The organism is Actinoplanes derwentensis (assembly GCF_900104725.1).
Taxonomy (GTDB): Bacteria; Actinomycetota; Actinomycetes; order Mycobacteriales; family Micromonosporaceae; genus Actinoplanes; species Actinoplanes derwentensis.
Map to the genome: position 1 here is coordinate 1,204,072 of NZ_LT629758.1, position 115,343 is coordinate 1,319,414.

General features: G+C 69.2%; 97 protein-coding genes, 5 pseudogenes and 2 riboswitches (2 of these 104 only partly in view). Of the genes and pseudogenes, 56 read left to right on the forward strand and 46 right to left on the reverse strand.

Features of this window, described 5'->3' with window-relative positions; all coding sequences use genetic code 11:
• Positions 1-588 carry the 5' portion of an iron uptake transporter permease EfeU gene (gene efeU, locus BLU81_RS05310; RefSeq protein ID WP_092542152.1) on the reverse strand. It extends 261 nt beyond the left edge of the window, so 588 of the gene's 849 nt are visible here — the first part of the coding sequence; the start codon lies at positions 586-588; its stop codon lies off the left edge, out of view.
• A gap of 125 nt (positions 589-713) precedes the next feature.
• On the opposite strand from efeU, the gene BLU81_RS05315 reads away from it, so the two are divergent.
• Positions 714-1,760, forward strand: coding sequence for a M48 family metalloprotease (locus BLU81_RS05315; RefSeq protein WP_092542154.1), 1,047 nt, complete (start codon positions 714-716; stop codon positions 1,758-1,760).
• On the opposite strand, the gene BLU81_RS05320 is transcribed toward BLU81_RS05315, so the two are convergent.
• Positions 1,757-2,176 carry a BlaI/MecI/CopY family transcriptional regulator gene (locus tag BLU81_RS05320; RefSeq protein ID WP_231954191.1) on the reverse strand — a complete coding sequence of 140 codons (420 nt, stop codon included), beginning with the start codon at positions 2,174-2,176 and terminating at the stop codon, positions 1,757-1,759. The genes BLU81_RS05315 and BLU81_RS05320 overlap by 4 nt on opposite strands.
• Positions 2,177-2,298: 122 nt before the next feature.
• On the opposite strand from BLU81_RS05320, the gene BLU81_RS05325 reads away from it, so the two are divergent.
• Positions 2,299-3,726, forward strand: coding sequence for a GGDEF domain-containing protein (locus tag BLU81_RS05325; RefSeq protein WP_157751283.1), 1,428 nt, complete (start codon positions 2,299-2,301; stop codon positions 3,724-3,726).
• A 99-nt stretch (positions 3,727-3,825) separates the two neighbouring features.
• Here the strand turns inward: BLU81_RS05325 and BLU81_RS05330 are convergent, their stop codons facing one another.
• Positions 3,826-4,377: a thymidine kinase gene (locus BLU81_RS05330; protein ID WP_092542158.1), complete on the reverse strand. Its 552-nt coding sequence runs from the start codon at positions 4,375-4,377 to the stop codon at positions 3,826-3,828.
• Between the two features lie 191 nt (positions 4,378-4,568).
• Here BLU81_RS05330 and BLU81_RS05335 point away from each other — a divergent pair, with 191 nt between their 5' ends.
• Positions 4,569-6,221, forward strand: coding sequence for an IS1182 family transposase (locus BLU81_RS05335; RefSeq protein WP_092540493.1), 1,653 nt, complete (start codon positions 4,569-4,571; stop codon positions 6,219-6,221).
• Here BLU81_RS05335 and BLU81_RS51930 read toward each other — a convergent pair.
• A complete protein-coding gene (locus tag BLU81_RS51930; RefSeq protein WP_456236552.1) occupies positions 6,190-6,579 on the reverse strand; it encodes a zinc ribbon domain-containing protein in 390 nt (129 codons plus the stop codon). The genes BLU81_RS05335 and BLU81_RS51930 overlap by 32 nt on opposite strands.
• A 222-nt stretch (positions 6,580-6,801) precedes the next feature.
• On the opposite strand from BLU81_RS51930, the gene BLU81_RS05345 reads away from it, so the two are divergent.
• Genes BLU81_RS05345 through BLU81_RS05360 form a run of 4 tightly spaced genes read left to right on the forward strand, consistent with a single transcriptional unit; the run spans position 6,802 to position 10,252 of the window.
• Positions 6,802-7,707 carry an ATP-binding cassette domain-containing protein gene (locus BLU81_RS05345; RefSeq protein ID WP_092542160.1) on the forward strand — a complete coding sequence of 302 codons (906 nt, stop codon included), beginning with the start codon at positions 6,802-6,804 and terminating at the stop codon, positions 7,705-7,707.
• Positions 7,704-8,411: a hypothetical protein gene (locus BLU81_RS05350; RefSeq protein ID WP_092542162.1), complete on the forward strand. Its 708-nt coding sequence runs from the start codon at positions 7,704-7,706 to the stop codon at positions 8,409-8,411. The genes BLU81_RS05345 and BLU81_RS05350 overlap by 4 nt, the downstream gene beginning before the upstream one ends.
• Positions 8,412-8,420: 9 nt before the next feature.
• Positions 8,421-9,602: a sensor histidine kinase gene (locus BLU81_RS05355; protein ID WP_092542164.1), complete on the forward strand. Its 1,182-nt coding sequence runs from the start codon at positions 8,421-8,423 to the stop codon at positions 9,600-9,602.
• Positions 9,602-10,252 (forward strand): response regulator, encoded by a 651-nt coding sequence (locus BLU81_RS05360; RefSeq protein ID WP_092542166.1) that lies wholly within the window; start codon positions 9,602-9,604, stop codon positions 10,250-10,252. The genes BLU81_RS05355 and BLU81_RS05360 overlap by 1 nt, the downstream gene beginning before the upstream one ends.
• Before the next feature lie 113 nt (positions 10,253-10,365).
• Here the strand turns inward: BLU81_RS05360 and BLU81_RS49085 are convergent.
• Both BLU81_RS49085 and BLU81_RS05365 read right to left on the reverse strand, forming a co-directional pair.
• A pseudogene (locus tag BLU81_RS49085) lies at positions 10,366-10,506 on the reverse strand (IS5/IS1182 family transposase); the annotation flags it as partial.
• Between the two features lie 16 nt (positions 10,507-10,522).
• Positions 10,523-10,909, reverse strand: a complete 387-nt coding sequence (locus BLU81_RS05365) for a nuclear transport factor 2 family protein (protein WP_092542168.1) — start codon at positions 10,907-10,909, stop codon at positions 10,523-10,525.
• Between the two features lie 245 nt (positions 10,910-11,154).
• Between BLU81_RS05365 and BLU81_RS05370 the strand changes: the two genes are divergently transcribed.
• A complete protein-coding gene (locus tag BLU81_RS05370) occupies positions 11,155-15,288 on the forward strand; it encodes a SpoIIE family protein phosphatase (RefSeq protein WP_092542170.1) in 4,134 nt (1,377 codons plus the stop codon).
• Positions 15,288-15,578: an STAS domain-containing protein gene (locus BLU81_RS05375; protein WP_092542172.1), complete on the forward strand. Its 291-nt coding sequence runs from the start codon at positions 15,288-15,290 to the stop codon at positions 15,576-15,578. The genes BLU81_RS05370 and BLU81_RS05375 overlap by 1 nt, the downstream gene beginning before the upstream one ends.
• 266 nt (positions 15,579-15,844) lie before the next feature.
• Here the strand turns inward: BLU81_RS05375 and BLU81_RS05385 are convergent, their stop codons facing one another.
• Entirely contained in the window at positions 15,845-16,264 is a 420-nt protein-coding gene (locus tag BLU81_RS05385; RefSeq protein ID WP_231954193.1) for a DUF6069 family protein, read from the reverse strand.
• 110 nt (positions 16,265-16,374) lie between these two features.
• On the opposite strand from BLU81_RS05385, the gene BLU81_RS05390 reads away from it, so the two are divergent.
• Both BLU81_RS05390 and BLU81_RS05395 read left to right on the forward strand, forming a co-directional pair.
• A complete protein-coding gene (locus BLU81_RS05390) occupies positions 16,375-17,682 on the forward strand; it encodes a sensor histidine kinase (protein ID WP_231954194.1) in 1,308 nt (435 codons plus the stop codon).
• A 211-nt stretch (positions 17,683-17,893) separates the two neighbouring features.
• The gene (locus BLU81_RS05395; protein WP_092542178.1) at positions 17,894-18,547 is read left to right on the forward strand and encodes a response regulator; all 654 of its coding nucleotides are present in this window, start codon (positions 17,894-17,896) and stop codon (positions 18,545-18,547) included.
• A 191-nt stretch (positions 18,548-18,738) separates the two neighbouring features.
• Here the strand turns inward: BLU81_RS05395 and BLU81_RS05400 are convergent, their stop codons facing one another.
• The 4 genes from BLU81_RS05400 to BLU81_RS05415 form a co-directional block, all read right to left on the reverse strand.
• A complete protein-coding gene (locus tag BLU81_RS05400) occupies positions 18,739-19,308 on the reverse strand; it encodes an adenylyl-sulfate kinase (RefSeq protein ID WP_092542180.1) in 570 nt (189 codons plus the stop codon).
• 100 nt (positions 19,309-19,408) lie between these two features.
• Complete coding sequence (locus tag BLU81_RS05405; protein ID WP_092542182.1) at positions 19,409-20,596, reverse strand: MFS transporter; 1,188 nt, start codon at positions 20,594-20,596, stop codon at positions 19,409-19,411.
• Positions 20,593-21,273 (reverse strand): TetR/AcrR family transcriptional regulator, encoded by a 681-nt coding sequence (locus BLU81_RS05410; RefSeq protein WP_172890495.1) that lies wholly within the window; start codon positions 21,271-21,273, stop codon positions 20,593-20,595. Before BLU81_RS05410 ends, BLU81_RS05405 begins: the two co-directional genes overlap by 4 nt.
• Positions 21,274-21,306: 33 nt before the next feature.
• Entirely contained in the window at positions 21,307-21,963 is a 657-nt protein-coding gene (locus tag BLU81_RS05415; protein WP_092542186.1) for a dihydrofolate reductase family protein, read from the reverse strand.
• 243 nt (positions 21,964-22,206) lie between these two features.
• Between BLU81_RS05415 and BLU81_RS05420 the strand changes: the two genes are divergently transcribed.
• The 4 genes from BLU81_RS05420 (at position 22,207) to BLU81_RS05435 (ending at position 30,553) form a co-directional block, all read left to right on the forward strand.
• Positions 22,207-23,034: a hypothetical protein gene (locus BLU81_RS05420; protein ID WP_172890496.1), complete on the forward strand. Its 828-nt coding sequence runs from the start codon at positions 22,207-22,209 to the stop codon at positions 23,032-23,034.
• A gap of 214 nt (positions 23,035-23,248) precedes the next feature.
• Entirely contained in the window at positions 23,249-25,654 is a 2,406-nt protein-coding gene (locus BLU81_RS05425) for a glycoside hydrolase family 127 protein (RefSeq protein WP_092542190.1), read from the forward strand.
• Positions 25,655-25,667: 13 nt separating this feature from the next.
• Entirely contained in the window at positions 25,668-27,083 is a 1,416-nt protein-coding gene (locus BLU81_RS05430; protein ID WP_092542193.1) for a family 43 glycosylhydrolase, read from the forward strand.
• A gap of 251 nt (positions 27,084-27,334) precedes the next feature.
• Positions 27,335-30,553: a discoidin domain-containing protein gene (locus BLU81_RS05435; protein WP_231954195.1), complete on the forward strand. Its 3,219-nt coding sequence runs from the start codon at positions 27,335-27,337 to the stop codon at positions 30,551-30,553.
• A 115-nt stretch (positions 30,554-30,668) separates the two neighbouring features.
• Here the strand turns inward: BLU81_RS05435 and BLU81_RS05440 are convergent, their stop codons facing one another.
• The 3 genes from BLU81_RS05440 to BLU81_RS05450 all read right to left on the reverse strand — a co-directional run bounded on the left by BLU81_RS05440 (position 30,669) and on the right by BLU81_RS05450 (position 34,620).
• A complete protein-coding gene (locus BLU81_RS05440; RefSeq protein WP_092542195.1) occupies positions 30,669-32,369 on the reverse strand; it encodes an amylo-alpha-1,6-glucosidase in 1,701 nt (566 codons plus the stop codon).
• Between the two features lie 356 nt (positions 32,370-32,725).
• On the reverse strand, positions 32,726-33,412 hold the full coding sequence (locus tag BLU81_RS05445; protein ID WP_157751285.1) for a TetR/AcrR family transcriptional regulator: 687 nt from the start codon (positions 33,410-33,412) through the stop codon (positions 32,726-32,728).
• Positions 33,409-34,620 (reverse strand): YhgE/Pip domain-containing protein, encoded by a 1,212-nt coding sequence (locus BLU81_RS05450; protein WP_157751287.1) that lies wholly within the window; start codon positions 34,618-34,620, stop codon positions 33,409-33,411. Before BLU81_RS05450 ends, BLU81_RS05445 begins: the two co-directional genes overlap by 4 nt.
• 184 nt (positions 34,621-34,804) lie before the next feature.
• Here BLU81_RS05450 and BLU81_RS05455 point away from each other — a divergent pair, with 184 nt between their 5' ends.
• Positions 34,805-35,380 (forward strand): TetR/AcrR family transcriptional regulator, encoded by a 576-nt coding sequence (locus BLU81_RS05455; RefSeq protein WP_092542201.1) that lies wholly within the window; start codon positions 34,805-34,807, stop codon positions 35,378-35,380.
• A gap of 159 nt (positions 35,381-35,539) precedes the next feature.
• Here the strand turns inward: BLU81_RS05455 and BLU81_RS50265 are convergent, their stop codons facing one another.
• Positions 35,540-36,073, reverse strand: a complete 534-nt coding sequence (locus tag BLU81_RS50265) for a CGNR zinc finger domain-containing protein (RefSeq protein WP_092542203.1) — start codon at positions 36,071-36,073, stop codon at positions 35,540-35,542.
• Between the two features lie 87 nt (positions 36,074-36,160).
• On the opposite strand from BLU81_RS50265, the gene BLU81_RS05465 reads away from it, so the two are divergent.
• Both BLU81_RS05465 and BLU81_RS05470 read left to right on the forward strand, forming a co-directional pair.
• Positions 36,161-36,595, forward strand: a complete 435-nt coding sequence (locus BLU81_RS05465; RefSeq protein WP_092542205.1) for a VOC family protein — start codon at positions 36,161-36,163, stop codon at positions 36,593-36,595.
• 122 nt (positions 36,596-36,717) lie between these two features.
• Positions 36,718-37,665: a pyridoxamine 5'-phosphate oxidase family protein gene (locus BLU81_RS05470; protein WP_197686125.1), complete on the forward strand. Its 948-nt coding sequence runs from the start codon at positions 36,718-36,720 to the stop codon at positions 37,663-37,665.
• Here BLU81_RS05470 and BLU81_RS05475 read toward each other — a convergent pair.
• Both BLU81_RS05475 and BLU81_RS05480 read right to left on the reverse strand, forming a co-directional pair.
• Positions 37,620-38,708, reverse strand: coding sequence for a phosphotransferase family protein (locus tag BLU81_RS05475; RefSeq protein ID WP_092542207.1), 1,089 nt, complete (start codon positions 38,706-38,708; stop codon positions 37,620-37,622). The two genes, BLU81_RS05470 and BLU81_RS05475, sit on opposite strands and share 46 nt — an antisense overlap.
• A gap of 11 nt (positions 38,709-38,719) precedes the next feature.
• Positions 38,720-38,956: pseudogene (locus tag BLU81_RS05480) on the reverse strand (EAL domain-containing protein); the annotation flags it as partial.
• Between the two features lie 333 nt (positions 38,957-39,289).
• On the opposite strand from BLU81_RS05480, the gene BLU81_RS05485 reads away from it, so the two are divergent.
• Complete coding sequence (locus BLU81_RS05485) at positions 39,290-39,898, forward strand: M23 family metallopeptidase (RefSeq protein ID WP_307833832.1); 609 nt, start codon at positions 39,290-39,292, stop codon at positions 39,896-39,898.
• Positions 39,899-39,921: 23 nt separating this feature from the next.
• Here BLU81_RS05485 and BLU81_RS05490 read toward each other — a convergent pair whose 3' ends face one another.
• The gene (locus BLU81_RS05490; RefSeq protein ID WP_092542211.1) at positions 39,922-41,250 is read right to left on the reverse strand and encodes a metal-dependent hydrolase; all 1,329 of its coding nucleotides are present in this window, start codon (positions 41,248-41,250) and stop codon (positions 39,922-39,924) included.
• Between the two features lie 312 nt (positions 41,251-41,562).
• Positions 41,563-42,597 (reverse strand): aldo/keto reductase, encoded by a 1,035-nt coding sequence (locus BLU81_RS05495; protein WP_092542213.1) that lies wholly within the window; start codon positions 42,595-42,597, stop codon positions 41,563-41,565.
• A gap of 62 nt (positions 42,598-42,659) precedes the next feature.
• Between BLU81_RS05495 and BLU81_RS05500 the strand changes: the two genes are divergently transcribed.
• Both BLU81_RS05500 and BLU81_RS05505 read left to right on the forward strand, forming a co-directional pair.
• Positions 42,660-43,196 carry a TetR/AcrR family transcriptional regulator gene (locus BLU81_RS05500; protein WP_092542215.1) on the forward strand — a complete coding sequence of 179 codons (537 nt, stop codon included), beginning with the start codon at positions 42,660-42,662 and terminating at the stop codon, positions 43,194-43,196.
• A 91-nt stretch (positions 43,197-43,287) separates the two neighbouring features.
• Complete coding sequence (locus BLU81_RS05505; RefSeq protein WP_092542217.1) at positions 43,288-43,656, forward strand: VOC family protein; 369 nt, start codon at positions 43,288-43,290, stop codon at positions 43,654-43,656.
• 229 nt (positions 43,657-43,885) lie between these two features.
• Here BLU81_RS05505 and BLU81_RS47635 read toward each other — a convergent pair whose 3' ends face one another.
• The 4 genes from BLU81_RS47635 to BLU81_RS05520 all read right to left on the reverse strand — a co-directional run bounded on the left by BLU81_RS47635 (position 43,886) and on the right by BLU81_RS05520 (position 47,534).
• Positions 43,886-44,047, reverse strand: coding sequence for a hypothetical protein (locus BLU81_RS47635; RefSeq protein WP_157751289.1), 162 nt, complete (start codon positions 44,045-44,047; stop codon positions 43,886-43,888).
• 340 nt (positions 44,048-44,387) lie between these two features.
• Positions 44,388-45,887 carry an ISKra4 family transposase gene (locus BLU81_RS05510; RefSeq protein ID WP_092542219.1) on the reverse strand — a complete coding sequence of 500 codons (1,500 nt, stop codon included), beginning with the start codon at positions 45,885-45,887 and terminating at the stop codon, positions 44,388-44,390.
• An 84-nt stretch (positions 45,888-45,971) separates the two neighbouring features.
• A complete protein-coding gene (locus BLU81_RS05515) occupies positions 45,972-46,421 on the reverse strand; it encodes a hypothetical protein (RefSeq protein WP_157751291.1) in 450 nt (149 codons plus the stop codon).
• Positions 46,422-46,586: 165 nt separating this feature from the next.
• The gene (locus BLU81_RS05520; RefSeq protein ID WP_092542223.1) at positions 46,587-47,534 is read right to left on the reverse strand and encodes a hypothetical protein; all 948 of its coding nucleotides are present in this window, start codon (positions 47,532-47,534) and stop codon (positions 46,587-46,589) included.
• Positions 47,535-47,837: 303 nt separating this feature from the next.
• Positions 47,838-47,933, forward strand: a riboswitch (glycine riboswitch).
• A gap of 4 nt (positions 47,934-47,937) precedes the next feature.
• A riboswitch (glycine riboswitch) is annotated at positions 47,938-48,017 on the forward strand.
• A gap of 41 nt (positions 48,018-48,058) precedes the next feature.
• On the opposite strand from BLU81_RS05520, the gene BLU81_RS05525 reads away from it, so the two are divergent.
• Positions 48,059-49,369, forward strand: a complete 1,311-nt coding sequence (locus BLU81_RS05525; RefSeq protein ID WP_092542225.1) for an L-serine ammonia-lyase — start codon at positions 48,059-48,061, stop codon at positions 49,367-49,369.
• 19 nt (positions 49,370-49,388) lie between these two features.
• Here the strand turns inward: BLU81_RS05525 and BLU81_RS05530 are convergent, their stop codons facing one another.
• Both BLU81_RS05530 and BLU81_RS05535 read right to left on the reverse strand, forming a co-directional pair.
• Positions 49,389-52,121, reverse strand: coding sequence for a S8 family serine peptidase (locus tag BLU81_RS05530; protein WP_092542227.1), 2,733 nt, complete (start codon positions 52,119-52,121; stop codon positions 49,389-49,391).
• 132 nt (positions 52,122-52,253) lie between these two features.
• Positions 52,254-52,490 (reverse strand): hypothetical protein, encoded by a 237-nt coding sequence (locus BLU81_RS05535; protein WP_092542229.1) that lies wholly within the window; start codon positions 52,488-52,490, stop codon positions 52,254-52,256.
• Positions 52,491-52,616: 126 nt separating this feature from the next.
• On the opposite strand from BLU81_RS05535, the gene BLU81_RS05540 reads away from it, so the two are divergent.
• The 3 genes from BLU81_RS05540 (at position 52,617) to BLU81_RS05550 (ending at position 57,266) form a co-directional block, all read left to right on the forward strand.
• Positions 52,617-54,986: a glycoside hydrolase family 65 protein gene (locus BLU81_RS05540; RefSeq protein WP_092542231.1), complete on the forward strand. Its 2,370-nt coding sequence runs from the start codon at positions 52,617-52,619 to the stop codon at positions 54,984-54,986.
• Positions 54,987-55,034: 48 nt separating this feature from the next.
• Positions 55,035-56,561, forward strand: coding sequence for a GGDEF domain-containing protein (locus tag BLU81_RS05545; protein ID WP_092542233.1), 1,527 nt, complete (start codon positions 55,035-55,037; stop codon positions 56,559-56,561).
• 90 nt (positions 56,562-56,651) lie between these two features.
• Positions 56,652-57,266 carry a hypothetical protein gene (locus tag BLU81_RS05550; protein ID WP_197686126.1) on the forward strand — a complete coding sequence of 205 codons (615 nt, stop codon included), beginning with the start codon at positions 56,652-56,654 and terminating at the stop codon, positions 57,264-57,266.
• A gap of 66 nt (positions 57,267-57,332) precedes the next feature.
• Here the strand turns inward: BLU81_RS05550 and katG are convergent, their stop codons facing one another.
• Genes katG through BLU81_RS05565 form a run of 3 tightly spaced genes read right to left on the reverse strand, consistent with a single transcriptional unit; the run spans position 57,333 to position 61,006 of the window.
• Positions 57,333-59,567, reverse strand: coding sequence for a catalase/peroxidase HPI (gene katG / locus BLU81_RS05555; protein WP_092542235.1), 2,235 nt, complete (start codon positions 59,565-59,567; stop codon positions 57,333-57,335).
• Positions 59,564-60,022, reverse strand: coding sequence for a Fur family transcriptional regulator (locus tag BLU81_RS05560; protein ID WP_092542237.1), 459 nt, complete (start codon positions 60,020-60,022; stop codon positions 59,564-59,566). The genes katG and BLU81_RS05560 overlap by 4 nt, the downstream gene beginning before the upstream one ends.
• A 60-nt stretch (positions 60,023-60,082) precedes the next feature.
• Complete coding sequence (locus BLU81_RS05565) at positions 60,083-61,006, reverse strand: AEC family transporter (RefSeq protein ID WP_092542239.1); 924 nt, start codon at positions 61,004-61,006, stop codon at positions 60,083-60,085.
• An 88-nt stretch (positions 61,007-61,094) separates the two neighbouring features.
• Here BLU81_RS05565 and BLU81_RS05570 point away from each other — a divergent pair, with 88 nt between their 5' ends.
• Entirely contained in the window at positions 61,095-61,481 is a 387-nt protein-coding gene (locus BLU81_RS05570; RefSeq protein ID WP_092542241.1) for a hypothetical protein, read from the forward strand.
• On the opposite strand, the gene BLU81_RS05575 is transcribed toward BLU81_RS05570, so the two are convergent.
• Both BLU81_RS05575 and BLU81_RS05580 read right to left on the reverse strand, forming a co-directional pair.
• On the reverse strand, positions 61,478-63,025 hold the full coding sequence (locus tag BLU81_RS05575) for a serine/threonine protein kinase (protein WP_092542243.1): 1,548 nt from the start codon (positions 63,023-63,025) through the stop codon (positions 61,478-61,480). The genes BLU81_RS05570 and BLU81_RS05575 overlap by 4 nt on opposite strands.
• A gap of 249 nt (positions 63,026-63,274) precedes the next feature.
• Complete coding sequence (locus tag BLU81_RS05580) at positions 63,275-64,669, reverse strand: family 43 glycosylhydrolase (RefSeq protein WP_197686127.1); 1,395 nt, start codon at positions 64,667-64,669, stop codon at positions 63,275-63,277.
• 235 nt (positions 64,670-64,904) lie between these two features.
• Between BLU81_RS05580 and BLU81_RS05585 the strand changes: the two genes are divergently transcribed.
• Positions 64,905-65,522: a hypothetical protein gene (locus tag BLU81_RS05585; RefSeq protein WP_157751293.1), complete on the forward strand. Its 618-nt coding sequence runs from the start codon at positions 64,905-64,907 to the stop codon at positions 65,520-65,522.
• Positions 65,523-65,789: 267 nt separating this feature from the next.
• Positions 65,790-65,891, forward strand: a pseudogene (locus tag BLU81_RS50270) (PRC-barrel domain-containing protein); the annotation flags it as partial.
• A 75-nt stretch (positions 65,892-65,966) separates the two neighbouring features.
• Here the strand turns inward: BLU81_RS50270 and BLU81_RS05595 are convergent.
• Positions 65,967-67,145 carry a PP2C family protein-serine/threonine phosphatase gene (locus BLU81_RS05595; RefSeq protein WP_092556628.1) on the reverse strand — a complete coding sequence of 393 codons (1,179 nt, stop codon included), beginning with the start codon at positions 67,143-67,145 and terminating at the stop codon, positions 65,967-65,969.
• A 1,030-nt stretch (positions 67,146-68,175) separates the two neighbouring features.
• Here BLU81_RS05595 and BLU81_RS50275 point away from each other — a divergent pair.
• Positions 68,176-68,688, forward strand: a pseudogene (locus BLU81_RS50275) (GGDEF domain-containing protein); the annotation flags it as partial.
• Positions 68,689-68,727: 39 nt separating this feature from the next.
• Here BLU81_RS50275 and BLU81_RS50280 read toward each other — a convergent pair.
• Both BLU81_RS50280 and BLU81_RS05620 read right to left on the reverse strand, forming a co-directional pair.
• Positions 68,728-70,617 (reverse strand): DUF6528 family protein, encoded by a 1,890-nt coding sequence (locus tag BLU81_RS50280; RefSeq protein ID WP_231954198.1) that lies wholly within the window; start codon positions 70,615-70,617, stop codon positions 68,728-68,730.
• Between the two features lie 406 nt (positions 70,618-71,023).
• Positions 71,024-73,762 (reverse strand): nSTAND1 domain-containing NTPase, encoded by a 2,739-nt coding sequence (locus BLU81_RS05620; protein WP_092542257.1) that lies wholly within the window; start codon positions 73,760-73,762, stop codon positions 71,024-71,026.
• Positions 73,763-73,866: 104 nt separating this feature from the next.
• Here BLU81_RS05620 and chvE point away from each other — a divergent pair, with 104 nt between their 5' ends.
• Positions 73,867-74,991, forward strand: coding sequence for a multiple monosaccharide ABC transporter substrate-binding protein (gene chvE, locus BLU81_RS05625; protein WP_092542258.1), 1,125 nt, complete (start codon positions 73,867-73,869; stop codon positions 74,989-74,991).
• A gap of 6 nt (positions 74,992-74,997) precedes the next feature.
• Here the strand turns inward: chvE and BLU81_RS05630 are convergent, their stop codons facing one another.
• Positions 74,998-75,471 (reverse strand): DUF2267 domain-containing protein, encoded by a 474-nt coding sequence (locus tag BLU81_RS05630; protein ID WP_092542259.1) that lies wholly within the window; start codon positions 75,469-75,471, stop codon positions 74,998-75,000.
• 213 nt (positions 75,472-75,684) lie between these two features.
• Here BLU81_RS05630 and BLU81_RS05635 point away from each other — a divergent pair, with 213 nt between their 5' ends.
• On the forward strand, positions 75,685-77,268 hold the full coding sequence (locus tag BLU81_RS05635; protein WP_092542261.1) for a cellulase family glycosylhydrolase: 1,584 nt from the start codon (positions 75,685-75,687) through the stop codon (positions 77,266-77,268).
• Between the two features lie 126 nt (positions 77,269-77,394).
• Here BLU81_RS05635 and BLU81_RS05640 read toward each other — a convergent pair whose 3' ends face one another.
• From BLU81_RS05640 to kdgD, 5 genes are read right to left on the reverse strand one after another with little or no spacing between them, the layout of a single operon-like run.
• Positions 77,395-77,772 carry a universal stress protein gene (locus BLU81_RS05640; protein WP_092542263.1) on the reverse strand — a complete coding sequence of 126 codons (378 nt, stop codon included), beginning with the start codon at positions 77,770-77,772 and terminating at the stop codon, positions 77,395-77,397.
• Positions 77,769-78,692, reverse strand: a complete 924-nt coding sequence (locus BLU81_RS05645) for a 2-hydroxyacid dehydrogenase (RefSeq protein ID WP_092542266.1) — start codon at positions 78,690-78,692, stop codon at positions 77,769-77,771. The genes BLU81_RS05640 and BLU81_RS05645 overlap by 4 nt, the downstream gene beginning before the upstream one ends.
• The gene (locus tag BLU81_RS05650; RefSeq protein WP_092542268.1) at positions 78,689-80,026 is read right to left on the reverse strand and encodes an enolase C-terminal domain-like protein; all 1,338 of its coding nucleotides are present in this window, start codon (positions 80,024-80,026) and stop codon (positions 78,689-78,691) included. The genes BLU81_RS05645 and BLU81_RS05650 overlap by 4 nt, the downstream gene beginning before the upstream one ends.
• Positions 80,016-81,584: an aldehyde dehydrogenase (NADP(+)) gene (locus BLU81_RS05655; RefSeq protein ID WP_092542270.1), complete on the reverse strand. Its 1,569-nt coding sequence runs from the start codon at positions 81,582-81,584 to the stop codon at positions 80,016-80,018. The genes BLU81_RS05650 and BLU81_RS05655 overlap by 11 nt, the downstream gene beginning before the upstream one ends.
• A complete protein-coding gene (kdgD, locus tag BLU81_RS05660; protein WP_092542272.1) occupies positions 81,584-82,516 on the reverse strand; it encodes a 5-dehydro-4-deoxyglucarate dehydratase in 933 nt (310 codons plus the stop codon). Before kdgD ends, BLU81_RS05655 begins: the two co-directional genes overlap by 1 nt.
• 115 nt (positions 82,517-82,631) lie before the next feature.
• On the opposite strand from kdgD, the gene BLU81_RS05665 reads away from it, so the two are divergent.
• The 7 genes from BLU81_RS05665 to BLU81_RS05695 all read left to right on the forward strand — a co-directional run bounded on the left by BLU81_RS05665 (position 82,632) and on the right by BLU81_RS05695 (position 89,820).
• The gene (locus BLU81_RS05665) at positions 82,632-83,549 is read left to right on the forward strand and encodes a LysR family transcriptional regulator (protein WP_092542274.1); all 918 of its coding nucleotides are present in this window, start codon (positions 82,632-82,634) and stop codon (positions 83,547-83,549) included.
• Positions 83,550-83,658: 109 nt separating this feature from the next.
• Positions 83,659-85,212, forward strand: coding sequence for an ABC transporter substrate-binding protein (locus tag BLU81_RS05670; protein WP_092542276.1), 1,554 nt, complete (start codon positions 83,659-83,661; stop codon positions 85,210-85,212).
• Positions 85,213-85,217: 5 nt separating this feature from the next.
• Positions 85,218-86,153 (forward strand): ABC transporter permease, encoded by a 936-nt coding sequence (locus tag BLU81_RS05675; RefSeq protein ID WP_092542278.1) that lies wholly within the window; start codon positions 85,218-85,220, stop codon positions 86,151-86,153.
• Entirely contained in the window at positions 86,150-87,097 is a 948-nt protein-coding gene (locus tag BLU81_RS05680; protein ID WP_092542280.1) for an ABC transporter permease, read from the forward strand. The genes BLU81_RS05675 and BLU81_RS05680 overlap by 4 nt, the downstream gene beginning before the upstream one ends.
• Positions 87,094-88,110: an ABC transporter ATP-binding protein gene (locus BLU81_RS05685; RefSeq protein WP_092542282.1), complete on the forward strand. Its 1,017-nt coding sequence runs from the start codon at positions 87,094-87,096 to the stop codon at positions 88,108-88,110. The genes BLU81_RS05680 and BLU81_RS05685 overlap by 4 nt, the downstream gene beginning before the upstream one ends.
• Positions 88,100-89,104, forward strand: a complete 1,005-nt coding sequence (locus BLU81_RS05690) for an ABC transporter ATP-binding protein (RefSeq protein WP_092542284.1) — start codon at positions 88,100-88,102, stop codon at positions 89,102-89,104. The genes BLU81_RS05685 and BLU81_RS05690 overlap by 11 nt, the downstream gene beginning before the upstream one ends.
• A complete protein-coding gene (locus tag BLU81_RS05695) occupies positions 89,104-89,820 on the forward strand; it encodes a sulfite exporter TauE/SafE family protein (protein WP_092542286.1) in 717 nt (238 codons plus the stop codon). The genes BLU81_RS05690 and BLU81_RS05695 overlap by 1 nt, the downstream gene beginning before the upstream one ends.
• Positions 89,821-89,860: 40 nt before the next feature.
• On the opposite strand, the gene BLU81_RS05700 is transcribed toward BLU81_RS05695, so the two are convergent.
• Both BLU81_RS05700 and BLU81_RS05705 read right to left on the reverse strand, forming a co-directional pair.
• On the reverse strand, positions 89,861-90,838 hold the full coding sequence (locus tag BLU81_RS05700) for a 2-hydroxyacid dehydrogenase (protein ID WP_092542288.1): 978 nt from the start codon (positions 90,836-90,838) through the stop codon (positions 89,861-89,863).
• The gene (locus BLU81_RS05705; RefSeq protein ID WP_092556630.1) at positions 90,832-92,103 is read right to left on the reverse strand and encodes a glucarate dehydratase family protein; all 1,272 of its coding nucleotides are present in this window, start codon (positions 92,101-92,103) and stop codon (positions 90,832-90,834) included. Before BLU81_RS05705 ends, BLU81_RS05700 begins: the two co-directional genes overlap by 7 nt.
• A 96-nt stretch (positions 92,104-92,199) precedes the next feature.
• Here BLU81_RS05705 and BLU81_RS05710 point away from each other — a divergent pair, with 96 nt between their 5' ends.
• Positions 92,200-92,997, forward strand: a complete 798-nt coding sequence (locus tag BLU81_RS05710; protein WP_231954203.1) for an IclR family transcriptional regulator — start codon at positions 92,200-92,202, stop codon at positions 92,995-92,997.
• A gap of 128 nt (positions 92,998-93,125) precedes the next feature.
• Here BLU81_RS05710 and BLU81_RS05715 read toward each other — a convergent pair whose 3' ends face one another.
• Positions 93,126-93,716: a DUF6585 family protein gene (locus BLU81_RS05715; RefSeq protein WP_092542292.1), complete on the reverse strand. Its 591-nt coding sequence runs from the start codon at positions 93,714-93,716 to the stop codon at positions 93,126-93,128.
• Positions 93,717-93,875: 159 nt separating this feature from the next.
• Here BLU81_RS05715 and BLU81_RS05720 point away from each other — a divergent pair, with 159 nt between their 5' ends.
• Positions 93,876-95,018, forward strand: a complete 1,143-nt coding sequence (locus BLU81_RS05720) for a hypothetical protein (RefSeq protein WP_092542294.1) — start codon at positions 93,876-93,878, stop codon at positions 95,016-95,018.
• 41 nt (positions 95,019-95,059) lie between these two features.
• On the forward strand, positions 95,060-96,355 hold the full coding sequence (locus tag BLU81_RS05725; protein ID WP_092542296.1) for an alkaline phosphatase: 1,296 nt from the start codon (positions 95,060-95,062) through the stop codon (positions 96,353-96,355).
• Here BLU81_RS05725 and BLU81_RS05730 read toward each other — a convergent pair.
• Positions 96,345-97,361 carry a LacI family DNA-binding transcriptional regulator gene (locus BLU81_RS05730; protein ID WP_092542298.1) on the reverse strand — a complete coding sequence of 339 codons (1,017 nt, stop codon included), beginning with the start codon at positions 97,359-97,361 and terminating at the stop codon, positions 96,345-96,347. The genes BLU81_RS05725 and BLU81_RS05730 overlap by 11 nt on opposite strands.
• Before the next feature lie 160 nt (positions 97,362-97,521).
• On the opposite strand from BLU81_RS05730, the gene BLU81_RS05735 reads away from it, so the two are divergent.
• From BLU81_RS05735 to BLU81_RS05765, 7 genes are all read left to right on the forward strand, one after another.
• A complete protein-coding gene (locus BLU81_RS05735) occupies positions 97,522-98,829 on the forward strand; it encodes an ABC transporter substrate-binding protein (RefSeq protein ID WP_092542300.1) in 1,308 nt (435 codons plus the stop codon).
• A complete protein-coding gene (locus tag BLU81_RS05740) occupies positions 98,826-99,713 on the forward strand; it encodes a carbohydrate ABC transporter permease (protein WP_231954204.1) in 888 nt (295 codons plus the stop codon). The genes BLU81_RS05735 and BLU81_RS05740 overlap by 4 nt, the downstream gene beginning before the upstream one ends.
• The gene (locus BLU81_RS05745) at positions 99,710-100,543 is read left to right on the forward strand and encodes a carbohydrate ABC transporter permease (protein WP_092542304.1); all 834 of its coding nucleotides are present in this window, start codon (positions 99,710-99,712) and stop codon (positions 100,541-100,543) included. The genes BLU81_RS05740 and BLU81_RS05745 overlap by 4 nt, the downstream gene beginning before the upstream one ends.
• A gap of 5 nt (positions 100,544-100,548) precedes the next feature.
• Complete coding sequence (locus BLU81_RS05750) at positions 100,549-102,750, forward strand: alpha-L-rhamnosidase (protein ID WP_092542306.1); 2,202 nt, start codon at positions 100,549-100,551, stop codon at positions 102,748-102,750.
• A gap of 74 nt (positions 102,751-102,824) precedes the next feature.
• Positions 102,825-103,304, forward strand: a complete 480-nt coding sequence (locus BLU81_RS05755) for an SRPBCC family protein (protein WP_092556632.1) — start codon at positions 102,825-102,827, stop codon at positions 103,302-103,304.
• Positions 103,301-103,669 (forward strand): ArsR/SmtB family transcription factor, encoded by a 369-nt coding sequence (locus BLU81_RS05760; RefSeq protein ID WP_269460993.1) that lies wholly within the window; start codon positions 103,301-103,303, stop codon positions 103,667-103,669. Before BLU81_RS05755 ends, BLU81_RS05760 begins: the two co-directional genes overlap by 4 nt.
• Before the next feature lie 27 nt (positions 103,670-103,696).
• Positions 103,697-104,038: a carbohydrate kinase family protein gene (locus tag BLU81_RS05765; RefSeq protein WP_092542308.1), complete on the forward strand. Its 342-nt coding sequence runs from the start codon at positions 103,697-103,699 to the stop codon at positions 104,036-104,038.
• 24 nt (positions 104,039-104,062) lie between these two features.
• On the opposite strand, the gene BLU81_RS05770 is transcribed toward BLU81_RS05765, so the two are convergent.
• Complete coding sequence (locus BLU81_RS05770) at positions 104,063-105,097, reverse strand: hypothetical protein (protein WP_092542310.1); 1,035 nt, start codon at positions 105,095-105,097, stop codon at positions 104,063-104,065.
• A 284-nt stretch (positions 105,098-105,381) separates the two neighbouring features.
• Here BLU81_RS05770 and BLU81_RS05775 point away from each other — a divergent pair, with 284 nt between their 5' ends.
• The 8 genes and pseudogenes from BLU81_RS05775 to BLU81_RS05805 all read left to right on the forward strand — a co-directional run bounded on the left by BLU81_RS05775 (position 105,382) and on the right by BLU81_RS05805 (position 113,688).
• On the forward strand, positions 105,382-108,177 hold the full coding sequence (locus BLU81_RS05775) for an FAD-binding and (Fe-S)-binding domain-containing protein (protein WP_231954205.1): 2,796 nt from the start codon (positions 105,382-105,384) through the stop codon (positions 108,175-108,177).
• Positions 108,178-108,180: 3 nt separating this feature from the next.
• Positions 108,181-108,738 (forward strand): AAA family ATPase, encoded by a 558-nt coding sequence (locus BLU81_RS05780; protein WP_092542312.1) that lies wholly within the window; start codon positions 108,181-108,183, stop codon positions 108,736-108,738.
• Positions 108,739-108,836: 98 nt separating this feature from the next.
• A pseudogene (locus BLU81_RS51935) lies at positions 108,837-108,998 on the forward strand (AAA family ATPase); the annotation flags it as partial.
• 297 nt (positions 108,999-109,295) lie between these two features.
• Entirely contained in the window at positions 109,296-110,117 is an 822-nt protein-coding gene (locus BLU81_RS50285; protein WP_231954207.1) for an AAA family ATPase, read from the forward strand.
• Complete coding sequence (locus tag BLU81_RS05790) at positions 110,114-110,845, forward strand: HNH endonuclease family protein (protein ID WP_157751297.1); 732 nt, start codon at positions 110,114-110,116, stop codon at positions 110,843-110,845. Before BLU81_RS50285 ends, BLU81_RS05790 begins: the two co-directional genes overlap by 4 nt.
• A gap of 216 nt (positions 110,846-111,061) precedes the next feature.
• Entirely contained in the window at positions 111,062-111,571 is a 510-nt protein-coding gene (locus BLU81_RS05795; RefSeq protein ID WP_092542318.1) for a hypothetical protein, read from the forward strand.
• Positions 111,572-111,713: 142 nt separating this feature from the next.
• Complete coding sequence (locus BLU81_RS05800; RefSeq protein ID WP_092542320.1) at positions 111,714-112,220, forward strand: DUF3253 domain-containing protein; 507 nt, start codon at positions 111,714-111,716, stop codon at positions 112,218-112,220.
• 64 nt (positions 112,221-112,284) lie between these two features.
• Positions 112,285-113,688 carry a hypothetical protein gene (locus BLU81_RS05805; protein ID WP_231954209.1) on the forward strand — a complete coding sequence of 468 codons (1,404 nt, stop codon included), beginning with the start codon at positions 112,285-112,287 and terminating at the stop codon, positions 113,686-113,688.
• Here the strand turns inward: BLU81_RS05805 and BLU81_RS05810 are convergent.
• The gene (locus BLU81_RS05810; protein ID WP_157751299.1) at positions 113,675-114,331 is read right to left on the reverse strand and encodes an NPCBM/NEW2 domain-containing protein; all 657 of its coding nucleotides are present in this window, start codon (positions 114,329-114,331) and stop codon (positions 113,675-113,677) included. The two genes, BLU81_RS05805 and BLU81_RS05810, sit on opposite strands and share 14 nt — an antisense overlap.
• Positions 114,332-114,439: 108 nt before the next feature.
• Positions 114,440-115,343, reverse strand: partial view of an FAD-dependent monooxygenase gene (locus BLU81_RS05815; protein ID WP_092556641.1) — the 3' portion only. It continues 125 nt past the right edge of the window; the window shows 904 of its 1,029 coding nt (coding positions 126-1,029); its start codon lies beyond the right edge, outside the window; it ends in the stop codon at positions 114,440-114,442.

Sequence of the window (115,343 nt, forward strand, 5' to 3'; positions counted from 1 at the left end):
GAGAATTCCGGCGGCCACCAGGATGAGCAGGACACCGGTCCAGGTGAAGAAGACGCTCAGGTTGATCCGGACCGTGGTCGCATACATGATCCAGCCGATCAAGATGGACGTGGCGATGCCGCCGAGCAATGCATACAGCGGACCGGTGTTGTCCGAGGCGCCCTGGACCGCCGAGTAGAAGATCAGGGACGTCTCCAGGCCCTCCCGGACGACCGCGAGGAACGCCATCAGGGCGACCGCGACGGATCCGAGGTTCAGTGCCTGGTCGAGCTTGCCGCGCAGTTCACCCGCGATGGATCGGGCGGCCCGGCGCATCCAGAAGATCATCCAGGTGACGAAGGCGACGGCCAGCAGTGAGGTGATCGCCTCGAACAGTTCCCGTTGCTCATACTGCTGGAGCAGAGTGGTCGAGGTGTAGCTGAGCAGCCACCCGAACGCCACGGAGAGCACGACCGCGACGGCGACCCCGGCCCACAGCTGAGGCAGCCGGTCGCGGCGCCCTGACCTGGCCAGGGCCGCGATGAGGATACTGACCACGAGAGTGGCCTCCAGCCCCTCACGCAGTCCGATGAGGTAGGTGGCGAACATGAACCGCCCTCCGATTAGGCTTGCCTTACCTTGCTTCTACAAGCTGTAGATTAGGGTTGCCTACCTTTGCTGTCCAGTCACATGTCCCGTGACACACTGTGGTTCCGTACGGAACGGAGCTACCGGTGTTCGATCACTTCGTGTCATCAGTGGTGATCTGCCCGCTTCTGGTGGTGCTCGCGGTCCGGTTCCTCGCCGACCGGCTCCGCCCCGAAGCCGCCGTCCGCTTCCTGGTGCTGTCGCTGACCGCCGCCGCGGTCGCCTGCCTCGTCACCATCACCGCCTTCGGGCTCAAGGCGATCGCCGAACTCCCGGCCACCGGCGCGTACTTCCACTTCTCCGACCGGATCGTCCGCGCCGACACCGCCCACGAACCATGGGTGTCCTGGCTGTCCGTGGCCCTCACCGTTTCCGCGGTGGCGGGGATCGCCCGGGTCTGGTGGTCCCACCGTCGGGACAGCGCCGCCGTCCGGCCGTACACCTCGCTCGGCGCTTCTCTCGACGCCTCGCTCGACGCCTCACCCGGCGTTTCTCTCGACGTCTCACCCGGCGCCTCTCGCGGCGTCTCTCTCGACGGCCGGGTGCTGCTGGTCGACGACGACCGGGCCGCCGCCTTCGCCATTCCCGGCGCTGACGGCCGGATCATCGTCACCACCGGCATGCGGGCCGCTCTCGACGACACCCAGTACGCCGCCCTGCTCGCCCACGAGGACGCCCACCTGCGCGGGCGCCACCACCGGCTGGTCCTGCTGGCCCGGCTCGCGGCCGCCGTACACCCCGCGTTCCGGCTGCTCACCCGCCGCATCGACTACCTGGTCGAACGCGCCGCCGACGAACAGGCCGCCGCCCGGGTGCACGACCGGCGGGCGGTCGCCCGGGCCATCGGCGCCGCCGCTCTGATCTCCGCCGGGCCGGGCGGCCTGGTCTCCGCGGGCCGGTCGGGTGGCCCGCTCTCCGCAGGCCGGTCGGCTGGCCTGCCGATGGCGCCGGCCGCTGCTGACCTGCGGCGGGCGGGCACCGTGCCGCGGCGGGTCGCGTCCCTGCTCAGCCCGTTGCGGGCGTGGTCACCGCTGTTGTTACTCGTACCGGCAGGGGTGGCGGTCTTCGATCTGGTCTGGACCGCCGAGTGCGTCTGGGATCTCGGCGAACTGTTGTACGCCGCGCAGATCTAACGCTCGAACAACTGCCGCAACAGCTCCGCATCGCCCGGCTCCAGCGTGCTGACGAACCGGCGCAGCACCGTGCCCCGGTCGACACCCGAGTCCAGCAGGGCACTCATCCGACCTGCGGCCATCGTGTCGGCGTCGGTCAGCGGCGCGTACCGGAACGCCCGGCCCTGGCGGTAGCGGGCGGTCATGCCCTTGTCGTGCATCCTGGTCAGAATCGTGACGACGGTGCTGTAGGACAGCGGCGCCGCCAGCCGGTCCAGCACCTCACGCGGGGTCAGCGGGACATGCGCCGCGCCGAGCACACCGAGAATCCGGGCCTCCAGCTCACCGGGTCTCCGGCGGCCTTCCGCTTCGCTCACGGTCCTGCCCACGGCCTGGTTCACGGCCTGGTTCACGGCCTCGCCCGCGGCTTCGCTCACGGCGGAAGTCTACCGATCCCTCCTTCGATGTCTCATATCGTCGGTCCCGCTGCCGATGGGACATCGTGTCACTGCCGAAAGCCGTCCGGAGCCGCGCGAGTGCCGTGGTTCCCGTCGGTGCCGTGGCACTGACCGCCCTGCTCTGCGTGTTCTTCCTCGTCGGGCGGGGCGGCCGGGAACTTCCGGCGATCCTGTGCTGGCTCACGGCCGCCACCTTCACCAGCGGAATGGCCTGGTACGCGTCCCGGGCCGTCCAATCGATGGCCCCGGGCGCTCCGGAGAAACGGTTCTTTCAGGCGTTCGTCACCGCCGCGTTGATCTTCGCCGTCGGCGACTGGATCCAGGTAGCCGAAACGCTCGCCGACCCGCTGTCGTTGACAGCTCAGTCCGGCACCGGACTCGCCCGCACCATCGGCCTCGGCCTCGGCGGCATCGTCATGATCGGCGTGATGGCCACCTACCCGCTGCCGTACCGGTCCGGCCGCGAACGCCTCTGCTTCCACCTCGACCTGGCCACCGTCGTCACCGCGGTCGCCGCCATCGGCCTGTACTGGTCGGTGACCAGCGTGCTGGCGGCCGGCGCCGTCGCCGGAGTAGTGGCCGGACCGGTGGTGGCGACGCTGGTGGCGTTCGCCGTCGGCCGGCTCTACCTCAGCGGGGCCGCGCCGTTCCGCTGGCACGTCGGCGTGATCGGCCCACTCGCGGCGGTCCTCGAGGCCTCCGCCCGGACACTCGGCCCCGAACTGGCCCGCACCGGCCGTCCCGGCCCGGTCTTCGCCCTCTCTCTCGGCTGCCACATCCTGCTGCTGTTCGCGTCCTGGCGGGAGTACAGCGACTACCGTTCCGGGCACGTCGCCCTGCCGACCGCCCCGCGCCGTCCGTACAGCCTCGTGCCGTACTTCGCCCTGGCAGTTCTCTACACCCTGCTCATCGCCACCCTGCTCACTCGGGGCCTGGACGTCCGCGCCTGGATCATCCAGATCGGCGCGATCCTCTGCACCGGCATCGTGGTGGCCCGGCAGCTCACCGCGTTCATCGACAACGCGAACCTGCTGGCCGAACGCGACAGCCTCACTCGCCGCCTGCACACGATGGCGTTCACCGACAGCCTCACCGGCCTGGCCAACCGCGCCAGCTTCCTGAGCCGCCTCGACGAGACCACCGGCCCCGTAGGCGTCCTGTTGATCGACTTGGACGACTTCAAACCGGTCAACGACCGCTACGGTCACGCCGCCGGCGACGCCGTCCTGGTGCAGGCGGCCAACCGCCTCCGCGACAACTTGACCCCCGGCGACCTGCCGGCCCGACTGGGCGGCGACGAGTTCGCGGTGCTGCTGGCGCCCCGCCCCGAAGAGGGCTATTCCGCGGTGGCCGACCGCTTGGTGGGCTTGCTGGGCGCCCCATGCCCGCTGCCGTCCGGCGACACGGCCACCGTCCGAGCCAGCGTAGGCCTGGCCGTAGGCGAGGCAGCGCAGGTCCTGAACGTGGCAGACCAGGCCATGTACCGAGCCAAACACCAGGGCAAAGGCAAAATCGAAACCGCCGCCTGAGTACGCCCGTCAAACGCCCCGCCAACTCGCAGCCCTGATCCCGCCGGTCAGACGGCCGCCGTGAGTGTGCCGGTCAATCCGCCGCTCCCGCTCCCGGCCTCAGGGCAGAACCACACATCGACGACAGCGAGCCTCGTACGAATAAGTCCCGTCATCCGGCAACGGCGTCGACGGCGCCAGCTCACGGATGAACGGTTTACCGTGCTCCAGCACCTGAGTGTGCGTGGCATCCAACGACCGGCACACGTCACAGACCGCCCGCCGATAGATCACCCGCTCCGGCGCCAGCTCGAACAGCGCCCGCACCGGTGCGAACAACTGCCCCCGGTGATCCAGATCGATACCCGCGACAACCACCTTGACCCCACGCCGAACCGCCACCCCCAACTCCGCGATGTCGTCCGCGGTGAACATGTGAATCTCGTCGACACCGATCCACTGCACGTCCCCGTCCGCGGCCCCCGCCAGCGAATGCACCTTCACGGTCTGCAGGCTGCCCCCCGAACGCGAGGTGACCGCGGTATCCCGCCCATGCCGAGCCGACTGATAGATCCGGTGCGGAATACCGGCATGCTCCAACGGCGACAGAAGGCTGATCATCTCCAGCGACTTGCCGCCCTTCATCGGGCCGAGAATCACGGTCAGGTCCATGCCCGAAGACCCTGCCACCCCCATCCCACCCACCCCCACGCAGGGCCACCCCCACGCAGGGCCACCCCGCGCAAGGCAGCGGCAGTGGTGGCATCCTCTCCGCCATAGGGGACCCCGTTGGGGAACGGCCAAACCATCTGAATCCGCTTGTTGGCATGATTGTCGGGTTTGCCGGGTGGAAAGGGTTCAGGGTGTCGCTGGAAGCGTGGGATGACCGTGGGGTGCCGGAGTTGACCGCGCGGGTGGTGCGGGCGTCGTTCCCGAAGGGCACTCTCGCGGTGCGGATCCGAGACGCGCTCGGGCCGGTCTTTGGCGATTCGGCGTTCGCACTGGCGTTCCCGGCGGTGGGCCGTCCGGCGGCCTCGCCGGGGGTGTTGGCGCTGGTGTCGGTGCTGCAGTACGCGGAAGGGCTCAGCGACAGGCAGGCCGCTGACCAGGTCCGGGCCAGGATGGACTGGAAGTACCTGCTCGGTCTGGAACTCGATGATCCCGGTTTCGACTACACGATCCTTGGCGATTTCCGGGCCCGGCTGATCAAACATGGGCTGGAGGAGAAGGTCCTGGAGGTGATCCTGGACCACTGCTCGCGGCTGGGACTGCTGCGCGCCGGTGGCCGGCAACGCACCGACTCCACCCATGTGCTGGCAGCGGTGCGCACGTTGAACCGGATGGAGTTCGTCGGGGAAACCCTGCGGGCGGCCCTCGAAGTCCTGGCCAAGACCGCTCCACAGTGGCTCGCCCCACGCATCGATGCCGACTGGGCCGGGCGATACGGTGCCCGGATCGACTCGTACCGCTTCCCCAAGGGCGACGACGTGCGCATGCGGTGGGCTGAGCAGGTAGGGCGGGACGGCTATCTGATCCTGGACGCGGTCGCTGCACCCGGTGCGCCGGCATGGTTGCGGGAGATCCCGGCGGTCCAGGTCCTCGGCCAGGTGTGGGAGCAGCAGTACCAGCGTGCTGGTGAGGAGGTGCACTGGCGGGAGGGCAAAGACCTCCCGCCCAGTAGAAACCGGCTGGCCTCGCCGTACGACATCGACGCCCGCTACGGCCTCAAACGGGGTCTGGGCTGGTCCGGTTACAAGGTGCATTTCAGCGAGACCTGCGAGGCGGACCTGCCGCGGATCATCACTGGTGTGCTGACCACCGATGCCACAGTCACCGACACCGAGACAACCGGGACCATCCATCAGAACATGGCCTGCCGGCAACGAGTGCCGGGCGAACATGTGGTCGACGCCGGTTACGTCACCGCCGCGCACATCGTGACCGCTCGCGACGAACACGGTATCGATCTGCTCGGTCCGGTAGGACTGGATACCCACCAGGGCGAACGTTTCCCGCAGAGCGCCTTCCGCATCGACTGGCAGTCCAAGGCCGTGACCTGCCCGCAGGGCAAGACCAGTATCAGCTGGTCGGCCCAGCGCAAGAGCAGCGGCACCGAACTGGCACGAGTGCACTTCGCCGCCGGTGACTGCACGGGTTGCCCGGTCCGGGCCGAGTGCACCACTGCCAGCGTCAACAGTAAATGGGGTCGCAGCCTCACCCTGCTTCCCGCAGCTCAGCAGGAAGTCTTGGAGGCCAGACGTGGTGAACAGGTCACCGAGGCGTGGCAGCAGCGCTACCACATCCGCGCCGGAGTCGAGGCCACGATCTCCCAGGTCGTCCGGCACACCGGAATCCGGAGCACCCGATACACCGGTGCGGACAAGACCCACCTCGGTCACCTCCTCGCCGCTACCGCAGCCAACATCGTCCGCATCGACGCCTGGCTCACCGGAACACCACTCGGCCGAACCAGAACCAGCCACCTCACCCAACTCGACCTCGACCTCGCTGGCTGAAGGTCGTTACATACCGTTTTGGCCGTTCCCCAACGGGGTCATAGGGGACGGAGATTCCCTCCACGCGGCGCGTGGAACGCGCCGCGTCCGGGTGGGTTACCGCTTCTCGGCGCGCCGCCGGGACGGATCCCGGTCTTACGTGCGCTCCACGGTCGTTGAAGTCCGCCTGCCCGGCGGCCTTGATGTTGATCGCCGCGTTGACGTCCCGGTCGTGGTGACTGCTGCACGGGCAGTCCCACTTCCGTACGTTCAACGTCATCTTCTCGTTGATCCGGCCGCAGTCGGAAGCGCACGAGTTCGCAGATTCCTGACTAGGGCGGGCGGGAACCCACACCGGCTCGACGGTTGGTGCCGACACTGCCGTGCGGGTTCCGCGGCTGTCAGGGCTTCCACGCGTGGTTTGTTCGTGAAGTCACGGCGCTGGATCTCGGCGAGCACCGGCTGAGATCCGACAATGTCTATGCCTGACTCCGCCGGGCACCCTTCGGTCTGCGGTCGGCCTGAGGTATGCCGAACGACATAGGTGGCCGCTGACCGACGGGAGATGTGCGCGACCGGGCTATTCGCGAGGCTGGATTCCATGATCGAGCTTCACGAACTGACCAAACGCTATGGGGACCGGACGGCGGTGGACCAGGTCACGGTGACCGTGCCATCGGGAAAGGTCACTGCGCTTCTCGGGCCGAACGGCGCCGGGAAGTCCACCGCTATGCGCATGGTGCTCGGCCTTGACCGGCCCACCTCCGGAACCGCGATGATCGACGGCCGGCGGTACGCCGAGTTGCGGAACCCGCTGCGGCTGGTCGGCGCCCACCTGGACGCGCGTGCCTTCCATCCGCGGCGTACCGGACGCGCCGGTCGGCGCGCGCTGGCCCGCTACAACGGTTTCCCACGAGCCCGGGTCGAGACCGCGATCGACGCGGTGGGGATCGGCACGGTCGCCGGCAAACGTGCCGGGACCTACTCGCTCGGGATGGCGCAGCGACTCGGGATAGCCGGCGCGATGCTCGGCGACCCGAGCACGATCATCCTCGACGAGCCGGTCAACGGCCTCGACGCCGACGGCGTGCGGTGGGTGCGAGGGCTGGTGCGGCGGTGGGCGGGCGACGGACGCACGGTCCTGGTCTCCAGCCATCTGATGAGCGAGGTGGCGCTGATCGCCGACCGCGTCGTGGTGCTCGGCCGAGGCCGGTTGCTCGCGGATGCGACGGTCGCCGAGTTCACCGCCGGGCAGCACGCCGCCGTCGAGGTGGCGGCGGCAGACGACAATTCCTTCCGGCTGCTGGCGGTGGCGCTGGGTGATCACGGGGAGCAGATCGGTGCGGACCGCCTGCGGGTCCACGGCCTGCCCGCGGCGACGGTAGGCCACCGGGCTCAGCAGGCCGGTGCGGTGTTGCGCGAGTTGCGCACCGACGCGCCGAGCCTGGAGGACGCGTATGTGCGCCTGGTCGAGGACGAGGCCGAGTACGTGGCGGTGGCGGCGTGAAGAACGCGATCACCGCCGAGTGGGGCAAGATCTGGTCGCTTCGCTCACCCTGGGGCTGCGTAGTCGCGGCGGTGTTACTTACCGTCGGCATGGCTGCGACGCTGGCCAACGATTTCCTGTACGACGTCACGCAGGGACGCCTGCCCGAATCCGAGACGCTGGCTGTGCTGGATCCGCTGACGCAGGCGATGCAGGTCGGCCAGCTCGCTCTCGTTGCGCTGGCGATGCTGGTGGTCACCTCCGAGTACGGCACCGGAGTGATCCGGTCTACGTTCCTGGCCCGTCCGCGGCGACGTGATGTGTTGCTGGCCAAGACTGCGGTCGCTGCCGTCATGGGTTTCGTGGCCGGTCTGGCAGCAGCGGTGGCCGGTTGGGCGGCGGCCGCGCTGCTGTTGGGTGATCACGCGGGATCCGGTGAACCGGTCGCGGCGTGCCTGCGGCTGGCCGTGGTGGCGATGCTGGCCTGCATGTTCACCGTCGCGGTCGGGTTCCTGCTGCGCAACGCCGCCGGCACCCTGACGACCATGTTCGTGTTGCTCGTCGGCCTGCAACTGGTCGACCCTCGGATCGGCCAGTACCTGCCGGCTGGCGCGGCCGTCGCGTTCGCGGCCGGCGACGGCGTACGCAATCTTTGGGTTCTGGTGGCTTGGACCACCGCCGCCCAACTGGCGGCCGGGCTGCTCCTGGCCCGTCGGGATGCCTAGGCTGTCGGCATGCACGGGTGGGGCCAGTGGTACGTGCTCGCGGCGGTAGCCGTGGTCGTCGGCTGCTTGCTGTGCGGGGGGCGTAGTCGCGTCTGGGCAGCGATCGCGCTGCTCAGCGCGGTGGAGGTGGGCGCCGCGGTCGCCGTCGCGCGCACCCAGGACACCGTGTCCTGGCTGGTCGACCAGGTCGTTGTGGTGCTCGCCGTGTTCGCGGCGTTGACCGGCGTCTACCGCCGGTTGCGTCGCGAGTTCGTCGAGCAGGGCTGGGCGCACGCCCGCGACGCGCGGCTGCACGAGCGCACCCGGATCGCCGCCGACCTGCACGACACGCTCGGGCATGACTTGGCGCTGCTCTCGCTGCAGGCGGCCGGAATCCAGGTGACGGCGCGGGATCCGGGGACCCGGGAGCAGGCCGCGGCGATCCGCGCTGGCTCGGCGGCGGCGATCGAGACCGTACGCCGGATCGTGGATCTGCTGGACGTCGACGCGGACGCCGACGTCGCGGCGGTGCTCGACCGTGCCCGGGAGGCAGGGATGACGCTCGAGGTCAGGGGCACCGTGCCCCGGGAGCCGTTCGTGGCGCGGCTTGTCTCCGAGGCGCTGTCCAATGCTGTTCGGCACGCGCCCGGCGCTGGGGTGACCGTCGCCTTCGCCGGCCGGCGGGTGAGGATTGCCAACCCGGTGCCGGACCAGGCCGCTGCGGGTCGGCCGGGCGCCGGGCTGGCGATGCTGTCGGCGCGTCTCGAACAAGCCGGCGGTTCGCTGACGGCTGGCTCCACCGACGGCATGTTCGAGTTGGTCGCCGACGTGCCAGCCGACATGGGCGAGGACAGTGGCCGGCTCGGCGCCGACTACTGGTCCCGGCGGCGCCGAGTTCGGCGGATGCTGGGCGGCACGGTCTTGATCCCGTTCGCTGTGCTGCTCGTGGTCGCGACCGGCTTCTACACCTGGGCGGTCCGTGACGCGTCGATGGAGGACCGGGTGTTCGCCGGGCTGCGGATCGGCATGCCGGAGACGGCGGCGGTCCGGGTGCTACCCGGGCGGGAGGCACCGGTCCGGTGGGGTGGCCCGAGCAAGCCGGGATGCCGCTACTTCACGGATGGGAACTATCCGCTGGCATACGGGAACTATGTGGTCTGCTTCTCGGGGAACCGGGTGTCCCGGTTGGAAGATCTCACCGGGCGGAATTGATGATCAGAATTTTGCTCGCCGACGATCAGCCGCTGGTGCGCGCCGGGCTGAACACCGTGCTGGCCTCCGACCCTGAACTGCAAGTGGTAGCCGAGGCTGCAGACGGCCGAGCCGCGCTGGCAGGGGTCGAGCGGTCGCGACCGGATGTGGCGCTGCTCGACATCCGGATGCCGGGCATGGACGGCCTGACCGCGGCCGAGTCGCTGCGCGCCAGCCACCCCGCCCTCCGCGTCATGATCATCACGACGTTCGACGAGGACCGGTACATCGCTCGCGCGCTCGACGCAGGGGTACATGGATTCCTGCTCAAATCCGGTGACCCGTACGAGCTGATCGGCGGGATCAAAGCCGCGATGAACGGAGGTACGGTGCTCGCCCCCGCGGTCGCGCACCGGATCGTCCACGTGCTGCACGGGGGTGAACTGCGGAACCGGCTGGCCGCCCGCAGCGGGATACAGACCCTCACCCCCCGGGAGCGAGATGTGCTCGCACTGGTCGGAGCAGGCCTCCCCAACGCCGAAATCGGCCGCCGTCTGCACCTAGCCGAGGGAACCGTGAAAATCCACGTGAGTGCCCTGCTCGGCAAACTCGGCCTCACCAGTCGGGTACAAGCCGCCATCTACGCCTACCGGGCAGGCCTCGCCGAGTAAGGGCCGTTGTCGGCCGCGCATCCGCATCGGCGCCGTGCGGGCAGCGGAGGACGTCGTTGAAGGCCGCCGCGATATTTTCGCTTGGGTCACTGGACGATGGCACTGGCGTTGTCTCAGGTAGTTCGGTCATGCTCGATGTGGAGGATCTCCATGGCTGCAGCGGCGACGTTTCCGATCTTCCATGGGCAGAGGGTGACGTTTCGGAGCGCTTTGAAGGTGATCTTGAGCGGGCTGTTGCCGCGTTCCCCAACCGCATTCCGGTAGCGGCCGTCAGAGCCGGAGGGCTTCGCTCTGGATTTGTGGGAACTGGGCGGCCATCGCCTCGGCCAGGGCGTTCGCGGCGGAGAGCGGCCGGACCATGACCATCAGGTCGTCGATCTGCCCGTTCTCGTCGGTGTGCAGGAAGTCGCAGCCGGTGATCTTCCGGCCGTTCACGGTGGCCTCGAAGACCAGTGCGTGGTGATCCCCGGCGTCGAACTCGCGGACGTACCGGAAGTCTTCGAAGACCCGCAGCACACCCCTCAAGATCGCCGCCGTGATCGGTTTTCCGGGGTAAGGCTTGTGCGCGACCGGGCTGGTGAACACGACGTTCTCGGCGAGCAGTGCCTCGACCGCGGCGCTGTCCCGAGCTTCCACGGCCTGCCGGAAAGGATGCATGACGTCCTCCTGGATAGTCAATTTGTTGACTAGGTGTCTTGACTGTACGCCCTGCCGATGTCCGTCGCCGTCCCGAAACTGCTGAAACCGCGCCCCGCGTGACAGGGCCTGACGACGGTGCGCCCCGTGGATGGACCTGCGCGGGTCGTCTTGAATGGCGGAGAGGGCTGACCCCGATCGGCGGATCACAGTGTCGCCGGTTAACGTGGATCCATCGGCCGGGTGGTAAGGAGACAGCTTCAGCGATGAGCGGTATCGAACGTCTGCCGTCACCGCATGCCTTCTCGGCCGATTCCGAGGTGGGCGCCGACCTCGCCGCCGTCGATTGGGCGGCGACTCCGCTGGGTGAACCGGAGCAGTGGCCGCAGAGCCTGCGGACCGCGGTGAGCATCCTGCTGTCGTCCCGGTTCTCGATGTGGATGGCGTGGGGTCCGGAGCTCACCTTCTTCTGCAACGCGTCCTACCGCCGGCACACGCTGCACGACAAGTACCCGTGGGCGCTCGGCCGCCCGGCCAGCGAGGTATGGGCGGAGATCTGGGGCGACATCGGCCCTCGCATCGACAGAGTGCTCGGCACCGGCGAGGCCACCTGGGACGAAGGGCTGCTGCTCTTCATCAATCGTGCTGGCTATCTCGAGGAGTCGTACCACACGTTCTCCTACAGCCCACTGCGTGACGACGACGGCGCGCTGATCGGCATGTTGTGCGTGGTCAGCGAGGACACCGAGCAGGTCATCGGCGAGCGCCGGATGCGGACGCTGCGCGACCTGGGATCGGACCCGTCGGTGGCCCGCACCGAGCAGGAGATGCTGGCGTTCACTGGTCAGCAGCTCGGCCGGAACCTGGGCGACCTGCCGTTCACTCTCACCTACCTGTTCTCCGATGACGGGCAGGCCCGGCTCACCGCGTCGACCGGGTTCGACGGCGAGCATCCGGCATCGGCACCGGAGACTTGGCCTACCGACAGGGTCGCGGCCGGGGAGACCGTGCTGGTCGAGCTGACCGGGGATCCGTTCGCCGGTCTGCCGTCGGGGGACTGGTCGGAGCCGCCGACGCGAGCGCTGGTGCTGCCACTGCCCCGGCAGGGCGGCACGCCGTACGGTTTCCTCGTCACCGGCCTGAACCGCTACCGCCCGTTCGACGACGGTTACCGCGGTTTCCTGGAACTGGCCGCCGGTCACGTCGCGGCCGGTGTCGCCAGCGCCCGCAGCTACCGCGCCCAGCAGTTGAGGGCCGAGGAACTGGCCGAACTCGACCGGGCCAAGACCACCTTCTTCTCCAACATCAGCCACGAGTTCCGGACCCCCCTGACATTGATCATGGGTCCGGTGGAGGACCTGCGCGCCCGCCTCGAGACAGCCGACGACGAGATCCGCGAGGAGATCGAGGTCATCCACCGCAACGGCCTGCGGCTCGGCAAACTGGTCAACACACTGCTCGACTTCTCCCGGATCGAGGCCGGCCGGATGCAGGCCCGCTACGAGCCGGTCGACCTGTCCGCGGTCACCGCCGAACTGGCCAGTGCCTTCCGGTCGGCGATCGAGCGGGCCGGGCTGGCTTTCGAGGTGGACTGTCCGGCACTGCCCGAACCGGTGTTCGTGGACCCGGGCATGTGGGAGAAAGTCGTCCTCAACCTGCTCAGCAACGCCTTCAAGTTCACCTTCGACGGCGGGGTTCGGGTGACCGTGCGCGCCGACGGGGCCGCCGCGGTCGTCACCGTCACGGACACCGGGGTGGGTGTGTCCGCCGACGAGATGCCCAGGCTGTTCGAGCGGTTCCACCGGATCGAGAACGCCCGCTCCCGATCCAACGAGGGCAGCGGCATCGGTCTGGCGCTGGTCCAGGAACTCGTCCGGCTCCAAGGCGGGACGATCACCGCACAGAGCGAGACCGGCCGCGGTACGTCCTTCACGATCCGCCTCCCGTTCGGCCACGCACACCTCCCCGCCGGCGCCGGCGTCTCGGGGGAGAGTGGTGCTCCCGGTCTCTCGGCCGCCGCCGGCCCTTTCCTGCAGGAAGCCCTGCGCTGGCTGCCGCCCGGGAACGACCCGACGCCCTCCGAGCCCGGCGACAGCCCCGTGCCGCTGCCGGAACCGATCCCCGGCGGCGGGACCAGAACCGGCGCGTCGGTGCTGGTCGCCGACGACAACGCGGACATGCGTGACTACCTGACCCGGCTGCTGCGCTCGGCCGGCCACCGGGTGACCGCGGTCGTCGACGGCCAGTACGCCCTTGAAGCCGCCCGCGCCGACGTGCCCGACATCGTGGTCAGCGACGTGATGATGCCCCGGCTCGACGGATTGCAGCTGGTCGCGGCCCTGCGATCGGACCCGCGTACAGCCGGCACACCGGTGCTGCTGCTGTCCGCCCGCGCCGGCCAGGAGGCGTCGATCGAGGGCCTGGACGCGGGCGCTGACGACTACCTGTTCAAACCGTTCTCCGCCGCCGAACTCCTCGCCCGGGTCCGGGCCAACGTCGACCTGGCCCGGCTGCGCAACCATCACGCGCGCTGGCGGACGGCGCTGATCGACTCCCTCCAGGAGGCGTTCTTCGTCTGCGACGAGAGCGGCGCGATCATCGAGATCAACAGCGCTTTCACCGACATCCTGGGGTACGGGCCGGAAGGCCTGCCCTACCTCCCGGTACACCCGTGGTGGCCGGACCGGGACGCCGACGCCGAGGGGCACCGTGCCGTGGCCGATGCCTTCGCCACGCTGCTCGACCAGCCGTTCGGCGCCTACACCATCCCGGCCGTGCACCGCGACGGGCGACGGCTGTGGGCAGCAGCCGCCTTCAACCAGGTCCGCGACCCGGAGTCCGGACGCCGTGTCATCGTCGGCACCTTCCGCGACGTCACCGCCGAGCATCATGCCGTCCAGCGCGACGGTGCCCTCGCCGCCCTGGGCCTGCGCCTGTCCGAAGCCGAGAACGTCGACGGCGCACTCACCGCGGTGCTGGCCGAGATGAAGGAGATCTGGCAGGCGGCGTACGTGCTGGCGGCCGTCTTCAACGACACCGGCAGCCCCGTCGTCACCGCCACCGACCCCACCCTGACCTGGGCGGAGCTTCCCGAACAGCGGCGTGCCCTCCTGCTGGCACTGCGCAGCCGCCCGGCGCTCACCCCGGTCACCGAGGAACACGCCGGCAGCGGCATCGCCCTCGAACACCCCGACGGCACCATGGTCCTGTGGATCGAACCCGGCCCCGCCCGCCCGTTCTCCGCACCCGACGAGACCCTGCTGGCCCTGCTCGCCGGGCACCTCGGCCAAGGCCTCAACCGGATCCACCAGATCGACCAGCAGCGCGAGACCGCCCTGGCCCTGCAACACGCCATCCTCGGCCCCGACCGGCTGCCGAACGGTTTCGCGGTCCGTTACGAGCCGGCGACCAGGCCGTTGAAGGTCGGCGGTGACTGGTACGACACGATCGAACTCGCCGACGGCCGGATCGGCATCGTCGTCGGCGACTGCGTCGGGCACGGCCTGGAAGCGGCCACCGTCATGGGCCAGCTCCGCAGCGCCTGCCGCGCGCTGCTGCTCCGGGACTCCAGCCCGGCCCGCACCCTGATGTCCCTCGACGTCTTCGCCGCCATGTTGCCCGGCGCGGCCTGCGCCACCGTCTTCTGCGGGGTTCTCGACCCCGGCACCGGCCACCTGGTCTACTCCAGCGCCGGACACCCGCCGGCCATCGTCGGCCGTCCCGACGGCAGCACCCACCTCCTCGACCAGGGCAGATCCAGGCCCGTCGCGGTACGTGCCGGCAACGACCGTCCCGAAGCCGAGTACATCGTGCCCGCCCGCGCCACGCTCCTGCTCTACACCGACGGTCTCGTCGAGCGCCGCCGCCGTCCGCTGTCCAGCGGCATCGGCGAGGCCAGCACCGCAGTCCAGCACGGCCTCGGCACCCCGATCGAGGACCTGGCCACCGAGATCATGCACCGGCTCACCCCCGACAACGGTTACGACGACGACGTGGCCGTTCTCCTCTACCGGCACCCCGGCCCCCTCGATCTGGAATTCCCCGCCGAATCGGGCCGGCTCGCGCCCGTCCGGTCGGCACTGCGCGGCTGGCTCGAACGATGCGGCATCGACCCGGCGACCACCCAGAACATCCTGGTGGCAGCGGGCGAGGCGTGCGCCAACGCGATCGAGCACGGCCACCGCGACAGCCCCGGTGGCCGCATCCGGCTGCGAGCCGCCGCCACCGCCGCCGACCTGCGCCTCGTCGTCACGGACACCGGCATGTGGAAGAACCCCGACCCGGACGCCAACCCGTACCGCGGCCGCGGGCTGAAACTGATGCGCGCTTTCATGCAGGCCGTCACCGTGACCTCCGGAACCACCGGCACCATCGTCGACATGCAGGCGAGGATCTCCTGATGACCACCGCGCTCACTCTCACCACCGGCCCTGGGACGGTCCTGACGGCGGCCGGTGAGATCGACATGAGCAACGCCGAGACCTTCGCCGTGGCACTGACGTCGGCGGTGACCCTGGCGGCCGGAATGCCGCTGACGGTGGACCTGACCGCGGTGGAGTACCTCGACAGTGCCGGCCTGGCGGCACTGTTCGTCCAGGCGGACCACATCGAGGTGCTGACCGGCCCGCTGCTGGCCCCGCTGCTGGAGATCTCCGGCCTGGCCGAACTGACGACGGTCCGCTCGGCCTGACGGCTCCGCCCGCACCGGCCGGGAATCCACACCCGAGCCGGTCAGGAATCGAGAAGCCCCAGGTCGGTGCGACTGAATAGCGTTCTCTCGGTAGGCAGACAGCCGCACCTGAGAGGGCGTCATGCAGAAAAAGATCAGGCAGTTCCACCGATGGACGTCGATCGTCTTCACCGCCACCGCCGTAGCCACGTTCATCGCGCTCGCACTGGAGAACCCGGTGGAGTGGGTGTCGTACACGCCTCTGCTGCCGTTGTTCCTCCTGATGGTCACCGGGCTGTACCTGTTCGCACTGCCCTACACCCGACGGCGTGTGAGCGGAGCCCGGGCAGACCGATGATCAGGGCCGTACCCACCGTGACGTGCATGCCCAACAGCGCCAGAGCGGTGTCCCGGTCGACGGCCGAAGTCAGAGGGCCGGCCAGGGACAACAGCAGCACGACCGAGGCAACATATCGATAGGAGCCACGTCTTCCGGCCCGCTCCAGCAGCGCCAGGAGAACCCAGGCGGCCAGGCCGGCGAGCGCCGCGGCGGCGAGGACGGCGAGCGGGCCGATCCGCTGCACGGTGCCGCCCTGATCGACCAGGAGGTCGTGGCCGGGCAGCGGGCTGTTGACGGCCCACAGCAACAGGGCTGCCGCGGCGGCGATGGTGACGGTGAGGGCTCGGCTCGTACGTGTGTTCGTCATGCCAATGAGAATGCCCCGCGGACCCGGGTGCCCGCATTGGGCTTTGGTAGCTGTCGAACACCTACTTTGGTAGGTGTCGGGGCGCGTCCCCCGCCGGATAGCCTCGGGCCGTGACCGACGATCAGCGCACCCCTGACCAGCCCGCCGTGGCTGAGCCGGTTGCTGGCCGTCCGGGGGAGGATCGGGTGCGTCCCGGGGCCGTGGCCACCGTCATGGCCGCGGCCGGGCTGCTCATCGCGGTGACGATCGTCGGCGGGTGGAGCGGGCAGGCATCCGGGCGGCTCCTCGCGCTCGACCTCGTCGTGGGGGTGCTCGCCTGGGCGGCGACACCTCTACTCCTGTGGCGGCCGGTCGCCGCGACCGTCCTGCTGGGACTGCTCGCGGCGTTCTCACCGGCGGCGACACCACCTGCCACGATGGGCGCGCTGCAGGTGGCCCGGCAACGGCGACTCCCGGCGGCGATCGTGGTGGGCACGATCGGCCTCGCCGCCCACGCGGTGCAGGGGGCATGGCGGGTCAACGGCGGGATGTCGTACGGGTGGTGGCTGGTGTTGATCACCATCGCCTACGGTGCGCTGCTCGGCTGGGGAGCCTGGGCGCAGGCCCGAGAGGCGCTGATCCACTCGCTGAAGGAGCGCGCCCGTCGCGCCGAGGCCGAACAGGGCCGGCGGGTGGCCGAGGCGCGGATGCTGGAGCGCCGCCGCATCGCCCGGGAGATGCACGACGTGCTGGCGCACCGGCTGTCGTTGCTGGCCACGTTCGCCGGGGCGATGGAATACCGGCCGGACTCCCCACCCGAGCAGCTCTCCAAAGCGGCCGGCATCGTCCGTGCTGGTGTGCACCAGGCCTTGGAGGAACTGCGCGACGTGATCTCGCTGCTGCGCGACGACGATCAGGACGGCGACGACCGCAACCGCCCGCAGCCGGTGCTGGCCGACATGCCCCGCCTGGTGGAGGAGTCCCGCGCTGCCGGCACCACGGTCCTGCTGCATTACGCCGTCGAAGCTCCGGCTGAGGCGCCGCCCGCGGTGGCTCGAACCGCTTACCGGGTCGTCCAGGAGGCGCTGACGAACGCCCGCAAACACGCCCCCGGCCAGCAAGTGCGTCTGGACCTGCGCGGTGCTCCCGGAATCGGGCTGGAGATCGACGTGCGTAATCCGCTGCCCACCACCCCACCCACTTGGCCCGGAGCTCCTGCTTCCAACGGCCTTGTGTCCAACGGCATTGCTTCCAGCGACCCTGGTTCCAACGGTCTTGCCTGGAGCAGCTTTGCCTCGAACGGCCCGGCTTTCGGCTGGTCCGGAGGTGCCGGCTTGGTGGGCTTGACCGAACGAGTCAGCCTGGCTGGCGGCACCCTGGACCACGATGAAGCCGACGGCGACTTCCACCTGCACGCATCGATACCATGGCCGCCATGACCGCGCCCACCCATACCGGCTCGATGGCCGGCGCAGTGTCATTCGCTCAAGCTGGGATCGTGGGCCGTCTGGCCGATTCGTGCCGGTGTTGCGGACGGGGTGATCTGCCGGTTGAGACTGGTGTCGATGGCCGGGTGGGCTTGCCTGTTCACGACCGTGTTGTGGGTGACGGGGGCCGGGGGCGTTTCGTGAGTTCGGAACCGGTGTCGGTGTGAAACCGATCGTTCGGGTGCTGGTGGTCGACGATGATGCCCTCGTTCGGGCCGGGTTGACCATGATGCTTGACGGGGCCGACGGTATCGCGGTGGTCGGTGAGGCGTCCGACGGTGACCAAGTGCAGGGCGCGGCCGACGTGCACGGGCCCGACGTGGTGTTGATGGATCTGCGGATGCCCCGGGTCGACGGCATCACTGCCACCCGGCGGCTGCGGTCCAGGCCGCGGCCGCCTGAGGTGATCGTGCTGACCACGTTCGACACCGACGAGAACATCCTGCACGCGCTGCGGGCCGGGGCCAGTGGTTTCCTGCTCAAGGACACCCCACCGGCGCGTATCGCCGAGGCGGTTCGGCAGGTGGCGGCCGGTGAGCCGATTCTGTCCCCGCGGATCACCCGCCGCCTGATGGACAAGGTGACCGTGCAGGCCGGTGCCTACAGCTCGGCCCGTGCGAGCCTGGCCGGCTTGAGCCCTCGCGAACGCGACGTGGCCCTGGCGATCGGTCGCGGCCACGGCAACGCGGAGATCGGTGCCGCCCTCGACATGACCCTGGCCACGGTCAAGTCACACGTCTCCCACATCCTGACGAAACTGTCCCTCGGTAACCGAACCCAGATCGCCCTCTTGGTTCACGACGCAGGCCTGGTCTGAGGGTGCCGCCGGGATCGTGATTCACGATGCCGGGCTGCTCGGACGGCATCGCCCGGCAATCGATCGACGATACCGGGCTGCTCTGACGGCGCTGGCGGGATGGTGATCCGCGGTGCTGAGCTGGCTTGCCGGCATCGATGGGAATCCGATCCACGACTGCGGCTTGATTCGACGGGTGCCGAGATCGTGGTTCACGAGGGTGGGCTGTCGGTGTCCGGGTTCTGGTCGCGGCGGACGGGGGTGGCCGACTTCGACCAGCTTGCGAGTACCTTGCGGGCTGTCTCTTGTGGGGTCAGGGTGCTGCCGTTGATGAGTACGTCCTCCAAGGCTGCTTCGTGGAGAACCCGGTCGAGGTGGGTGGCTCGGTCCAGGAACCACTTCAGCGCGGCCGGGTTGGTTTCGTGACGGCGGTGGAGTCTCACCCGTACCGTCGCGAGGTTGATCTGGAGACGGCAGACCGTCAGCGAAACGCCCACCGCTGCCTCGTAGTCGTCGCGTTCTGTTCGGCTCTCCACCACCCCGGCCAGAATCAGCCGCCGTGCGCCTGCCTCCCGGAAACCGGTGGTCACCGCGCGCAGATTGCGCAGCGTGAGCCCATGGTGGAAAGGGTCGCCGGGTGGGCTCGGCCAGGACCGTCGCAACCAGTCCACGTCGATCACCGCATGCGGCACCGTCTGCTCGGTCAGCAGGTCGCCGACGGCCTCCGCGACCGTCGTTTTACCGGCACCGACCGTGCCGGTGATCAGCAGGGCCTCGGTCATCGCAACCACTCCGTTCGGTATCGGTGGCGGATCACCCGGTGGGGGCGCGAGGCCGGGGCACGGGATCGCGACGGGCTCAGCGGGGATCGGGTCTGTGGGCTCACGGGGACTGCTGCCCTGATGCTGCCACCTTTTCGGGGCGGGCCAGAACTGCGGCTACCAACAGTGCGACCAGGGCGGTCACCAGCGTCGCGGTGGAAATGCTGGTCGTGGCGGTCAGAGAACCCGCCGCTACCGGGGCGATGGCCAGGCCACCCGTGTAGGCGAGGTTGTAAAGGGCGTATGCCGCGCCGTACGACGGGGGAGTCCTGCTTTCGGCCAAGGTTCCCACCAGGGCCAGAGTGGGGGCTAGGACCAGCTGGGCGCCGACGGCCACCAGGGCCAGCCCGGTTATGGACCACGGTGGTGAGTGCCGGCCGGCCAGGAGGAAACCGGCCGCGGTGATCAGGGCTCCGGCGGCGGCCACCCGCTGCGGGGATGTCCGGTCGGCGAGCGCGCCGGCGAGTGGGGCCGCCGCCGAACCGGCCAGGGCCGCGCCGGCGAACGCGAGTCCGATGCCGGTGCTGCCCAGGCCCAGGTCGAACAGGTGCAGTGGCAGGACCGGTTCCGGGAAGGCGATGGCCGTCGCGCCCAGCACCGTCAGAGCTGCCAGCAGCGGGAACCGGGGTGCGGTCGCCAGCTCACGGTAGACGCCGCCGGTGCGAACGTGGTGGGGGATCCGGCGGATCAGCAGGATACGGGCCGCGGCGTCGGCCAATGCTAGTGCCGCCACTACCAGGAACGGGGCGCGTGGGCCGAAAGCATCTGCCAGTGGGCCGCCGATCGCGGGTCCCAGCAGGACACCGATCCCGATGGCGGACAGCGCGGTGCCCATGGCGCGGCCGCGCTGTTCCGGAGGGTGGGTGGCGGCGATCAGTGACAGGCCGGCGGTCCACGAGACGGCCGCGGCCATTCCCTGTGCGGCCCGGGCGGCGCAGAGCAAGGTCAGGCCGTAGCTTCCGTCCAAGCCGGTGGCCAGGGCGAACAGGAGGGTGGCGACGGCCAGACCGGCCAGCCCGGCGACGAACGGGGTGCGGGGGCCGGCGCGGTCGACCCAGATGCCGACGGGTGGGATGGCCAAGAGCATGGCGATGGCGTACGCGCCGAAGAGCAGTCCGGACGCCATGACCGAACCGTCGACGGCCGGAAGTGTGGGCAGGATCGGGACGAGGGCGCCGTACAGGAACATGTCGACGCCCAGCGCGAGGGCGGTGACGCCGAGCGCTGCCGCCGGCCTGGGCCCGGTCATCGGATCAGCTCGCCGGGGGAAGCGGGGGAGACAGGGGTGGCGGGAGAGACGGGGAAGATGGGGAATGCGGTTGCGTCGCTGGGCAGCAGGGCCGGGTCAGTGGCGGCCAGGAGCGCGGTTCCGCACATCCATGCGATGACGTGTGAGGCGGTCTGGGCGGCCGGGTCCGGCTCGGACTGGCTGGTCTGTCCGGACGAACCGGCCGGTTTGAAGGAGGAAGCTGGGTCCGCAGACTTGGCCGGATCCGTGGAAAGGGCCGGTGTGGCGAAGGTGGCCGACAACCGGTCTCGCCAGTCGCGGAGGGCGGCGGATTTTCCGGTGGTGGCGCCGGGGGCCGAGGCCAGGGAGATGTCGGCGTTGACCGTGATGGTGAGCAGAGCCCGGAACCGGTCGTCGTGGCGGAGCCGGTCGAGCCAGGTGGTCAAGAACGCGGCCAGCCCAGTGTCGAGCGCGGCCCAGACCGGTGCGGTGACCGACTCCCAGGAGTGGGTGACGACTGCTGTGTAGAGGTCGGTCTTGTCGGTGAAATGGTGGTAGAGGGCGCCTCGGGTGACCCCGGCCCGCTGGGCTATATCGGTCAGGCGGGCGGCGTTGACGCCCTGCTCGGCGAAGACGAAGAGGGCTGCGTCGAGCAGGGCGTCACGGGTCAGGGCGGTGTCTTCCGCGGTGCGTCGCACGCCACAAACATACATGCACGCGTGTATGTAAAGCTAGCCCTCGAACTGGTACCGGCTGAGCAGAGCGCCGGAAGGGCTGGCGACCGCCTCGGCGAGCCGCCATCGCCGGGTGTGGCCGTCGTTCTCGAAGAGGTGGCGGCCGCCATCCGCGACCACCGGGGTGGTGACCAGCCGAAGTTCGTCGACCAGGTTCGCGGCGAGCAGGCTCCGCGCGAGCCGGATGCTGCCGTGGATGCCGATGTCGCCGCCGGCCTGCTGCTTGAGGTCGCGGACGAGTTCGGTCAGGGGCCGGGAGATGGTGCCGGCCGGTTCGAAGGCCAGGGGCTGGGAGTTGGTGGCGGTGGCTGCGACCGGCTGCTGGGAGTTGACGACCGTGGTGGTGGCGGGTTCGGTGGCCGGCTGCGGGGAGGTGACGACCGTGGTCGCGGCCCACTCGACGATCGGGGGCCGGGAAGTGGCGACGAACTTGCGGACCTTGTTGATGAACGTCGCGAACGGCTCGTCGGTGGCGGTCGGCCAGTACGGTGCCCAGTCGTCGTAGGTGCGCCGGCCGAGGAGTACCGCGTCCTGGGTGGCGATGGTCTGGGCCAGGAAGTCGTCGATGGTGTCGTCCCAGTTCAGGACGTAGTGGTCGGGGTTCTCGGCGACGCCGTCGAGGGACAGCAGGCTGTAGAGGACAACTTTGCGCATACGGGTAGGACCGGTCGGCGGCCGGAAACTCATCGCTGCTGGGCGTTCACATGGATCAATTTCGTAACACCGTGAACATCTTGCCGAAAACGTTTTCGTAAGGCAGCGTACCGATCAGGCGACCCGCATCACCGGGGCAGATGCGCGAAGTCCGCCCGGCGAACTCTCGTGAACTGAAACGCCGGGTGACTCCTTATCCAAGGCATCGATGTTTGTCGATACATAACCGGCAAGGGAGGTTCCGTGAGAACGAGACGGCTCGTGACACTCGTCGCCGCGCTGCTGGCGATCGTGCTCGCCCCGGCCGCGGCACAGGCGGCACCCGCCACCTGGAGCCCGCCGTCCAACCTGGTCACTCCACTGAACCAGGTCTGGCAGCACCAGGAGCAGACCTACAACGGCGGCAATCTCTACGGGTTCCGCAACTACGGCTGGGACCAGATCATGGCCAACGGCGGGTACGTCAACTACTGCGTCCGCTGGGACTCCACGGCGACCGTGACCGCCGCTCAGCGTGACCAGATCCACGCCACTCTCGCCCGTCAGCACAAGAAGTGGATGGACGAGTTGGTCGGGCACAACGCCTGGCCGTACGGGGACGTCCCGGTGAAAGTGGTCGGCTGGGCCGTACGAAATCGGTCGCAGTTGCAGTGGACCGACACCAGCGTGGACATCTACGTCAACGACATCCGGGAGAACGCCCCGCAGTGTTCGGTGCCGTGCGGGCGCTTCTTCAACCAGAACGGGCAGTACCCCAACTGCCCGGGTGGTTACGCCCGCCACTACGACCAGTCACTGTGGCTGACCGACGGATTCGGCGGCGGCGCCGGCGGTGACTGGGGACAGCGGGTCGGCCGGGAGTACTACATGGCCAACCTCAACACGGTCAACGTGCACATCCTGTTGCACGAAATCGGTCATACCTGGGGTCTGGACGACTTCTACGACTGGACGCCGACCGGTGTCAGCAACTTCATCATGCTCGCCGGCAGCTCCACGTCGATCACCGCGTTCGACGGCTGGATGCTGCGTGACTGGTGGCGGCACCTGAAGAGCCGCTACGGCTACTGATAGCGCCGTCCCCCTGTTGTGAACCCGTCCCGGCCGGGCCCGACCCGGCCGGGACACCGGCGAAGAAGCCGGCCCGCACCCCGGCGGAAAACCCGCCCGCACACCGGCCACGACCCGGCCTCTACCCCGGCCCGTACTCCGGTCGTGACCCCGGCTCGCATCCCGGTCATGACCCCGGCTCGCATCCGGCCTCGACATCGGCGAAAGGCGTCCCATGATCTCGCGTCGAAACCTTCTGAAAGCCGGCGCCGCAGCCGCGTTCCTGCCACCGGTCACGCTGGCGCGCCCGGACACCGGAGTTTCGGCGTACGGATTCCCGCTGCCCGCCGTCACCTTGACCGGCGGGGTTTTCGCCGCGAACACCGGCCGCACTCATCAATACTTGAAGTTCCTCAACATGGACCGTCTACTGCACACGTTCCGCCTGAACGCCGGCCTGTCGTCGTCGGCCACCCCGTGCGGCGGCTGGGAATCGCCCACCACCGAGCTGCGCGGCCACTCCACCGGTCACGTATTGACTGCACTTGCGCAGGCGTATTCAAGTACAGGCGACACCGCTTTCAAGACCCAGGGCGACTACCTGGTCGCCCAGCTCGCCCTCTGCCAGCGCCCGAACGGGTACCTCTCCGCGTATCCGGAGAGCTTCATCGACCGGGTCGAGACCGGCCAGCAGGTATGGGCGCCTTACTACACCCTCCACAAGATCGTGCAGGGACTGCTCGACCAGCACCAGCTCACCGGTAACGCACAGGCCCTGCAAGTGTTGTTGCGCAAGGCCGCCTGGGTGCAGGTCCGCAACAGCCGGCTCACCCACGCCCAGCGCCAGCAGATGCTGCGCGTCGAGTTCGGCGGTATCGGCGAGACACTGTTCAACCTGTACCAGTTGACCGAGGACCCGGTACACCTGTTCACCGCGCAGTACTTCGACCACGACCAGGTCCTCGACCCGCTCGCGAACAACGTCGACGCGCTCGCCGGTTTCCACGCCAACACGCAGATCCCCAAAGCCATCGCCGCGATCCGCGGTTTCCACGCCACCGGCGACACCCGGTACCGCGACATCGCGGTCAACTTCTGGAACTTCGTCGTACGGCAGCACTCGTACGCGATCGGCGGCAACTCCAACGGCGAGTACTTCCAGGCACCGAACCGGATCGCCGCGGAACTCTCCGACAACACCTGCGAGTGCTGCAACACGTACAACATGTTGAAGTTGACCCGGCAGTTGTTCTTCACCGATCCCGGCCGCGCCGGCGAGCTGATGGACTTCTTCGAGAAGGCGCTTTACAACCATCTGCTCGGCGCGCAGAACCCCAGCTCAGCGCATGGTCATCACTGCTATTACGTGCCGCTGCGGGCCGGGGGCATCAAGACGTACAGCAACGACTACGACAACTTCACGTGCTGTCACGGCACCGGCATGGAGACCAACACCAAGCTCGCTGACAGCGTCTATTTCACCGACAACACCACGATTCTGTACGTCAACATGTACGTCTCGTCGACATTGACGTGGCCGAACCGTGGTTTCACCATCCGGCAGGAGACCGCCTTCCCGGAGACGTCCACCTCGCGGCTCACGGTCACCGGCTCCGGCAGTATCGACATGCGGATCCGTGTCCCGTCGTGGACCTCCGGAGCCCAGGTCCGCGTCAACGGCACCCTCACCGGAACACCCGTTCCCGGCAAGTACCTGGCCATCAATCGCACCTGGGCCACCGGCGACGTCGTGGAGATCAGCCTCCCGATGGCCCTCGCTCTGGAAGCGGCCCCGGACAATCCGGCGGTACGGGCGGTCCGGCACGGCCCGATCGTGCTCGCCGGCCAGTTCGGCACCAGTAACCTCGGTACCCTGCCCACGCTCGACCCGGCGACCCTGCAGCCGGCTGGCACCGCGCTGGAGTACACGACCGGATCAGTGCTGCTCAAGCCGTTCTACAAAACGCACGGCCAGCGCTACTCGGTCTACTGGAACGTCACCGGTTCCGCGCCGAGTGAGGTCCGCTATCTCTTCGACGAGCCCTCCGGCAGCACCGCGATCGACGCCACCGGCAACGGCTGGAACGGCACCCTGGTCGGCGGCGCCACCCGGACCGCCGGGCGCAGCGGAACGGCTGTACTGCTCAATGGCGTCAATGCGTACGTCAACCTGCCCGCCGGAATCCTGGCCGGTGCCTCCGCGTTCACCGTCGCCACCTGGATCCGCCTCGACACCGCCGCCACCTGGGCGCGGATCTTCGACTTCGGCACCGGCGGCGGCGCGTATCTGTTCCTGACTCCGCGCAGCAGCGCGGGAAACATGCGATACGCGATCACCACCGGCGGATCCGGGGCCGAACAGCGCATCGACGCCCCGGCTGCGCTCCCGACCGGCACGTGGACGCACGTCGCCGTCACCCATACCGGCAACCTCGGCGTGCTCTACGTCAACGGCGCCGAGGTCGCCCGCAACAACGCATTGACTGTACGGCCGTCCGCAATCAACACCACTCAGAACTGGATCGGCCGTTCCCAGTACGCCGCCGATCCCTACCTCACCGCGGCCGTCGACAACCTCCGGATCCACAGCCGGGCCCTGTCGGCGGCCGAGGTTTCTCAACTGCACGCCACCGGTCAGTGAGAAAGGTGTCCAGATGTCCTCTCGGAGATGGCTAGCCGCGTCCTGCGCGCTGGTCACGGCTGCGGCAGCGGTCGCGGTCGCCACCGCGGCACACGCCGCCAACCCGATCATCACCAGCATCTACACCGCCGACCCGGCTCCCCTGGTCGTCGGGAACACCATGTACATCTACGCCGGGCGAGACGAGGCACCCACCGGCACCAGTAACTTCCTGATGCGCGAATGGCACGTGCTGTCCTCCACCGATGCGAACACCTGGGTCGACAACGGTGCCAAGGCCAACATCGCCACCTTCGGGTGGGCCGGTGCCGACGCGTGGGCGGGCGAGGTCGAACCGCGCAACGGCAAGTACTACTGGTACACGTCGATCAACGGCAATGGCGCGGGCTGGATGAACATCGGCGTGGCGGTCGGCGACACGCCGCTCGGCCCGTTCACCGATGCCAAGGGCGGGCCGCTGATCAGCGACAGCACCGCCAACTCGTCCGGGCTCAACATCGACCCGACCGTCTTCGTCGACGACGACGGACAGGCCTACATGTACTGGGGCGGTTACTGGGCCCCGCGCGCGGTCAAACTCGCCGCCAACATGATCGACACGGTCGGGTCGGTCGTCACCCCGCAGGGGCTCACCAACTACTGGGAGGCCCCGTGGATGTTCAAACGAAACGGCCTCTACTACATGATGTACGCGGCCAACGACACCAGTGGCTGTGTCACCAACTCCAACTATGCCTGCCAGCGGTACGCCACCGCGACCAACCCGCTCGGGCCGTGGACGCACCGGGGCATCGTGCTCGGCCAGGTGTCGTCGACCACGAACCACGCCGGAATCGTCGACTTCAACGGGCAGTCGTACCTCGTCTACCACACCGCCGACGCCCCGGCAGGTGGCAATTTCCGCAGGTCGGTGGCGGTGGACAAGCTCTACTTCAACGCTGACGGCACGATCCAGCAGGTCATCCCGACCACCGGCGGAGGGACCGGCGGGGGCAGCGGCACCAACATCGCACCCAACGCCACCGCGTCCACGTCCTACGTCTCGTCATGGGAGAGCCTTGCGGCGATCAACAACGGGGGTACGCCGGTCAACTCCCAGGACCGGTCGAGCCTTGCCTACGGCAACTGGCCGGAGCAGGGCACACAGTGGATCGAGTACCAGTGGCCGACCGCACAGTCGATCAACAAGAGCGCGGTCTACTGGTTCGACGACAACCAAGGCATCGATGTCCCGGCGTCATGTCAACTGCAGTACTGGAACGGCAGTCAATACGTCAACGTGCCCGGCCAATCAACCTGTGGCGTGGCCGGCAACGTTGAGAACGTCATCACGTTCAGTCAAGTCAATACGACAAGGCTGCGCCTCAACATCACGTCCCGCACCGGCCTCTCCACAGGCGTGCTCGAGTGGAAGGCGTTCCAGTCATGAGGCGAGGGCGTGGATTCGACGACATCACCGGGCGTGGGCCTGACGGTGGGACCGGGCGCGGGTCTAATGGCGGGGTCGGGCGTGGGCTGGGCGGCGGGGCTGGGCGCGGATCCGATGGCGGGGCCGGGCGTGGGCTCGGCGTCTGGGTTGGGCGCGGGTCCGGGCATCGGCTCGGTCTTGGGCGTGCGGGAGCGAGGGCGGGCCGGGGCTGGCGGCGGCCGTGGGCGTACGCAACGGGACTGGTTTTGATCTTGGGTGGGGTCGGTCTTGCCAAGCCGGCGCTAGCCGCGCAGACCATCGGGTATCCGGCCTTCGGTAACACCGGGTCGATTCCGGCGCCGCCGGTCGGCTACACGACCGGCGACACCATGAAGGCGATCTACGACGCGGAGAGTAGCGGGACCGACTTCTGGATGGACCGGCTCCTCGCCCGTACCGGCAACGACCCGGCCGGCACCTGGCTGATGACCCGGGGCCGCGCCGCCTACATGAACACGCACAACCCGGCAGTGATCGGTTTCGGCGGCAACGCCGCCTACTGGGACAACATCAGCAGCCAGAACGCCTACGCCATCACCGCCTCCCCGGGCACCTTCACCGAGCAGGCCGCCCAGCGCCGGCAGACCCCGAGCCACTGGCGCAGCGTGCACACCGGCGGCACGATCCGGCTGGAGGTCACCAAGTTCATCACCAACAACAACGTGCTGGTCACCAACGTCGCAGCGGTCAACACGGGTACCGCGTCGGCGACGCTCAACCTGTCCGCGACCTCGCCCTACGCGACCACCGTCAGCGGCACCGAACTGACCGGCACCCGTGCGGTGAAGAACAACCTGACCACCCTCTACCCGCGGTTCTCCGGAGACGGCTTCACCGCCGCCAGTGGGGCGCTGACCCGATCGATAACGGTCGCGGCCGGTGCGACGGTCACCGTGAAGGTGCAGCTCGGCTTTGTCGCGAACGAGATTCCGGCGTCGCTGACGGAGTACAACGCCTACCGCGCCCGCACCCCCGCCGACGCGTTCGGCACCCACGTCCGCGACTACAACAAGTGGTGGGCCGACAACGTCCCCTACATCGACGTGCCGGACGCCGGGATCAAGAAGAGCATCTACTACCGCTGGTGGCTGATGCGGTACAACAACCTGGACGCGGAGATCCCCGGCCAGGACTTCCAGTTCCCGCAGTCGATCGAGGGCGTGACCGGTTACAACAACGCGATCGCATTGACGCAGCCGATGCACATTGACGACTTGAAGTACCTGCGTGGCCCGGAGTACGCCTACGGCAACTATCTCGCGGTCGGGCAGTACTCGGCGAACGGCCGGTTCGTCGACAACCCGGGCGACCCGGAGAACTGGTCGAACTCGTACACCCAGTACATCGCCGAGGCCGCCTGGCGTGCCTACCAGATCCACGGCGGCCAGCCGGCCATGCTCACCAACTTCGCCCGCTACGCCGAAGGTGACGCGAAGGGCCAGCTCGCGACCTACGACACCAACAACAACGGCGTCATCGAGTACGACTGGGGCGCGATGACCGGCAACGACGCCGACGCGGTGTCGTTCCACTGGCGGGCCGGCAACCTGGACCGGGCCGAGACCGCGTACGTGTGGACGGCCGCGATCGCCGCACGTGACGCGTACACATTGATGGGCAACACGAGCAAGGCGACCGAGATGCAGACGCTCGCCGACCGGATCCGCAACGGCGTCATCAACACGCTGTGGAACCCGGACCGGCAGCTCCTGGAACACAAGCACGTGTCGACGAACACCCACGTGCCCTGGAAGGAGATCAACAACTATTACCCGTACGCGGTGGGGCTGATGCCGAACACGGCCCAGTACCGGGAGGCGCTGCGCCTCTACGCCGACCCCGCCGAGTACCCGATCTTCCCGTTCTACACCGCGAACCAGAAGGACAAGGCGGCAGCGGCGGCGGCCGGGAACCCGGGCAGCAACAACTTCTCCACCATCAACTCGACAGTGCAGTTCCGGCTCTACTCCCAGGTGCTGCGCAACTACCCCAACTCGTGGATGGTCAACGAGGACTACAAGAAGTTGCTGTACTGGAACGCCTGGGCTCAATACGTCAACGGTGACACCAACTGGCCGGACGCCAACGAGTTCTGGGCCGACTGGAACGGCAGCGCCATCACCTACCGCTCGTGGATCCACCACAACATCCTCGGCAGCAGCAACTGGACCGTGATCGAGGACGTGGCCGGTCTGCGGCCCCGCAACGACACCCAGATCGAACTGTCGCCGATCAACATCGGCTGGAGCCACTTCGCGGTCAACAACCTGCGCTACCGCAACGCGAACCTGTCGATCGTCTGGGATGACCCGGCCGACGGCGTGACCAGGTACGCCGGGGTGCCGCAGGGCTACTCGATCTTCCTGAACGGCACCCGGGTCGCGACCCTGAACAGCCTGGTCCCGTTCACCTACAACCCGGCGACCGGGGCGGTCACCACGAGTGGCACTGTCGCCTCCAGCACGGCCTTCCCGAGCCTGGCCGCACCGCAGAACGTGGTGCAGAACAGCGCCCGGATGGTCGACATGTTCAGCAAGGCCGGCGTCGACCTCGGCTCCACCCGCCCGAACCTGGCCACCGGGGCCACCGTGACGGCGTCCTACACCACGTCGGGCACCGCCACTTCCGGGATCGTCGACGGCCTGCCCACCAACGCGCCGCTGTGGGGCAGCTTCGGCAGCACCAATACGACCGACTGGGTGGAATTCAACTTCGGATCAGCTCGTACGGTCGACGAGGCCTGGATCTACTTCCGTAACGACCGGGCCACCAACCGGTACCGGCCGCCCACCGCGTACAACGTGCAGTACTGGAACGGCAGTGCCTGGGTCAACACGACCAGTCAAGTCAAGACACCCAGCGCACCACAGTCCAACCTCAACAAGACCACGTTCAGTGCGGTCAACACGTCAAGGTTGCGGATCCAGTTCACTCAACCCACCGGCACTCCGAAGACCGGTCTCACCGAGGTGAAACTGTTCGGGCAGGGCACCGTCCCGGCGAATCCGAACCTGGCCGCGACGGCGACCCCGAGCGCGTCCTACACCTCGTCATGGGAGAGCGTCGCCGCGATCAACGACGGCGTCGACCCGCCGTCGTCCAACGACACCGTCAACCCGCGCTGGGGAACCTGGCCCAACCAGGGCGAACAGTGGGCCGAACTGACCTGGCCGGCGGCACAGACCCTCGGTTCCGCGCAGGTCTACTTCTTCGACGACGGCCAGGGCATCGACCTGCCCGCGTCGTGGAGACTCCAATATTGGAACGGCACCGCCTACGTCGACGTGGCCGCCCCGAGCGGCTACCCGACAGCCGCGAACCAGTACAACGCGGTCACCTTCACACCGGTCAGCACTACCCGGCTACGAATGGCCTTGACCAGCGGCGCCGCCTCCGTCGGCCTCCTGGAGGTGAAGGCCTTCGCCGGGTGACGCGCTGACCGGGTGACGCGCTGACCGGCTGACCCGCTGACCTCCGCCGGCTGACCGGCGGCTCCGGCGGACCCTGAAAGGTGTCCGCCGGAGCCGTCCGGAGTTCGCCGCCGGTCTACTTCCCGGCCTGGCGGTGTGCGTGGGCGGCGGCCAGGATCAGGTAGCCGCTGGCGGTCCAGGTGTAGGCGCGGTCGCGGAGCCCGGCACCGGTTTCGGCGTCGAAGTTCTCGGCGAACCCGGACTTCTCACACAGCGCCCGGAACCTCCGGCTGACCTCGTCGGCGAGCGCGGTGTGCCCGGCGCGGCGCAGCCCGTCCTCGATCAGCACGGTCGACGGCGCCCAGATCGGCCCGCGCCAGTACCCGTCCGGCGCGTACCGCGGGGAGTCCGTCGGTTCGGTCGCCGGACCGTACGCGGTCAAATGGGTCGTGACGCCCTCGGCCAGAGCGGCGCTGACGTGCGCGGGAAGGCCGGCTCCGACGGTGACGGCCATCAGGTCGAGCAGGCTCGAGCTGGTACCGGTCTCGCCGGTCTCCGCGTTGCGGGCCAGGAACCGGGTGCCGTCCCAGAGTTCCAGCATCGCGGCGCTGATCTCGGCGCCGGTTGCCGTCCAGTGCCGGGCGTCGTCCGGGCGGCCCAGTTCGGTCGCCAGCCCGGCGAGGCAGTCGAGTTGCAGGGTGAGGAAACCGGCCAGGTCGGCGGTCTCGACGACCCGGGCGGTGTCGAAGGTGGTGGCGTTGTCCCAGCCGCTGTCGTTGCCGTGCTGGTAGTGCGGCAGTGGATGACCGGGCACTCGGCGATGAGTGAGCCAGAACTCGGTCCAGCGTGTGAGACGTTCGTACAAATCGGCGAGTTCTTGCTGGTCGAGGTCGCGCGGCAGGCGTGCGCGCAGATGCTGGAGCGCCCAGCCGTGAATGGGCGGTTTGACGAAGTTGTGCAGCACTTCCGAATGGGTGATCGAGTCGGGCAGCGCGCCGGCCGGATCCTGATGATCGAAGGGCAGCAGGAACTGGCCGAGGGCCAACTCCGGTTCACCCGCGGCGAGGGCGATGGCGTTGAAACAGTGATCCCAGCTCCACACCTTGTCCATCCAGTGCTTCGACATCAGTACGGCGGGCCGGCCGACGAATCCGGCGGGGTCGACGGTCGCGGACCAGAGGACGTAGGCGGCGAGTTCCGCAGCCGGCGTGTGATCGTCACGCCAGGGCGCGATGGCGTCGACGAAAGTGGTGAAGGCGGCGCCCGCGGCGGTGGTGACGGTCTCGAAGGTGTCGTCGGCGATGTAGGGCGCCCGGGCGGTCCGGTACTCCTCGATCGCGATCTCCCACGGCTCGCCGTCCGGCAGCGTGAGGTGCCGGTCCGCCGCACCGAGCGCCTGCACCCCCGCGACCTCGGTCAACGTGCCGGTGAGCACGGTGAGGCGATAGCGGCGACCGGTCTCGTAGCAGGTGAAGACGTGCGCGCCATCGATCGGATCACGGTAGAGGTAACTGCCCGCGAACGGTGTCAGTGCCGGCGCCGCAGTGCCGATCCGCAACCCCAGACCCGACCCCCGCAGCCGTACGGTGTCGGAGCTCGCGTAAGCGGCCTCGATCCGTTCGGTCCCGCGGGTCCACGACAGCCGCGCCGGAGTCGCGGTCACCTCGGTCAGCGCCCGCACGCCACCGGCCAGCGGGGTGAGGCACAGAACCGGGTGCATCCGGGTCTGGTGGGAGACCAGATGCACGTCGTCGGCGTACGTCTGCTCCGCCACCACCGGGGAGAGCCCGAACCACGAACCCCGATAGCTGAACGGGATTTCACGGAGAGAGAACATCAAACTCGCTTTCTGGTACGGCTGTCACTCGTCGACAGCGCCGACGTTCACACCAGTGGCAGTCACGGGGCCCGCGCCGCCGAAAATGTGAGGAGCCCGGTCCGCCGGGTCCCGGCGCCCAAGGTCTCAGCAACCTGAATCTCGGCACCCTCGGTTGCCCTGTCAACTCTGATCGTGTTGCGGTGTCGTGGGCGAAAGTGGGCCACGCCCCTCTCGACGTTACCCAGTGTCATTAGGGCTGCTGTCTCTTATTAATGATTGGCGCCCTGCCGCCGTTACGCGTCACAGTCGACAGTGGTCCTTGACGATCGCAGCGACAACACCGCGGCGCAGGCTGGCGGGGCGGGTGTCTCTGGTCAGTCCGGCGGTTGCTGGTTCGACCGCCCGTAGTGCTCGCCGCCGCGGGCCTGCGATCGGTCGCTGCGCGCAGCAGAAGCGTTCGAAGGCGGAGGTCGCGCTGTCGTGCATCGGGGTGCGGGCCATGCCGGGGTGGGTGAGCAGGCTGCGGATCGTCGTCGTTCTCGGCCGGACATGATCTGGTGCCGCAGGGCGAGGATCTCGGTTTCCTGGCCGGCAGCGAATTCGTCGAGTAGCCCGGCCACGGCTGCGAAGACGAGCGCCGCCAGGGCCCGCCGCGCGGTGCCCGCATCGGCGCCGGGCATCGCGCGTGCTGCCGCGTGGAACCCGCCGAAGCGCTCGCGGACGGCGTGGCCGATCACCGGGTCGGCAGCCGCGGCGCAGCCGTGCAGGAGCATGGCGCTCAGCTCAGGGCTCGTGGCGGCGCCGGGCCCGCCGAACTCCGGTGCGGCTTCGATCCGGTCGGCGGCGTCGTGGAAAGCGGCGAGGAAGAGCCGGCGTTTGCCGCCGAACATCCGGGTCACGTACGGCGTGGAGATGCCGGCCAGGTCCGCCACCCGGTCGACCGAGGTGCCCGCGTACCCGCCTGTCGCGAAGGCGGTGACGGCGACTCCGGTCACCTGATGGCGGCGCTCGTGGGCGGAGAGCCGGACGGGTCGATCCTCTCCGTCCCGGCGCGGCGTCACGTCTGCGGTACGGGAACGGGGGCCGGAGCATCGGCCGGTGTCGAGGGGAGGGGATGCCGGGTCAGGCGCGGGTTGCGGTCGTACAGCCAGGCGGCGAGCAGGCCGAGGGCAGCGCCGGCCGCGGCACCGATGCCCAGCCGGATCCACGCGTGGCTGAGGCCCGCCGCACCGCGCGCGTCGAAGAACAGGATGGCGCGGACGCCGTCGAGGACCGGGTTCATGGCGGTCACCGTGTTGAGCGATCGCAGCCAGCCGGGGAGAGCCTCCACCGGGACGGTGGGGCCGGAGGCCAGGGAGAGCGCCACGAAGAAGAAGGTGTTGATGAGCGCTCCCGGGCTGCCGAACGCGGCGAAGACGGACAGCGTGCCGACGCCGACGGCGATGATGGTGGCGGTGAGCAGCAGCCACAGTTCGACAGGGTGGCTGACCGGAACGCCGATCACCGTCGTGGCGACGAGTTGGAGCAGGGCGGCGGCGACGGGGGCGACCCCGGTGAGGACCGCGAACTTGGCGAGCAGCGTCGTGACCCGGCCCGCCCACTGGTACGGGCGGCGGCTGGTCAGCGGCCCGAGTTCGCTGGGCGCGAAGCCGATCGCGGCGTCCAGCGACGGGTGGATCGTCGACGCACCGATGAAGCCGATCAGGATCGCGACCAGGGCCAGGTAGAACGGGGTCAGGCCGTACCCGGACTCAGCCGGCAGTGGCTGGTCCGGCATGGTCGACACGGTGAACGGCTCCTGGAGGACCAGGGACTGCGCGGGGGTGAGCCCGGTGCCGGCGGCGGCGCGCAGGCGGTCGCCGAGGGTGCGCTGGGCGGCGGCGAGGACGGGGCCGAGGTTGCCGCTGACCAGGCCGACCGCGAGACTGCCCTCGCCGGCATTGGTCCGCACGGTGACCACCGGCCGCACGATCGCGTCGTTGCTGGTCAGGCTGGACAGCGAGCGCTCGAAGTCGGCGGGGATGACCACGGCTCCGTAGATCTCGTCGTCGGCGAATCGGGCGGACATCTCGGTGGCCGTCATGGTGGTCACGTCGATTTTGTCCGGGTCGGCGCCGGTGCGGATGCCTTCGGCGAGAGCCTCGGCGGCGCCGCTTGTGCCGCCTGGCTCCTGGGGGGTGAGCACGAGGCCTACCGGCAGGTTCCGCAAGTGTGCCTGCGGGTCCGCGATGCCGCTCAGATAACAGGCCGGAAGGGCAATGCTCAGCAACACGATCATGATGACCGGAATTCGCCATAGGCGCGGATTGCGGAAGTGGTGAAGTTGCATCTTTGTCACCGTTCGTCGAGGCCCCGGAACTGACGGGGCCGTTCAACGAGATTTATACCGCCATAGGTAAACGGATGTAAACCGATGCGCGCGACATCACAGTAAACGCGTGTAAAGTGTCGACGTGACGAGAACCCAGAACACCCGGGGGCAGGGCGCACGACTGCGCGGCGAGTTGGTGGAGGCGGCCTTCACCGTGCTCGATGAGCAAGGACTGGCTGGTGTGACCCTGCGTGCCGTGGCGCGCGCCGCCGGGATCACCGCGCCCGCCGTCTACCGGCACTTCGCCGACCTGCCCGAGCTGCTGGCCGAGCTGCGGCGGGGCACCTTCGCGGAGGTCATCCGGGTCACCGCCGCGGCCGAGGAGGGTCAACCCGAACCGGCCGGCCGGCTGCTGGCCCGAGCCCGTGCCTACGTGGAGCTGGGTCTCGCCCGGCCGGCTCGGTACGCGTTGATCTTCACGAACGTTCCCGGTTCTGACCTGATGGCCGGCACGGCCCTGGACGAGATGGTGGAGTTGATCGCCGCCTGTGCCCGCGACGGCTCCTCGGCCGCCACGGATCCGCGTACCGACGCGATCCATCTGCTGGCCGCCCTGCACGGCATCGTCGGGACGAGACTCTCCGCGCCCGGCCTGCCCTGGCCGTCGCTTGAGCGGACGGTCACCGAGGTCACGACCCGCCTGACACTGCTGCGCTGACGCGAATCGGCGCCGAGGGTGTCACGGTGGGCAGATGGATCGGCGCAGGTGTGCGCCGGTGAAATGCACCTGAGGGGAATCCGGCCGATACGAATCCGCACCGGTGGGCGATCGCGTCACGGCCCGCCCCTCCGGGTCCTCCGGGACTCGGTTCAGTCCTCAGGGTTCGGTCCGGTCGCGGGAGCGGGCGTAGTGGCGGGCCGCTCGGGCCCGGTTGCCGCACCCGGGTGAGCACCACTCGCGGCGGGGTGCGTCGCGCACGAAGTGCAGGACACACCCCGGGCCCGGACAGGCTCGCAGATCATCGCGGGCCGTGCTGGTGAACAGAGCGATCGTCGCGTCGGCCACGGTGGACAGGGCGGCGGCGAGCGGCGTGCCGGTGGTGTGTGCGACGGCGTGCGGTTGCGGACTCCAGTGCAGCTCACGCCATCGCGGGGTGGATCGTGCGAACGTGTTGACGACAGTGATGTCAACACGTTCGGGATCGCGGCCATGAGCGACCGCGTGGGCGATCGCGCGAACGGCGTCACGCAACTCACGTGCCTGGATCAGGTCATCCGCAGTCACCTCGGCGGGCAGCCCGTTGCGCTGGAGCCAATCGGCCAGTTCAGCCGTGGTCGTCAGCCCGTCCCGAACGCGGCCACGCACCGCATGAAGGGTGTTGGCGAACTCGATCGGCAGAGGCTCGGGCATCTTCTAACGGTACAACGGGCTTGACAGTGTTAGAAAGTCGAGGCATCTTCTAATGGTCAGAGAAGCCTTCAGTCGTTAGGAAGTCGTATGACCGTCACCGTTGGCCACGTCGGCCTCAACGTCACCGATCTGGCCCGCTCGACCGCCTTCTACCAGCGGCTGTTCGGGTTCGAGGTGCTCGGCGGCGACGGTCGCTACACGTTCCTGGGGCTCGACGGCACCCTGATGGTCACGCTGTGGCAGCAGAGCAGCGGGGCGTTCCCCACCGACCGGCCCGGCCTGCACCACCTGGCGTTCCAGGTACCCGGCGTGGAAGACCTCCGCCACGCCGAGTCAGTGTTGCGGGAACTGGGCGTCGATCCGCTGCACGACGGAATCGTGCCGCACGGTGAGGGCACGGCCTCCGGCGGTCTGTTCTTCACCGACCCGGACGGCATCCGCCTGGAGATCTACACCCCGGCGATCGACGGAGTAACCGCCACCGCACCCACGCCCGACGCGCCGACCTGCGGATTCTTCTAGCATTCGAGACGTTTAGCGCTCCGGGAAGTGTGGTGACTCCGGGTGCGAATCGAACCCGGACTCACCACACCGGAATAGCACTCGCGCCCGGACCGCAAAAGCTCTCTCGCGCGGGCGCAGCCATGTTCGACGACAGGGGGATCATGTTCCATCCGGGAGAACACGCGCTTCAGGAACGAGCCGGAGTGCACCGGCCGGGGTGGGGATCGGCCGGTGCCGGGTCGGAGATCCCGCCGGTCGCCGCCGAGTTCCTGGCCCAGCAGCGGCTCGTGGTGATCGCTGCCGCCGATGACACCGGGGCGGTCTGGGCCACCGCGCTCAGCGGGCCACCCGGTTTCACCCGAGCCCGTGACGAACACACGGTGATCGTCGACCGGCTGCCCGGTCCTCCGCTGGAGGGCTGCTTCGACGCCGAGAACGAACGCGACATCGGCATGATCGTGATAGAGCCCGCCCGTCGCCGCCGAATGCGCATCAACGGCAGGGCTCATGTTGACGGTGCCGGTGTTGATGCTGGGCGGCTGGTCGTCAATACGAGACAGGTGTATGCCAACTGTCCCAAGTACATTCAGACTCGTACTCCAGCGGCGGTTGATCTTGATGTTGTCGGCGGGGTCACCGGGAGTGGGACGCTCTCCGACGACCAGCAGCGATGGGTCGACGCCGCCGATACGTTCTTCATCGGTACGCGGGCCGGGGACCTCGGGACCGACGCCTCCCACCGTGGCGGCAACCCGGGGTTCACGGTTGCCTCGGCGGGACGGATCACCTGGCCGGAGTATGCCGGCAACGGAATGTTCATGACACTCGGGAACCTGCTGCTGGAACCTCGCTGTGGCCTGCTGTTCCTGGACTGGGCCGGCGGCCGGGCCCTGCACGTGACCGGTCGAGCCCATATCGACGAATCTCCGTCCCGGGCCGCGGCCGTCCCCGGTGCTGAACGTCTCGTCGACCTGATGATCGACCGTGTGGTCGAGGTGGAAGGGGGCCTTCCGCAGTCCTGGGACTTCGGCGACTACTTCCGTCACAACCCACCGGTCACTCCGTCCGGGTGGACGGCTACCCCCTGAGCCGACCCGGCGATCGGCTGGCTCGGGCACGGCGGTCCGCCGGCCTCGGCGGTATCGAACAGCGCCATCACCTCCTGGAGGCGGGCGCGGGCCCAGTCGTACGACCCGGTGTCGGTGTGGGCTCGGTAGACGGTTTCGATGACCATGATGAGGACCAGGTAGAGGGTGTAGAGCTTGCGGCGGGACCGGCCGCCGGGGGTGAACTCATGGGAGGCGTCGGGGTGACCGTAACCGCGGATGAAAGCGGTGGCGTCGCCGAACGCCGGTAGGTCGACGGGGGTGAAGCCGACTTCGATCAGTGGATCGCCGTAGAAGGCGCGCTCGTGGTCGACGATGCCGGCGATCGCGCCGTCACGGACCATCACGTTGCCGTCCCACAGGTCCCATTCGACGAATCGTGGCTCGGTGACCTCGTCGAGGCAGTCGGCGTGGCGGTCGACGAGCGCGCGGATCAGGGCGTAGTCGTAGCCGAGGTCGACCTTCCGGCGTTCGCCGTCGCTCAGCACCGCATCGATCATGCGGGTGAAGCAGGCCCGCCAGCTGGGGTCGCCGGGGCCGGACAGGGGGCCGAACGCCGTACCGCGAATGGTGTTGATCTGGCGGTTGGCTCTGCCGACGGCCTCGCTGTACGCGTCCAGGTCGGCTTTCGGCAGGTCCGGTTTGATGACGGCCAGGTTGTCCGCGTCGATGTACGGCATGAAGAAGTAGGCGGCGTCGCACAGTTCGCGGCTGTCGTCGGCGTGGTCCACGGCGGGGACCGGCACGTCGGTGTGCCGGCGCACCAGTTCCAGGGCCGCCAGCTCGGTGTCCATCGCGCCGCGCTCGTAGGTCATCACCTCGACGTGCGCCGGCGGTGCGATCTTGAGGACGACCCGGCGGCCGTCCCGCAGCCGGATCAGGTAGGCGACGTTGAACCAGCCGTGCCCCAGTTCGGTGACCCAGTCCTGGTCGGACGGGCCGGGGACCTGATCGGGGCCGTACGCGCGGGCGACCATCGCACGCAACGTCTGAAGCGACTGGCGGTTCTTGGTGATGCTCTCCATGGGGGCCGAGGCTAGGCGATGAAGGCCGGCCGCTGATCCTCGCGCAGCATGTCGGTGATCGTTTCGGGAAGTAGCGGGCGGGCGAAGTGGAAGCCCTGTACGAGGCGGTAGCCCAGCTCGTACAACCGCTGGGCCTGCTCTTCGGCCTCGACGCCCTCGGCGACCATGCGCAAGCCCAGCGTGTCGGCGATGCCGGTGAGCGCGACCGCGATGGCCCCCTGGTGAGGGGTGCCGTTGAGGCCGTGGACGAAGCTCTTGTCCCGTCATCGCGAACCCGGTCCGGCGCCAGAACAGGCGCAGATCCCCGGCGGCGCTCGCGGCTGCCCGCAGGAACGCGACAGCGGCCAGCCCCGGCCCGGCCCGCCCCGGGATCCACACCAACGGGTTCGGGAGGCCGACTCGGGTGCCGAGCAGGATCAGGAGCACCTGGGCTACGGCCAGTAGCAGTGTCAGCGGGACGAGTGCCCTGCTCAACCCCGCCTCCCTTTAATTCCGGTACGTCCAGAAATCGGCACCGCACCCGCTGAGCTGAGGACACAGCCCGAGTGGCGCTCTTGCCCGGTTCTGGAATGATCGTGCGGGTGACCTCGCGCCGCCCCGTACCTTTCATCGCCGGGGCCGTCGTGACCGTCGCCCTGGTCGCCGCAGCCGTGCTCGTCATGCTGCCGTCCCGGGAACCGGGCCCGCGCCCCGCCTTCCAACTGCCGGTGGCCTGCGACGAGACCTGGATCCTCACCACCTATCCGGGCCACGACAACTTCGACATCGACTTCTTCCCGGCCAAGGGCAAGACGTGGGGCCGCCCGATCCTGGCGTCCTACGCCGGCGAGGTGGTCGAGGCCGGCGTCAACGGCACGCTCGGCGAGCGCACCCCCGACAACCCCGACGGACCTTTCGGTACGGGCGCCGGGTACTGGGTGAAGATCGACCACGGCGGCCTCTGGACCACCCAGTACCTGCACATGCTCGAACCGCCGATGGTCAGCGAGGGACAGCAGGTCCAGCAGGGGCAGCAACTCGGCAAGATCGGCAGCACCGGCAAGTCGGGTGCGCCACACCTGCACTACGAGCAGCGTGCCGCCGGGGCGAAGATGGAGGCCTACTTCGCGGGTCTGCCGTCCGGGATCACCACCGACGACCGCGAATATTCGGTACGCCGGACCAGCGCCAACTGTGTCCCGGCCGACTGAACCGTGTCCCGTCGGCTGAACCGTCACTCGCCGGTCAGCAGATCCGCCCGCGGTGGTGTCCACGGAGCCGGCAGGCGCGGGCACTCGTCCCGGCCCGGACCGGCTTCGACCTCGGCCATGCCCAGCCCCGGCTCATGGTCGTAACGCAGGTCGCCGACGATCCAGCCGTCGCCCTTCGGTATCGCCCACGGTGCTCTGGCGAACTGCAGCAGCGCGCCGACGGCACAGTATTCGCTCGACAGGGTCGCGAGCAGGCCCGCCGGGATCGCTAGCTCGCCGGCCCACCGGATCTCGTCGTCGGACGGCTGCGCTACCGGGGTGAGCTGGGCGGTCGTGTTCGCCGCGGTGCCTGTCGCCGCTTCCGCCCCAGTGCCCGCCTCCGTGTTCGTGCCCGCTTCCGCCCCGGTGCCCGGCTCTGTGTTCGTACCCGTCGACGGGTACAGCTCGGCGCAACGGGCGGCCGGGATCCAGCCCGGTGCCAGCGAGTGGAAGGCCCGGCGTACGGCATAAGTGTCTGTTGATCGCTGCACGGCCAGTACCTCACGGCACACCGGGTCGGCCGGCATCGGCGTCAACACCACGTCGAGCGTGCTGAACCCCGGGAAACGGTCCGCCAGCAGCGCCTCGATCCGGCTCTCCGCGGTGCGCGAGGTGATCACGAACGTCGCCGTCAGCGCCAGCCAGGTGGCGATTCCGCCGGCCAGCGCGACCTTCGCCGGGGCGAAGCGGCTGAGCGCGGCCAGACCGGCGGTGAGCAGGGTCAGCAAACCCGCAAGAGTTGCTGGTACGAATCCAGAGAACCAACTCAACACGACACCTGCAGTCAACACGAGCCCGATCAACACTCGCGCGGTCCGGCCCGGCAGCACGAACAGCAGAGCCGCCGAACAGGCCCAGAGCAGCGGCTCCACGATGAAGACGGCGTCACCGTAGAACCAGCTGTCGTCCAACGGCCAGAACGGGTGCACGCCGTAACTGTTGGTGAAGTCGAGCCCGATGTGCAGCAGCGGCGCCAGAACCGACACCCCCGCGAGGAACCCGACGTCAGCCGCCGCCGGTTTGACCTTGCGACGCAGCCACCACAGCCACACCGCCCCGAACAACAGCAGCGACAGCCCGAGCGCGCCGACGACGGTGTGCGTGTGCCCGCGATGATGCAGCAGATAGTCCAGGGTGGTGCCGGCCCAGCCGGTGTAGATGACATCGGCGTCCGGCAGATTCCCGCCGACCGCCATCACGGTGATCGCCATACCCCGCCGAGCCCGGTCACTGAGCACCACCGACGGCGGCAGCGTCCGATGAACCGCCTCACCCACCAGAACACTGATCAACGTATGCGTCAGATTGTCCATGCTGATCGTTCCCGGTCTGTGAGAGCAGCGTCGTGATGAATCCTCGCATCCTCGCAGGGTGCGTTCGTTTTGGAGTGAGCTGCGCCTCGGCGATCGTGGCGGCTATTTCGCCGTCTCCGCTGGCTATGTCCGCAAGCCGCTGCGCGTGGGGCTACCCAGGCTGCGTCGGTCGGCGTCCAACCCTGTAGCCGCTGGCCAGGGCCTTATCGGTGATCCGCCTCCGAAACGAACGCACCCCGCCGGGGCTGACGAGTCCTGACCCCCTGGGCTTGTGACTCGGTCACGAGTTCGGTCTGCGGCACTCGCAGGATTTCAGCGCACCGGAACCGGCGGGGTTTCCAGCAGGGTGCGGTCACCGTCGGCGCCGTGGCTGAGGGCTGCGGCGACGTCCTCGTGAGGGGTGCCCAGCCGGACCGCGCTGACCTCGTCCAGCAGCCGGTAGTGCTTGTCGTCGAGGTCGAGGTGCAGCGACTGCAGGTACTCCTGCAGCTGGGCGAGGGTGCGCGGGCCGGCGATCGGGACCAGCGCCGTGGCGGCCCGCGCGGCCCGGCGACGTAGCCACGTCAGGGAGACCTGGACCGCGCTGACACCGAGCTCATCGGCGATCGCCAACACGGCGTCGACGATCGCGGTGCGCTGCGCTGTGCCCTCGATCGCGTCGCCGCGGGCGTTCAGCCGGCCCTGCTCGCCTTGGCGGTACTTGCCGGTGAGCAGTCCCCCGGCCAGCGGCGAGTACAGCATCACGCCCAGCCCGTGCGCCTGCGCCATCGGCAGCAACTCCCGCTCGGCCGAGCGTTCGGCAAGGCTGTACTCGGTCTGGATGCCGACCAGCGGGGCCAGGCCGCGCAGGTCGGCCCGGACGGCAGCGCCGGCGACCCGCCAGGCCGGGAAGTTGGACAGGCCCCCGTGCCGGATCTTGCCAGCGCGGATCAGGTCGTCGAACCCGGCCAGGATCTCCTCGATCGGCGTGACCCCGTCCGGGAAGTGCGGCATGAAGACGTCGACATAGTCGGTGTTCAACCGGCGCAGGCTCGCATCGAGGGACCGGACCATGATCTTGCGACTGTTGCCGGTCGTGCCGGGGCGGGGCTCGGGCTGCCGTGTCCCGCTGTACTTGGTGATTACCACGAAGTCGTCACGTTGGCGCCCGAGCAGCCCGCCGAGCACAGTCTCGGCCTGGCCGTCCTGGTAGATGTCGGACGTGTCGAACGTGGTGCCGCCGGCCGCGACGAAGGTCTCGAAGATCTGCCGAGCGGCCCCGGCGTTCGCCGTGCTGAAGGCGGCCGTGCCGAGCGCGTACTCCGACACGCGCAGTCCGGTCAGTCGGCCGAAGGTCTGGTAGCGCATGGCGACTCCTGAAGATCGGGTAGGCTCCGACAGTAGCAGATAAAAAGAGAGGTCACTCTTTTATGCCCAGGGTCAGCCAGGCTCACCTCGACGCCCGCCGCCAGCAAATCGTGGACGCGGCCCGGTCCCGATTCGCCAGCCACGGCTTCGCCCACACGTCGATGACCGACATCATCGCCGAGTCCGGGCTCTCCAACGGCGCCATCTACCGGTACTTCACCAGCAAGGACGAGATCGTCGTCGCCGTCTGCGAGCAGGGCACCGACGCGCTGCCCAAGGCGCTCACCGCCGAGGCCGTGACGGGGCTCCTCGAGCATGTGCGCAGCCGGGCGCGGGACAGCAACCACGCCCGGCTGGTCGCGCAGATCTACGCCGAGGCAGCGGTGTCACCGCAGCTGGCAGCGGTGGTGCAGCGACAACTCGCCGCGATGCGCGCCGCGATAGCCGAGCTGGTGCCCGATCCCCGGCGCCCGCAGGCGGGAGAGATCGCCGAGGCATTCGTGGCCCTCTGTGCCGCCTACAGCCAGCAGCTGGCGATCCGCGGGGACGTGGACCCGGCACCGTTCGCCACAGCACTGATGGCAATCATCAGGGGCTGAGCGGGCGCGCTCCCCGTCGTAAAAAAGAGTGTTCTTTCATTTTGGTGTTAGTGTCGATCACCGTTGGCCCGGACGATCCCTTGGAGGACCCATGCCCGTTGTGCATCTCGCTGCGATCAACCTGGAGTGTTCGGACCCCGCCGGCCTGGCCCGTTTCTGGGCGGCGATGCTCGACGGCGAGGTCGCGGTCGAGACCGCGGATTTCTGCGCGGTCAAGACCGGTGTGCTGTTCCTCGGCGCCGTGCGTGTCGAGGGCTACCGGCAGCCGACCTGGCCCTCGGCCGAACGATCGCAGCAGATGCACCTCGACCTGACGATCGACGAACCGGCCGGCCTCGACGATGCCGCGGACCGGGCGACTCGGCTCGGCGCGATCGCCGAGGAGCACCAGCCCGCACCGGAGCGCTACCGGGTCCTGCGCGATCCTGCCGGCCACCCCTTCTGCCTGCGGCGTCCCTGACCTGCCGCTGCGCTGGGTCTCAGTCGAGCGGCAGGCGGTCGAGGACCTCGACGAACATGATTACGTCGCGGACCACGTCGAGGACGAGCATGCCAGGCCAGCTCGGTTCGGCGCGACGCGGACACGGTGGCCGCCCAGACCCAGTTCAGCCTGGCCCGCTCGAAGGCTGCCGGAGCCGGCCGGGCTCGCCGCCTGCCCCGGCAACAGGCGGCCGCCGGCCAGCCCGCATTCAGGGCAGGCACTGCAGCTGCGGCAGGACGGCTGGAGCGGCGAGTCGCGTCGGCGCCTTCTGGCGGTACTGCGTCCATGCCCCGGTGAACGTCTTCACCTCTGCTGTCCATGCCGGCGCGGGGTCGGGCGTGGCAGCGAAGGCGGCCAGCGCGGTGTCCACGGCCGCCTGCCCGGTCTTCGTGAGGGACTCCGCCTGCGACTTGCCCGCCGTGGTCGAGCTGTTGACGTAGACCGCGAGTCCCCGGTAAACGTTCGAAATGCCGCCCTTGACGAGGACGAGGTTGTGCAGCCGCGAGATGTTGTTGGTGCTCAGACTTTGGATCTAACAAACAACCCGGGAGTTCCTGATCCGGTGTTTGAGGTCGATCCCTGTTTTGTCTTGGCCAGATCGGTGTTTGCCGGGCGGCTGCCTGGCTTTGGTCTGGTTGACGCAACTTCAGGAATCTTGAGTCGTTCTCGTTGGGGTGCGTTCGTTTTTGAATGGGCTGCTGGTTGGTTGATCATGCGGCGAGTTCGTATTGCTGCTGGTAGTGGCTGGTGTGGACGCGTTGGTGTTCTTGTTGGATGTGGTGGGTCCAGTAGGCGTCGAGGTCGCCGTTGGTGATCAGTGCGCGGAGGAGGAGGACGGCTTCGGCGCCGGGCAGGCTCCAGCGGGCGCCGGTGATCGCGAGGCGGTCTTTGACGAGGTGGCGGCAGGCACCTTCGATGACGCCGGTCGCGATGGGCCAGCCCATCGCGAGGGCTTGGCGGTAGTGCAGATGGGGCTGTTTCGCGGTGAGGTAGGAGATAGCGCGGTCGAGGCCGGGTGCCGGGTGGTCGCCGAGAGCGTGCCGGGTGATGGTCAGCTGGTGGATGACCTGGGCAGGGTTGCTGTCGAGCAGGTTGCGGGCGGTGTGTTCGACGAAGCCGGCGCGGCCGGGTTGGGTGGGGTGCAGGTCGGCGGCGGCGTCCCAGAGGTATTGCAGGACGTGGATGAAATCGATGATGATCGTGATCGTGATGCCGCGGTCGTGGGCTTCGGCGGCGGTGCGGTCGATTTGGTGGTTGTTGCCGTCGACCAGGGCGATCCAGCGGCGTCGGTGGTGTGGGTCGCGGTGCTGGGCGTGGTCGAACAGACGCCTTGTCATGACGGTGATGCCGTGTTCGACCGAGGCGTCCAGGTGCCGGCCGGTCGCGGTGGGGCCGGGTCGGCGGGCGGCGCGTTCGGTCGCGGTGGCGGGCAGGATGTCGGCGGCGGTGCGGACGGCCGGTCTGGCGTCGTAGCAGGCGATGACGGTGGCCATGCGGGTGCGGCCGGTGCGTTCCGGTTCGGACAGGCGTGCGTGTGGTGGCTGCGGGCCGGTCGGCGGTGGTGGTGCGGGGTTGCGCAGGCTGGTGGGGGTCATCGCGATGCCGGTGGCGTCGATGGTGAGTATGAGCAGGTCACCGGGGTCGCCGGCGGCGATCGTCTGGTGCTGGTAGAAGTCGCGGATGTCGCGGGCGGCGGCGGTGACGGTGTCCATCAGCTGGCCGGTGCTGATCCGCTGGCCGGTGATGCGGTGCAGGGTGTCGGCGGCGTGGCGTAGTGATCCGGTGGCGGCCTCGTGCACGATCGTTTTCTGCAACGGGAACGAATACAGCCGCTCGGGCAGGGCCAGGATCATGTCGGCGGGGTGCAGGTTGGACACGGCGGGGGCCCGGTAGGCGATCCGGGTCGCCTGGACCCGGCCGACGGTGGTGGCCACCTGGCGTGCGTGCCCGGGTTCGGCCCGGCGCCGTACCACCGTGTCGGCTCCGGTCACCTCGCTCAGGCGGGTTTCGGCGGCGGCGCGGGCGTCGAGCTGGTCCTGGATCAGCTGCCGCTGCAGGTCACGGCCCGCGGTGGTGACGTATTCCTCCAGGACGTGTTCGGTGCAGCCGATCATCTCCGGGTCACTCAGCCGGGTGATGATCCGGTCCAGAATCGAACGGGAAACGGCGAAAGCGTCGATTACGGGCGTGGGAGTCGGATAAGGTGCCATCGGGTCTTCTCCGGGCTGGTTTTGGCTGGTTATCCGACCAATCCGTCGAAGGCCCACGTTCTGTCCACGTGCCACGCCGTGACGTCACCGGAACGCGGGATCCCGTCCATCCGCGAGAGTGAACTCCCCTGGCACCGCCTCGAGCACCAGATCCGCGGCCACGAGTTTCTTCAGCCGGTGCCGCACCCGTTCACCGTGCCGGGCAACCTTCGGGTCCTCGCCCATGGCCGCCACGATCTCGCGGCATCGCATCGGACTCGGGTGAGCAGCCAGGATGGCCAGAAGCTGCTGCCCGAACTCGGTACTCTCCCCGGCCGGTACCCCGCCACCTGTCGAGGCCACCGCAGCGACTGGTGGCACCGGGGCCAGGCCGGCGACGACCTCCCGAGCCACGACCAGGCGCTCCAGTTCTACCCGGCAGTCCGCGAGCAGACCCGCGAGTCGCGCCTGCTCCGCGTCCAGGCGTTCGACCTCGGCCCGGCACATCGCCTCCTGCTCACCCAGCAGCCGCAGGACCTCATCGACGCCCACCACGACATCTCCAGCTGACCGCCGGACCACACCGGACAGACCGACCGCTACCGCACCAAGCCACCCGTACCGGCGGACAAAAAGTCCGTCGCCAGCCCAACCCGTAGCTCACTCAAAAACGAACGCACCCCCTTGGGCTTGCGGGTCTGCAGGTCTGCAGGTCTGTGTCTAGTAGGTCTGCGGGCCCGCGTCGGCCTGGTCGTCGGGGGCGCCGTCGGTGGCCACCAGGGAGGAGACTGACGGCATGGCGATCAGGAGCATGGCGATCAGGTGCAGGATCGCGCCGATGGAGAAGACTGCGATGCCGGTCCAGGCGTAGCTCAGGGCTACGTCGTCGCCGCTCTCGTCGCCGACCGCGCCGACGCCCAGGCCGATCACCACGATCGCGGGCATCTGGGCCACCAGGATGAGCATGCCCGCGCCGTACACGATGGTCCGCAGGATCCACCGGCCGGTCAGGCGGGTCAGCACCGTGCCGCCGAGCAGCAGGATCTGCATCACGGCTACCACGCCGGCCACGATCGTCGCGTAGGTCAGGCTGGTGGCCAGGTGGCCGGCGTCGCCGGACGCGGACAGCTCCCGCGGGGCGAACGTCATCAGGACCGCGGTGATCAGGGCCGCGAACACCGCCACCGCGAGCAGTGCGGCGGCCGCGGTCAGCAGGCCCCGGCCGAGTGGCTCCCGGTCCTCGTGGCGCCGCCAGGCGAGGTAGGTGCGGGCCGGCGTCAGCATCCAGAGGAATGCGGTAATGATGATCGGCAATATGTACAGTGCCGACGAGATCAGGATCAATACGATCAACATGAACTCGATGCCGACGGTGTGACCCTCGCTGGTCATCTGCTGCCACGCACCGAACGCCATCGCACCCGACAACGCGACCGCGAGCGGGCCGAACGTCCACAGCACCGCCCGTCCGCCGGGTCTGCCGTTCGCGACCCGGACCGCCGCCAACCCGACCAGCGACGGTACTGAGAGGACCAGTCCGGAGACGGCCAGCAGGATGATCACCTCACCGGGGGCGCTGGGTTCGGCGCCGATCCGGGGCATGAAGGCCAGCACCCCGAGAAGCGCCAGGAAACCCATCCACTGCACGACCGCCCCGGCGAGCGCCATCCACGAGACCCACGGCGCAAACCGAACAGCCGCCGACTCACCGACTTCGTCAAACGCCTCACCGCCAGGCCCAGCGAACGGCTCGCCAGCGGGCGGGGCAAAAGATCCGGCCGCGGGGCTGGCAACCGGTCCGGCCGCAGGCCCGCCGGGCGCTGGGGTTAAAGGGCCGGCGGGAGGCTGGGTGTAGGGGCTGGGGGATGGTCCGGCCGGAGGGTCGGTGGGGGGATCGGTGGGGGAGCCGGGATGCGTGGCCGGGAACATGGACACAGGGTAGGGTCCGAGGCCACAACTGAAGAAGCCGCGACTGCCGCCGCGGGAGAGCCCCCGTGAGGCACACGGGGCGCCGAAGGAGCAACTTCTCCCTCAGAATCTCTCAGGCTCACGTACCGCAGTGGTCAGGCGACTCTGGAAAGTCAGCCGTGAGGCTGCGCCCAAGGTGCAAGCCGTGATTCACGGCGAAGCTCTCAGGCCCCCATGACAGAGCGAGGGAGACTCAACCGCTGTCTGTCGCGAAGGAGCCTTCCATGGCCGTGTCCGTTTTCGATCTGTTCTCTGTCGGAATCGGCCCGTCGAGTTCGCATACGGTCGGCCCGATGCGTGCGGGTGCCATGTTCGCCCGTCGACTCGATGGGCGGGTGGTGAAGGTCCGGGCGGAGTTGTTCGGTTCGCTGGGGGCTACCGGGCATGGGCACGGCACTCCGCGGGCGGTGCTGCTGGGGCTGATGGGGGAGGCCCCGGAGACCGTCGACACGAGTCTTGAACCGCTGGTCAAGGACTTCGAGGTCGACATGGTGCTGCACCGGCGGCGGTCGCTGCCCGAGCACCCCAACGGGATGATCTTCACGGCTTTCGGCGCTGACGGTGCCGAGTTGCTGAGCAAGACCTATTTCTCGGTCGGCGGCGGGTTCGTGACGGGCGATGTCACTGCGGCGGCGGTACGCCCGGAGCAGCAGCCCGTTCCGTTCCCGTTCCTCTCCGGTGACGAACTGCTGGCGCTGACCCGCTCGACGGGCCTGTCGATCTCCCGCCTGATGCTGGCCAACGAGGTCGCCCGGCGCGGCGACGGGACTGTTCGGGATGCTGAGCAGCAGGTCAAGGACGGGCTGCTGGACATCTGGCGGGTGATGGACGAGTGCGTGGACGCGGGGCTGGACGCTGAGGGCGTACTCCCGGGCGGGTTGAAGGTTCGTCGCCGGGCCGCCTCGACCGCCCGGCAGTTGCGGGTCGCGGGGGAACCGGCCGCGCACGCCATGGAGTGGCTGACCGTCTATGCGATGGCGGTCAACGAGCAGAACGCGGCGGGTGGCCGGGTGGTCACCGCGCCGACGAACGGCGCGGCCGGCATCATCCCGGCGGTGGTGCGGTACTACCTGGAGTTCGTGCCGGGCGCCGGACCGGAGGGGGTGGCGCGGTTCCTGTTGGCGGCGGGTGCGATCGGGCTGCTGTTCAAGGAGAACGCGTCGATCTCCGGTGCCGAGGTGGGCTGTCAGGGTGAGGTGGGTTCGGCGTGCGCGATGGCGGCGGCGGGGCTGGCCGAGGTGCTGGGCGGCACGCCGGAGCAGGTGGAGAACGCGGCCGAGATCGGGATGGAGCACAACCTGGGTCTGACCTGCGATCCGGTCGGTGGCCTGGTGCAGATCCCGTGCATCGAGCGCAACGGGATGGGCGCGGTGAAGGCGGTCACCGCGGCCCGGATGGCGTTGCGTGGCGACGGCCGGCACCATGTCTCCCTCGACAAGGTCATCAAGACCATGAAGGAGACGGGTGCCGACATGAAGATCAAGTACAAGGAGACGTCCCGGGGTGGTCTGGCCGTCAACGTCATCGAGTGCTGACGGCCGGACCACCACGGGGTCAGGCGGGTTCGAAACCGGCGATGTGCAGGGCGAACGCGCGAATCGAGCCGGTGTCGGCGCTGGCGTTGTCGACGAACTTGACGGACCACGTGCCGTCGACCGCGGAGGCCCGCAGGGTCGACAGCGGCACGTCGGGCCGCCAGGTGCCGGTGAACGGTGCGCTCGCCGACGTCACCGACGAGAACGGGGCCGCGGCTCCGTCGTCGAAGACGACCTGGCACAGGTTGTTGCCGCCGCCGCCGTCCCGGGCGAACAGGGTCGCCGCCCGGCCGTCGGGGGCGGTCAAGGTGGCGACCAGGTCGCCGGCCCACGAATGGTCGAGGCCGACGGTGGTGGCGCCGGTGACCGTGGAACATTCGGTGCCGTCGATGGAGAAGGTGAGCGCCGACGCGTAACCGACTCCGCTGACGTCGACGGTGGCGGTCGCCCCGGTCGGGTCGTTGTCCGGGATCGGCACGACCGGTCCGGTGTAGGCGAAGTCCCGCACGGTGGTCGACGCCTGCCCGGTCGGCACGAGCACGGTGCTCGTGGTCGGTGACAGCACTCCGGCGAAGGTGGCCCGGACCGGCAGGGTGACCGGGCGGCCGAGCGGGTACCCGGCGTCCAGTTTCAGCGTGTAGTCCCGGGTCTTGGACGCGCCCGCGGCGATGCTGCCGTAGGACCGGGAACGCGGGGTGAGGACGGCTCCGGGATGGTCGGAGTCGACGACGACGCTGACGCCGGTGGCCGTACCGTCGCCGATGTTCTCCGCCGGCAGGGTGACCGTGCCCTGTTCGCCGGGTTCGAGGTAGGTGTCTCCGTCGCCGGTGGTCGGGGTGACCGTCGGGGTGCCGGGCCGGACCAGCGGCTGCGGGGTGGCGCCGGTGTTGCGCAGCAGCAGGTCGGCACGGATCACGCCGCTGCCGGTGCGGGTGTCGTATCCGGCCGGGGTCAGGTCGAGTGCGGTGCCGGTGAGCGCGGCCCGGATCTCGGCGTTGCTGAGTCCGGGGTTGCCGGACAGGGCGAGTGCGGCGATGGCGGCGGCGTGTGGTGCCGCGGCCGAGGTGCCGTAGAAGGTCTCGAAGTCGGGTACCGTGGTCGCCACCCCGTCGGCGGCGGTGATCTCCGGTTTGAGCCGCAGCGATCCACCTGTCGACGTGTAGTTCCCGGGCGTGATCGGGGTGCCGTCGGCCTGGTAGAACACTCGTCGCGGCCCGTCGGAGGTGAACCGTTCCGGCAACTGCTGGCGGGTGAAGACGTTCGGGTACGGGCCGGCCGGGTTCGGCGGGTCGCCGGTTTCGAGGGCGAACGGCAGCGGGTCCTTGGCCGGTGCGGCGGCGACCGAGAACGCGTTCACCGCGGCACTGTGCCCGCGGGTGACGCCCGGTGTGGAGAAGCCGGTGAAGCGGCCCCGGAAGACGGAGAGCTGCAGGTACCGGTCGTCGCCGGCGAATTTGACGACGGCCAGCCGCTGTCCGGTGCCGGCTCCGGTGGCGAGGATCTCGAACGGGTCGTCGTCGCCGTTCTGGGTGTCCTGGGAGAAGTCGGTGACGTTGCCGAGCGAGTTGAACAGGTACAGGTCGTAGTCGTTGGCCGAGCCGGTCAGCGGGTCGGCCCACCAGAGCGTGGTCACCCGGCCGGCGCTGTTCGGTGACAGCGTGTTGAAGATCTGGGTGCCCGGGCCGGGGTCGAAGTCGTGGGCGTCCCCGGCGAACTTGCCGACGCCGAGGCCGGAGTCGACGAAGTCGCCCTCCCAGTTGCCGGAGGTGCCGTCGAGGGTGTTGCCCTCGTTGCCGGCGGAGCTGAAGTAGTACGCGCCGTCAGCGGTCACCGCGTTGACCGACTGCGCCGGGAGCCCGTCCTGGAACGGGCTCTCGTGGTAGTAGACGACGTCGTCGACGATGATGTCGCAGTCGGCGGTGAACCGGAGCGCCCGGATGTTCTGCGCGAAGCTGATCTCGCTGGTGAAGGCGGTGGCGAAGCCCAGGCGGGCGTTCGGCACCAGGTCGTGGATGATCTCCAGCATGGCGGTGCCCTCGTCGCCGGAGCCCTCCTGACCGGGGAGCACGTCGACGTCGGCAGGCAGATCGCCGCTGGCCTGGGAGGCGGCGAGCGAGTCCACGCCGTCGGACAGGGCGCAGACCTTCACCCCGACTCCGGTCACCTTGTACTTCGTGCGGGCGGTGTCGGCGGCGTGGACCCGGTCACCTTCGGAGGTGGTCTGGCCGACGGCGACAGCGGCTTTCGCCACCCGTACCGCCGCATCGATCCTTTCGGCTTTGTCCTGTTTGTTGTCGAGCACCGGTCGCGGGGTCTGCCGGCCGGTGATCAGGCCGTGTCTGCGGTTGATCGCGGTGACGTCGGGCCAGGCCGCGATGGTCGGCAGGGCGGTCAGCGGCGCCTCCACCAGAACGGTGGAGGTGGACGGGAAACGGATCCCGGCGCCGGCCGCCCGCAGCCGGTTCAGCAGGTCGTCGCCGACCTTGGTGGCCCGGATCTCGACCTCGGTGGTGCCGGACTTGGAGACCTGGACGCCGGTCCGGAGATCAGGCAGCGCGGACGAGGTGCGCCTGCGGAGTTCCACGGCGAGGCGGCTGTCGAGTTTGCGTTCGGCCGGGGTCAGGGACTTCTTGAGCTGCTGAAGTGCGGCGATCTGCGTGTACGCGCGGGTCGCGGTGTCCTGGGGTGCCTTGGCGCCGGCAGCGGTCGCCGGGATGGTCAGAGCGGCGACTGTCACGGTCGCGATGGACATCCTGAATACGTTCAATGTCGTGCCCCCACTGACATCTATCGATTCGATGTCTGTGGATGCTATCGATCTGATGGGACATTGAACAGCACGAGGCCCCGGTCACCGACAGCGACCGGGGCCCGTGCGGGATCGTCAGCGGACCCGGTCCATCAGCCGCTGCCAGCGGCTACGCGGCTTGCGCGCCTCGGCGAGCTTGCGGCCGCCGATCACACTGCCCGCGGCGAGGGCGGCGAGTCCCAGGGCCGCCACGGAGGCGATGACGGGACGCTTGCGCGCCGTCGTGACCGGCGAGCCGTTCACGGAGTCCGCAGTCTCGGAGGCCGGCATGATCTTCGGCAGCGAACTGACACTGCTGTCGTAAGTGGTCATCGTAAAGGCCCTTCCGTTCGTTTCTCGGACGACCTCCACATGCCCACTGGGGAGCATCACTAACCACCGCCGGTTGCCAGGTTCTTCGCAGTTTTCCAAGCTCCGGGCCGGGTTATCGAAGAGGGCGTGATAGACGAGGAGATCTGCCCCGCCGAGCCCTGGCAGGTTCGCGAGACCCGCCTGGACACCGCCCTGCTGGCCCCGACCGAGTCGGTGTTCGCGCTGGCCAACGGTTACCTTGGCCTGCGCGGAAACCTGGACGAGGGTGAGCCGCACGAGATCTCCGGCACCTATTTGAGCTCGTATTACGAAGAACGGCCGCTGCCCTATCCGGAGGGTGGCTACGGCTATCCCGAACAGGGCGAGACCGTCGTGAACGTGACCGACGGAAAAATCATCCGGCTGACCGTCGACGACGAACAGTTCCACGTCGGACGTGGCGTCCTGCACTCCCACCAGCGTGTCCTCGACCTGCGGACCGGGCTGCTGCGCCGCGAGGTGGACTGGGAGTCACCGGCCGGCCGCCGGGTGCGGATCCGCAGCGAGCGCCTCGTCTCGTTCACTCAGCGGGCGGTCGCCGCGATCGTCTACGAGGTGGAGGCCGTCGACCGGCAGGTGCGGATCACGCTGCAGTCCGGGCTGGCCGCCAACGAGGAACAGGTGAAGGTCTCCGACGATCCGCGGGTGGCGGCGGCCCTCGAGGACCCCCTGGAGGCGGTCGAGCAGGACACCGAACAGCACGGTGCGGTCCTGCTGCACCGGACCCGCCGCAGCGGGCTGCTGATGGCCGCCGGGATGGACCACATCGTCGAGGCACCCGCCGCTTACCAGGAGGAGACCGACGTCCGCGAGGACTGGGCGAGGACGACGGTGGTCACCGTTCTCCCGCCCGGCGGGCGGCTGCGACTGATCAAATTCGTGGCGTACGGGTGGAGCACCTCGCGATCCACCGAAGCGCTGCGGGATCAGGTGGCCGCGGCCCTGAACACCGCCCGCTACGTCGGCTGGGACGGTCTCGCCGCCGAGCAGCGCGGCTACCTCGACGATTTCTGGGACGGCGCCGACGTGGAGGTCGACGGCGATCCGGCACTGCAGCAGGCGGTCCGGTTCGGGCTGTTCCACGTGCTGCAGGCCGGCGCGCGCACCGAACGGCAGGCGATCCCGGCGAAAGGACTGACCGGCCCGGGATACGACGGCCACGCGTTCTGGGACACCGAAGGCCATGTGCTGCCGCTGCTGGCCTACACCGCCCCGCGGGCCGCGGCCGACGCCCTGCGCTGGCGGCACACGATCCTGCCGCAGGCCCGGCAGCGGGCCGGAATGCTCGGCCTGTCCGGGGCGGCGTTCCCGTGGCGCACCATCGGCGGCTCGGAGTGTTCGGCGTACTGGCCGGCCGGCACCGCCGCCCTGCATCTGAACGCGGTGGTCGCGCTGGCCGTCGACCGCTACCGCCGGATCACCGGTGACACCGCCCTGGAGCCGGAGTGCGGCCTGGAGATCCTGGTGGAGACGGCTCGGCTCTGGGTGTCGCACGGCCACCACGACACCGCCGGGCGCTGGCACGTCGACGGCGTGACCGGCCCGGACGAGTACAGCGCCGTCGCCGACGACAACGTCTTCACCAACCTGATGGCCGCCCGGAACCTGCGGGCCGCCGCCGACGCCTGCGCCCGGCATCCGGAACTGGCGGCCCGGCTCGGAGTCGCAACCGACGAACCGGAGAACTGGCGGGCCTGCGCGAAGACCGTGCACATCCCGTACGACGAAAGCCTCGGTGTGCACCCGCAGTCGGAGGGTTTCACCCGGTACGCCGCCTGGCCGTTTCCGGACGAGCGGGCCGACGGTCCGCTGATGCTGCGGGCCCCGTACTTCCAGCTCTACCGCCGGCAGGTCTGCAAACAGGCCGACCTGGTCCTGGCCATGCACTGGTGCCCGGACGCGTTCACGCCCGAGCAGAAGGCCCGCAACGTCGACTACTACGAGCGGATCACCGTGCGGGACTCGTCGCTGTCGGCCTGCACCCAGGCAGTGATGTGCGCGGAGGTCGGCCACCTCGAACTCGCCCACGACTACGCCTGGGAAGCCGCCATGGTCGACCTGCGTGACCTGCACGGCAACACCCGTGACGGCCTGCACATCGCCTCTCTCGCCGGCGCGTGGTCGGCGCTCGTCGAAGGGTTCGGCGGGCTCCGGGAGTGCGAGACCGGCCCGGCCGAGATCGAGCTGGCGCCCCGGTTGCCGTCCGGCATCACCCGGATGCGGTTCAACCTGCGGTATCGCGGCCGGCGCCTGTGGGTGGAAGCCGATCATCAGAGCACCCGGGTCGGCTTACGGGACCGAGACGGCGGACGGCTGCCGATCCTGTTGTACGGTGATCAGGTCGAGGTCGGCATGGACGAACCGGTCACTCGCCCCGTCGTACGGCTGGATCCGTTGTTGCCGGTGCCGCAGCAACCACCCGGTTACGCGCCGCGCCGGCGCGGAGAGCGCCCGTGACGCCGGAGATGCCCGCCACCGTGGCGCGGGAAGGAGCGTGCCCCGCCGGTGGACACCCATTCCGCTCACGATTCGGCCATCGCCCAGGCCTACCTCCTGATCGAGGTCGCGCAGAGTGACCACGACGCTGCCCGGGTCGAGGCCGCCGACCGCGAGGCGGCTGCGCACGGCTGGGACGACGTGCGGTTCCTGCTGCACTGGACCCGGTCGCTGGACTGCCTCGAAAAGGACACCGACGACACCGTCCACGTCGACGCGATGGCCGACACCGCGGCCCGGATCGGTGACCCGGCCCTGCTCGCGCTGGTGGCCGCGGTGCGGGCCGCCCGGCAGGGCCGGCGCCGGCATCTCACGGCCATCGGTCAGTCGACGTCGGCCTTCCTGGTCGAGGCGATCGTCCAACTCGACGAGAACGATCCGCCGAGCCTCGTGCCGCACCGGGCCGCCGCGATGATCGAAGTCGGTGTCGTCGCCCACGACCTGGGTTTCTGGGAGCTGGCGCTGGAGTTCTACGAGCGGACCGAACGGGAACTCGGCACCGATCACGCCGCGCCCTGGTCGAACACCACGTCCCTGCAGGCTCGGGTCGTGGTGATCAACAAGGACGACCTCATCCTCGACTGGGCCTGCCGTCTCGCCACCCTCGGTGACTGGGCGGAGGCCGCGGCCCGGGCCCGGACCGCGCTGGGCGGTGGCGACCCGACCGGGCCCGGATGGCCGGCGAGCTGGATCGAGCAGTTCCATGCCGCCCGGGCGCTGTTGTGCGCCCTGTCCGGGGAACCCGGGCCGGATGTCGAGGACGGGTTCGGCGCGATGAGTTCCGCGATCCGGGCCGCTCGCGCCGGTGACGCCCGGCGTGCTGCCGACCTGGCCGAGGCGTCCGACGAACAGTCCTGGCCCTACACGGCGATCGGCGCCCATCTGCTGCGACTGTGCCTGATGGCGAAACGGCCCGGAACCAACCCCGCGGCGATCCGGTACGCCGACGAAATGTCCGTCCTGCGGTGGAACGACCGCATCGACCGGCTGGCCGGGGTCCGCGACGCCATCGCCGGTTCCCGCCGCCGCCGCGAACACGAGAAGCTCCGTCGCGACCTGGTGATCGACGAGCTGACCGGGCTGGCGAACCGCCGCGGCTACCAGGCGTACCTGGCGGCTGTCGACGGCCCTGAGGAGGCCGGCGACTACGCCGTCATGATGATCGACGTCGACCACTTCAAAGCCGTCAACGACGGGTTCGGTCACGACATCGGCGACGTGGTCCTGGCCCGGCTCGGTCATATCCTGGCCGCCCACGTCCGCCAGATCGACCTGGCCGCCCGTCTCGGCGGCGACGAGTTCGTGGTGATCCTCGCCGAGGTTCAGCCGGGCGTGGCGACGGTCCGGGCTCAGCAGATCCTGGACGCGGTCCGCTCCCACCCCTGGCACGACACCGCCGAGGGCCTGGCGGTCTCGGTCAGCATCGGCGTTCACCACGGCAGCCGCCGCGAACTGCCGACCCTGCTCACCGACGCCGATCGTGGTCTCTACCAGGCCAAACACGAAGGTCGCGGCCAGGTCGCCACGGTCTCCTGACTCGGTGGCGTAAACGGCATTGTTTGGCACATATGGGACACTCGGCGGTAGCGAGACTGATCTCTCGCGAACCGACAGAAAGGTGACCACATGAAGATCGTCGCCATCGCCCTGGCCCTGGCGCTGACGCCGGCCGCGGCTCAGGCATCCCCGAGCGCGAACTGGGAGAGCCGGGTGCAGACGGCCGCACCAGCGGCGGTCCAGAACGCCATCGACATCGAGGAGTCGCCGCGTTTCAAGATCCGCAATGTGCGGATCGACGGCCAGAGCGATGTGGTGAAGGTCAAGAAGGGCGGCTCCTACCGCGTCAGTCTCGACGTGCTGCACGACTGCTCGATCTGCGGCAACGCCGTCAACCAGGTGATCGTCGGCCTGGCCGGCCAGGACCGGGCCCAGGTCTCGGTGTGGAACGGCAAGCAGCGCAGCGGCGGCGGTGCGAAGACGGTGAACGGTGCCGTCGCGGAGGACAACCCCGGCGCGGCGCAGTGGGTGACCGTGGAGTTCGACCTCGTCGTCCCCGCGGAACTCGGCGCCTACCCGATCCGGGCCCGCTACGCCCAGGCGTACAAGGGCCGGCTGCTGACCGCCGAGGGCCGGGCGATCCCGCAGCAGGAGTACCCGGAGACGCTGGGCTGGTGGAAGGTCGACCGGCCGACCGGGCCCGACGCGAAGTCGACAATCGGTTACATCATCGTCGTACCGTGACCTTCGTCTTGTGACATGAAGATCGGCCCCGGCTTCGAAAAAGCCGGGGCCGATCTTTTATCTGCTTCAGGCCAGGTCGAAGCGGTCGTTCTCCATGACCTTGACCCACGCGGCGACGAAGTCGGTGACGAACTTCTCGCCCGCGTCCGAGCTGGCGTAGACCTCGGACAGGGCCCGCAGCTGCGAGTTCGAGCCGAAGATCAGGTCGACCGCGGTGGCGGTCCACTTCAGCTCGTCGGTGACGGCGTCCCGGATCTCGTACACGTGCTCGTCCGCCGCCGCCTTCCAGCGGGTGCCGGGGGAGAGCAGGTTGGCGAAGAAGTCGCCGGTCAGGACGCCCTTCTTGGCAGTGAGCACACCGTGCGCGCTGCCACCGGCGTTGTTGCCGAGCACGCGCAGGCCACCGACCAGCACGGTCATCTCCGGCGCGGTCAGGTCCAGCAGGTAGGCGCGCTCGACGAGCAGCGTCTCCGGCTGGGCCTTCTCACCCGGGCGCAGGTAGTTACGGAAACCGTCGGCGCGGGGCTCCAGAACCTTGAACGACTCGACGTCGGTCTGCTCCTGGGTGGCGTCGGTGCGGCCGGCCCGGAACGGGACGGTCACCTTGACACCGGCGTCGGCGGCGGCCTTCTCGACGGCTGCCGATCCGGCCAGCACGATCAGGTCGGCGAGCGAGATCTGCGCACCACCGGCGGCGTTGAACTCGCGCTGGATGCTCTCCAGGGCGTCGATCGTCGCGATGACCGGCTGGTTGACCTCCCAGCTGCGCTGCGGCTCGAGGCGGATGCGAGCACCGTTGGCGCCACCACGCTTGTCGGTGGAGCGGAACGACGCGGCCGACGCCCAGGCCGCCGACACCAGGTCAGCGGTGCTCAGGCCGGAGTCCAGGACCTTCGCCTTGAGCGCGGTGACGTCGGCGTCGCCGACCAGCGCACCCTCGACGGCCGGAACCGGGTCCTGCCAGAGCTGCGCCTCCGGCACCCACGGGCCGAGGAAACGGTCGACCGGGCCCATGTCACGGTGCAGCAGCTTGTACCAGGCCTTGGCGAACGCGAGAGCGAACTCGTCCGGGTTCTCCAGGAACCGGCGGGAGATCTTCTCGTACGCCGGGTCGACACGCAGCGACAGGTCGGTCGTCAGCATCGTCGGCAGGTGCTTCTTCGACGCGTCGTGCGCGTCCGGGATGATCGCCTCGGCGTTCTTGGCGGTCCACTGCTTCGCGCCTGCGGGGCTGGTGGTCAGCTCCCACTCGTACCCGAAGAGGATCTCGAAGAACCGGTTGCTCCACTGCGTCGGCTTGTCGGTCCAGGTGACCTCGAGGCCGGAGGTGATGGTGTCGCCACCCTTGCCGGAGGCGTGGGTGCTCAGCCAGCCGAGGCCCTGGGCCTCGATCGGGGCGCCCTCGGGCTCGGCACCGACGTGACCGTCGGCCGGAGCGGCACCGTGGGTCTTGCCGAAGGTGTGACCACCGGCGATGAGGGCGACGGTCTCCTCGTCGTTCATCGCCATCCGGCGGAACGTCTCCCGGATGAACCAGGCGGCGGCCTTCGGGTCGGCGCTGCCCCGCGGGCCCTCGGGGTTGACGTAGATCAGGCCCATCTCGGCGGCGCCGACCTCGTCGGTCAGCTCCTCGTCGGCGAGGTAGCGGGCGTCACCCAGCCACGCCTCCTCGAGACCCCAGATGATCTCCTCGGGCTCCCACACGTCCTCGCGGCCGAAACCGAAACCGAACGTCTTGAAGCCCATCGACTCCAGGGCCACGTTGCCGGCGAGCACCAGCAGGTCGGCCCAGGAGACGCGCTGGCCGTACTTGGCCTTGACCGGCCAGAGCAGACGACGGGCCTTGTCCAGGTTGGCGTTGTCCGGCCAGCTGTTCAGCGGGGCGAAACGCTGCCCGCCGTCACCGGCGCCACCGCGGCCGTCGTGGATCCGGTAGGTGCCCGCCGCGTGCCAGCTCAGACGGATCATCAGACCGCCGTAGTGACCGAAGTCGGCCGGCCACCAGTCCTGCGAGGTGGTCAGCACGGTGACGATGTCGGCCTTGAGCGCCTCGACGTCGAGCTTCTCGAACTCGGTCGCGTAGTCGAAGTCGGGTCCCAGCGGGTTGCCCTTCGACGAGTGCGCGTGCAGCACCGACAGGTCGAGCTGGTTGGGCCACCAGTCCTTGTTGCTGCGCGGGCGGCCACCGGTCTTCGGGGTCGGCGCGTCGATCGCCGGGTTCTCGCTCTCGCTGCCGCTCGCCGTCACCGAGTCGTGCGCCACCGGGCAGCCGCTCTGCTTCGGGTCTTGATTGTCGCTCATTGATTTCCTTCCGAACTGTGCCGGTTCGATTCAGGGGAGGTGGTGCTCACGCAGTCGGGGCAGGCGCCCCAATAGACGACCTCTGCCTCGTCGACCACGAACCCGTGATCGTCGGAGGCGGTGAGACAGGGGGTTTGACCAGTGGCACAGTCGACGTCGGCGATGGCACCGCACGAGCGGCACACGACATGGTGATGGTTGTCGCCCACCCGCATCTCGTACCGTGCGGTCGCTCCGGCGGGCTGGATGCGCCGCACCAGACCGGTGTCGGTGAGCGCCCGCAGAACATCGTAAACCGCCTGGTGGGACACGGTGGGGAGATCCGCTCGCACCAGGGCGAGCACCGTGTCGGTGTCGACGTGCGGGTGTCCGCTGAGTGCGTCGAGCACCGCAAGCCGGGGCCGGGTCACGCGCAGCGAGACCGCCCGCAGCTGTGACTCGAAGTCGGCCGTCATGCCGCAGACCTTAGCGCGCTTTTCTGGAATAGTTCCAATTTACGCGCCGGTCCGGCTCGATCAAGTGAGAAAGACCGCAGCGATGATCATGACGAGCGCGGAGGCGAGCGTGGACAGCACGATCACGTCCCGGGCGAGGGTCTCCGACTGGCGGTAGCGCAACGCGAACACGAACACGTTCTGGGCCGTCGGCAGAGCCGACGTGATCACCGCGGCGAAGATCTGTTCTTCGGTCAGACCCAGGACGAACTTCCCGATGGTGTACGCCAGCAAAGGCTGAACCACGATCTTCAGTGTCACCGCGAGGTACCGATCCGGCGACTCCGGCCCCGCCCGCAACGGCCGCGCACCCGGCAGCGACATCCCGAAAGCCAGCAGCGCGGCAGGCACCGCGGCCGCCCCCACCAGCGCGAACGGCTCCAGCAGCAGCGCCGGGGGAGTCCACCCGGACACCGCCACCGCGATCCCGGCCGCTGAGGCGATCATCAGCGGGTTCCGGGCCGGCAACAGCGCCAGCTGCTTCGGCGACGGCCGCCCCTGCCCGCTGGCCAGATCCAGAACGGTCAGCGCGACCGGCGCGTACAGCAGCACCTGGAACAGCAGCACCGGCACCACCAGGGAGACGTCACCGAGCACGTACGCCGCGATGGCCAGACCCAGATTCCCGGCATTGACGTACGACGCACCCAGCGCCCCGATCGTCGCCCGCGCCGTGTCCCGCTTCCACAAAAGCTTCGCGACCAGCGCGTACACCACCGCCACCAGCACCGTCGACGCCACGAACGCGACAAGTGACCCGGTCAGGATCCGGTCCAGACTGGTCCGGCTCAACGTCACGAACAACAGCGCCGGAGTCGCCACCGAGAACACCAGCCGCCCGAGCACCCGCGGGGCGTCGTCGCCGAGCACCCGGGCCCGCGCCAGCACGTACCCCAGCGCGGAGATCAGCCAGATGGTGGTGAAACCGCTCAGAACCGCACCCATTCAGGTGATCATGCCCGGCGACCTTGAGCGCCCGTCGTCTACCCTCGGGGAGCTTTCGGGAGACCTATCAGTGACGGGGAAGAATTCCATGCTGCGACGCCTGCCCGTGACGGCAGCGGTGATGACGGTTCTCGCCTTGACGGCGGGATGCACCACCGACACCGGCGGAACACCGGCCGAGGCTGCGACACCCACACCGTCGGCGACCACCGACCCGGACAGCTTCGTCGGCGTGGTCCGGGCCCAGCTGCCCGAGATCGCCGAGGGCCGCACCGACCGGCAGATCCAGGCCATCGCCGACACCGCGTGCACCGGCCTGGCCGCCGGCGAGTCCGGTGACACCATCGTCGACACCACCCGAACCCTGGGTACCGCCGACGCCGAGGCCACCGACCACGCCACCGCCCGCGAACTGATCAAACTGGCGATCGACACGACCTGCCTGCCCCAGGCCCCGCGCGTCGACGAGTTCTAGCCGCCCGGTGACGGTGACGGCAGAGGGCCGCGGTCGACGAAACTGAACGAGGTCAGCGGCGGTGCGTCGGGGGTCACCTCGACGAAGAAGGTCCTCGTGTCCTCGCTCCACTGCAGGACGCCGAAGGACTCGTTGCTGATCGTGTAGGTCGGCCGGCCCTGATCGTCGTGCTGCCCGGTCGACGATGCCCGGAACAGGGTGGCGTCGGTGGGTGAACACTCGGCGGTCACGACCGTGGCCGACCCGGCCGGGTTGAACCGGATCCCGAGGCAGGGCTCCGTGGTGTCCGGATCGCTCAGGTACCGGATCATGAACTCGACACCGACCGGGATCACCGCGAACTCCGACTTCGGCCCGGTGCCGTCGCCCGCCAGCAACTCGGTGTAGTGCGACTCCATCGCCAGGTCACGGTCGATCTCGGCGACGTGGATCAGCGTCTTGTGCCTGCCGCGCAGGATCGCCTGGGTCTTCTGCTCGACGGTCAGCGACTGCGTCACCACCGGGATCGCCGGGGACGCGCCCGCCGACGGCCCGGTGCCCGCGGCCTGCTCGGCGCCGTGCGGCAGCAGCCGGATCGCGGTTCCCGCGCCGGCCGCGGCCACCACGGCGACCATCGTGGCGAGCAGCACCGCCGTACGGCCGAATCGGGGTTTGGCAGCGACCACCGGCTCCACCGGATCAATCACCACCCGCTCCACCGGGGCAGCGGCCACGGCTGGGCGCTGGGTGGCCCCGGCCAGCAGCAGATCCAGCAGCTCACGGGCAGTCGGACGGTCGTCCGGCTCCTTGGCCAGCGCCCACGCGACCACACCGGCGAGGGATTCCGGCACCCCGGCCAGGTCGGGTTCCTGGGTGAGGATCCGCATCGCGGTGGCCGCCGCCGACTCGCCCGCGAACGGGGTCCGCCCGGTCGCCGCGAACGCCACCACCGCACCCCAGGCGAAGATGTCGGCCGCCGCCGTCACCGGCCGCCCGCCCACCGGGTCGTAGCGTTCCGGCGCCATGTAGGCGACGGTCCCGACCATCTGATCGGTACGGGTGTGCTGGCTCGTCGCCTCGAACGCCCGCGCGATCCCGAAGTCGATCACCTTGATGCCGCCGCGCGCGAACAGCACGTTGCCCGGTTTCAGATCCCGGTGGATCACGCCCGCGCCGTGGATCGCGGTCAGCGCCGTGGCGATCCCCACCGCCACCCCGTGCAGTGCGGCCCCCGGCAGTGGGCCCTTCTCCTTCACCTCGGCGGCCAGGCTGGGCCCGTCCACGTACTCGACCACCAGGTACGGCGGCTCATGATCCGGATCGGCGTCCAGCACCTCGGCCGTCGAGAACGGCGGCACCTGTTTCGCCCGGTTCACCTCACTGCGGAACCGGCCCCGGAACTCGGTCTCATGCGCGAACTCGCTGCGCACCATCTTGATCGCGACCAGCCGCCCGTCCGGCCCCCGTCCCAGATAGACGGTGCCCATGCCGCCCTCGCCGAGCCGTCCGACCAGCTCATAGCGGCCCAGTTCGGTCGGATCGCCCGCGCGCAGCGGCATACTCATGAGTCTTCGTCCCTTCCGCCGCCTTTCGGGCGTCGCGACCCGGGAGTGTACTCAAGCCGATCACCACCGCCGCGGCCCGCCTTCCGGGAGACCATCGCGTATACCGGCGTTCTGCCGGAGGTGGCTCTGCCCGAGCGGCCGGGGCTGGCATGGACCGCCCCGGCCGCTCGGGGGCACGCGTTCGCTCAGCGGCGGGTCACCGCTGATTCGCGGCGGCCGAGCAGGTCCACCGGATGACGACGTGCGGGGTCACAGGGTGGGGACGACCGGCTGGATGGTGCCGTCGGTGTTGAAGCGCAGCGGGTCGATGGTGACCTCACGGTTGGTGCCGTTGCCGGCCGGGATCGCGAACCGGTGGTAGACGATGTACCAGGTGTCGCTGTCCGGGGCCTTCACCACCGACTGGTGTGCCGGTCCCTTGATGCCGAGGCTCAGGTTCTTCGCCAGGATGGTGCCGCGGTGGGTCCAGGGCCCGAGCGGCGAGGTCCCGGTGGCGTATTCGACGTGGTAGTTCTCCGAGCCGGTGTCGTCGACGGAGTAGGTCAGGTAGTACGTGCCGTTGCGCTTGAACACGAACGGCGCCTCGCGGAAGTTCGGCAGGCTGAACGTGCTGACCTGAGAAGCGTCGAAGGAGATCATGTCGGCGTTCAGACGGACCGCGTAGGACGAGCCGTTGCCCCAGTACAGGTAGGACTGGCCGTCGGTGTCGGTGAAGGCGTGCGGGTCGATCATCTGGCCGCTGCGGAAACCGGCGGGGATCAGCGGCCGGCCGAGCGGGTCGGTGAACGGGCCGGTCGGGCCGGCCGAGGTGGCGACGCCGATGTTGGTGGCCCCACTGAAGTAGAAGTAGTAGCGGCCGTCCCGGTAGGCGATGGTCGGTGCCCACGCCCGGTCGTCGGCCCAGCTGATCTGCGGTCCCAGGTCGAGGATCGTGCCGTGGTCGGTCCAGTTCACCAGGTCGGTGGAGGAGAACGCCTTGAACCGGGAACCGCTCCAGCCGTTGTATCCGTCGGTGGTCGGGTAGAGGTAGTAGCGGCCTGCGAACCAGGCGATGTTCGGGTCGCCGTAGAGGCCTTTGATCACCGGGCTGCGGCGGCCGGCCATCCATGGCGCGGTGACCAGGAACGAACTGTCCGCGGCGAAGGTGCCGGCGTTGGTCGTCGACGGGTCGACCCACAGGTTGTTGTCGCGGTGCCGGATGAAGCGCCCCGGATAGTTGAACGATTCCAGCCGCACCGACCCGGCGGCCGAGCCGTCGCGGACGCAGAAGGTGGCGTCGGCGAGGAACACCGCGGTCCCGGCGTTGGTCTCCAGCCGGATCCGGTAGTCGCGGTGGCGCAACCACATGCCGTTGGCGGCCTGGAACGACACGCATCCGGTGCCACCGGCGAGGCCCGGTGTCACGGTGAAGGTCGCGTCGCTGCGGGCCTGTGCGGAACTGGTGGCGCTGACCGCGGCGATGCCGCCCAGGTAGTCGGAGTGCCGCAGGTAGGAGCCGGGCACGTTGACCGACTGCAACGACCGGTTGCCGGTCAGGATCTCCGCCGCGTGGGCGGGCTGTGCGAGAGCGACAGTGGCCAGACCCGCGGTGAGGACGACGGCGGCGGCCTGAGCGGTCAGTTTCCGGCGACGGGAGAAGGGCAAGGCGAGGTCACATCCTTGTACGAGGGGCGACGGCACAGGATTAACGGGGGGTTTCCTGCTCGTTTCGCGGTAGTGTTATCGCTCACATAGATGACTGTCAAGTAGTGCCGAACGGCCTCAGTCCGCCTTGCGACAGTTCCGCTGTCCGCCGCCCGACTCGCATCCGAGTTCCGGAGCCCGACACTGTGTTCTCATCCGCGGTCGTCGATCAGTTTCCTGTCCGGAGGTGGATCCGGTGTTCGACCCGGCCCTCGTCGTCACCTGGACGACAGTCGCCCTGACCCAAGGCCCGCCCGGTGGTCCCGTCCCGGTGGCTCCGCTGCTGACGGCACTGGCCACCCGCATCCAGCAGCAGCTCGGCACGGACGCGCTGCGCGAGCTGCAGGCCGACCCCGACGATCCATCGGTACGGGCCCACCTGCAAGCCCGGATCGAACGTGCCGCCTTCTACGATCCCGCCTTCACCCAGGACCTGACCCGCCTGCAGCAGGACATCGACGAACAGAAACTCCTCGACCGCTTCACCCTTCCCGCCGGCGGTCCGCTCCGGCACGCACTCCCGGCCGGGGCCATCGCGGCGGGAAGCACGGTCCACGCCCGGCCCTGGGCCCCGAACCACGACGGCGTTGCCTCCCACATCGCGCGCAACCCCTGGTACTCGCGGGCCCTGATCATCGTCGGCACCCTGGCCAGCGTGGTGAGCCTCGCCAACCTGGTGATCCTGATGCTGCGGGCCCCCAGCGCGCCGCCCCCCTACCTGCCCGGCGCCGCACAGACCCTCGTCGTCCTGTGCACCGGCCTGGTCCTGCTCGCCGCCGGGGTGGCGACCTCCCATCCCACCCGCCGCCGCTGATCGCCCGTGAGGAACGCGGACGTCGCGGGGAACCAGCGGGACGGGTGGTGCGGTTGAGGGCTGATTGGCGTACCGGAACATGGTCTTGATCGGTCTTTCTGTCATCGGACCGAGAAGTGGCCGTGCCGGGATCGTCGAGCGGCGGCCTAGCGTTCCCGGTGGAATCGGCGATGGCATTCACCAGCCTTCCGGCACGTCGCCGGTGGGAGGAGGACAGCCATGAACGTTCGATCCGGAACTCTGATGCGGCTCGGTGACAGCGGGCAGATGCTGGCCGATCCCGGACAGGACATCCGCGGGCGCAAGGTGCTGGACTGTGACGGCAACGAGATCGGCAAGGTCGACGAGCTGCTGGTCGATCCGGAACGGCAGAAGGTGGTCGAGTGCCGTACTGGGCGTCGAATCTCATCCCGCCGCGAAGCGGATTCTTCCGCTGACGGGTGCTCAGTGCTCCGCGGGCCGCCATTGGAGCATCGCGGCGGTGGCGTCGTCGCGGAGTTCGCCGTTCTCGTAGGTGACGATGGTGCGGACCAGGCGGCGCATCGTCTCCGGCCCGCCAGTGCCCTGTCCGAGAGTGGTCAGCAGGAACTCGCTCAGCTTGTCGACGCCGAACAGCACACCGGCGGCGTCCCGGGCCTCGGTGATGCCGTCGGTGTAGAGGACCAGCGTGTCGCCGGGTTCGAGCTGTTCCTCGACGACCTGCGGCGGCCGGGCGATCATGTGCCCGAGCCCGAGCGGCAGCGCGTTGGGGGTCGGTAGTGACGGCAGCGCCCGGCCGTCGCGCAGGAAGATCTCGGCCGGGTGCCCGGCGCTGATCCGGCGGTACCGCCCGCTGGTCATGTCGAGTTCGGCCAGCAGGGCGGTGACGAAAGCACCCGGGTACTGGGCCCGGACCCATTTGTCGATCGACCGGCACGTGTCGGACAGCGACAACCCGGACCGGCGGGCGTTCCGGTACGTGTTGAGGGTCAGGGTGGTCAGCGCGCTGGCGGTGATCCCGTGCCCGACCGTGTCGAAGAGCGCCACATGCAGGACGTGGGCGTTGGCCGCGTAGTCGAACGCGTCGCCGCCGACGTCGTAACAGGGTTCCAGCACCGCCGCGACCACGGTGCCGTCGACCGCGTAGGTCAGTGGCGGCAGCTGATTCCAGATGATCTCCGCGGCCAGCTGCATCGGCATCCGCCGCCGGGTGTGCTCGACGGTGTCGCCGTAGAAGCGCCGGCTGGCGATCAACTCGGCCACCAGCGCCGCGAACATCTCCAGGTCGCGCAGCGCGGAGGTGGGCGGCTGAACCTTGGCGCGCAGTTCCAGGACACCGAGCCGCTCGGCGCCGTGCAGCAGCGGCAACCAGAGCGCCCCGCCGTTGTCGGTGTCGAGCCACTGGTGCTCGGACGTGGTGAAGGCGCGACCGGCGAGGGTGGTCTCGACGGGCAGCGCCGTCGTCGTGTCGTGGGCGGTCCGCAGCGGGTGCAGCGACTCCTGTCCGTAGTCGGCGAGCAGCACGATGGCACTCTGCGCGTCCAGTAGCGGCGCGGTGGCGGTGAGGACAGCGGGCAGGTCCTCGACCCGGCCGCTGCGCCTCAGGTCCATGAGCCGGCGAACGGCCTCCAGTGATACGAGCATCGAACCCATCTTCCAGCCCATCGGCCGAAAATGCAGCAGGCGAACGGCCGCAAAAGCGGATGATCCGATTTAGTGGGTAATAGCAACTTTCGCCTGTTTGGCTGACCCCATGGTGTCGTGCCGACCGTGGAGTGGGTATCTGGCAGTCCTGACAGTCGCGGTGATCGCGTACTTCCGTACACCCGACTCCTGGGTGCAGACCATCTGTTACAACGCGATCGCACTGTCCGGCGCGATCGTCATGATGATCGGCATCCGGGCCAATCGGGTGGCGGCCGCTCGGCTGTGGATGATGTTCGCCTTCTGTCAGCTGGTGGCGGTGAGTGGCGACTTCACCTACGCCTGGTACGCGCGCCATCTGCGCTCCGACATGTATCCCGCTCCGGCCGACGCGCTCTACCTGTTCGCCGGTGGTCTGGAGGTCATGACGCTGATCCTGATCCTGCGGCGGCGACTGCCCAGCCGGGACCGGGCCGGTGTCATCGAAGCCATGATCATTACCGGGTCGACAGCGCTGATCGCCTGGGTGTACCTGATGAAGCCGGTCACCCGGTCCACCGACCTCACGACCGTCGGGAAACTGGTCGCGATCGGCTATCCGATGCTCGATCTGCTGCTGCTGGCACTGCTGGCGCGCATGCTGGTGGGCGGCGGGGTCCGCAACGGCGCGTTCCGGTTGCTCGCCGGTGGGATGATCAGCTACCTCGCGGCGGACTACGCCTGGGCGCTGACCGACCATTTCGAGTTCCGGGCCGGTACCTTCGCCAGCCACCTGATGGACGCTGGTTACCTGATGGCCTTCGGCCTGTACGGGGCGGCCGGCCTGCACCCCGGGATCCGCGACCTGGCCGAACCGGTGCAGGTGGCCGGCTGGCAGTTCTCCCGCTGGCGGCTGGGACTGCTGACCACGGCGACGATGATCGCGCCCCTGCTGCTCGTCGCGCAAGCGTGGCAGAACCACGGCGAGGTGGCCGACGCCACCGCGATAGCGTTCGGCTGCGTGGTCATGTTCCTGCTGGTGGTGGCTCGGATGGCGGTCCTGATCCGGCAGGTCGAACGGCAGGCGTCGGTCCTGGCCCGGCAAGCCGGTGACCTCGCCGACCTGGCCCAGCGCGACACGCTGACCGGACTGCCGAACCGGCGTGCCTGGGAACAGGCGCTGCCCCTGGCGCTGGACCACGCGCGCCGCGACGGGCACGCGCTGGCCCTGGCCGTCCTCGACATCGACCATTTCAAGCGATACAACGACCAGTATGGTCATCAGGCCGGCGACCGGCTCCTCAAGGAGGCCGCCACCGCCTGGGCCGGCGGACTGCGCAGCAGTGACTTCCTGGCCCGCTACGGTGGCGAGGAGTTCGCCCTGCTCATCCCGGAGTCCGAGGGCTCCCTGGCGGCCAAACTGCTGGACCGGATCCGCCCGACGACCCCGATGGGGCAGACGTTCTCCGCGGGGATCGCGGTCTGGGACGGCCAGGAATCCTCGGACGCGCTCTTCGCCCGGGCGGACGCCGCCCTGTACGAGGCGAAGAACGCGGGCCGTGACCGGGTGGCGCTCGCCACGGCCTGCGCGGTTGAAATGCCGTCAGGAGAGTTCGCTGATCCTGCCGACGTGCAGGAGGCCGCCGGGCCGGGCCGCGTACAGCTGGATGCTGCCCGGCGCCGCGTCACCGCGCACCGGGGCCGCCCAGGTGCCGCCGGTGGTCCAGGTCTGGTTCCACAGCCCGAGACCGGAGCGCAGGGTGACCAGATCGAGCTGGGTGCTCGGCCAACCGGCCACGGCCAGTGACCGCACCTGCCCGATCGCCGGGCTCTCGGTGCCGAGGGGAACCGGGGACGCCCCGATCTCCCAGGCGGTGTCGGTGCCCTTGCGGTGGTAGACGCCGCCCCATGCGGTGACCGAGAACAGGTGCAGGGTGCCGTCCGGCAGAGCCGCCGCGGCCATGTCGGCGATGTCCGGGTTCTTGTCGATCCACGTCGGGGTGCTCCATACGCCGGCCGCGCTGGTGGACTGCTCCCAGACGCCGGTCGTACGGGCCATCAGCAGGTGCAGCCGCCCGGAGGTCGGGTTGACGACCGCCGCGATCGACCGGATGTCGGCACCCCTGTAGACCCGGGTTGATGAGCCGTCCCAGTCTCCGTTGAGCGGACGCGTGCGGTACCAGATGCTGTGGTCCGGGATGAGGGTGAAGGCGTGCTGCACGCCGTTGCCGTCGACGACTAGCGCCGCGTCGGTGATCTGTGGGTTCGAGTCCAGGTTGGTCGCGGACTCCTCCCACACGCCGTTCGCGTCCCGGGTCCTCGACCACATCCCCGTGCCCTGGATCAGAGTGAGCACGTGCATCCGGCCGTCCGCGCCGGCGGTGGCCTCGATCCGGCTGATCTTGTCATTGTTGTCGACCTTGACGGTCGTGCCACCGGCGGTGTCGAACACCCGGCCGCGCTGGGCGTGGTCCCTGACACCGTAGAACGGGCTCTCCAGGCGGGCCTTGTAGAACTGCGCGCCGGACCTGGTCACCGACTTGGCCGGGTTGAAGAAGTCCAGCGTCGCGGTGCACCAGCCGTTCACCGGGGATCCACAGATCACCTGCGGTACCCGGTACTGATCCGCCTTGGTCTGGATGATCTGCCCGGACGGCTGAGCGCTGATCGATTTCACCGCGTTACGGTCGATGTCGGTGCCGCCGCCGGCGAGCTGCCGCGTGGTCTTGTCGTACGTCTGGACTCGGCTGTTGGTGGTGATCCACAGCTTGTCCGGGTCGTTGAAGTCGGCCGCCACGTCGTGCACGGCGTCCGTGCTGGTGCTGATCACCTGGGTGCGGGCCGAGTCCTCCCGAAGACCCGGCGCCGACGCCGGCCCGGTCACCTCGAGCGCCTTGAGGACCTGGTACTCCTTGCCGGACGCGTCGAGCGGCGAACCGGCCACCCACAGCCGGCGGATGCCCGGATCCCAGAGTGTCGCGTGCACGTTGCGCAGCAGGAACTTCGCCGACACGGCCGTCGAGCCGCTGCCGGCGGCCTGGAAGATCCGCACGTAGCCGGTGCCGGTCGCGGCGACCGCGACGTTCCCGTCCGGCAGGAGCTCGACCGAGTGCAGGTTGTCGGCCCGGTCGACCGACGTCGACCACAGTGGTTCGCCGGTCTCGTAGTCGACCTTGGCGATGAGCCCCTCGCCGTCGACCACGACGAGCTGCGATGGCCCCTCCGCGGTGGCCCGGACCCGGAAGTCGTTGCCGCCGTTGAAATTCTCGGCCGCGGTTCCGGTGATGCCTGCGGCCACCGGCGACCAGGACCAGTCGTCCCATGTCGATGTCGCCGGGTCGAACCGCAGAATCTTGTTCGTGGCCTGATCACCGGCCAGGATCTTGTAGTCCGCCGTGTCCGCCGACGCGGCGGGCGGCATCACCGCGACCATCCCCAGCGATGTCCCCATGACCAGTACCGCGAGCACGGCACCGGATCCCCGAATGTTCATCGCAAGATGCTATCCACGATGTTCGACATTCATGTCCCCGCAGTGACCGTGCGCGACGATCTCGGCGCGAGCACCGCGTTCGTGGTCGGGGGCTTGCTCCTTCAGCCGTCGGTGACGAGCCAGGGCATCTTCGCCATCGCTGCGATCACCCGCTCGCGCACCTTGATGGTGTCGGCCCGGAACGCGATCGTCATGCCGAGCGAACAACCGTAGCGTGGTGAGTTCGGGTGCGAATCGAACCTCAAGTCACCACGCTGAAAGGTGCCCGCGAGCACGGTGACCCGACGCTCACGCCCGGCGGTCGCGGGATGGCCCGAGCCCCGGCCGGGCCTCGCGTCGTGGCCACGGGACCGTTCCGGTAGACGTACCGGAGATCGGGTCTTCGTGTTTGTGCAGACCGTGAGCCTCAGCGCATGGTCGTCCTCTGCGGGCACAGTGGGATCGGTGTGGTGTCCGGGAAGTAGCGGTTCCAGTCGATGCCGGCCGGGCCGGTGCAGGTTCGGTCGATGACGGCTGCCAGGTCGTCGTCGATGTGCCACAGTGCCGACTTCGCGTCCAGTAGCCGGAGCTGTTCGCCCTGCAGGCGAGGGGTGGTCAGGCGGAGGCCCTGAGTGCGCAGCGACAGCAGTCTCCGGCCGTCCCGGGCGTCCCAGATCCGGGCCTCGGCGCCGTCGACGACGGCGACCGTTCGCCCGCCGGGATCGAAGGCGGGAGCGGCCGTCTCGTCCAGGTCGTCGGCGTGCGCGATGACGCGGGGTGAGTGGGGGTCGGTCACGTCCATGATCGTCATGGTGATGCCGTCGAGGTAGGACGTGACGGCGATCAGTCCACCCGGCCCGGACTGGACGACCGCGGGGTGCGGTACTCGCGAGAGGACGGCGACCGGACGGCCGTCGGTGGTCCAGCTCTCGATGACGTCCTGATCACCCTCGCGGCGGCTGAGGACGACGCCGGAGCCGTCATCGAGCACGTCCGCCCCGACGACGTCCTCGGCGGAGAGGGTGCGGAAGGTGGCGGATCCGGTCCGCCACAGTCTGGCCGTCTGGTCGGAACCGATCGCGGCCACCAGGGAACCGGTGCGATCCAGGCCGTGGACGAGTCCCAGACCGGCCGGCAGCCCGATCTTGCGAGGATGATCGAGGTCGGCGAGGTCCCACAGGTCGGAGCTGGTGTTCGCGGTCCAGTAGACGGCGCGGTTCTCGTCGAGGCTCGCCGTCCGGAAGTGGCCGCCGCCGGCGTCGATCCGGCCCGCCGGCCGCCAGCTCACGCCGGAACGGCGCCAGAGCCGCAGCGTGTCCGCCTGGTCGGTGTAGGTGGCCGCGTACCGGACGGGGGGCTGCTGGTAACCACGCCCGAGCGTGGTGGAGTCCGCGGCGGCCCGGGCCAGCAGCAGTACATCGCGCGCCTCGCCGGTGGGGGAGAGGCGATAGGCGGCCAGCGCCAGAACGGCCGCGTCGTACGGATGGCCGGCGATCATGTCCCGGGCGGTGTCGGCCGCGCGTAACGAGAGCGCCTCGTTGCGCTGCTGTCCGGCCCGGTACTGCGCGGAGAAGGCCACGATCGCGGTGCCCGCCAGGAGCACGGCCAGCACGGTGAGCCCGGCGGCGAGCTGGCGCAGGCGGCGGGTGTTGCGCTGGTCGGCCTCCCGCCGGGCGGTGTCCGCGCGCAGCGACGCGTCCAGAAAGGCGTGCTCGCGGGGGTTGAGCCGGTCCCGGAGTTCGGTCGCCTGTTCCAGGCGCGCCCCGCGGTAGAGGGTGTCCGGATCATGAGCGTTGGCCGCCCAGACGGCGGCGGCCTCCGCGAGTTCGTGCCGGCGGCGCAGGTTCTCGCGATCGCGGGACAGCCATCCGGCCAGTCGCGGCCAGGCTCGCAGCAGGGCCTCGTGGGTCAGTTCGACGGTGTCCCGGCCGATGGTGACCAGCCGTGCCGTGGCGAGACGGTCCAGGAGCGTGTCCGCTATCGGCAGGTCGGTACGCCGGACTCGGCGCTTGGTGTCCCCGGTGCCGTCGCCCAGCACCACCAGGCGCGGGAAGACCAGCCGGACGGCCTCGCGATCATCGTCGGTGAGCTGCGCGAAGGTGTGTTCAGCGGTCCGGGCGAGAGCGTGTTCGATGCCGCCGACGTCCTCGTAACCGGCCAACGTCATGACCATGCCGCGACGGCGCCGCCAGGTCTCGGCCAGGGCGTGTGACGCTAGTGGCAGCGCGGCCGGCTGCCCGGCCACGTCCGAGATGAGGCGGGCCACCAGCGCGGTCTCCAGCGTCGCTCCGGCACGGGTGGCCGGCTCGGTGATCGCGGTCCGGAACTCCTCGGTCGACATCGGGCCGACCAGCACCTGGGCGCGGTGCAGCGCGGTGACGAGTTCCGGGTGCCGGGCGCAGTGACCGTAGAAGTCCGCTCGTACCCCGATCACCACCTTGGTTCCCGGCCCGGCGGCGGCGGTGAGTGACCGGATCAGCCAGAGTCGATCGGCCTCGCCGCAGAGAGTGAAGACCTCCTCGAACTGGTCGATCACCAGCAGGACCTCGCCGGATGCTCGCGCGAGCCGGTCCCGCAGCGCCCCGGTGCCGTCCGCCAGGTCGCGGCGGACGAGGTCGGCGGGTTCGCCGGCGAGATCCGCGACGGCGACCGCCAGTTCGGTGACCGGATCGGTTCCCGGCGTGATCAGGATCGGACGCCGTTCACTGCGGGCGATGAGCCCGGCCTGCAACAGCGACGACTTGCCCGCGCCGGAGGATCCGAAGACGCCGACGAAGGGGCGTTGTTCGACCATGGTCGCGAGGGTGCCGGTGACGGCTTCGCGGCCGAAGAACCGATCGGCGTCGGTGACCCGGTAGGCGGCCAGACCCACGTACGGCATCGCGCCGGTGTGGGACCCGGGCCGGGCGGTGGCGAGGTGCCGCCACCGCCCGGTCCATTCCTCGACGTCGCCGCCGCACGCCCGGACCACCGCGCCGGTGATGGCGAGACTGGGCAGCCGGCGTCCGGACAGCGCGTCGGACAGGGCGGCCGCGGAGTAGTTCGTCCGCTTGCCCAGATCCCGGTACGAGAGGCGGCCGGCTCGCTGGCGAAGCCGCCGCAGATCACCGGCGAACCGGAGAAGGGGAGTGTCCTCCGATTCCAGCGGACGTTCCTGCCGGGGCATGACACCTTCCTCTGTTCAGGGTTTGTCGTTCAGTTCCCGGCACCGAACCCGAACATCGACGGGACACCTAGGTTCGAGCCGAATCCACAGTAGAAGGGGTCACCATGCGATTGCGAAACCTTCGTGCCCTCGCCGCGGCATCGGCCGCCGTCCTGGTTCTCTCGTCCGCGGCATGCGGCTCCAGTGAGAAGACCACGGACAAGACGGAATCCGGCGGCGCTCAACTGATCGGCGTCACCATGCCCACCCGATCCTCACAGCGCTGGATCGGTGACGGGGAGAACGTCAAGAAGGCCCTGGAAACGCTCGGCTACCAGGTTGATCTCCAGTACGCCGAGGACGACATCCCCACCCAGGTCAACCAGGTCGAGAGTCAGATCACCAGGGGTGCGAAGCTGCTGATCATCGCGCCGGTCGACGGCACCGCGATGACCACCCAGTTGCAGACCGCGGCGGACCGCAAGATCCCGGTCATTGCGTACGACTGGCTGCTGCGCAACAGTCCCAACGTCGACTACTACGCCACTTTCGACAACTACAAGGTCGGGGTCCAGCAGGCGACCTCGCTGCTCATCGGATTGAAACTGCTCGACGCCGACGGGTCGCCGGGCGCCGCGAAGGGCCCGTTCAACGTCGAGTTGTTCGCCGGTTCGCCGGACGACAACAACGCCACCTTCTTCTTCGACGGGGCGATGTCGGTGCTCAAGCCGTACCTGGACAAGGGCACGCTGGTGGTGCCGAGCAGGCAGACCGACTTCAAGACGATCGCCATCCTGCGGTGGCAGGCCGAGGTCGCCCAGAAACGGATGGAGAACCTGCTGACCTCGACGTACCGGTCCGGGCTGAAGGTGCAGGGGGTGCTGTCGCCGTACGACGGGATCTCGATCGGCATCGTGTCCGCGCTGCGCACCAGCGGGTACGGCATCAACGGGCAGCCGTACCCGGTGATCACCGGTCAGGACGCCGAGACGACGTCGATCAAGTCGATCATCGACGGTGAGCAGTACTCGACGGTCTTCAAGGACTTCCGTGAGCTGGCCAAGACGAGCGCCCAGATGGCCGACGCGATCCTCAAAGGCCAGAAGCCGACGGTGAACAACGACAAGGACTACGACAACGGTGTGAAGGTCGTGCCGGCGATGCTGCTCGACACCAGCATCGTGAACAAGGCCAACTACGAACAGGCGCTGATCACCAGCGGCTTCTACCGCAAGGACCAGCTTCGATAAGGGGCGTCAGGCAAGCTGCTTGTCCGGTGCGGGCGTGGTCACGGGAATCCGGACGTGGCCGGTGAGAACGCCGGCACCGGGCTGGTGGCGAATGACGGCGGGCCGCCCGGCCAGCAGCAGCGGGCGCAGGTCGGCGGCGACCATGTGAGCGAACGCCGCGGGGCTGATCACGTGCAGGGACGTGTTCAGGTGTGCCAGGACCACCCGGGCCAGGAACGCGCCGTCCGGCTGGTCCGCGAACAGCAGGGCGGTGACCCGGTCGAGGAAGGGGCGACAGGCGGCCGGGGTCTCGACCCGGGCGTGCCCGGACAGCCCGGTGCGGATCTCGGCGGGCAGGTGCGGGGCGAGCAGTTCCGAGGCCCGAGGGGGGAGGACGTCGGCGAGCGCGCCCAGCACTCCGACGACGACTCGCAGACTTTCGCGGCGACCGTGCAGCCGAGCTTGGTGCTCGACACCGGAGAGGAGAGTATCGATATCCACCGGGAGTCCTTCCTAAACCTGTATGACCGACCCGGTTGTGCCCTGGCGTTCGGGGCTGAAACCGCGAAGAGGCGGACGTCACCCGAACCCGGAAGTGAGTATCGATACCGAACCCTCTTGCCGGTGTTTCCCGGAGATTAAATACTGTCGATTGATGGGAGCGCTCCCATCCAATGTTGGCCAGACCCCTCTCCGCCCCCGAAGGAGACCCTTGTGAAGCACCGCCCATGGCTCGCGGGCGCCACCGCCCTCGCCGTCGCAGCCGTCACCGCTTTTTCCCTGCCGGCCCTCGCCGCCGCAAGCGGCACCGGAACCGGATACCTGCACACCAGCGGCAACAAGATCGTCGACAGCACCGGCGCGACCGTACGCCTGACCGGCATCAACTGGTTCGGCATGGAAACCGACAACAAGACCTTCCACGGCCTGTGGTCCAGCAATCCGTGGAAGAGCCAGATCGACACGATGGCCTCGCTCGGCTACAACACGCTGCGTGTCCCGTTCTCCGATGACGCCCTCAAGGCTGGCGCGACCGCATCCGGGATCAACGACTTCACCAACCCGGATCTGGTCGGGCTCTCCCCGCTGCAGATCCTCGACAAGGTCGTCGGCTACGCCGGCGACAAGGGGATGCGCATCATCCTCGACCGGCACCGCCCCACCGCGGCCGGGCAGACGGCGCTCTGGTACACCACCGCCGTGCCGGAAAGCACCTGGATCGCGAACTGGAAAGCCCTTGCCCAGCGCTACGCCGGCAACACCACCGTGATCGGCGCGGACCTGCACAACGAACCGCACGCCGAAGGCACCAACCCGGCCGCCACCGGTGCCTGCTGGGGTTGCGGCGACACCGCCCGCGACTGGCGACTCGCCGCCGAACGCGCCGGTAACGCCGTCCTCGCCGTCCAACCGAACTGGCTGATCTTCGTCGAAGGCGTCAGCTGCCCCAGCGGCGGCCTCTCCAACGTCTGGGACAACGACCCGAGCAACGACGAGGACTGCGGCTGGTGGGGCGGGAACCTCTCCAAAGCAGGCCAATTCCCGGTACGCCTCGACGTCGCGAATCGCCTCGTCTATTCACCCCACGAGTACGCCACCTCGGTCTACCACCAGGCCTGGTTCGACGACCCGGCCTACCCGGCGAACATGCCGGCGATCTGGGACAAGTACTGGGGCTACCTCTACAAGCAGAACATCGCGCCGATCATGATGGGCGAGTTCGGCACCACCCTGCAGGCCGACGTCGACAAGATCTGGCTGCAGGAACTCCTCAAGTACACCGGCACCGGCGTCAACGGCATGTCCTTCACCTACTGGTCCTGGAATCCGAACTCCGGCGACACCGGCGGCATCGCCAACGACGACTGGACCACCATCAACCAGTCCAAACAGGCCATCATCCAGCCCTACCTGATCGCGCCGGCCGGCGGTGGCGCCAGCCCGCAGCCGTCGACGTCCGCCTCGTCCTCGACCCCGCCGGTCCCGGCCGGCTCCTGCACCGCCACCTACACCCAGGACAACAGCTGGCAGGGCGGCTTCCAAGGCCAACTCAAGATCCAGAACACCGGCGGCACCGCAGCCAACCCGTGGCAGGTGACCTGGACCTGGCCCTCCGGCGTCACCCTCGCCAGTGGCTGGAACGCGACCGTCACCCAGAGCGGAACCACCGTCACCGCAGCCGCGCCGGGCTACTCACCGGCCCTCGCGGCGGGCTCCTCGGTCACGGTCGGTTTCACCGCCAACGGTACGGCCGGCGCCCCGGCAGCCGTGAAGCTCAACGGCGTGACCTGCTCATGAGGTCGTTGCGGTGACCCGTCAGCAGCGCCGACCGACCTGACGGTGACCTGGAAGACGCCGGGCTGAGGGGACCCTCAGCCCGGCGCCACGGCGCGTTCGGCCAGATTCCGGCGGGCCGCGACGAGATCAGGAGGGCGTGGCCCCGGCCGGTGGCTTGACCGCGAGCACCGAGCAGTGCGCGTCCAGCAGAATCCGCTGCGCCAGGTCCCCGGCCAGCATCTTCCCGAGCGGCGACCGCCGCCGCATCCCCACCACGACCAGGTCCACCTCGTCCTCATAGGACGCGTCGATGACGCGCGACGCCAGATCACGCCCGTCGCCTTCGCTCACCGTTTCGGTGGTCACCGGCACGCCGCCGGCCTCGGCCACCAGCCGTGCGAGCACCTCCACCGGCACCTCGCCGAGCACGGCCAGCCCCGCCCCGCGTAACGTTGCCTCCTGCGCCGCCCGCAGCAGCGCCGCCCACCCTTCGGGCCCGCGGGTCCACGCCGCTACGACCGTCATGACCCGGCCACCGGTGTCACCAGGGTCCCGTCCTTCACGAACCGGGCGAGGTTGGCCAGCGTCAGATCGGACATCGCGCGTCGGGTCTCCGATGTGCCGCTGCCCAGATGCGGGGTGAGCACGACCCGGTCCAGCGTCAGTAGCGCGGCGGGCACGTGTGGCTCATCGGCGAACGTGTCCAGGCCGGCGCCGGCGAGCCGCCCGCCGACGAGCGCGGACACCAGCGCCGTCTCGTCCACCGCGGACCCCCGTGCCACGTTGACCAGGAACGCGTCCGCACCGAGCGCGTCGATCACCTCGGCGGACACGAGATGCCGGGTGTTCGGGCCGCCGGACACTGCCACGACCAGCACGTCCACGTCGGCGGCCAGGGCGGCGGGCGACGGGGCGTACCGGTAGGGCACGTCGCGAGGGCTGCGGTTGTGGTAGGAGATGTCGCACCCGAAGCCGTCGAGCCGCCGCGCGATCGCGAGGCCGATCCGCCCGAGGCCCAGGATGCCGACCCGCGCGCCGCTGACCTTGCGGGCCAGGGGCGGGTTGCCGTGGGCCGGCCAGTCGCCGCGGCGTACGTACCGGTCGGCGGCGCTGAGTCCGCGCATCACGTCGATGATCAGGCCGAGTGCGGTGTCCGCGACGCAGTCGTCCAGCACGTCGGGCGTGTTGGAGACGACGATGCCGCGGCGGGTGGCCTCGGCGACGTCGGTGGTGTCGTACCCGACGCCGAAGTTGATGACCGCACGCAGCGCCGGGAGCCGGCTCATCAGCGCGGCGCCGACACCGACGCGCCCGGACGTGACCGCGATGGTCACGTCGTCGAACGCGCCGTCCGCAAAGGTGTCCGGCAGCCGGCGTGCGGCGTAATCGGACGCGAGCGCCGACTCGAGAAACGGCATCAGCGGCCCTACCTGCACCACTGTCATGAGATCCTCCTCGCTAACGCGGGACGTTTCGGATCGAACGACCAGCCGGGCACCAGGTACCGCATGGCGACCGCGTCGTCCCGGCCGCCGAGCCCCTTCGACAGGTAGAGCTCGTGTGCGGCCTCGAGCCGATCGTCATCGAGGGTGACCCCGAGGCCCGGTGTGGACGGCACGTCCACGTACCCCTCTCGGATGATCATCGGCGATGCGGTCAGCCGCTGCCCGTCCTGCCAGATCCAGTGTGTGTCGATCGCGGTGACGTCACCGGGCGCGGCGGCCGCGACGTGGGTGAACATGGCGAGCGAGATGTCGAAGTGGTTGTTCGAGTGCGACCCCCAGGTCAGCCCCCACGCGTCGCACAACTGGGCGACCCGGACCGAGGCCTGCATGCCCCAGAAATGCGGGTCCGCGAGCGGGATGTCGACGGCGCCGGCGCGGACGGCGTGCCCGAGTTCGCGCCAGTCGGTCGCGATCATGTTGGTGGCGGTCGGCAGTCCGGTGGCGCGTTTGAACTCGGCCATGATCTCGCGGCCGGAGTACCCGTTCTCGGCACCGCACGGGTCTTCCGCGTAGGCGACGACGTCACGCATCGCCCGCCCGAACCGGATCGCGTCCGCGAGCGGCCAGCCGCCGTTCGGGTCGAGGGTTATCCGCGCGTCCGGGAACCGCTCCTTGAGCGCGATGACGGCCTCGACCTCGTCCTCACCGGCGAGCACGCCGCCCTTGAGCTTGAAGTCCGCGAACCCGTACCGCCGCCGTGCCGCCTCGGCGAGTGCCACGATCGCGGCCGGGGTGAGTGCCGGTTCGTCCCGCAACCGGGTCCAGTCGTCGGTCGCGTCGCCGGACCGGTAGGGAAGATCGGTCAAGGACCGGTCACCCACGAAGAACAGATAGCCGAGGGTACGCACCCGGTCGCGCTGCCGCCCGTCACCCAGAAGATCGCACACGGGTACGCCGAGGTGCTTGCCGAGCAGGTCGAGCAGCGCCGCTTCGAGCGCGGTCGCCACGTGCACGGTGGTGCGCAGGTCGAACGTCTGCGCACCGCGTCCACCCGCGTCCCGCCCGGCGAACCGGTCCCGGACCGCGCGGAGCACGCTCAGCCACGCCGCGACGGGCTGTCCCACGACGAGGTCGCGGGACTCCTCCAGGGTTCGGACGATGGACTCGCCGCCGGGAACCTCGCCGACTCCGGTGCTGCCGTCCGAGGCGGTCAGCACCACGACGGTCCGGGTGAAGTACGGCCCGTGCGCGCCGCTCAGGTTGAGCAGCATGCTGTCGCGCCCGGCGACCGGCACCACGCGAAGGCCGGTCACCCGCGGCGTGTCACCGGCCATCGATCCTCCTCGGTACGCCGAGCGTGTTGGCGTCGTCGAGTCCGGCGGGCAGCAGCGCCGCCGGCAGGTTCTGGTAGGCGACCGGCCGCAGGAACCGCTCGATCGCGGCCGTGCCGACCGAGGTGGTACGCGCGTCCGACGTCGCCGGGAACGGCCCGCCGTGCACCATGGCGTGCCCGACCTCGACGCCGGTCGGCCAGCCGTTGACGACGATGCGGCCGGCCTTGCGCTCCAGCAGTGGCAGCAGTGTGCGGGCCAGGTCCAGGTCCTCGTCGTCCGCGTGCAGCGTGAGCGTGAGCTGTCCCTCCAGCCCGGCGATGATCTCCCGGAGTTCGTCGACCGAGCCGGCGGTGACGATGAGCGAGCTGGCGCCGAAGACCTCTTCGGTGAGAGTCGGGTCGGCGTCCAGGCGTTGTTTGGTGGTCCGGAACAGGTGTGCCTGTCCGGGCGCCGCGAGGTCGTCGTCGTTCCCGCCGGCCGCGATGGTGACGACGCCGGCCGCGTCCCGCAGCCGGGCGACGCCGTCGGTGAACGCGTGCTGGATGCCGGGGGAGAGCATGGGTGCGGCCGGGACGGGGCGCAGCGCGTCCGCGGCGGCGTCGGCGAGCGCGTCGGCGCCGGATCCGTCGAGCATGATGACCAGGCCGGGGCTGGTGCACAGCTGCCCCTGGCCGACGGTCATCGAGCCGACCAGGCCGCGGCCGATCTCCGCACCGCGGTCGCGGAGTGCGGCGGGCAGCACCAGTACCGGGTTGATGCTGGACATCTCCGCGTAGACCGGGATGGGTTCCGGGCGGGCCTGGGCGGCGGCGACCAGTGCCAGGCCGCCGGAGCGGGAGCCGGTGAAGCCGACCGCCTTGATCCGCGGGTCGGTGACGAGTGCGATGCCCACCTCGCGGCCGGTGCCGAAGAGCATCGAGAAGACGCCCTCGGGCAGGCCGTGTTCGGCGACCGCCGCCTGGATGACGCGGCCGACCAGCTCGGACGTACCCGGGTGGGAACTGTGTGCCTTGACGATGACCGGGGCGCCGGCGGCGAGCGCGGCGGCGGTGTCACCGCCGCCGACGGAGAACGCGATCGGGAAGTTGCTGGCCGCGAAGACCGCGACCGGGCCGACCGGGACGAACCGGCGGCGGAGGTCGGGGCGGGGGAGTGGGGTGCGGTCCGGCAGGGCCGGGTCGATCCGGGCGCCGAGGAATCCGCCGTCGAGGACCACGGCGGCGAACAGGCGCAGCTGGTTGGTGGTGCGGGCGAGTTCGCCGCCGGCGCGGGCGGGCGGAATGCCGGTCTCGGCGCCGACGCGGGCGGTCAGGTCCGCGCCGAGCGCGTCGATGCCGTCCGCGATGGTGGTGAGGAACGCGGCGCGCGCCTGGGGGGTGGTCTCCCGGTAGGTGTCGAACGCGGCTTCGGCCAGTGCGGCGGCGCGTTCGACGTCCGCGATGCCGCCGAGCCCGTACGACGGCTCCAGCTTCTCGCCGGTGCGCGGGTCGATCGCGGAGATCTCGCCGTGCGTGCCGCGGACGGCGGTGGCGCCGATCAGAAGGTCACCGGTCAACATCACTTCACCCGCTCGATGGAGGGCGTGGCGGCGATGAGCGCGCCGAGTTCGGCGAGTTCGGCCGGGGTCAGGTCGGACAGCGGCGGGCGGACCGGACCGGCGGACCGGCCGACGGCGGTCATCCCCGCCTTGACGATCGACACCGAATACCCCGCACGGCGGTTGCGGATGTTCAGGTACGGCAGAACGAAGTCGCGGATCCGGGCGTAGACGTCGTCGCGGTCGCGCTTGATGACCGAGTCGTAGAAGTCGCTGGCCCACCGCGGTGCGAAGTTGAAGATCGCGGACGAGTAGGTGGTGGCGCCGAGCTCCAGGTACGGCAGCGCGTAGGTCTCCGCGGTCGGCAGCCCGCCGACGTAGACGAGTCGCGGCCCGAGCTTGGCGTAGAGGTGGGCGACCACGTCGATGTCGCCGATGCCGTCCTTGAAGCCGATCAGGTTCGGCAGTTCCTCGGTCAGCTCGATGAACGTCTCCGGCGTGAAGCGGGCGTTCGCCCGGTGGTAGACGATCACGCCGAGGTCGGTGGCCCGGCAGACCGCGCGGACGTGTTCCTTGAGACCGTCCTGGTCGAGCTCGGTGAGGTAGGGCGGCAGCAGGAAGATGCCGTCGGCGCCGGCGGCCTCGCCGTCGCGGGCCATCTCGACCGCTTGGGCGGTGCCGTATCCGGCCGGGGCGATGACCGGGACGCGGGCCTTGGCCTCGGCGACGGAGGCGCGCACGATCCGGCCGATCTCGGCCGGGGTGTGGCAGAAGAACTCTCCGGTGCCGCCGGCGGCGAACACGCCGCTGGCGTTGTATTCGGAGAGCCACTGCAGGTGGGCGCGGAACGCGGACTCGTCGAAGGTGAGCTCCGGCGTCATGTGGGTGACTGGAAAGCAGAGCAGGCCGGACCCCAGCGTGTCGCGCAGTGCGGTGGGCGAGAACGTGGTCATGAGGGCTCCCGAACCGAGGCGATGAATACGCCGACCGTAGGCAGACCGAGTCATACCTGTCCAACACGCAAAGAGCATGGTTTGATACCACTAAGGTATTGCCAAGGAGGCGGGCATGTTCAGTCTTGACCAGCTGCGAGGTTTCGTGGCGGTTGCGGAGGAGGCCAACTTCGGCCGGGCCGCGGAGCGGTTGCGGATGACCCAGCCGCCACTGAGCCGCCAGGTGCAGAAGCTGGAGCGCGCCGTCGGCGTCGATCTGCTGGTCCGCACATCCCGGCTGGTGGAGCTCACGCCGGCCGGCCGGGTGTTCCTGGACGAGGCCCGGCGCCTGCTCAGCCTGGCCGCGGCGGCCCCGCTGCTGGCCCAGCGGGCGGCGCACGGCTCCCGGGGCACGCTGCGGGTCGGCTTCACCGCCACGGCCGCGTTGAGCGTGCTCGGCGAGTGGGTGAAGTTTCTGGACGACCGGCTGCCGGAGGTGCACCGGGTGCTGCGCGAGATGATCACCGACCGGCAGATCGAGGCGCTGTCGGCCGAGGAGATCGACGTCGGGCTGCTGCGCGGCGTGCCCCGCGGCGCGGGGTTGGAGCAGCTGCTGGTGCACGCGGAGTCGTTGCTGCTGGCGGTGCCGCGCGGGCACCCGCTGACCCGGCTGAGCCGGCTGCCGTCGCTGGCCGACGTGGCCGAGTCGAGCGTGGTCACGTATTCGCCGATCGAGGCGCGGTACTTCCATGACCTGGTCGTCTCCACGTTCCGGACGGCCGGGGTGCAACCGGCTTACAGCCAGCACGTGACCCAGGTGAACAGTGTTCTCGCGCTCGTGGACGCGGGCCTTGGCGTGGCGCTGGTGCCGGCTTCGGCCTCCGTGATCACCTTGCGCAATCTGCGGTTTCTGCAGGTCGAAGCGGTGCCGGACGACTGCGTCGAGGTCTACGCGGCGTGGCGTGCCGACAACGACAGTCCGACGCTTTCGGTGCTGCTGGAGCATGTCCGGTCCACGGCGCCAGGGTTACGGACCCGTTTCCTCAGCCCTTGACGGATCGTTGTGAGCAAACTTACGGTGGCGTTCACCAACGAGGATTGCGTCTTCATACGTAGACAACTGCCTCTCCGGCCGGCTCGCGAAAGGCCAGCGGATCGTGAATATGAGTCTTCCCCGTAAAAGTGCCGCGATGATCGCCGCCTCGGCGGCGCTGTCACTCGCCGCCACCGGATGTTCCGTCGCCAACTCCGGCGCCGACGGCTCGGGCGCCGCCAGCGGAACGCTGCGCGTAGTCCTGCCGCAGGAGCCCCCGACGCTGGAACCGTGCGAGGCGTCGCTCACCGCGACCGGCGTCGTCGTGCGCTCCAACATCACCGAGCCGCTCCTGGAGCGGAACCCGACCAGCGGCGAACTCGAGCCGAAACTGGCCACCGAGTGGACCCAGAGCACACCGACGCTGTGGACCTTCAAGCTGCGCCCCGGGGTGAAGTTCTCCGACGGCAGCGACTTCACCAGCGAGGACGCGGTCGCCGCGATCGAGCGCTCGGCGAACAACACCACGCTCGCCTGCAACGTGCAGGGTTATGTGTTCGGCGACAGCGGCAAGCTCACGCTCGCCGCCCCGGACGCGACCACGGTCACCGTCACGACCGAGGCGCCCGACCCGCTGCTGCCGCTGCGCGTCTCGTTCATCGAGATGACCCAGTCGGCCATCAGCACCACCACGAAGGTGCGCGAACCGGTCGGTACCGGGCCGTACAAGATCCAGACCTGGGCAGCCGGACAGAAGCTCACGCTCGCCACCTGGGACGGCTACTGGGGCGAGAAGCCCGGGTACGCCACCGCCGAGTACCAGTGGCGTGAGGAGGGCACGGTCCGGGCCGCGATGGTGGTCAACGGCGAGGCCGACGTGGCGACCAACCTCGGCGCGGACGACGGCGCCGGCGACACCGCGGTGCAGTACCCGAACAACGAGACCACCGCGTTGCGCTTCACCAACGACCAGGCGCCGCTCAACGACATCCGGGTCCGCCAGGCGATCGACATGCTGATCGACCGGGATGGCATCATCAAGTCGCTCTTCGGCGGTCTCGGCAAGCCCGCCAGCCAGCTCATCGGCCCCGGCGTGATCGGGTACAACGAGGCGCTGACCCCCACGAAGTACGACCCGGCGGCCGCCAAGGCACTGGTCGACGCCGCGAAGGCGGCCGGCGTACCGGTGGGCACGCAGTTCCGGATCATCGGCCGCACGTCGCAGTTCCCGAAGATCGCGGAGAGCATCGAGCTGATGCAGAGCGCGTTCGCGCAGGCCGGCCTGAACGCCAAGATCGAGATGATGGACACCGCGGCGCAGCTGAAGTACCAGCTTCGCCCGTTCGTCCCGGACGCCGGCCCGATCGCGCTGATCGTCATGCACGGCAACCAGGCCGGTGACGCCGCGTTCACGGTGGGGCAGTACTTCGCCACCGACGGCGCGCAGAGCACCGGCGGCAGCGCCGACCTGGACGCGAAGATCAAGGCGGCGGCCCCGCTCACCGGCGCCGCCCGGCAGCAGGCGTACGCGGACGTCTTCCAGACCCAGACCGACGCGGTACGAGGCTTCGCGTTCCTCGCCAACATGGAGGCGGTCCTGGCCCGGGCCAAGACCGTCGACTACACCCCGGACGCTGCCACCGGTGACGAGATGCGGCTGACCGACATGAAGCCCAAGGCCTGACACCTATGCTGACCTTCCTGCGCCGACGCGCACTGACCAGCCTGTTCCCCCTGCTGGCCGTGGTGCTGGGTGTGTTCGTGCTCGCCCGGCTCACCGGCAACCCGGCGTCGCTGTACCTGCCGGAGAACGCCACCGCCGAGGCGCGGGAGCAGTTCAGTGCGGCCAACGGATTCGACAAGCCGATCTGGTCGCAGTTGCTCGACTACTTCGCCGGTGTGCTGCGACTGGACTTCGGAATGTCGCTGCGCACCGGCGAGGACGCCGCGACCATGGCGCTGCGGGCGTTCCCCGCGACGCTGCAACTCGCCGTCGTCACCATGATCCTCGCGGTCGCGGTCGCACTCGTGGTGGGCTGTTGGGCCGCGCTGCGACCCAACGGCCTGGCGGACCGGGTCTCCGGCATGCTGAGCATGACCGCGGCCAGCGTGCCGGACTTCTGGCTCGCCATCCTCGGCATCTGGGTGTTCGCCATCATGCTCGGCGTGCTGCCCACCTCCGGCACGGACGCCGGCGGCGCGAGCTGGGTGCTGCCCATCGCGGTGCTGATGATCCGCCCGGCCGGCGTGCTCACCCAGGTCGTGCGCGGAGCGATGATCTCCGCGCTCGGCTCGCCCTACGTGAAGGTGGCCCGCAGCAAGGGCGCCAGCGAGGTCCGGGTGGTCACCCGGCACGCACTGAGGAACGCGGCGCCGCCGGCCCTCACCGTCGCCGGTGACCTGGCGGTCGGCCTGATCAACGGCGCGGTCGTGGTGGAGAGCATCTTCGGCTGGCCCGGCATCGGCAAGCTGATGATCGACGCCATCCTGCAGCGTGACTTCGCGGTGCTCCAGGCCGCGGTCGCGCTCACCGCGATCAGCATCTTCGTGCTCAACATCGCCATCGACATCGGGTACGCCCTGCTGGACGCCCGGGTCCGGAACAAGGCAGGAGCGGCGGCATGACGACCGCGCAGGAGACCCCGCCGGCCCCGGAGGCCAGCAAGCCGAGCTGGTTCCGGATGCTGCTGGCCGACCCGCTCGCGTTCATCGCCGCGATCGTGCTGCTGATCGTCGCGTTCGTCGCGGTGTTCGGCCGGAGCATCGCCGGCGAGACCGCGACCAACGGCGACCTGGCCCTGTCCCGGCTGGCGCCGTTCAGCACGGACCACGGCTGGCAGTACTTCCTCGGTGGTGACCTGCTCGGCCGCAGCCTGCTCGGCCGGCTGATGGTCGCCACCCAGACCACGATGAGCGTCTCCATCCCCGTCGTGATCATCTCGCTGGTGATCGGCGCGTCGGTCGGCATGTGGGCCGGCTACCACCGCGGCTGGCGAGAGACGGTCGCCATGCGCGTCGCCGACGTCGTGCTCAGCTTCCCGTCGCTGCTGATGGCCGTCGTGGTGCTCTACATCTTCTCGCCGAGCATCGCCAGCATCATCGCGATCCTGGCGGTCACCCGAATCCCGATCTACCTGCGCACCGCCCGCGCCGAGTCAGCCGAACTGCAGTCGCGGCTCTTCGTCGACGCGGCCCGCACGTTCGGCACCCCGAGCGGCGCGATCATCCGGCGGCACATCGTCCCGATCGTGCTGCCCACGCTGCTCACCGTCGCGACACTCGACTTCTGCTACGTGATGCTGGCCGAGTCGTCGCTGAGCTTCCTGGGCATCGGCGTCCAGCCGCCGGACGTCAGCTGGGGCCTGATGGTCGCCCAGGGCCGCGACCAGCTCCGTACCCAATGGTGGTTGTCGGTCCTTCCGGGCCTGGCCATCGTGATCACCACCGTCTCGGCCAACCTGCTGGCCTCCTGGGCCCGGATCGCCTCCGACCCGGGACAGCGCTGGCGCCTGACCACCCCCCGGCGCCGCCGCGCCGCCCGGCCGACCATCGTCCTGGAGAAGGCATGAGTGAGCGAACGAGCGAATCGGGTGGCTCGGCCGTGACCACGATCGGGATGCGGGTCGACGGGCTGACCGTGGACCTGCACACGCCGCGCGGCACGGTCCGCGCCGTCGACGGCGTCAGCTTCATCGCCCATCGCGGGCGCACGCTGGCGCTGCTCGGCGAGTCCGGCTGCGGCAAGAGCATGACCGCCCAGGCCGTCGCCGGCCTGCTCGAACCGATCGCCGAGGTCACCCACGGCGAGATCGACATCGACGGCGAGGACCTGCTGAAGGTCAGCCGCAAGCGCCGCCGCCAGCTCGCTGGGCCGGCCCTGTCGATCGTCTTCCAGGACGCGCTGACCGCCCTGAACCCGGTCGTCAAGGTCGGCGTGCAACTGGCCGAGCCGTACCGGATCCACCGGAGGATGTCCGCCAAGGCGGCCCGGGCCGAGGCGATCGAACTCATGCGGCACGTCGGCATCCCGGAGCCGGAGTCGCGCGCCGACTCGTACCCGCATCAGTTCTCCGGCGGCATGCGGCAGCGGCTGCTGATCGCGATGGCCGTGGCGCTCTCGCCGAAGGTGCTGATCGCGGACGAGCCGACCACCGCGCTGGACGTGACCGTCCAGGCGCAGATCCTGGCGCTGCTCGCCCGGCTCCGCAAGGAGCACGACATGGCGGTCATCCTGATCACCCACGACCTGTCCGTGGTGGCGGAGGAGGCGGACACGGTCGCGGTGATGTACTCCGGCCGGATCGTCGAGACCGGGCCGGTGACCGAGGTGTTCGAGGAGCCGCTGCACCCCTACACCCGGGGGCTTCTGGAATCGGTGCCGGTCGACGCGGATCGCGGCGCGCACCTCAGCTCGATCCCGGGTTCGCCGCCGGACCTGTTCTCGATCCCGCCGGGCTGTCCCTACCAGGCCCGATGCCCGTTGGTGATGGACGTGTGCCGGACCGATCGCCCGGCCCTGATCACCCACGGCGACCGCGCGGTCGCCTGTCACGCCGCCGAGGGGGTGCACGATGACCACTGACCTGCTGCTCGAGGTCAAGGATGTCAGCAAGAGTTTCCACGTGCCGAAAGGGCCGAACGGCAACGACCGGTTGCGTGCGCTCGACGGCATCGACCTGCGGCTCGGCAAGGGCGAGACGCTCGGCCTGGTCGGCGAGTCCGGCTGCGGCAAGTCCACGCTCGCCCGCACGCTGATGCTGCTGGAGCGCCCGGACACCGGCACCGTCCGGTTCAGCGGCGTCGACCCGTTCGCGCTGCGTAAGAACGACCTGCAACGCCACCGCCGGCGGGTGCAGATGGTGTTCCAGGACCCCTACGCGTCGCTCAACCCCCGGCTCACCGCCGCGGAGATCATCGCGGAACCCTGGCGCACCCACAAGGATCTGTTCACCACCTCACGAGACAGAGCGGCGCGGGTACGCGAACTGCTGCACCTGGTCGGCCTTCGCCCCAGCGACGCCAACCGTTACCCACAGGAGTTCTCCGGCGGGCAGCGGCAGCGCATCGGCATCGCCCGCGCGCTCGCGCTCGGCCCGGACGTGGTCATCTGCGACGAGCCGGTCTCCGCACTGGACCTGTCCGTGCAGGCGCAGGTGCTCAACCTGCTCAACGACCTGCAGCGGCAGCTCGGCGTGTCCTATCTGTTCATCTCGCACGACCTGTCCGTGGTCCGGCACGTCGCCGACCGGGTCGCCGTGATGTACCTCGGCCGGATCGTCGAGACCGGCACCACCGAGGAGGTCTTCGGCCACCCCCGGCACCCCTACACGAAGGCGCTGCTGTCGGCCGCGCCCACGCTGCGCCGCGCCGACCGGGACAAGACGGAGAAGATCCTGCTCAAGGGCGAACTACCGTCGCCGCTCGACCCGCCCACCGGCTGCCGGTTCCGCACCCGCTGCTGGCAGGCGACCGACCTGTGCGCCACCCCGCCACCGGCCTCTGCCGACCCGCACGGCCTCGGCCACACCGCGGAATGCCACTTCCCGCTGGACGGCCGCGTCACCGCGGCCCGGTGATGAGCCCTGGGGCGTACGCCCTGGTCTCCGCGGCCGTCGTGCTGGCCGGCTGCCTGCAGGGCTCGATCGGCTTCGGCATGGGCATGGTGGCCGCCCCGGTCGTCGCGATCGTCGACCCGGACCTGCTCCCCGGCATGCTGATCATGCTTGCCGGGGTGCTGACGCTGATCGTCACCATCCGCGAACGGGCCTCGATCAACCTCAGCGGTGCCGGCTGGGCACTCGCCGGCCGGGTGCCCGGCACGATCGCCGGCGTGCTGCTGGTCGCGCTGCTGCCGCACCGGTGGCTGGCCCTGCTGCTCGGCGGCGTCGTGCTCTTCGGCGTCGTCTCCGCGATCGGCGGCTGGTCGCCGGAGCCCACCCGGCGGGCCACCGTGCTCGCCGGCGCGGCCTCCGGCATGCTCGGCACCGCCACGTCCATCGGCGGCCCGCCGATGGCCCTGATCTGGCAGGGTTCCACCGGTGCCCGGCTGCGCGGCACGATGTCCACGTTCTTCCTGGCGGGCTCGTCCATGTCGATCGCCGGTCTGGTCATCGCCGGCCAGGTGCACACGGACACGCTCCGGGTCACGCTCTGGTTTCTGCCGGCGACGGCCGTGGGATATCTCCTGTCCCGGTACGTCAATCGGTTCATGAGCCGCGAACGCCTCCGCGCGACAGCGATCGTCGCGTCCCTGGCCGGCGTATCAGCGCTGATCGTCAACCAGCTCGTCTGAGCGGGACGCCGGCGGCCGCCGGCCGTGATCGGCACGGGGCTCAGTGAACGACGTTGCGCAGGGGGCGGCCGGCGGCCAGGTCGTCGATGGTGGCGGCGATGTCGGCGGCCCGGCCGCGGAACGTGTCGTCGGTGTGGCCGGCCTGGTGCGGAGTCAGCAGCACGTTCGGCAGCGTGGCGAAGTCGTGGGAGGCGGGCGGCGTGCCCTCGCGCGGGTGCCCCCACCAGACGTCCAGGGCGGCGCCCGCGATCACACCCTCGGACAGTGCGGCGAACGTGGCGGCCTCGTCCAGGACCGGCCCCCGGGCCACGTTGATCAGGAGCGCGCCGCGGCGCATCGTGGCGTACTGGGAGGTGCCGATCAGGCCGCGGGTGGCGTCGCCGAGCGGCACGGTGACCACCACGACGTCGGACGCGGCCAGCAGTTCGTCCAGGTCCTCGATGCCGCCGACCCGGTCGAGGGTGACGCCGTCCGGGACCGGCGCGGACGGGCGGGCCCGGACGGCGCGGACGCGGGCACCGACCGCGCCCATCAGGCGGGCGGTCTCGGCACCGATCTCGCCGAGCCCGATCAGGCCGACCGTGCGGCCGCGCAGGGTCGAGCCGACCCGCACCCCGGGGTCGGTCAGTACCGATCGCCAGACGCCGTGCCGGAGCTCCGACTCGGCGCGCGGGACGCCGCGGGCCAGCATGATCGTGGCGGCGAGGACGTACTCGGCGATGGACCGGCCGTGGTGGAACGTGTTGACCACGCGCACGCCGGGGCCCAGGTCGGCCAGGGGGATCCGGTCGTAACCGGCGCCGGTGACGTGGACCAGTCTCAGCCGGGTGGCGGCGCGGGCCAGGCCGGGCGTCATGGCGGCGGCGACGATGACGTCCGCGGTGCGCGCCGCCTCGGCCAGTCGCGAGGGATCCATGCCGGAGGCGAACGTCCAGTGGTGCGTGCCGGAGGCGGTGAGCACGGCCGCGTACCGATCCATGATCTTGTCGGTCTGGAGGACGTTCAGCGGCGTCACCATCGCGGTGAGACCGCGGTGTAGGACGGGTCGAACGACTGCATGTAGCCGGTGTCGTCGCGGCTGCGCAGGCCACTGGCCAGGTACTGCTCGTGCAGGCGGCCGAGTGCCTCGCGGTCCAGCTCGACGCCGAGCCCGGGGCCGGCCGGGACCGGGACGGAGCCGCTGGAGAAGGTCAGCACTCCCGGCGTGATCACGTCCTCGTCGGCGCGTTTCCACGGCCAGTGCGTGTCGCAGGCGTAGTTCAGGTTCGGCGTGGCGGCGGCCAGGTGGGTCATCGCGGCCAGGCTGATCCCCAGGTGCGAGTTCGAGTGCATGGACAGACCCAGGCCGAAGGTACGGCACAGCCCGCCGAGCAGCTGGGACCGGCGCAGGCCGCCCCAGAAGTGGTGGTCGGAGAGGATCACGCCGACCGCGTCCGCGCGGATGGCCGGGGGTACGTCGTCGAACGCGACCACGCACATGTTGGTCGCCAGTGGCATCGGCACCCGTCTCGCGACCTCGGCCATGCCGGTGATGCCGGGCGTCGGGTCCTCCAGGTACTCGATCACGCCGGCCAGCGCCTCGCCGACCATCACCGACGTGTCGACGGTCCAGGCCGCGTTCGGGTCGAGGCGGAGCGGGAGGCCGGGGAATTCCGCACGGAGCGCCAGGATCGCGGCGATCTCCTGCTGCGGGGGGAGGACGCCGCCCTTGAGCTTGAGCGCGGTGAACCCGTACCCGTCGATCAGTCGGTGCGCCTGGCGGACGATGCCCTCGGGGTCGAGCGCGGCGCCCCACTCGTCGTCCGGCTGCCCGGGGTGACCGGCCCATTTGTAGAACAGGTACCCGCTGTACGCGACCTCGTCCCGGAGCCGGCCGCCGAGCAGATCGCAGACCGGCCGGCCGACGGTCCGGCCCTGGATGTCCAGCAGCGCGACCTCGAACGGGGACAGCACCCGGTCGGCCGTGCTGGAGCCGGTCACCATCCCGCTCATGCCGTGACCGCCGGTGGTGGTGTCTTTGCGCAGGGCGCGGGCGACTCGCTCGGCGGCGTCGTTGACGGCGAACACCTCGCAGCCGATGAGGGCGTCGGCGGCCGCGCGCAGCCGGGCGAGGTGGGCCTCGTCGCCGTAGGTCTCACCGAGCCCGAGCAGGCCGTCGGCGGTCTCGACCTCGACGATCGCGCGCAGAGCGAACGGTTCGTGGACGCCGACGGTGTTGAGCAGCGGCAGGTCGTGGAAGGCCACCGGTGTGATCGCGATACGGGTTACACGGTCCTGTGCCATGTTCAGCATGGTGGCATACGTCTACATGCTCGAACAAGACGCCGATATCGTCTTCATATGTAGACGACCGGATGGTCTTCCGCTATGCTCAGCGCCGTGACGGACGATCTCGACGAGGCCGCTGGCGTGCGTGAAGTCAAATCCGCGGCCCGCACGGTGGAGCTGCTGGAACTGCTGGCGGCGCGGCGCAACCGCCCGGCCCGGCTGCGTGAGCTCTCCGAGGCGCTGGGTGTGCCCCGCAGCAGCCTGCACGCGCTGCTGCGCACGCTGGTGAGGTACGGGTGGGTCCGGGTCGACTCGTCCGGCTCGCTCTACGGCATCGGCATCCGCGCGCTGCTCGCCGGCACCAGTTACCTCGACACCGACCCGTTCCTGCCTCTGGTCCTGCCGTTCCTGGAGGAGCTGCGGGAGAAGGTCGACGAGACGTTCCACTTCGGGCGCCTGGACGGCTCGGACGTGGTCTACCTCGCCACCCGCGAGTCCAGCCAGTACCTGCGCCCCTACAGCCGGATCGGCCGCCGCCTGCCCGCCTACAGCACCGCGCTCGGCAAGTCGCTGCTCGCCGAGCGCGCCCCGGACCGGCTCGCCGCCCACCTGCCGCCCGTGATGGAGCCGCTCACCCCGCACACGATCACCAGCCGGCCCGCGCTCGACGACGAGCTGGAGCGAATCCGCAAGCGCGGGTACGCGATCGACGAGCAGGAGAACAGCATGGGCCTGCGCTGTTACGCGGTGGCGCTGGCGTACCAGGACCCGCCGGTCGACGCGATCAGCGTCTCCATCCCGCTGGCCCGGCTCACCACTCAGCGCGAGCTGGAGGTCGTCGACCTGATACGCAAGATGCGCGACCGGATCGCCCGCGTCGTCAACCCACTCGGCCTCGGCGGCTACTGAGGCCGGAATGCCCGCACCGCGGCCCGCGCTGCGCAACGGACCGCCATGCGGGACTGAGGGACGACCCGGCGACCCGGTTCGACGGTTTCGTGGGCGCTGAATCGCCGGACGCCGTGGTGAGATGCCGGCTACGGGCGCATCTTGCCGACGAGGGGGCCGCTGTCCACGACCGGGCGGCCGAGTTGCGCGACGATCTGCTCCAGGCGCGGGCCGAGCGGCTCCTGGCCCTTGCCCACGGCTGCCTCGACCGGCACCTTGCGGCCGTCGAAGGTCACCACGTAGTAGGTGAGCAGGTGGCCGGTGAGCACGTTGTCGCCGCCGGCCTTCCACAGCCAGAGCTGGTCCACCTCGCTCCACGCCACCGCGTCGATCTTCTTGTTCTTGGTGTGGACCAGGCCGTTCTCGAACAGGTAGGTCGCGGTGAAGCCGGCGAACAGCGCCATCACCGCGTAGATCAGCACGATGATGCCGATCACGATCATCGGGCAGGCCAGGAACGCCAGGGGCCGGAAGTCGATCAGCGAGCTGATCCAGCCGACCAGGAAACCGCCGAGGATGAGCGCGATGCCACCGCCGACACCGAAGGCCAGGTTGCCGATCGGGTTGCTGCCACGCTGCGCGGCGACCAGTGCGCCGAGCTGACGGCTGGCGGCGGCCTGTATCACCTCGGGCGGCGGCGCGCTCGGTCCGGGTTGGGGGGTGTTCGGCGGTTGCGTCATTCAGTCACCTCTGCGGATATCGGGAATCGACGGCGCCGATAGTAACCGCAGTTGATCGAGAAGGAGGCCCATCCATCGATGGAGGCGTATCCTTTGGGTTTCCTGTGAGCGCTCACATCCCCAATCTGAGCGAACCCCGAACCCAGGAGAGGAATCCCCATGAGAAGAACCCGAACCGGGTTGATCATCACCGCGCTGGCCGTTGCCGGTCTCGCGGTCGGCGTCCAGCAGCCGGCGCACGCCGCGGCCTGTGGTGACGGCACCTTCCAGTCCCAGGTCACCGTCAGCGGCAGCATCTGGACCGCTCGCAACGCCGCGGGCAGCGCGGTCTACACCGGCACCGACTTCCGAGCGGCCGTGCAGGCCGGCATCGGCAGCCTGACCGCCGGGCGCACCTCGATCCAGCGGGTGGTGGTCCGCGGCAACGGCACCATGACCGCCGGCAGCCGGATCTCGCTGGCCAGTTACACGTCACTGTCGGTGTGCGGCACGATCAACGTGACCGGTACGGGCAGCGGCGACTACGCCCCGGTCTACGCCCGCGGGGTCAGCAACATCGAGGTGCCGTACCTGAACGTCACCGGCGCGCCGATCTACGGCATTTTCCTGCGCAACGTCACGAACGTCTGGCTGGGCGCCATCGACATGCGTCTGAGCAGCGGGCTCGGCGTGCGCATCGACAACCGGGGCGACACCAGCCAGTGGACCCGCAACGTGCGGGTCGACACCGTCTACGTCTCCGGCGCGAGTTCGCACGCGATGGAGACCTACGGCGTGGACGGCATCACCATCGGCACGGTCACCGCTCGCAGCGTGGGCGAGTCCGGGCTGCTCCTCAACCAGACGATCAACGCCACCGTCGGTACGGTCGACGCCGAGAACGCGGGCACCGGCACCGGATACGCCGCGTTCCGGATGGCCAACCGTAACGGCCGGGTCGGTGACGCGTACCCGCAGAACATCAAGGTCGGGACGGTCAAGGCGCGTGGTGGCGGCCGTGGGGTGTTCTGCGTGTCGGAGAGCGGTGGCGCCACCATCGACCGGGTCGACATCGCGAACACGGGCAACAATTCGATCCTGGTGGAGAACTGCTACAACGTCACGATCGCCGGGGTGTCCGGCACGGTCAGCGGCGGTGGTGAGGTGCGGATCGCGGCGCGCACCGAGTTCGCCCCGTCGTCCGGGATCCGTTTCCAGAACCTGACGGTGTCCGGTACTGATATCCGGTGGAGCCCGTGCACCGGCACGAACAACACGATCAGCAATGTCACTCGTACGAACTCGTCGCTGATCTGGTGTTGATCCTGCGGGTTTGAGAGGGTCTGCCCGCCTACATTGTCCTCATGTCGACGAAGACCCTGCGGTGGCTGGCCGCGCCGGCGGTGGCGGGACTGCTCGCCGCCGCCGGCCTGATCCTGTTCAACCCGCTCACCGACGCGGGAGCCGAACCGGGAGCCGGGCCGGGGGCCGAATCGGGAGCCGGGCCGGGGGCCGCCGGAAGCGCGAGCGTGCTCCCACGTACCGTCCGCAATGTCATCTTCATCAACGGCGACGGTATGGGAGCCGCCCACCGGGAGGCCGCCCGCCTGTTCTACGCGGGTCCGCGCGGCACTCTGACGATGGACGGTTTCCCGGTTTCCGGGCGGCTCACCACCAGCCCGGACGACCCGGCCAAGATCGTCACCGACTCGGCGGCCGGGGCCAGCGCCTGGGCGACCGGGGTGGCCACCTACAACGGGGCGATCAGTGTCGACCCGGACGGCAACGCTCTGCCCGCGCTCGGTGCGCAGGCCAAGAAGGCCGGACGGGCGACCGGGCTGGTCACCACCGCCCAGGTCACCGACGCCACCCCGGCCGCGTTCTTCGCCAACGCCAAGGACCGGGCGGCTCAGGACGACATCGCCCGGCAGTACCTGGAGAAGTCGAAACCGGACGTGATCCTGGGCGGCGGCGAGGACTGGTGGCTGCCGGCCGGTAAAGCGGGCGCGCACCGCGACAAACCGGCCGAGGACCCGGCGGAGGGCAGCCGCGGTACGAAGGGTGATCTGCTCGCCAAGGCGCAGCAGAACGGCTATCAATACGTATCAACACGGGCTCAACTCAACGCTGTCAAGCCCGGCAAGCTGCTCGGCCTCTTCGCCAATCAGGAGATGTTCCAGCAGAACCCGGAGGGTCAGGGTGACGTCTACCAGCCGGTGGTCAGCCTCGCCGACATGACCCGGACCGCCCTGACCGGTCTGTCCGCCGACCCGGACGGCTTCTTCCTGTTGGTCGAGGAGGAGGCGGTCGACGAGTTCGCACACGACGACAACGGTAAGCGTGTCCTGCAGGCGATGGGGGAGCTGGAGAAGGCGGTCGCGGTCGCCAAGGCGTTCGCCGCCAACCACCCGGACACCCTGGTCATCGTCACCGGCGACCACGAGACCGGCGGCCTGGCCATCGAGGATCACGCGGGCGACGGCGACGGCCCGTTCCCGGTGAAGGGCACCGAGCTCCAGTTCTGGATCGACTGGACCACCAAGGCCCACACCGGGCAGAGCGTGCCGATCACCGCTTACGGGCCGCTCGCGGAGAAGTTCAACGGGCAGCACCCCAACACGTACGTGCACGAGGTGTTGCAGCCGCTGCTCACGAACTGACCGGACGGGTGGAACCGCGGGCCCGCAGCGTGGTCGCGGCGATGTGGTGCCGGGGATCGGCTCGCCCGGCGAGTCGTTCCAGGAGCATCGACGCGGCCTGCCGGCCCATCTCCACACCCTGCTGGTCGATCGAGGTCAGGTCGATCAGCGGGTGCGCGGCCAGGTCGGTGTCGTCGTAACCGGCCACCGACACCCGGTCGCGGTGCCCGGTCTCGGTGACGCGGGCCAGCACCTCGACGGCGATGTCGTCGTGACCGGCGAAGATCGCGGTCGGCGGGTCGGGCAGGGCGAGCAGCCGGTCGGTGGCGGCCCGGGTCTCGGCCCGGCTGGTCTGCGGGCGGCGGGCCACCTCGATCAGGCTCTCCAGCCCGGCTTCGGTCATGCACGTCCGATAGACCTCGAGGCGGATCGCGTGGGGGGTGCCGGAGCTGTGCCGGGTCACCGACTCGGTCTCGGTCAGGTGCGCGATCCGGCGGTGACCGAGCGTGAACAGATGGTCCATCACGGCGCGGGTACCCGCGTGGTCGTCGCCGACCACCGTGTCGTACCCGGCCGGGTCGTCGTGCCGGCCCAGCATCACCACCGGGACCCGGCTGGCCAGGTCTTCCAGCCAGGCCGGGTCGACCAGTGGGGAGACCGCGATGATGCCGTCGACGATGCCGTCGGCGAGGGATTCGATGGCGCTGTACTCGATGCCCTCGGCCGGGGTGAGCATCAGCTGGTAAGGGGTGCCGGCGACGGCGAGTTTCGCGCCCTCGACGATCTGGTTCATGAACGCGCTGAGGTACGGGATCTCCAGGCCGAGCCGGTAGCTGGCGCCGCGCATGGCGCGCGCGGCGACGCTGGGCCGGTAACCGAGTTCCCCGATGGCGGCCTCGACCCGCTCGCGCATGCCGGGGCTGACCCCGTAGGCGTTGCGGATCACCTTCGACACCGCGGCCCGCGACACGCCCGCCGTCTGCGCTACGTCACTGATCGTGACGGCGCGGCCCTTAGTGATCGACATGATCCTCACTGTAGACCGTTCTCCACCGCCGTGAGCAGCGGGTTGGCACTCCTTGAAACGTTTCGAGACAGCTCTTGTGTGGCTCGCGTAGATCGGTCTACTGTGACGGCCATCTCCTCTGGAGACCGATCTACAAACATGTGCGAAACCGGAGGTTCATATGAGGAAACTCGGTGCGACCGCATTTCTCGCCGGAGCGCTCTGCCTGTCGGGCTGCAGCGCCGGCTCCTTGGGTTCGAGTGACGACGCCGCCGCGGGCAAGACCCCGATAACCTTCCTGACCAACAACGACCCGTCGAACGTCAAGGTCGCCGAAGCGATGATCGCCGCGTTCGAGGCCGAGAACGCCGACGTCGACGTCAAGCTGGACACCCGGCCGCAGGGCAGCGAGGGCGACAACCTCGTCAAGACCCGCCTGGCCACCGGCGACATGGCCGACGTCTTCGAATACAACTCCGGCTCGCTGCTGCAGGCGATCGCCCCGCAGACCAACCTCACCCCGGTCACCGGCGAGGCCTGGGTCGGCGACCTGGACACCGTGTTCAAGCAGGTGGTCACGGTGAACAGCGAGGTCTACGGCTCGCCGTGGGGCCCGGCGGTCGGCGGCGGCATCTTCTACAACAAGCCGCTCTACACCAAGCTCGGCCTGCAGGTCCCCAAGACCTGGGCCGACTTCATGGCCAACAACGCCAAGATCAAGGCGGCCGGTGTCGCCCCGGTCCAGCAGACCTACAGTGAGTCCTGGACCTCCCAGGTCCTGGTACTCGCCGACTTCCACAACGTCGCCGCCGCCGTGCCGGCCTTCGCCGACGACTACACCGCCAACAAGGCGAAGTACGCCACCACACCCGCCGCCCAGGCCGGGTTCCAGCACCTGGAGGAACTGGAGAAGGCCGGGTACTGGAACTCCGACTACGCGTCGGCCAAGTACAACGACGGGCTCGCCGCTGTCGCCACCGGCAAGGCCGGCCACTACCCGATGATCACCTTCGGCGTCCCGGCGCTGGACACCGCCGCTCCGGACAACGTCGACGACGTCGGGTTCTTCGCCCTGCCCGGCACCGACGCGAGCAAGAACGGCGTCACCCTGTGGGAGCCGTCCGGCATCTACATCCCCAAGAGCACCGAGGGTGACAAGCTGGCCGCCGCCAAGAAGTTCCAGGCGTTCGTCGCCTCCGCCGACGGCTGCACCGCCTACGGCAGCGCCGCCCCGGTCGGCGGCCCGTTCGTGGTCAAGTCCTGCACGCTGCCGGCCGACGTGGCCCCGGCGGTCAAGGACCTGAGCGCGTACGTCGACGCCGGTCAGGCCAGCCCCGCGCTGGAGTTCCTGTCCCCGATCAAGGGCCCGGCCCTGGAGCAGATCACCGTCGAGGTCGGTTCCGGGATCCGGTCCGCTGCCGACGCCGCGAAACTCTACGACGAGGACGTCAAGAAGCAGGCCCAGCAGCTCGGCATCCAGGGCTGGTGACCGTGACCATCACCGACGTGACGGGGCGCCAGAAGAGCCCCTACCCGTACTGGTTCCTGATCCCCGGGGGCCTGGTCTTCACCGTCTTCTTCCTCGTCCCGTCGGTGATGGCGTTCTGGTTCAGCCTCACCCGGTGGACCCTGTTCGACCAGGAGTTCATCGGGCTCGACAACTACGCGCAGTTCTTCCGGGAACCCGCGCTCGCCTCCGGACTGTGGCACACCCTCGTCTACGCGACCGTCACCTCGGGACTGAAAGTGATCCTCGGGATGGCCCTGGCGGTGCTGCTCACCGGGCCGATCCTGGGCCGTGGCTTCATGCGCTCGGTGGCCTTCTTCCCCGTACTCGTCAGCACGATCGGTGTGGGGTTGACTTTTCAAGTGTTGATGCATCCCACCGAGGGCGTCATCAATCAACTGTTGAGCTGGATCGGCATCACCGGCCCGGCGTGGCTGGTCGACCCGGACTGGGCGCTGCTGTCGGTGGCGTTCGTCGACGTCTGGCAGGGGGTCGGCCTGGCCACCGTCATCTACATGGCCGGCATCCTGTCGATCCCGGGGGAGTACTTCGAAGCCGCCCGCGTCGACGGGGCCGGCGCCTGGCACCGGTTCCGCAACATCACCCTGCCGCTGGCGAAACCGGCGACCGTGTCGGTGATCCTGCTGTCGCTGATCGGCGGGCTGCGCAAGTTCGACCTGATCTGGGCGATGACCAAAGGCGGACCCGGGTTCACCTCCGACGTGATGGCGTCGGTGATCTACAAGCAGTACCAGGCCGGCTTCTACGGGCTCTCCACCGCCGGAAACGTCGTCCTCTTCCTGCTGGTGATCCTGATCGCGCTCCCGTTGTTCTGGTTCTTCAACCGAAAGGACGAGACCGCGTGAGTACGCGTACCAAAGCCAGCTATCCGCTCAGCGGTCTCGCGATCGTCGTGTTCGGTGTGGTCTTCCTGCTGCCGTTCGCGTTCATCCTGCTCACCGCCGGCAAGACCCAGCAGGAGTCGGCGGCCCTGGACTTCTCCTGGCCCACGCGATGGGCGCTGGTGGAGAACTTCACCGCCGTCATCGAGGCCCGCGACTACCTGCTGATCATCGCGTTCATCAACAGCACGATCCTCACCGTGGCCAGCGTGTCCGCGGTGGCGGTGCTCGCCGCGATGGCCGGCTTCGTGCTCCAGCGCCGTCAGAACCGCTGGACCAGAGCGGTCAACCTGATCATCCTCTCCGGGCTGGTGCTGCCGCCCGCGGTGGTCCCGACGATCTGGGTGCTGCAGAAGCTCGGACTGTTCAAGACGATGCCGGGCCTGATCCTGGTCGAGATCGCGTACGCGATGGCGTTCTGTGTCCTGCTCTTCCAAGCTTTCATCGCGGGAATCCCGAAGGAGATGGACGAGGCGGCGACCATCGACGGCGCCGGCCCGCTCAGCCTCTTCTTCCGGGTGGTGCTGCCGCTGCTGCGGCCGATCATCGTGACCGTCGTGGTGGTGCAGACGGTGTTCATCTGGAACGACTTCGCCAGCCCGCTCTACTTCCTGCCCGGCGACGAGAACGCCACCGTCCAGTTGACGCTCTTCAACTTCCAGGGCCAGTACACCAACTCCTACAACCTCCTGTTCATGGACATCCTGCTGATCACGGTGCCGCCGCTGGTCATGTTCATGATCTTCCAGCGCCAGATCGTGTCCGGCATGACCGCCGGCTCGGTGAAAGGTTGACCCCCATGCACGGTCGTCTCATCACCCCCGTCACCGAGCTGGGCAGCGCCCCGGTCTTCCGCACCGAGTTCCCGGTGGACTCGCCGGTCTCCCGGGCCACCCTGCGGATCAGCAGCCTCGGCGTGCACGAGGCGCGGATCAACGGCACACCGGTCGGCGACGACGTCCTCAGCCCCGGGTGGACTTCTTACGAACACCGGCTGCGGTACGTCACTCATGACGTCACCGGTCTGTTGAGCTCGCAGAACGTGCTGACCGTGCTCGTCGGCAACGGCTGGTACCGCGGGCGGCTCGGATTCATGGGCGGGCGGGCCTTCTACGGCGACCGGCTCGGGGTCATCGCCGAACTGTCGATTCTCTACACCGACGGCACCCGTCAATTGATCGTCACCGACGAGACGTGGACCGCCGACAACTCCGACGTCATCGCCGACGACCTCTACCACGGGCAGACCATCGACGCCCGGCTGCGGACCGAACAGCGCACGTGGCGCCTCGCGGTCCGCGAACTCGCCTTCGACAAGTCACTGCTCACCCCGTACATCGGGCCGGTGGTCACCCGGCAGGAGGTCGTCGCTCCGGTGCGGGTCTGGGAGTCGCCGACCGGGCGGACCCTGATCGATTTCGGGCAGAACCTGGTCGGCTGGCTCCGCTTCACCGTCACCGGCCCGGCCGGCTCGGAGATCCGCATCCGGCACGCCGAGGTCATCGAGAACGGCGAACTCGGCACCCGCCCCCTGCGCGACGCCCAGGCCACCGACCGGTTCATCCTCAGCGGCGGCTCCGACTTCTTCGAGCCGACCCTGACATTCCACGGCTTCCGGTACGCGGAGGTCACCGGCTGGCCGTCAGGTGTTCCGCTGTCGCTGGAAGCCGTCGTCGTCCATTCGGATCTGCGCCGCACCGGCACTTTCGAATGCTCCGACGAACTGCTCAACCAACTGCACCGCAACGTCGTGTGGAGCACGCGCGGGAACTTCCTGGACCTGCCCACCGACTGCCCGCAACGCAACGAACGGCTCGGCTGGACCGGCGACCTCGCCGTCTTCGCGCCGACCGCCGCCTACCTGTTCGACACCTCGGGGTTCCTCGCCGACTGGCTCGCCGACCTGGCCGCCGAACAGCTGGCCGCCGACGGTCTCGTGCCGTTCGTCATTCCGGACGTCCTCAAGTACCAGGGCAGTCCGCCGGACTTCCCCGACCCGGACAGTACGGCCTTCTGGTCCGACGCGGCCGTCTGGGTTCCCTGGACCCTCTGGCAGGCCTACGGCGATCGTACGATCCTCGAAAGTCAGTATCCGTCGATGACCGCGCACGTCCGGCGGGTCCGGACACTGCTGTCACCGTCCGGCGTGTGGGACGCGTCGTTCCAGTTCGGGGACTGGCTCGACCCGGACGCCCCGGCGGACAACCCGGCCAAGGCCAAGGCCGACCCGGGCGTCGTCGCAACCGCCGCCTACCACCGGTCACTCACCCTGGTGGCCGAGACCGCCGCGCTGCTGGGCCACGATGACGACGAGGCCGAGTTCACCGCCCTGGCGGCCCGTACCCGCGAGGCGTTCAACACCCAGTACGTCACCGCTGACGGCATGATCCACTCCGACTGCACCACCGCGTACACCCTTGCCATCGCCTTCGATCTTCTCGACCCCGCACTGCAGACGCTGGCCGGGCAGCGGCTGTCGGCACTCGTCGCGGACAGCGGCTACCGAGTCTCCACCGGATTCGCCGGAACGCCATACATCACCGACGCGCTGACCAGAACCGGGCACCTCGACGACGCCTACCGCCTGCTGACGGAACAAGGGTGCCCGTCGTGGCTCTATCCGGTGACGATGGGGGCCACCACCGTCTGGGAGCGGTGGGACTCGATGCTGCCCGACGGGACGATCAACCCGGGGGAGATGACCAGCTTCAACCACTACGCGCTCGGGGCGGTGGCGGACTGGATGCACCGCACCATCGGAGGGATCAGCGCGCTGGAGCCCGGCTACTCGCGGGTGCGGATCGCGCCCCGGCCCGGCGGCGGTCTGACCTGGGCCCGCGCCGGCCTGGACACCCGGCACGGCCGGATCGAGGTGTCCTGGCAGCTCACCGCCGACGGCGCGGTCACCGCCGACGTGACCCTGCCGGAGGGCGTGACCGGCGTGCTGTCCCTGCCCGGTCAGCCGGACGCGGAACTCAGCCCCGGCACCACCTTCCGCTAAGAGCAACCTTTGGTTGCGCATGGCGCCTCGGCTGGAGTAACGTGATGCGCAACCAAAGGTTGCAGGAGGATCTCATGGAGTACGGGACAATCGAGCGCTCGATCTACGTCGACGCGGCGCCGGAGATCGTGTTCGAGGTGGTCAGCAAGCCCGAGCACGTCAAGCGGTGGTGGCCGGACGAGGCGGTCTATCCGGTGGAGCCGGGCGGGTCCGGGCACATCGCTTTCGGCTCGGACAGCGCTTCCTGCGCTTCCGGCCCCGGCGTCAAGGTCGAGCAGTTCACGGTGGTCGATGTGCGCCCGCCCCGGTCGTTCTCGTTCCGATGGAACCACGCCGAGGGGGAGCCCGCCGCGCCGGGCAACTCCTACCTGGTCGAGTTCGACCTGATGCCGCAGGGCGACGGGACGCTGCTGCGGATGACCGAGTCCGGCTTCCGGGATCGGGGCTGGGGCGAGGCACTTGCCGAGCAGAACTACCGGGACCACGAGAACGGCTGGGACCATTTCCTGCCACGCCTGTCCCCCTATGTCGCGTCCCTGCACGTCACACCGTGATAGTCGACGACGACCTCTGGCAGGCGATCGGCGATCCGACCCGGCGCCGGATGCTCGATCTGCTGCTCGCCGACAACGGCAACGGCACCGCCACCTCGCTGGGTCACCGCCTTTCGGTGACCCGGCAGGGCGTCGCCAAACACCTGACCGTTCTGGAGCGCGCCGGCCTGGTCCACAGTCTCCCGTCCGGCCGGGAGCGCCGTTACCGGGTCGACGACGGTCGACTGGCCCGAGCGGTGGCCCAGCTGTCCTCGGTCGGCGCTTCCTGGGACGCCCGCCTCCAGCGGATCAGATCCCTCGCCGAGCAGATCAATCGCCAGGTCCAGAAGGAGTCGCCGCTCCACAAGGAACCGCCGCCCCAATGAGACGGTGCCGGTGCCGGTGCCAACGACCTGGTCACTGCGTCTCGCGCGCTGATCGGGGCCGGCGCCGGCTGTGTCTCGGTGACTCACGGCAGCAAGGGTGCCCTGGTGGTGACTGCCGAGGAGACGATCAGCGTCCCGGCCTTCCGGGTTGACGTCGTCGACACCACCGGTTGCGGTGACGCGTTCTCGGCGGGTTTCATCCTCGGCCGGGCCCAGGGCCGAACCCTGCGCGACGCCGCCCTGCTCGGCTGCGCCACCGCGGCCCAGGTCGCGCAGGGCCTGGGCACCGACGCGGGCTCCTACGACCTCGCCATCGTCGACGACTTCGCATCCCGGACCCCGGCCCGCGAAACCGTCACCGCCGAGTAGGCGGAGCTGACCGGGCCCGGTCGGTCAGCTGCGGTTGACCTCCAGGGAACCGATGCCGCCGGTGGCGTCGATGTCCAAGGCCGGGCCGGTGGTCAGGTTGGTGGTGCCCAGGACTGTTTCGGGGGCGGTGCCGCCGTTCGCCCGGCCGTACAGGGTCACGTTGCCGGCTCCGGCGCGGATGAACACGCGGGTGGGGACTCGGGTGGCGGTGCTGATGGTCCAGGTGCCGACGCCGCCGGTCATCCGGATCGGGACCACGCCGGCCAGGCGGCCGAGGACCAGGTTCATCGACTCGGCGCCGCCGTCGAGGTCGATCCGGGACACCGTACCGGCGATGCTGTTGAAGTTGAGGGTTTTGACCCCGGCGCCGAGACGCAGGTGCCAGATGATGCTGCGGCTCAGGCGGATCTCGACCTCGCCCGCGTCGGCGCCGCCGGGTTTCACGTCGACTCTCAGCACGCCGCCGGAGAACGTGACGTCGGCGTCGACCGGGGCGCCCGACGCGGAGGTGACCTGGTAGTTCTCGCCGTCCAGGTCCATGATCCGCACCGACAGGACGGTGACGCCGGAGACGAACTCCAGGCGCGCCCTCTTGATCGTCGCGGGTGGGCTGGTCTGCGACGGTGACGCGGCGACGGCGGTGGTGGTCGGCGGCAGCGAGAAGGAGAACGACGGGGACGGCGACGCGACCGGCAGCGGTTCCAGCGGGATGACGTCCGTCGGTGCGGCCACCGGGCGGTCGGTGACCTCCGAGATCGCGAGCGGGCGGGCCAGCAGCACCGTCCCGAAGACGACGAGCAGCGCCGTCATCCCGGTGAGGATGACCGGGCGCTGCGACCACGGGCGGCCCCGGAGTTCGGTGGGCTGATCGTCGTGAGCGACGCTGTACGCGTTCGGCGGCAGCAGGCCCTGCCAGTTGCTCTGCGGCGGGGCGTCCGGCCAGTAGTCGGAGATCTCCGGCCAGGCTATCCGTGGCTGCTCCGAGTGGTTCCGGTGCCTTCCGACCGGCTTGATGTAGCCGGCGATCCGCAGCTCGGTGGGCAGCTGGCCGTCGTCCACTCGCGTCTCCTCAGGGGCGCGGGGAACCGTTTCAAAACGGTTCATTGATGGCGATTCATGAGGAGAGTACGGGTGCGAAGGGTTTTGATCAATTGACCGGCGCCCACCGTTGTTCGCGGGCGACCGGCCTCACCTGTTGGGAATCGGCGAGTGATCTCACAGCGCATCCGGCGGTGTGCGGGGTGTCAAGGTGGGCGGATTACGATGGCGTCGACGTCCGAAGCAGGTTCACCGCTGCACGCTGCCCGAGGCGGACCAGCACGAAAACAGCCTTGGAGATCCGCGTGACCAGTGCCGATCTGACTGCCGCCCTGCGCCGGGCCGGGATCACCGACATCCTCACCGATGCCGCGCACCGGTCGGCGTACTCGAGTGACGCGTCCCTCTACCGGGTGGTTCCGCAGGCGATCGTGCGGCCGCGGCACGACGACGACGTGCTGGCCGCGCTGGCGGTGTCCCGGGAGCTGGGGGTGCCGATCACGGCCCGTGGCGCGGGGACGTCGGTGGCCGGTAACGCGATCGGGTCGGGGCTGATCCTCGACTTCAGCAGGCACATGAACAAGGTTCTCGACGTCGACGGCGAAGCTCGCACCGCCCGGGTGCAGGCCGGGACCGTGCAGTCGGTGCTCCAGGCGGCGGCCAAACCGTACGGGCTGCGGTTCGGCCCCGACCCGTCGACGCACACCCGCTGCACCATCGGCGGCATGATCGGCAACAACTCGTGCGGGGCGCGGACCCTGGGTTACGGGCGGACCTCGGACAACACCGTCGGGCTGCGGGCCTACACCATCGAGGGTGAGGAGCTGCTCACCAATCCCCTCAAAGGGGCCGAAGCGGTCGTTTCGTCGTTGCGGAACGTGATCGGTGAGCATCTCGCCATCGGCCGCACCGAGTTCGCCACCTTCGGCCGCCAGGTCTCCGGATACGCCGTCGAGCACCTGCTGCCGGAGAACGGGTTCAACCTCACCGAGTTCCTGGTCGGCAGCGAGGGCACCCTCGCGGTGCTCACCGAGGCGACGGTCCGGCTGGTCGCCGACCCGGTGCACCGGACGATGATCGTGCTCGGTTACCCCGATTTCGGTACGGCCGGTGACATCATCCCGAAGATCCTGGAGTTCAAACCGACCGCCTGCGAAGGCCTCGACCACCGGATCTGTGACGTCGTGCGGTCCCGCCGCGGCCCGGACGCGGTGCCGCCGCTGCCCGCCGGAACCGCCTGGCTGATGATCGAGATCGCCGGTGACGACCCGGACGAGGTCCGCTCACGCGTGGACGGCCTGGTCGCTGCGGCCGAGGCCGTCGACCACCGGATCGTCGAGGACGTCGCCGAGGCGGCCCCACTGTGGAAGATCCGGGAGGACGGCGCCGGTCTGGCCGGCCGGGCCCCGAGTGGCCGGCCCGCGCACGCCGGCTGGGAGGACGCCGCGGTGCCGCCCGCCCGGATCGGCGCCTACCTGCGGGACTTCGACGCGCTGGCCACCCGGCACGGGCTGTCGAACATGCCGTACGGCCACCTCGGCGACGGCTGTGTGCACGTCCGCCTGGACTTCCCGCTGGACAAACCGGACGGGCCGGCACTGTTCCGGGCGTTCCTCGAAGACGCCGCCGACCTGGTCGTCAGTTACGGCGGGTCACTGTCCGGCGAACACGGCGACGGCCGGGCCCGCTCCGAACTGCTGAGCCGCATGTACTCGCCCGACGCGATGAACCTGTTCCGGCAGATCAAAGGAGTCTTCGACCCGCGCAATCTGCTCAACCCGGGAAACATCGTCGATCCCGATCCGGTCGACGCCAACATCCGCGTCTCCCAGGCCCGCAAGGTCACCGTCCCGCTCGCACTGGCCTACCACTCCGACGGGGGGGACTTCAACCAGGCTGTCCACCGTTGTACGGGGGTCGGAAAGTGCCGCGTCGACACCTCGGTGCTCGGTGGGGTGATGTGCCCGTCGTTCCTGGCCACCAAGGACGAGAAGGATTCGACTCGGGGGCGGGCCCGGGTACTGCAGGAGATGCTGGACGGAGAATTGGCTCCGGATTGGCGCTCACCGGCCGTACACGATGCGCTTGATCTGTGTTTGTCGTGTAAGGGTTGTGCGTCGGACTGCCCGACCGGTATCGATATGGCGGCCTACAAGTCCGAGGTGATTCACCAGAGTTATAAAGGGCGGGTGCGCCCTCGGTCGCATTATTCGCTCGGGTGGTTGCCACGGTGGTCACGATTGGCTTCGAAGATGCCGGCGTTGGCGAACTTGGCTACTGGATTGCCCGGTATTCGTGGGCTGGCGTTGTGGGTGGCCGGTGTCGACAAGCGCCGAAACATCCCGACTTTTGCGCCTTCGACGTTCAGGTCTACATTCAAGCCGATCTCAGTGGGTAAACCGGTCGTCTTGTTCGTGGACAGCTTCACCGACCACTTCTCGCCGGAGATCGCCCGCGCTGCCGTGGACGTGCTGGTCGACGCCGGGTATGCGCCACAGATCGCCAGCCGGAAAGCCTGCTGCGGCCTCACCTGGATCTCCACCGGCCAGCTCGACGCGGCCCGCCGCATCCTCGGCGCCACCGTCGCTGAGCTGCACGAATCGGTCAAGCAAGGCATTCCGATCGTCGGCTTGGAACCGTCCTGCACCGGGGTGCTCCGCCAGGACGCCGTCGAGCTGGTCGACAACGAGGCCGCCGCCGCCGTGGCAGCCGCGACCATGACGGTGGCTGAACTGCTCGCCGCCACTCCCGATTACACCCCACCATCATTGGCGGGCGTACGGGTGATCGCGCAACCGCACTGCCACCACCATGCCGTGATGGGCTGGGACGCCGACGCCAAACTGTTGAAGAAAGCCGGAGCCACCGTCAAGCGCCTCGGCGGCTGCTGTGGTCTGGCCGGCAACTTCGGCGTCGAACGCGGCCATTACGAGGTTTCGGTGGCGGTGGCCGAACAGCAGTTGCTGCCCGCGTTGGAGAAGGCGGAAGAGGGCGACATCTTCCTCGCCGACGGTTTCTCCTGCCGAACCCAGGCCGACGATCTGGCCGGCGTCTCCGGAGTCCACCTGGTCCAGCTACTCCAGGAACGCATCGGCCGCTGAGCGATGACGGCTCTGGTCATTCTTCGCGGAAACTCCGGAAGCGGAAAGACGACGACGGCTCGGGAGGCGCGGCGGCGTTACGGGCGCGGTTGCGCCCTCATCGAGCAGGACCATCTGCGCCGCGTCGTACTCCGGGAACACGGCGGCAACGGTGCTGACGCGGTCGCGCCCGGATTCATCGTGGGAACGGCGCGTGCCGCCCTCGACGCCGGCTATCACGTGATCCTGGAAGGCATTCTGCACACCGGACAGTACGGCGACCCGCTGCGGCGTCTCGTCGAGGACGTGCCCGCGACCTGCTTCTATCTGGACGTGTCGTTCGAGGAGACGGTCCGGCGTCACGCACTGCGTGCCGAACCGATCCCGGTGACCGCGGAGACGATGCGCGGCTGGTACACGGAACGGGACCTGCTCGGCGTACCCCACGAGGTGGTGATCCCGGAATCCACCACCTTCGAGGAAACCGTGACCACCGTGCTGAACTTGAGCGGCCTCACCAATACCGAGCCACAGACGCCGTGCCCCACTCGCTGCCGTCGCTGCCAGGAAAGGGCTCCGTGAGTTGCCGGTGCGGTTCTCGGCGACTGAAGTAAACTTCGGGCGCGGCAAATGCGTCGGGCATGACGCGCGAAACGTGATCTCTGGCGGAGGGTCTGTCGGTGTACCTGCAACGCCTGCGCGTCCAAGGGGTGCGTGGTTTTCACGGCTCACGGACCATCGACCTCGAATTCGGGCGCGACCGCTTCCACGGTTTCACCGTCGTCGCCGGCCGTAACGGGTCAGGGAAGACGACTCTTCTTCGTGCTGCGGCAACGGCTCTGGCTGGGCCCGAGGTGGCGAACAGTCTCACCGAGGGCGACCGCGACTGGGTCAGTCACGGAGAAACACGCGCGACGGTGAAGGCTGACATCGTGAGCCCGGCAGACGTCTTCACGGCCGCGCTCAAATGGGAGCAGACCGAGGGTGCCCGAGCCCGGCCCCAAGCCGACACCGGTGACGGAGCCGACGGCAAGGTGGCAGAGCGATCGTTGTGGTCGCCGAGACCGACCGGTTGGTTCGCCGCGGGATACGGCCCGTTCCGGCGCCTGGCCGGCACGAGTGGCGAGGTCGCCCGGCTGATGGCCGGCGATTGGACCACGGCCCGATTCGCCACCCTGTTCCGGGAAGAAGCGTCACTCGCCGAGACTGTGCAGTGGCTTCAGCAGGTCAATTATCGGGCTCGTTCCGGATTCTCCAGCTACGCCGAGCTTGAGGAGCGGGTCATCGCGCTCCTCAACGACGGGCTGTTCCCCGACGGATACATCGTCGACCGGGTCGATCCGGACGGTCTGTGGATCACGAGGTCTTCGGGTTCGCCCATCCGCATCGATGAGATGAGCGATGGCTACCGCACGGTGACCGCGCTGATCACCGACATCGTGCGCCAGATCAACGATTGTTTCGACACGAGGATCGAGTGGACCGGCGACAGGCAGCCGGTCATCAGTACATCCGGCGTCGTCCTGATCGATGAGATCGACGTACACCTGCACGTTTCGTGGCAGAAGCGGATAGCTCCCTGGCTCCTCAAGCACTTCCCGTACATACAGTTCATCGTCACGAGCCACAGCCCGTACATCTGCCAGAGCGCCTCGCCCGGCGGCTTGATCCAACTGCCGGGGCCGGAGGACGACTTCCCGCCGCGTGTCGCCAGCGACGCCCTCTTCCGTCGCGTGGTGAACGGAAGCGGCGACGACGCTGTACTGACTGACCTGTTCGGACTGGATTCGCCCTACTCCGAACGTGTCGACGACCTGCGAGCCGTGCTCACCGAACTCGAACGGCTGGCGATCCGGGGCCAAGCGGGTACGGAAGATCTCGCCAGACTGGCGGCATTGTCCGAGGCTCTCTCGCCATCGCCCGGCAGCCGGGTACGCGACGTCCTGGGGGACGACGTTTGATCCCCATTGCCCGCGGCTCACTTCCGGCCGGTCTCTCCACACGCATGGCCCAGGCGACCGCGAAAATCGCTGCCAGCGCTGTTCCGAAGAACACCGCTCGGGAGAAGTGGCAGAATGCGACCGTCACACGCCAGGATCTCAAGAAGCAGCTCCTGACCATGTGCGCCCGGCCCTCGTTCTGCATGTACTGCTACGAAAGCCGCGGCACCGACGTCGACCACTTCACTCCCATCATTCACGATCCGTTGCAGACCTTCGACTGGGACAACCACATCCTCGCCTGTGGATTCTGCAATCAGCAGGCCAAGAAAGAGACGTTTCCGCTCGACGCGGCAGGACACCCGCTGCTGTTGGACCCCAGCGTCGCCGACTTCGCCGACCATATGACAATGGCCAGTACAGGGGAGTTCATCGATCTCACGCCGCAGGGCCGGGAGACGATCGACGTGCTCGGACTCAACGCGCGTAGCGAACTTGTCGACGCGCGGCACCGCTCGTGGCGGGGAGTCCTCCGCGTGTTCAGGGAGGCGGCGACGGCTCAGCGCCCGCTCGACGCTGACGACGTCGAGGACCTGCGGTTCCTGCCTGTCGTCGACGCGTTCCACCACTTCGCGCACGACATCCGCACCGGCCGGCTCGCCGCCAAAGCGGTCGAACCGGCGCTGGCCAGATACGCACTGCAAAGTCTTCCCGCGATCCAGGCGATCTTTCCTCGCTGTAATCTGTGACAGTTTCTTCTGCGTGGCGAACAGTGCCGCATAGGAGTCGCCCGATGATCGAAAATTCACGATTTGACGACTTTATTGTTCTCAGTCCCGAGAAGTTCGTTCTCCTCGATGCGTCACGTCGTATCCGGGAAGAATATCCCGAACGACAGTTCCGGCTCCTGTTGAGTCTGATGATTTCGGTGGCCGAAAGACGGCACCCGCCGATATGTTCCAGCGATGGAGGAACGTCAGCGCTACCGCTACGTTGGCCCCGACGAGATCCGTGACTCGCCGGCCGGGACCGTGGCCATGGACATCATCACCACGGCGGACCTTCGGTCATGGATGAATGCGCAGCAGCACGACCCTGACGAAATGGTCACCTTCATCGTGACCGTCGCGGGAACGCTGCGTGTGGCCCCTCGCCGAAGTGAGCACGTCGCCTGCGCTCGCGGAAACGACGTGCTGGCCGCCGGTGAGATGACTTTCGGCAGGTCCGAGTTCGGATGGTCGGTGACCGAGGTGACCAACCAATCCACCGGCTACTGCGCCGACCCGGATTGCTGGCCCGCGGTCGCCGCCGCCCTGAACCGTGCCGATATAGGCCATCCGGGCGCTTTCACGTACCAGGTGGTGTTCCGCCGCTGCCCATCCTGCAACGAACGCAACATCGTCCACGAGCACGACTTCACCTGCGCCCTCTGCGAGCAGCCTCTCCCACTCCACTGGAACTTTCCCGTCGTCTGAAATCGCGACGCACCTCTCCCCATCCATTTCCGATCAGACATTCTCGCCAGGAAAGCCATCGATTCCTGCTTCTGGGAAGGCTGATGGTGAACCTGGACCGAAGGTGGGGCCGGCGGGCGGTGGGCCCGGCGACAATGGCTGCATGAGTTCGGGTGAGGAACGCACGATGACCGAGGACGGGCGGTACCTGATCGTTTCCGGGCGGCGGTGGCGGGCCACTGATCCGGGTATTCCCGCGGCGCTTCGGCAGGAACTCGTTGACGAGCTGATGGACGCCCGCCGGCTTGTTCGGCGGGATCCGGAGACGGCTCGGCCGCGGGTTCAGGACGCCAAAGTGGCGCTCGGGGAACGCGGTGATCCCTGGTGGGAACCGACGACTGGCGGGCAGCGGGTACGGCTGGCCGCGGCGATCCGGGTGCTGCTGCGGCACCGCCGTCCCGATGCCACCATCTGCCCCAGCGACGCGGCCCGGGTCGTCGGCGGGGAGTCGTGGCGTGACCTGGTGGACGCGGCCCGAGAGGTGGCTGCCGAACTGGCGCAACAGGGAGACATCGTTGTCCGCCAGCACGGTGCCGACGTCGACGTGGCGACCGCGGCCGGGCCTGTTCGGTTGGCTCGCGGCCCGGGCTGGGGAGACGCCGCGCCCTGACCCGGCCGCAGGTGCGGCCGGCGGCCGCACAGGTTCGGTTGACCGGGTGCCTACGCTCGGTCGAGTGGAACGGGAACCTGTGCTGCGTGGACTGGCGGAGAACCCGGCGGTGCCGGTCGACGTACTGATGGAGCTGCTCCGGGAATGGCCGGAACCGGTCGCCGCAGGTCTGGTCGCGCGCGCCGACCTGCCCTCGGCGGTGCAGGAGCAGTTGGCGGGGCACGGTTCGTGGCGGGTGCGGGTGGCCGTCGCGCGGTACCCGCGGTTGGATCCGGTTCTGCGGGATCGGCTGCTCGGTGACCCGGACCGCCGGGTGCGGGCCGGTGTGTTCGGGACCCGTGATCAGCAGCCGCCACTGCCGGAGGAAACCCTGACGCGGGCCATGACGGGTGTGCTCGACCAGCCGGACGATCCGCTGTTCACGCCGGAGGAGCTTTTCGGGGAACTGCTCTGGGCGGACTGGAATCGGGTCTTCCTTGCCGGGCGGCACCCGGACCCGCGGGTGCGCAAGTTCGCTGCGGTCCATGCCTGGCACGATGATCTGCGGCAGCTACTGACCGATCCGGATTATCGGGTGGCGGAGATTGCGGCCGCCTCCGTCGCGGAGCACGAGCGGATCATGCAACCCGCCGACCTGCCCCGCCACCACTGCCACGCCACCTGGAACGTGCTGCAGCGGCCGCTGTCGCCAGCTCTCGCCCAGCAGATCGCGGCCTCCGGCGACCTGGTGGCCGTCCGGTACTTCACCAGGAACGCGACCATCCCGCCGCACCTGGTCGACGCCCTCTCGCGACATGCGGACGCCGAGGTCCGGGCCGGTGTCGCCGCCCGCACGGACCTGACCGCCGAGCAGGTCGCCGCCTTGGCCGCCGATCCTGACGACGACGTTCGCACCGTGATCTCTACTCACGCGTACCTGACCGAAAATGAACAGGCAATCCTGGCCGGCCGCGCCGACCTCGACCCGTACCTGGTCCGGTCGTGGGCGCAGTCGGCGAACCCGCGACTGCGCCGCCGGGCGGCCGAACACCCGGCCCTGCCCACCGAGATGATCCCGATCCTCGCCGCGGACCCCGATGCGGCGGTACGCGCGAACCTGGCCCTGCACCAGCCCGCCGCTCCCGGCGAACTGCTGCTGAGCTGCTACCTCGACGGCCGGCACCGCTCCCGGCTGCTCGCGCTCCCGCAGTTCCCGCACACCGGCCTGGCCCACTTCGCCGACCATCCCGATCATCTGATGCGATGCCTGGTCGCCCGCGATCCCGGCACCGATCCGACGGTGATCGACAATCTGACCAGAGACCCCGATTCTTCGGTACGCCGGACGATGGCCCGCTGTCCCCGTCTCCCCGCAGGCCGCGTCACCGCCTTGCTCGACGATCCGGAACTGGCCGAACACGCCGCCGCGAACCCGGCCCTCGACTGGCGGTCAGTGCTGGCGGCGTACGGAGGGATCAGTCAGTGGTGAAGCGGGCGTCGCCCCACACGGCTCGGCCGCTGCCGCCGACGCCGCCGGTTTTCTCGGCGGTGATGACGAGCTGGATCTGGCTCCGGCCGGTGACGGGGATGTCCAGTTCCTTGGTCTCCTGCATGGTCAAGAGGTTGCCCGAGCCGACCTGATCGCCGTCCAGATACACGCGGAAATTGACTTTCGCGCCGGGCTTCGACGACGTGTCGATGCCGATCGTGGCGCGGAAATGGTTCCAGCCGTCCTCGATGGTGTAGACGACCTTCTTCTCCGAGTCGAAACTGTTTATCGAGGACGTGATGCTGCTGGTGAAATCGCTGGTGGACTTGCCGTCGTAAAGCGTGGCGGACTGGGACCGCGGATCTCCGTCGACCGGTTCCAGGTTGGAGAGATAGACGGCTGGCTCAGCACTGGAAGGAGTACTGGACGCGGCGTCGGAAGGAGAAATAGCGGCGGTGGACGCTGAGGGCGAGGTGGTGGTGATCGCGGGGGCCGGTGCCGCGGCCGGTTCGTCGCGGAACGGGTTGATGTCGTTGGCCAGCGCCACTGCCGAGATGACGCCCGTGACGACGGCTATCGCGGTGCCGATCACCCACCGGCGTGTCTCGGGCGACTTCTGGTCGGGCGATTCGGGATTGGACAACGGCACGACTCCGATCGGGGCGAGCGATGGCCGGAACGCCGGTCGGCGTTCACCCTAGTGTCGTTGTCACCGCTCGGATACCGGCCGAACCTGCCGCGACGGTCAGTGTCAGGAGCCCATGCGGGCGCTCGCGGCGACGGTTTCCTCGGTTTCCAGGCGACGGCGTTTCTCGTACGCGGTGAAAGCCGTTGTGGGGTCGTCGTGCTCGCTCAGGGCCGTGGCCAGGGCGACCGCGTCCTCGATGGCCATCGACGCGCCCTGGGCGGCGGCCGGGACCGCGGCGTGGGCGGCGTCGCCGGTCAGCACCATCCGGGCGCCGTGCCAGTGCGGGGTGGTCGGGATGTCGTAGGAGTCGCCGCCGACGACTGTCGTGCCGGCGGCCGCGATCAGGTCGTGCGCCGGGGTGCTGTCGTCGCGGCACGCCGACAGGGCCAGGTCACGCCACTGGCCGGGGCTCAGTCCGGCGGCCGGCTGCGGGCCGCGCAAGCGGGCGAACCACCAGGTCCGGCCGTCGCCGCCGGGCACGGTCAAGCCGAAGAACGCCTGGCCGCCGCGGATCATGTAGTACTCGTCGAGGTCGAGACCGGCCGGATTGCCGGGCGTGTAGCCGTAGACGACGTGCTGCCCGGAGTAACGCGGTTCGGGCGCGGCGGGGTCGATGAGCCGGCGGGTCCGGGAGTGGATGCCGTCCGCGCCGACCAGCACGTCCCCGGTGACCGTGCCGCCGTCGTCGAAGGTGACCTCGACGCCGTCAGCACCGGTGGTGGCCCCGGTCATCCGCCGGCCGTGGTGCACCGGGATGCCCCGGGCGACCGCGAGTTGCTGCAGCGCCCGGTACAGCGCGGCCCGCGTCAGTGACCGGGACGGGGCGTCGATCGGCCGGTGCCCGAGCCGCTGCCCTTCGGTGTCGAGCAGCGTCACGGTCCGGGCCGGGTACGACACCGCGTCCACCGCTTCGGCCGCACCGATCTCGGCGAGCCCGGCCATCCCGTTCGGCATCACGGTCAGGAAC

Bases quoted from the DNA above. Each gene is read 5' to 3' on its own strand.
- BLU81_RS05330 (WP_092542158.1), bottom strand. From the start codon at position 4,377: ATGGACCTGACCGTGATTCTCGGCCCGATGAAGGGCGGCAAGTCGCTG.
- BLU81_RS05345 (WP_092542160.1), top strand. From the start codon at position 6,802: ATGATCGAGCTTCACGAACTGACCAAACGCTATGGGGACCGGACGGCG.
- BLU81_RS05355 (WP_092542164.1), top strand. From the start codon at position 8,421: ATGCACGGGTGGGGCCAGTGGTACGTGCTCGCGGCGGTAGCCGTGGTC.
- BLU81_RS05360 (WP_092542166.1), top strand. From the start codon at position 9,602: ATGATCAGAATTTTGCTCGCCGACGATCAGCCGCTGGTGCGCGCCGGG.
- BLU81_RS05365 (WP_092542168.1), bottom strand. From the start codon at position 10,909: ATGCATCCTTTCCGGCAGGCCGTGGAAGCTCGGGACAGCGCCGCGGTC.
- BLU81_RS05370 (WP_092542170.1), top strand. From the start codon at position 11,155: ATGAGCGGTATCGAACGTCTGCCGTCACCGCATGCCTTCTCGGCCGAT.
- BLU81_RS05375 (WP_092542172.1), top strand. From the start codon at position 15,288: ATGACCACCGCGCTCACTCTCACCACCGGCCCTGGGACGGTCCTGACG.
- BLU81_RS05385 (WP_231954193.1), bottom strand. From the start codon at position 16,264: ATGACGAACACACGTACGAGCCGAGCCCTCACCGTCACCATCGCCGCC.
- BLU81_RS05400 (WP_092542180.1), bottom strand. From the start codon at position 19,308: ATGACCGAGGCCCTGCTGATCACCGGCACGGTCGGTGCCGGTAAAACG.
- BLU81_RS05405 (WP_092542182.1), bottom strand. From the start codon at position 20,596: ATGACCGGGCCCAGGCCGGCGGCAGCGCTCGGCGTCACCGCCCTCGCG.
- BLU81_RS05415 (WP_092542186.1), bottom strand. From the start codon at position 21,963: ATGCGCAAAGTTGTCCTCTACAGCCTGCTGTCCCTCGACGGCGTCGCC.
- BLU81_RS05425 (WP_092542190.1), top strand. From the start codon at position 23,249: ATGATCTCGCGTCGAAACCTTCTGAAAGCCGGCGCCGCAGCCGCGTTC.
- BLU81_RS05430 (WP_092542193.1), top strand. From the start codon at position 25,668: ATGTCCTCTCGGAGATGGCTAGCCGCGTCCTGCGCGCTGGTCACGGCT.
- BLU81_RS05440 (WP_092542195.1), bottom strand. From the start codon at position 32,369: ATGTTCTCTCTCCGTGAAATCCCGTTCAGCTATCGGGGTTCGTGGTTC.
- BLU81_RS50265 (WP_092542203.1), bottom strand. From the start codon at position 36,073: ATGCCCGAGCCTCTGCCGATCGAGTTCGCCAACACCCTTCATGCGGTG.
- BLU81_RS05465 (WP_092542205.1), top strand. From the start codon at position 36,161: ATGACCGTCACCGTTGGCCACGTCGGCCTCAACGTCACCGATCTGGCC.
- BLU81_RS05470 (WP_197686125.1), top strand. From the start codon at position 36,718: ATGTTCGACGACAGGGGGATCATGTTCCATCCGGGAGAACACGCGCTT.
- BLU81_RS05475 (WP_092542207.1), bottom strand. From the start codon at position 38,708: ATGGAGAGCATCACCAAGAACCGCCAGTCGCTTCAGACGTTGCGTGCG.
- BLU81_RS05490 (WP_092542211.1), bottom strand. From the start codon at position 41,250: ATGGACAATCTGACGCATACGTTGATCAGTGTTCTGGTGGGTGAGGCG.
- BLU81_RS05495 (WP_092542213.1), bottom strand. From the start codon at position 42,597: ATGCGCTACCAGACCTTCGGCCGACTGACCGGACTGCGCGTGTCGGAG.
- BLU81_RS05500 (WP_092542215.1), top strand. From the start codon at position 42,660: ATGCCCAGGGTCAGCCAGGCTCACCTCGACGCCCGCCGCCAGCAAATC.
- BLU81_RS05505 (WP_092542217.1), top strand. From the start codon at position 43,288: ATGCCCGTTGTGCATCTCGCTGCGATCAACCTGGAGTGTTCGGACCCC.
- BLU81_RS05510 (WP_092542219.1), bottom strand. From the start codon at position 45,887: ATGGCACCTTATCCGACTCCCACGCCCGTAATCGACGCTTTCGCCGTT.
- BLU81_RS05520 (WP_092542223.1), bottom strand. From the start codon at position 47,534: ATGGCGCTCGCCGGGGCGGTCGTGCAGTGGATGGGTTTCCTGGCGCTT.
- BLU81_RS05525 (WP_092542225.1), top strand. From the start codon at position 48,059: ATGGCCGTGTCCGTTTTCGATCTGTTCTCTGTCGGAATCGGCCCGTCG.
- BLU81_RS05530 (WP_092542227.1), bottom strand. From the start codon at position 52,121: ATGTCCATCGCGACCGTGACAGTCGCCGCTCTGACCATCCCGGCGACC.
- BLU81_RS05535 (WP_092542229.1), bottom strand. From the start codon at position 52,490: ATGACCACTTACGACAGCAGTGTCAGTTCGCTGCCGAAGATCATGCCG.
- BLU81_RS05550 (WP_197686126.1), top strand. From the start codon at position 56,652: ATGAAGATCGTCGCCATCGCCCTGGCCCTGGCGCTGACGCCGGCCGCG.
- katG (WP_092542235.1), bottom strand. From the start codon at position 59,567: ATGAGCGACAATCAAGACCCGAAGCAGAGCGGCTGCCCGGTGGCGCAC.
- BLU81_RS05560 (WP_092542237.1), bottom strand. From the start codon at position 60,022: ATGACGGCCGACTTCGAGTCACAGCTGCGGGCGGTCTCGCTGCGCGTG.
- BLU81_RS05565 (WP_092542239.1), bottom strand. From the start codon at position 61,006: ATGGGTGCGGTTCTGAGCGGTTTCACCACCATCTGGCTGATCTCCGCG.
- BLU81_RS05570 (WP_092542241.1), top strand. From the start codon at position 61,095: ATGCTGCGACGCCTGCCCGTGACGGCAGCGGTGATGACGGTTCTCGCC.
- BLU81_RS05575 (WP_092542243.1), bottom strand. From the start codon at position 63,025: ATGAGTATGCCGCTGCGCGCGGGCGATCCGACCGAACTGGGCCGCTAT.
- BLU81_RS05595 (WP_092556628.1), bottom strand. From the start codon at position 67,145: ATGCTCGTATCACTGGAGGCCGTTCGCCGGCTCATGGACCTGAGGCGC.
- BLU81_RS50280 (WP_231954198.1), bottom strand. From the start codon at position 70,617: ATGAACATTCGGGGATCCGGTGCCGTGCTCGCGGTACTGGTCATGGGG.
- BLU81_RS05620 (WP_092542257.1), bottom strand. From the start codon at position 73,762: ATGCCCCGGCAGGAACGTCCGCTGGAATCGGAGGACACTCCCCTTCTC.
- chvE (WP_092542258.1), top strand. From the start codon at position 73,867: ATGCGATTGCGAAACCTTCGTGCCCTCGCCGCGGCATCGGCCGCCGTC.
- BLU81_RS05640 (WP_092542263.1), bottom strand. From the start codon at position 77,772: ATGACGGTCGTAGCGGCGTGGACCCGCGGGCCCGAAGGGTGGGCGGCG.
- BLU81_RS05645 (WP_092542266.1), bottom strand. From the start codon at position 78,692: ATGACAGTGGTGCAGGTAGGGCCGCTGATGCCGTTTCTCGAGTCGGCG.
- BLU81_RS05650 (WP_092542268.1), bottom strand. From the start codon at position 80,026: ATGGCCGGTGACACGCCGCGGGTGACCGGCCTTCGCGTGGTGCCGGTC.
- BLU81_RS05655 (WP_092542270.1), bottom strand. From the start codon at position 81,584: ATGTTGACCGGTGACCTTCTGATCGGCGCCACCGCCGTCCGCGGCACG.
- kdgD (WP_092542272.1), bottom strand. From the start codon at position 82,516: ATGACCACGTTCTCGCCCACCGCACTGCGCGACACGCTGGGGTCCGGC.
- BLU81_RS05665 (WP_092542274.1), top strand. From the start codon at position 82,632: ATGTTCAGTCTTGACCAGCTGCGAGGTTTCGTGGCGGTTGCGGAGGAG.
- BLU81_RS05670 (WP_092542276.1), top strand. From the start codon at position 83,659: ATGAGTCTTCCCCGTAAAAGTGCCGCGATGATCGCCGCCTCGGCGGCG.
- BLU81_RS05675 (WP_092542278.1), top strand. From the start codon at position 85,218: ATGCTGACCTTCCTGCGCCGACGCGCACTGACCAGCCTGTTCCCCCTG.
- BLU81_RS05680 (WP_092542280.1), top strand. From the start codon at position 86,150: ATGACGACCGCGCAGGAGACCCCGCCGGCCCCGGAGGCCAGCAAGCCG.
- BLU81_RS05685 (WP_092542282.1), top strand. From the start codon at position 87,094: ATGAGTGAGCGAACGAGCGAATCGGGTGGCTCGGCCGTGACCACGATC.
- BLU81_RS05690 (WP_092542284.1), top strand. From the start codon at position 88,100: ATGACCACTGACCTGCTGCTCGAGGTCAAGGATGTCAGCAAGAGTTTC.
- BLU81_RS05695 (WP_092542286.1), top strand. From the start codon at position 89,104: ATGAGCCCTGGGGCGTACGCCCTGGTCTCCGCGGCCGTCGTGCTGGCC.
- BLU81_RS05700 (WP_092542288.1), bottom strand. From the start codon at position 90,838: ATGGTGACGCCGCTGAACGTCCTCCAGACCGACAAGATCATGGATCGG.
- BLU81_RS05705 (WP_092556630.1), bottom strand. From the start codon at position 92,103: ATGGCACAGGACCGTGTAACCCGTATCGCGATCACACCGGTGGCCTTC.
- BLU81_RS05715 (WP_092542292.1), bottom strand. From the start codon at position 93,716: ATGACGCAACCGCCGAACACCCCCCAACCCGGACCGAGCGCGCCGCCG.
- BLU81_RS05720 (WP_092542294.1), top strand. From the start codon at position 93,876: ATGAGAAGAACCCGAACCGGGTTGATCATCACCGCGCTGGCCGTTGCC.
- BLU81_RS05725 (WP_092542296.1), top strand. From the start codon at position 95,060: ATGTCGACGAAGACCCTGCGGTGGCTGGCCGCGCCGGCGGTGGCGGGA.
- BLU81_RS05730 (WP_092542298.1), bottom strand. From the start codon at position 97,361: ATGTCGATCACTAAGGGCCGCGCCGTCACGATCAGTGACGTAGCGCAG.
- BLU81_RS05735 (WP_092542300.1), top strand. From the start codon at position 97,522: ATGAGGAAACTCGGTGCGACCGCATTTCTCGCCGGAGCGCTCTGCCTG.
- BLU81_RS05750 (WP_092542306.1), top strand. From the start codon at position 100,549: ATGCACGGTCGTCTCATCACCCCCGTCACCGAGCTGGGCAGCGCCCCG.
- BLU81_RS05755 (WP_092556632.1), top strand. From the start codon at position 102,825: ATGGAGTACGGGACAATCGAGCGCTCGATCTACGTCGACGCGGCGCCG.
- BLU81_RS05780 (WP_092542312.1), top strand. From the start codon at position 108,181: ATGACGGCTCTGGTCATTCTTCGCGGAAACTCCGGAAGCGGAAAGACG.
- BLU81_RS50285 (WP_231954207.1), top strand. From the start codon at position 109,296: ATGGCCGGCGATTGGACCACGGCCCGATTCGCCACCCTGTTCCGGGAA.
- BLU81_RS05795 (WP_092542318.1), top strand. From the start codon at position 111,062: ATGGAGGAACGTCAGCGCTACCGCTACGTTGGCCCCGACGAGATCCGT.
- BLU81_RS05800 (WP_092542320.1), top strand. From the start codon at position 111,714: ATGAGTTCGGGTGAGGAACGCACGATGACCGAGGACGGGCGGTACCTG.